The 115,343-nt window shown below is 63.0% G+C and carries 81 protein-coding genes (2 of these 81 only partly in view); 35 read left to right on the plus strand and 46 right to left on the minus strand.

Annotated features, from left to right (window positions below; all coding sequences use genetic code 11):
- The 9 genes in view from ilvD to leuB are tightly spaced (at most 14 nt apart) and all read left to right on the plus strand, a layout consistent with a single transcriptional unit that may run on beyond the window.
- Positions 1–789, plus strand: partial view of a dihydroxy-acid dehydratase gene (gene ilvD / locus FCS99_RS11420; protein WP_138512641.1) — the final stretch only. Its footprint begins 945 nt before the window's first position; only the last 789 of its 1,734 coding nucleotides appear in the window; its start codon lies off the left edge, out of view; it ends in the stop codon at positions 787–789.
- Positions 786–1,811 (plus strand): ketol-acid reductoisomerase, encoded by a 1,026-nt coding sequence (ilvC, locus tag FCS99_RS11425; RefSeq protein WP_138512643.1) that lies wholly within the window; start codon positions 786–788, stop codon positions 1,809–1,811. Before ilvD ends, ilvC begins: the two co-directional genes overlap by 4 nt.
- A gap of 13 nt (positions 1,812–1,824) precedes the next feature.
- Positions 1,825–3,537: an acetolactate synthase 2 catalytic subunit gene (gene ilvG / locus FCS99_RS11430; RefSeq protein WP_138512645.1), complete on the plus strand. Its 1,713-nt coding sequence runs from the start codon at positions 1,825–1,827 to the stop codon at positions 3,535–3,537.
- A gap of 3 nt (positions 3,538–3,540) precedes the next feature.
- Complete coding sequence (locus FCS99_RS11435; RefSeq protein ID WP_138512647.1) at positions 3,541–3,843, plus strand: ACT domain-containing protein; 303 nt, start codon at positions 3,541–3,543, stop codon at positions 3,841–3,843.
- On the plus strand, positions 3,825–5,414 hold the full coding sequence (locus tag FCS99_RS11440; RefSeq protein ID WP_138512649.1) for a 2-isopropylmalate synthase: 1,590 nt from the start codon (positions 3,825–3,827) through the stop codon (positions 5,412–5,414). The genes FCS99_RS11435 and FCS99_RS11440 overlap by 19 nt, the downstream gene beginning before the upstream one ends.
- A 14-nt stretch (positions 5,415–5,428) precedes the next feature.
- Positions 5,429–6,385 (plus strand): branched-chain amino acid transaminase, encoded by a 957-nt coding sequence (locus FCS99_RS11445; protein ID WP_138512651.1) that lies wholly within the window; start codon positions 5,429–5,431, stop codon positions 6,383–6,385.
- Positions 6,375–7,808, plus strand: coding sequence for a 3-isopropylmalate dehydratase large subunit (gene leuC, locus FCS99_RS11450; protein WP_138512653.1), 1,434 nt, complete (start codon positions 6,375–6,377; stop codon positions 7,806–7,808). The genes FCS99_RS11445 and leuC overlap by 11 nt, the downstream gene beginning before the upstream one ends.
- Positions 7,801–8,370: a 3-isopropylmalate dehydratase small subunit gene (leuD, locus tag FCS99_RS11455; protein WP_138512655.1), complete on the plus strand. Its 570-nt coding sequence runs from the start codon at positions 7,801–7,803 to the stop codon at positions 8,368–8,370. The genes leuC and leuD overlap by 8 nt, the downstream gene beginning before the upstream one ends.
- Positions 8,371–8,375: 5 nt before the next feature.
- Positions 8,376–9,434 (plus strand): 3-isopropylmalate dehydrogenase, encoded by a 1,059-nt coding sequence (gene leuB, locus FCS99_RS11460; RefSeq protein WP_138512657.1) that lies wholly within the window; start codon positions 8,376–8,378, stop codon positions 9,432–9,434.
- Here the strand turns inward: leuB and FCS99_RS11465 are convergent.
- The 3 genes from FCS99_RS11465 to FCS99_RS11475 all read right to left on the minus strand — a co-directional run bounded on the left by FCS99_RS11465 (position 9,431) and on the right by FCS99_RS11475 (position 14,893).
- Entirely contained in the window at positions 9,431–10,408 is a 978-nt protein-coding gene (locus FCS99_RS11465; protein WP_138512659.1) for an alpha/beta hydrolase, read from the minus strand. The genes leuB and FCS99_RS11465 overlap by 4 nt on opposite strands.
- Positions 10,408–12,045, minus strand: coding sequence for a family 43 glycosylhydrolase (locus tag FCS99_RS11470; protein ID WP_138512661.1), 1,638 nt, complete (start codon positions 12,043–12,045; stop codon positions 10,408–10,410). Before FCS99_RS11470 ends, FCS99_RS11465 begins: the two co-directional genes overlap by 1 nt.
- 91 nt (positions 12,046–12,136) lie before the next feature.
- The gene (locus FCS99_RS11475) at positions 12,137–14,893 is read right to left on the minus strand and encodes a TonB-dependent receptor (RefSeq protein WP_138512663.1); all 2,757 of its coding nucleotides are present in this window, start codon (positions 14,891–14,893) and stop codon (positions 12,137–12,139) included.
- A gap of 339 nt (positions 14,894–15,232) precedes the next feature.
- On the opposite strand from FCS99_RS11475, the gene FCS99_RS11480 reads away from it, so the two are divergent.
- Positions 15,233–18,307 carry a TAXI family TRAP transporter solute-binding subunit gene (locus FCS99_RS11480; protein ID WP_138512665.1) on the plus strand — a complete coding sequence of 1,025 codons (3,075 nt, stop codon included), beginning with the start codon at positions 15,233–15,235 and terminating at the stop codon, positions 18,305–18,307.
- On the opposite strand, the gene FCS99_RS11485 is transcribed toward FCS99_RS11480, so the two are convergent.
- On the minus strand, positions 18,286–19,404 hold the full coding sequence (locus FCS99_RS11485) for a THUMP domain-containing class I SAM-dependent RNA methyltransferase (protein ID WP_138512667.1): 1,119 nt from the start codon (positions 19,402–19,404) through the stop codon (positions 18,286–18,288). The genes FCS99_RS11480 and FCS99_RS11485 overlap by 22 nt on opposite strands.
- A gap of 166 nt (positions 19,405–19,570) precedes the next feature.
- On the opposite strand from FCS99_RS11485, the gene FCS99_RS11490 reads away from it, so the two are divergent.
- Together FCS99_RS11490 and FCS99_RS11495 are read left to right on the plus strand one after the other, a co-directional pair.
- Positions 19,571–22,516: a S8 family peptidase gene (locus FCS99_RS11490; RefSeq protein ID WP_171036351.1), complete on the plus strand. Its 2,946-nt coding sequence runs from the start codon at positions 19,571–19,573 to the stop codon at positions 22,514–22,516.
- 187 nt (positions 22,517–22,703) lie between these two features.
- Positions 22,704–25,304 (plus strand): EAL domain-containing protein, encoded by a 2,601-nt coding sequence (locus FCS99_RS11495; RefSeq protein WP_138512671.1) that lies wholly within the window; start codon positions 22,704–22,706, stop codon positions 25,302–25,304.
- Positions 25,305–25,323: 19 nt separating this feature from the next.
- Here the strand turns inward: FCS99_RS11495 and FCS99_RS11500 are convergent, their stop codons facing one another.
- Positions 25,324–25,551 carry a hypothetical protein gene (locus FCS99_RS11500; RefSeq protein ID WP_138512673.1) on the minus strand — a complete coding sequence of 76 codons (228 nt, stop codon included), beginning with the start codon at positions 25,549–25,551 and terminating at the stop codon, positions 25,324–25,326.
- Between the two features lie 215 nt (positions 25,552–25,766).
- Between FCS99_RS11500 and FCS99_RS11505 the strand changes: the two genes are divergently transcribed.
- From FCS99_RS11505 to FCS99_RS11520, 4 genes are all read left to right on the plus strand, one after another.
- On the plus strand, positions 25,767–27,257 hold the full coding sequence (locus tag FCS99_RS11505; RefSeq protein WP_138512675.1) for a S10 family peptidase: 1,491 nt from the start codon (positions 25,767–25,769) through the stop codon (positions 27,255–27,257).
- Positions 27,258–27,375: 118 nt separating this feature from the next.
- Complete coding sequence (locus FCS99_RS11510; RefSeq protein WP_138512677.1) at positions 27,376–27,855, plus strand: Lrp/AsnC family transcriptional regulator; 480 nt, start codon at positions 27,376–27,378, stop codon at positions 27,853–27,855.
- A gap of 159 nt (positions 27,856–28,014) precedes the next feature.
- Complete coding sequence (locus FCS99_RS11515; RefSeq protein ID WP_138512679.1) at positions 28,015–30,060, plus strand: amidohydrolase family protein; 2,046 nt, start codon at positions 28,015–28,017, stop codon at positions 30,058–30,060.
- Positions 30,060–31,031, plus strand: coding sequence for an ornithine cyclodeaminase family protein (locus FCS99_RS11520; RefSeq protein ID WP_138512681.1), 972 nt, complete (start codon positions 30,060–30,062; stop codon positions 31,029–31,031). Before FCS99_RS11515 ends, FCS99_RS11520 begins: the two co-directional genes overlap by 1 nt.
- Here FCS99_RS11520 and FCS99_RS11525 read toward each other — a convergent pair whose 3' ends face one another.
- The 4 genes from FCS99_RS11525 to FCS99_RS11540 are packed head-to-tail and all read right to left on the minus strand — an operon-like array spanning position 31,032 to position 36,056.
- The gene (locus FCS99_RS11525) at positions 31,032–32,525 is read right to left on the minus strand and encodes a S10 family peptidase (RefSeq protein WP_138512683.1); all 1,494 of its coding nucleotides are present in this window, start codon (positions 32,523–32,525) and stop codon (positions 31,032–31,034) included. It lies immediately after the preceding gene.
- The gene (locus FCS99_RS11530; RefSeq protein ID WP_138512685.1) at positions 32,522–33,844 is read right to left on the minus strand and encodes an APC family permease; all 1,323 of its coding nucleotides are present in this window, start codon (positions 33,842–33,844) and stop codon (positions 32,522–32,524) included. Before FCS99_RS11530 ends, FCS99_RS11525 begins: the two co-directional genes overlap by 4 nt.
- Positions 33,841–34,794: an ornithine cyclodeaminase family protein gene (locus FCS99_RS11535; protein ID WP_233352784.1), complete on the minus strand. Its 954-nt coding sequence runs from the start codon at positions 34,792–34,794 to the stop codon at positions 33,841–33,843. Before FCS99_RS11535 ends, FCS99_RS11530 begins: the two co-directional genes overlap by 4 nt.
- The gene (locus FCS99_RS11540; protein ID WP_138512687.1) at positions 34,791–36,056 is read right to left on the minus strand and encodes an aminotransferase class V-fold PLP-dependent enzyme; all 1,266 of its coding nucleotides are present in this window, start codon (positions 36,054–36,056) and stop codon (positions 34,791–34,793) included. Before FCS99_RS11540 ends, FCS99_RS11535 begins: the two co-directional genes overlap by 4 nt.
- A 319-nt stretch (positions 36,057–36,375) precedes the next feature.
- Here FCS99_RS11540 and FCS99_RS11545 point away from each other — a divergent pair, with 319 nt between their 5' ends.
- From FCS99_RS11545 to FCS99_RS11555, 3 genes are all read left to right on the plus strand, one after another.
- On the plus strand, positions 36,376–38,187 hold the full coding sequence (locus FCS99_RS11545; RefSeq protein WP_138512689.1) for a M61 metallopeptidase family protein: 1,812 nt from the start codon (positions 36,376–36,378) through the stop codon (positions 38,185–38,187).
- Positions 38,188–38,455: 268 nt separating this feature from the next.
- On the plus strand, positions 38,456–41,446 hold the full coding sequence (locus FCS99_RS11550) for a TonB-dependent receptor domain-containing protein (RefSeq protein WP_138512691.1): 2,991 nt from the start codon (positions 38,456–38,458) through the stop codon (positions 41,444–41,446).
- 141 nt (positions 41,447–41,587) lie between these two features.
- On the plus strand, positions 41,588–42,724 hold the full coding sequence (locus tag FCS99_RS11555; protein WP_138512693.1) for a pyridoxal phosphate-dependent aminotransferase: 1,137 nt from the start codon (positions 41,588–41,590) through the stop codon (positions 42,722–42,724).
- A gap of 58 nt (positions 42,725–42,782) precedes the next feature.
- Here FCS99_RS11555 and FCS99_RS11560 read toward each other — a convergent pair whose 3' ends face one another.
- Both FCS99_RS11560 and FCS99_RS11565 read right to left on the minus strand, forming a co-directional pair.
- The gene (locus FCS99_RS11560) at positions 42,783–44,555 is read right to left on the minus strand and encodes a M61 metallopeptidase family protein (protein WP_233352785.1); all 1,773 of its coding nucleotides are present in this window, start codon (positions 44,553–44,555) and stop codon (positions 42,783–42,785) included.
- A gap of 148 nt (positions 44,556–44,703) precedes the next feature.
- A complete protein-coding gene (locus FCS99_RS11565) occupies positions 44,704–45,288 on the minus strand; it encodes a thymidine kinase (protein ID WP_138512695.1) in 585 nt (194 codons plus the stop codon).
- Between the two features lie 214 nt (positions 45,289–45,502).
- On the opposite strand from FCS99_RS11565, the gene FCS99_RS11570 reads away from it, so the two are divergent.
- The gene (locus FCS99_RS11570) at positions 45,503–47,038 is read left to right on the plus strand and encodes a M61 family metallopeptidase (RefSeq protein ID WP_138512696.1); all 1,536 of its coding nucleotides are present in this window, start codon (positions 45,503–45,505) and stop codon (positions 47,036–47,038) included.
- Here the strand turns inward: FCS99_RS11570 and FCS99_RS11575 are convergent.
- Both FCS99_RS11575 and FCS99_RS11580 read right to left on the minus strand, forming a co-directional pair.
- A complete protein-coding gene (locus FCS99_RS11575; RefSeq protein WP_138512698.1) occupies positions 47,035–48,912 on the minus strand; it encodes a sodium:solute symporter family protein in 1,878 nt (625 codons plus the stop codon). The genes FCS99_RS11570 and FCS99_RS11575 overlap by 4 nt on opposite strands.
- A 12-nt stretch (positions 48,913–48,924) precedes the next feature.
- Positions 48,925–49,245: a DUF4212 domain-containing protein gene (locus tag FCS99_RS11580; RefSeq protein ID WP_138512700.1), complete on the minus strand. Its 321-nt coding sequence runs from the start codon at positions 49,243–49,245 to the stop codon at positions 48,925–48,927.
- Between the two features lie 713 nt (positions 49,246–49,958).
- On the opposite strand from FCS99_RS11580, the gene pepN reads away from it, so the two are divergent.
- On the plus strand, positions 49,959–52,553 hold the full coding sequence (pepN, locus tag FCS99_RS11585) for an aminopeptidase N (protein ID WP_138512702.1): 2,595 nt from the start codon (positions 49,959–49,961) through the stop codon (positions 52,551–52,553).
- Between the two features lie 96 nt (positions 52,554–52,649).
- Entirely contained in the window at positions 52,650–54,659 is a 2,010-nt protein-coding gene (locus FCS99_RS11590) for an alkyl/aryl-sulfatase (protein ID WP_138512704.1), read from the plus strand.
- 62 nt (positions 54,660–54,721) lie between these two features.
- Here FCS99_RS11590 and FCS99_RS11595 read toward each other — a convergent pair whose 3' ends face one another.
- The 3 genes from FCS99_RS11595 to FCS99_RS11605 all read right to left on the minus strand — a co-directional run bounded on the left by FCS99_RS11595 (position 54,722) and on the right by FCS99_RS11605 (position 61,450).
- Positions 54,722–56,962 (minus strand): PPC domain-containing protein, encoded by a 2,241-nt coding sequence (locus FCS99_RS11595; RefSeq protein WP_171036352.1) that lies wholly within the window; start codon positions 56,960–56,962, stop codon positions 54,722–54,724.
- Between the two features lie 150 nt (positions 56,963–57,112).
- Positions 57,113–58,090, minus strand: a complete 978-nt coding sequence (locus FCS99_RS11600) for an oxidoreductase (RefSeq protein ID WP_138512708.1) — start codon at positions 58,088–58,090, stop codon at positions 57,113–57,115.
- Positions 58,091–58,327: 237 nt separating this feature from the next.
- Positions 58,328–61,450, minus strand: a complete 3,123-nt coding sequence (locus FCS99_RS11605; protein ID WP_138512710.1) for a hypothetical protein — start codon at positions 61,448–61,450, stop codon at positions 58,328–58,330.
- A gap of 146 nt (positions 61,451–61,596) precedes the next feature.
- Between FCS99_RS11605 and FCS99_RS11610 the strand changes: the two genes are divergently transcribed.
- Entirely contained in the window at positions 61,597–62,157 is a 561-nt protein-coding gene (locus tag FCS99_RS11610; RefSeq protein WP_138512712.1) for a DcrB/PsbP domain-containing protein, read from the plus strand.
- A gap of 42 nt (positions 62,158–62,199) precedes the next feature.
- Here FCS99_RS11610 and FCS99_RS11615 read toward each other — a convergent pair whose 3' ends face one another.
- The 3 genes from FCS99_RS11615 to FCS99_RS11625 form a co-directional block, all read right to left on the minus strand.
- Positions 62,200–63,783, minus strand: coding sequence for a hypothetical protein (locus FCS99_RS11615; protein ID WP_138512714.1), 1,584 nt, complete (start codon positions 63,781–63,783; stop codon positions 62,200–62,202).
- Positions 63,784–63,861: 78 nt separating this feature from the next.
- A complete protein-coding gene (locus FCS99_RS11620; protein ID WP_138512716.1) occupies positions 63,862–66,228 on the minus strand; it encodes a serine/threonine-protein kinase in 2,367 nt (788 codons plus the stop codon).
- A 32-nt stretch (positions 66,229–66,260) separates the two neighbouring features.
- Positions 66,261–66,845 carry an ECF-type sigma factor gene (locus tag FCS99_RS11625; protein ID WP_138512718.1) on the minus strand — a complete coding sequence of 195 codons (585 nt, stop codon included), beginning with the start codon at positions 66,843–66,845 and terminating at the stop codon, positions 66,261–66,263.
- A 191-nt stretch (positions 66,846–67,036) separates the two neighbouring features.
- Between FCS99_RS11625 and FCS99_RS11630 the strand changes: the two genes are divergently transcribed.
- The 4 genes from FCS99_RS11630 (at position 67,037) to FCS99_RS11645 (ending at position 70,132) form a co-directional block, all read left to right on the plus strand.
- Positions 67,037–68,074: a hypothetical protein gene (locus FCS99_RS11630; protein ID WP_138512719.1), complete on the plus strand. Its 1,038-nt coding sequence runs from the start codon at positions 67,037–67,039 to the stop codon at positions 68,072–68,074.
- Positions 68,075–68,117: 43 nt separating this feature from the next.
- Complete coding sequence (locus FCS99_RS11635) at positions 68,118–68,786, plus strand: hypothetical protein (RefSeq protein ID WP_138512721.1); 669 nt, start codon at positions 68,118–68,120, stop codon at positions 68,784–68,786.
- 25 nt (positions 68,787–68,811) lie between these two features.
- Positions 68,812–69,540, plus strand: coding sequence for an RNA methyltransferase (locus FCS99_RS11640; protein ID WP_138512723.1), 729 nt, complete (start codon positions 68,812–68,814; stop codon positions 69,538–69,540).
- Positions 69,541–69,631: 91 nt separating this feature from the next.
- Positions 69,632–70,132 (plus strand): hypothetical protein, encoded by a 501-nt coding sequence (locus FCS99_RS11645; RefSeq protein WP_138512725.1) that lies wholly within the window; start codon positions 69,632–69,634, stop codon positions 70,130–70,132.
- 312 nt (positions 70,133–70,444) lie between these two features.
- On the opposite strand, the gene FCS99_RS11650 is transcribed toward FCS99_RS11645, so the two are convergent.
- Positions 70,445–79,528 (minus strand): Ig-like domain-containing protein, encoded by a 9,084-nt coding sequence (locus FCS99_RS11650; protein ID WP_171036353.1) that lies wholly within the window; start codon positions 79,526–79,528, stop codon positions 70,445–70,447.
- Positions 79,529–80,224: 696 nt separating this feature from the next.
- Positions 80,225–80,596: a DDE-type integrase/transposase/recombinase gene (locus tag FCS99_RS11655; protein WP_233352786.1), complete on the minus strand. Its 372-nt coding sequence runs from the start codon at positions 80,594–80,596 to the stop codon at positions 80,225–80,227.
- A 435-nt stretch (positions 80,597–81,031) separates the two neighbouring features.
- Here FCS99_RS11655 and FCS99_RS11660 point away from each other — a divergent pair, with 435 nt between their 5' ends.
- Positions 81,032–81,352: a copper-binding protein gene (locus FCS99_RS11660; protein WP_138512729.1), complete on the plus strand. Its 321-nt coding sequence runs from the start codon at positions 81,032–81,034 to the stop codon at positions 81,350–81,352.
- Positions 81,353–81,423: 71 nt separating this feature from the next.
- Here the strand turns inward: FCS99_RS11660 and FCS99_RS11665 are convergent, their stop codons facing one another.
- The 18 genes from FCS99_RS11665 to FCS99_RS11750 form a co-directional block, all read right to left on the minus strand.
- Positions 81,424–82,224, minus strand: a complete 801-nt coding sequence (locus FCS99_RS11665) for a DUF4198 domain-containing protein (protein WP_138512730.1) — start codon at positions 82,222–82,224, stop codon at positions 81,424–81,426.
- Between the two features lie 10 nt (positions 82,225–82,234).
- Positions 82,235–83,326, minus strand: coding sequence for an acyltransferase family protein (locus tag FCS99_RS11670; protein ID WP_171036354.1), 1,092 nt, complete (start codon positions 83,324–83,326; stop codon positions 82,235–82,237).
- A 74-nt stretch (positions 83,327–83,400) separates the two neighbouring features.
- On the minus strand, positions 83,401–84,126 hold the full coding sequence (locus FCS99_RS11675; protein WP_138512734.1) for a PepSY domain-containing protein: 726 nt from the start codon (positions 84,124–84,126) through the stop codon (positions 83,401–83,403).
- Between the two features lie 65 nt (positions 84,127–84,191).
- Positions 84,192–84,812 (minus strand): RNA polymerase sigma factor, encoded by a 621-nt coding sequence (locus FCS99_RS11680; protein WP_138512736.1) that lies wholly within the window; start codon positions 84,810–84,812, stop codon positions 84,192–84,194.
- Positions 84,754–85,188 (minus strand): periplasmic heavy metal sensor, encoded by a 435-nt coding sequence (locus FCS99_RS11685; RefSeq protein WP_138512738.1) that lies wholly within the window; start codon positions 85,186–85,188, stop codon positions 84,754–84,756. The genes FCS99_RS11680 and FCS99_RS11685 overlap by 59 nt, the downstream gene beginning before the upstream one ends.
- Entirely contained in the window at positions 85,185–85,490 is a 306-nt protein-coding gene (locus tag FCS99_RS11690; RefSeq protein WP_138512740.1) for a hypothetical protein, read from the minus strand. Before FCS99_RS11690 ends, FCS99_RS11685 begins: the two co-directional genes overlap by 4 nt.
- Positions 85,491–85,502: 12 nt before the next feature.
- A complete protein-coding gene (locus FCS99_RS11695) occupies positions 85,503–85,952 on the minus strand; it encodes a nuclear transport factor 2 family protein (protein WP_138512742.1) in 450 nt (149 codons plus the stop codon).
- 20 nt (positions 85,953–85,972) lie between these two features.
- Positions 85,973–87,061 (minus strand): acyltransferase family protein, encoded by a 1,089-nt coding sequence (locus FCS99_RS11700; protein ID WP_171036355.1) that lies wholly within the window; start codon positions 87,059–87,061, stop codon positions 85,973–85,975.
- Between the two features lies 1 nt (position 87,062).
- Positions 87,063–87,842: a hypothetical protein gene (locus tag FCS99_RS11705; protein ID WP_138512746.1), complete on the minus strand. Its 780-nt coding sequence runs from the start codon at positions 87,840–87,842 to the stop codon at positions 87,063–87,065.
- Positions 87,843–87,896: 54 nt separating this feature from the next.
- The gene (locus FCS99_RS11710) at positions 87,897–90,257 is read right to left on the minus strand and encodes a heavy metal translocating P-type ATPase (RefSeq protein WP_138512748.1); all 2,361 of its coding nucleotides are present in this window, start codon (positions 90,255–90,257) and stop codon (positions 87,897–87,899) included.
- Between the two features lie 53 nt (positions 90,258–90,310).
- Positions 90,311–90,718: a Cu(I)-responsive transcriptional regulator gene (gene cueR / locus FCS99_RS11715; protein ID WP_138512750.1), complete on the minus strand. Its 408-nt coding sequence runs from the start codon at positions 90,716–90,718 to the stop codon at positions 90,311–90,313.
- A complete protein-coding gene (locus tag FCS99_RS11720) occupies positions 90,715–93,873 on the minus strand; it encodes an efflux RND transporter permease subunit (protein WP_138512752.1) in 3,159 nt (1,052 codons plus the stop codon). The genes cueR and FCS99_RS11720 overlap by 4 nt, the downstream gene beginning before the upstream one ends.
- A complete protein-coding gene (locus FCS99_RS11725) occupies positions 93,870–95,594 on the minus strand; it encodes an efflux RND transporter periplasmic adaptor subunit (RefSeq protein ID WP_138512754.1) in 1,725 nt (574 codons plus the stop codon). The genes FCS99_RS11720 and FCS99_RS11725 overlap by 4 nt, the downstream gene beginning before the upstream one ends.
- Positions 95,591–96,841, minus strand: coding sequence for a TolC family protein (locus FCS99_RS11730; RefSeq protein ID WP_171036356.1), 1,251 nt, complete (start codon positions 96,839–96,841; stop codon positions 95,591–95,593). Before FCS99_RS11730 ends, FCS99_RS11725 begins: the two co-directional genes overlap by 4 nt.
- Positions 96,842–96,901: 60 nt before the next feature.
- On the minus strand, positions 96,902–97,273 hold the full coding sequence (locus FCS99_RS11735) for a hypothetical protein (protein ID WP_138512758.1): 372 nt from the start codon (positions 97,271–97,273) through the stop codon (positions 96,902–96,904).
- Positions 97,274–97,684: 411 nt separating this feature from the next.
- Positions 97,685–98,447, minus strand: a protein-coding gene (locus FCS99_RS11740) for an IS5 family transposase (RefSeq protein ID WP_138512761.1) whose coding sequence is annotated in 2 segments (ribosomal slippage) — positions 97,685–98,120 and positions 98,119–98,447 — 765 coding nt in all. Because the reading frame shifts where the segments join, the coding sequence is not laid out codon by codon here.
- A gap of 508 nt (positions 98,448–98,955) precedes the next feature.
- Positions 98,956–99,510 carry a PEMT/PEM2 family methyltransferase gene (locus tag FCS99_RS11745; RefSeq protein ID WP_138512763.1) on the minus strand — a complete coding sequence of 185 codons (555 nt, stop codon included), beginning with the start codon at positions 99,508–99,510 and terminating at the stop codon, positions 98,956–98,958.
- The gene (locus FCS99_RS11750) at positions 99,511–100,149 is read right to left on the minus strand and encodes a cation transporter (RefSeq protein WP_138512765.1); all 639 of its coding nucleotides are present in this window, start codon (positions 100,147–100,149) and stop codon (positions 99,511–99,513) included.
- Positions 100,150–100,213: 64 nt separating this feature from the next.
- On the opposite strand from FCS99_RS11750, the gene FCS99_RS11755 reads away from it, so the two are divergent.
- The gene (locus FCS99_RS11755; protein ID WP_233352788.1) at positions 100,214–100,660 is read left to right on the plus strand and encodes a MerR family transcriptional regulator; all 447 of its coding nucleotides are present in this window, start codon (positions 100,214–100,216) and stop codon (positions 100,658–100,660) included.
- A 19-nt stretch (positions 100,661–100,679) separates the two neighbouring features.
- On the opposite strand, the gene lspA is transcribed toward FCS99_RS11755, so the two are convergent.
- From lspA to FCS99_RS11785, 6 genes are all read right to left on the minus strand, one after another.
- Complete coding sequence (lspA, locus tag FCS99_RS11760) at positions 100,680–101,192, minus strand: signal peptidase II (RefSeq protein ID WP_138512767.1); 513 nt, start codon at positions 101,190–101,192, stop codon at positions 100,680–100,682.
- 155 nt (positions 101,193–101,347) lie between these two features.
- Positions 101,348–104,488, minus strand: a complete 3,141-nt coding sequence (locus tag FCS99_RS11765) for an efflux RND transporter permease subunit (RefSeq protein ID WP_171036357.1) — start codon at positions 104,486–104,488, stop codon at positions 101,348–101,350.
- Positions 104,472–105,800 carry an efflux RND transporter periplasmic adaptor subunit gene (locus FCS99_RS11770; protein WP_138512769.1) on the minus strand — a complete coding sequence of 443 codons (1,329 nt, stop codon included), beginning with the start codon at positions 105,798–105,800 and terminating at the stop codon, positions 104,472–104,474. Before FCS99_RS11770 ends, FCS99_RS11765 begins: the two co-directional genes overlap by 17 nt.
- The gene (locus tag FCS99_RS11775; RefSeq protein WP_171036358.1) at positions 105,797–107,062 is read right to left on the minus strand and encodes a TolC family protein; all 1,266 of its coding nucleotides are present in this window, start codon (positions 107,060–107,062) and stop codon (positions 105,797–105,799) included. Before FCS99_RS11775 ends, FCS99_RS11770 begins: the two co-directional genes overlap by 4 nt.
- A 90-nt stretch (positions 107,063–107,152) precedes the next feature.
- A complete protein-coding gene (locus FCS99_RS11780) occupies positions 107,153–107,473 on the minus strand; it encodes a hypothetical protein (RefSeq protein WP_138512773.1) in 321 nt (106 codons plus the stop codon).
- Between the two features lie 213 nt (positions 107,474–107,686).
- Positions 107,687–108,061 (minus strand): hypothetical protein, encoded by a 375-nt coding sequence (locus tag FCS99_RS11785; protein ID WP_233352789.1) that lies wholly within the window; start codon positions 108,059–108,061, stop codon positions 107,687–107,689.
- A 169-nt stretch (positions 108,062–108,230) separates the two neighbouring features.
- On the opposite strand from FCS99_RS11785, the gene FCS99_RS11790 reads away from it, so the two are divergent.
- The 6 genes from FCS99_RS11790 (at position 108,231) to FCS99_RS11815 (ending at position 114,031) form a co-directional block, all read left to right on the plus strand.
- The gene (locus tag FCS99_RS11790) at positions 108,231–109,760 is read left to right on the plus strand and encodes a recombinase family protein (protein WP_267899622.1); all 1,530 of its coding nucleotides are present in this window, start codon (positions 108,231–108,233) and stop codon (positions 109,758–109,760) included.
- Entirely contained in the window at positions 109,760–110,656 is an 897-nt protein-coding gene (locus tag FCS99_RS11795) for a plasmid partitioning protein RepB C-terminal domain-containing protein (protein WP_138512777.1), read from the plus strand. Before FCS99_RS11790 ends, FCS99_RS11795 begins: the two co-directional genes overlap by 1 nt.
- Positions 110,653–111,582 carry a plasmid partitioning protein RepB C-terminal domain-containing protein gene (locus FCS99_RS11800; RefSeq protein ID WP_138512779.1) on the plus strand — a complete coding sequence of 310 codons (930 nt, stop codon included), beginning with the start codon at positions 110,653–110,655 and terminating at the stop codon, positions 111,580–111,582. The genes FCS99_RS11795 and FCS99_RS11800 overlap by 4 nt, the downstream gene beginning before the upstream one ends.
- Positions 111,583–111,705: 123 nt before the next feature.
- Positions 111,706–112,620: a DNA/RNA non-specific endonuclease gene (locus FCS99_RS11805; RefSeq protein WP_138512781.1), complete on the plus strand. Its 915-nt coding sequence runs from the start codon at positions 111,706–111,708 to the stop codon at positions 112,618–112,620.
- Between the two features lie 374 nt (positions 112,621–112,994).
- Positions 112,995–113,459 (plus strand): helix-turn-helix domain-containing protein, encoded by a 465-nt coding sequence (locus FCS99_RS11810; RefSeq protein WP_138512783.1) that lies wholly within the window; start codon positions 112,995–112,997, stop codon positions 113,457–113,459.
- Complete coding sequence (locus tag FCS99_RS11815) at positions 113,456–114,031, plus strand: PIN domain-containing protein (protein ID WP_138512785.1); 576 nt, start codon at positions 113,456–113,458, stop codon at positions 114,029–114,031. Before FCS99_RS11810 ends, FCS99_RS11815 begins: the two co-directional genes overlap by 4 nt.
- Positions 114,032–114,160: 129 nt before the next feature.
- On the opposite strand, the gene FCS99_RS11820 is transcribed toward FCS99_RS11815, so the two are convergent.
- Positions 114,161–115,343: the 3' portion of an AAA family ATPase gene (locus FCS99_RS11820; RefSeq protein ID WP_138512787.1), read on the minus strand. It continues 1,106 nt past the right edge of the window; only the last 1,183 of its 2,289 coding nucleotides appear in the window; the start codon falls outside the window, past its right edge; it ends in the stop codon at positions 114,161–114,163.

A 115,343-nucleotide genomic window follows, 5' to 3' on the forward strand; every position in this document is an offset into this window, starting at 1 on the left:
CTGGCCCACCACATGTTCCTGGCTGGCGGCACCCGCCTGTTCACCCAGCGCCTGGTCGAGGCCGGCCTTCTGGCCGACACGCCGACCGTCACCGGCCGCTCCCTGCACGAGGAAGCCGCCGAGGCCGTCGAATCCAAGAACCAGCGCGTCATCTATTCCGTCGACAATCCGGTCAAGCCGGATGGCGGCTTCCGCATCCTCTACGGCGATCTGGCGACCGAGGGCGGTGTGCTGAAACTGTCCGGCCATTCGCGCACGGAGTTCACCGGTCCGGCCCGCGTCTTCGAAAGCGAAGAAGACGCTTTTGCCGAAATCGAGGCCAACAGGATCAAGGCCGGCGATGTCGTCATCATCCGCAATGAAGGGCCCAAGGGCGGTCCCGGCATGCGCGAAATGCTGGGCGTCACGGCTGCCCTGGTCGGTCAGGGCCTGTCCGAGGACGTCGCCCTGATCACCGATGGCCGCTTCTCCGGCGCCTCCAAGGGTTTCGTGATCGGCCATGTCAGCCCGGAAGCTGCCGCCGGCGGCGCGATCGGCCTGATCGAGGAAGGCGACATGATCAAGATCGATGTCGCCGCCCGCCGCATCGATGTCGAGGCCGACCTGTCCGCGCGCCGCGCCGGCTGGGTCCGCCCGGATCCGAAATCCGTCGGCGGCGTGTTCGCCAAATATGCCGCCCTGGTCTCTTCGGCCGCCCGCGGCGCCGTCACCATTCCCACCGAGGCTGCGGCCCCGGCGGCTCACTCTTCATCCGATACACAAGCATCCAAGCAGGAGATCAACGCATGACCGCGTCTGCATCCACCCCGGCCCCCAAGCGCGCTGCCTTTGAGGTCGACACCACCGCCTTCAAGTCGAAACCGATTGCGGTGATCGGCTATGGCAGCCAGGGCCGCGCCCACGCCATGAACATGAAGGACAGCGGCTGCGATGTGATCGTCGGCGTGCGTCCCGGCGGGGCCGGCGAAAAGAAGGCCCAGGCCGACGGCCTGAAGACGGCGACGCCGGAAGAGGCCACCAAGGCGGCCCATCTGATCGCCATCCTGACGCCGGACATGTCCCATGAGGAGGTCTATCGCGACATGGTCGCGCCGAACCTGGACGCCGGTGACACGGTCCTGTTCGCCCACGGCTTCTCCGTGCATTTCGGCCGCGTGAATCCGGCTGACAATATCAATGTGATCCTGGTCGCCCCGAAGGGTCCGGGTGATCTGGTCCGCCGCGAATACGAGATTGGCCGCGGCGTGCCCTGCCTGTTCGCCATCCACCAGGATGCCAGCGGCACCGCCCGCGAGATGGCGCTGAGCTATACCACCTGCATCGGCGGCGCCACGGCCGGCGTGATCGAGACGAATTTCGCCGAGGAAACCGAGACCGATCTGTTCGGCGAACAGGCCGTGCTGTGCGGCGGTGCCACCGAACTGGTCCAGGCCGGTTTCGAGACGCTGGTGGAAGCCGGTTACCAGCCGGAAGTCGCCTATTTCGAATGCCTGCACGAGCTCAAGCTGATCGTCGACCTCCTCTACGAAGGCGGCATGGCGAAGATGCATGAATTCATCTCCGAGACCGCCATCTACGGCGATCTGCGCTCCGGTCCGCGCGTCATCAATGAAGAGACGAAGGAACGCATGCGCGAGGTTCTGAAGGACATCCAGGACGGCACTTTTGCCCGCGACTGGATCACCGAGAACCAGGCCGGCAAGCCGCAATACCAGGCCCTGCTGCGCAAGGATCTGGAACATCCCATCGAAAAGACCGGTGCCGCCCTGCGCGCCGACATGCCGTGGCTGCAGCCCGGCGCCAACCAGTAGATCCGAGCGTATCATGACCGCCCTGCCCGTCACCGATCCCCATACCGACGCCCCGTCGGCCACCGCCCAGCCCAGACAGACCGGGGCGCATGCGGTTGTCCGCACCCTGGAAGCCCTGGGTGTGGAGCGGGTATTCGGCTATCCGGGCGGGGCGATCATGCCCGTCTATGATGCGCTGACCGGCTCGTCGCTGAAGCACATCCTGGTCCGCCATGAGCAGGCGGCGGCCTTTGCCGCCGATGCCCAGGCCCGCCTGACCGGCAAGGCCGGGGTCTGCATGGCCACGTCGGGTCCCGGCGCGACCAATCTGCTGACCGGCATCGCCAATGCCTACATGGACAGTGTCCCCATGGTGATCCTGACGGGCCAGGTCCCGTCGGGCCTGATGGGCACGGACGCCTTCCAGGAAGTCGACGTGTTCGGCATGTCCATGCCGGTCGTGAAACACTCGATCATCATCCGCGATGCCGAGCGCATCCCGGAGCTGATCGCCGAAGCCTTCGACATTGCCGAATCGGGCCGCCCCGGCCCGGTCCTGATCGACATGCCGAAGGATATCCTTCAAGCCGAGGTGTACCCCACCTTACCCCCAGTACCTCGGCCCACAGCAGGGCCGTCCCGGGTCGATCAATCTGAGATCGATGCGGCGGCGGCTCTGCTGTCCCAATCCAAACGCCCGGTCCTGTATATCGGCGGCGGCGTCGCCCTGGGCGGTGCGGTTGATTCCGTCCGCGCCTTCATGGAGCGCACCGGCATTCCCACCGTTGCCACGCTCAAGGGGCTGGGCTGTCCGCACCCGGACGCCCCGGACTATCTGGGCATGCTAGGCATGCATGGCGGCCGCGCCGCCAATGTCGCCGTGGACGAGAGCGATTTGCTGATCTGCTGCGGCGCTCGGTTTGACGACCGGGCCACCGGCCGGCTGGACAGTTTCGCCAAGGGTGCCCGCATCATCCACATGGACCTGGACAGCGCCGAGATCGGCAAGTTGCGCAATGCGGACGTCGCCATGGCCGGCGATATCGGCGAGGCGCTGGACCGCATGGATCCGGGCTATCTGGACATTGCCGACTGGCGCACCGAATGCCGCGACCGCAAGGCGCGCCATGAATTCCGCTATGACGCGCCGGGCAATGGCGTCTACGCGCCGGCCATGCTGAAGCAATTGTCCGAAGCGGCCGGTGATGACTTCATCGCCGCCTGCGATGTCGGCCAGCACCAGATGTGGGTGGCCCAGCATTGCCGCTTCGCCCGCCCGGAAGCGCATCTGACCTCTGCTGGTCTGGGCGCGATGGGCTACGGCCTGCCCGCCGGGATCGGCGCGGCCATGGAACGCCCCGACAGCAAGGTCGTCACCATCACCGGCGACGGCTCGATCATGATGAATATCCAGGAGCTGGCCACGGCCCGCCGCTATGGCGTGCCCATCCGCATCCTGCTGCTGGACAATGCCTCGCTGGGCCTGGTGCGCCAGTGGCAGGAATATTTCTTCGACCAGAATTTCTCGGAGATTGATCTGTACGACAATCCCGACTTCGCCGAGGTGGCGCACGCTTTCGGTATCGAGGCCTTCACGGTTCACAGCCGCGAAGAAGTCCCCGGTGCCATCGAGCGCCTGCTCAATTCGCGCGGCCCGATCCTGGCCCATGTGCTGATCGATCCGCGTGAGAACGTCTGGCCGCTGGTGCCGCCAGGCGCATCCAATGCCGACATGATGGAGGACTGAGACATGTTCGACACCCTTTGCGTTGAACTCGCCGAGACCGAAGGCGCCCTGATGCGGCTTATCGGCCTTGTCGAACGTCGCGGTTTCACCATCGCCACGTTCGAAAAAAGCGAAGCCCGGGACGGGTTCGCGACGATCTCCATGCGCCTGGGCGCACGGGATGGTGCGCGCAATCTGGATATTCTGTCCCGTCAGATCGGCCGGCTGATCGATGTCCGCGCCGTCTTTACCCCGGAAATTGCCGCGGCCGCCCAGGCCGCGCATGCCCCCCATCAATGGAGTCCGGCATGTCCGCCCCGAAACTGACCCCGATCACCAGCCCGCAACCGGACCGGCTGCGGATTTTCGACACCACGCTGCGCGATGGTGAACAGGCCCCGGGCTTCTCCATGTCGCCCGGCGAAAAGCTGGAAATGGCGCATCTGCTGGCTGCCATCCGCGTCGACACGATGGAAGCCGGCTTCGCCGCCGCCTCGCCGGGCGATGCCGAAGCCATCCGCCGGATTGCCGAGGAAGTGCGCGGTCCGACCATCTGCTCCCTGGCCCGCGCCAGTGAAAAGGATATCGACGCGGCGGCCTACGCCCTGGAACCGGCCCAGCGCAAACGCGCCCACATTTTCCTGGCCACCAGCCCGATCCACCGGGAGGCCAAGCTGAAAATGTCCCGCCACGAAGTCCTGATGACGATCGAGCGGACGCTGAAGCATGCCGCCGACCATTTCGACGAGATCGAATTCTCGGCCGAGGATGCGCTGCGCACCGAGCCGGAATTCCTGGTGGAAGCCCTGTCCTGCGCCGCCGCGCACGGCGCCGATGTGCTGAACGTGCCGGACACGGTCGGCTATTCGGAGCCGGACGAGATCTACAAGGTCTTCAAGATGCTGGTCGACGAGGTGGAACGCCCGGACCATGTGATCTTCTCGGCCCACTGCCATGACGATCTGGGCCTGGCCGTGGCCAATTCCCTGGCCGCTGTGAAAGCCGGCGCGCGCCAGGTGGAATGTGCCCTGAACGGGATCGGCGAACGGGCCGGCAATTGCTCGATGGAAGAAATCATCATGGCGCTGAATGTCCGCGCCGACATCTTCCCGGCCGTCAGCCATGCCCAGGCGAATGCGATCTGGCCGGCCAGCCAGCGTCTGTCCCGCATCACCGGCACGGCGATCGCGCCGAACAAGGCGATTGTCGGCCGCAATGCCTTCGCCCACGAGGCCGGCATCCACCAGCACGGCATGCTGGCCGACCGCCGCACCTATGAAATCATGACCCCGGAAAGCGTCGGCGCGCCCGGCTCCTCCCTGGTGCTGGGCAAGCACTCGGGCAAGCATGCGCTGAGCCAGCGCCTGGGCCAGCTGGGCTATCAGCCGGGACCGGACGAGCTGTCGCGGATCTTTGCCCAGTTCAAGGAGGCTGCCGACGAGCATGGCGAGATCAATGATGCCGATCTGATCGCGATGATGGAGGGGTATTCCGCCTCCGGATCGCAATGGACGGTGCTGCGCACGGAATTGCGCACCACGGCCGGCCGCAAGCCGAAACAGTTCGCCCGCGTGGAGCTGGAACACCCGACCCGGGGCCGCATCTCCGACATTGCCTCCGGCGATGGACCGGTCGCGGCGGCCTTTGCCGCGGTGGAACGGATCACCGGATACGAGACCGATGTGATCAGCCTGGAAACGCGCCTGCGCACCCATGAGGGCCAGCGCGAATTCGTGGCCGACATCGAAGTGGAAATCGACGGACGGCGCTTCACCGGCCGGGCCCGCGGTCCCGACATCGTCACGGCGGCAATCGACGCCCTTCTGTTCACTCTTGATCGTGGCGAGGCCAAGGCCAAAGCCGACTCCCAGAACACAAAAACGGCTCAGGCCGTCTGACCAGGACACCTATCATGGCTATTCAGGAAACCGACTTCATCTGGCGCAATGGCGAGCTGATCGACTGGCATGAGGCCCAAACCCATGTCTTGAGCCACGCGCTGCATTACGGAACCTCCGTCTTCGAGGGCATCCGCTGCTACAACACGCCCGACGGTCCGGCGATCTTCCGTCTGAGCGACCATATCCGGCGCCTGTTCGACAGCGCCCGCGTCTATCACATGCCCATCCCCTACACCCAGGAAGAGGTGGAGGCGGCCTGCCGCATGGTGATCCGCTCCAACCACCTCAAGGACGCCTATATCCGCCCGATCGCCTTCTTCGGCTATGGCGGGATCGGCGTGCTGCCGGGTAAGGATACGAGCATCGACGTCAATGTCGCGGCCTTCCCCTGGGGCGCCTATCTGGGCGAAGAGGCCCTGGCGAACGGCGTGAATTGCTGCATCTCCAGCTGGAACCGGGCCGCCCCGAACACGATCCCGACCGGCGCCAAGGCCGGCGGCAATTACCTGTCCTCCGTGCTGATCAGCCATGAAGCGCATTCGCGCGGCTTTGATGAAGGCATCGGACTGGATGTGAACGGGCTGGTCTCCGAGGGCGCCGGCGAGAATATTTTCGTCGTCTCCGACGGCGTCATCCGCACGCCCCCGACCTCGGCTTCCATCCTGTCCGGCCTGACCCGCGACTCGGTGATCAAGCTGGCCGAAGCGGAAGGCTATGATGTTCGTGAACAGACCCTGTCGCGCGAAAGCCTCTATGTCGCCGACGAGATCTTCTTCACCGGCACGGCCGCCGAGATCACCCCGGTCCGCTCGGTTGATGGCCATGTCGTGCGCTGCGGTGGCCGCGGCCCGATCGCGGAGAAGATGCAGGAACGCTTCTTCGGCCTGTTCACCGGCGAGACGCCGGACCGCTGGAACTGGCTGCAGCCGGTGACCGACAATGCGATGGAGGTCCAGCATGTCGCCTGAGGGCTCCCGTCCCGCACCGCGATCCCTGTTCGAGAAGCTGTGGGACCGGCATCTGGTGAAGGCCGAGACGCCGGAAACCCCGGCCATGCTCTATATCGACCTTCATCTCGTGCATGAGGTGACCTCACCGCAGGCCTTCTCCGTGCTGGCCGAACGCGGGCTGAAGGTCCGTCGGCCGGACCGGACGCTGGCGACGATCGACCATTCCACACCGACCCTGGATTTCGCGCCGGGCGAGACCCCGCCCTATGCGACCGAGGCGGCGCGCCACCAGGTGGAAACCCTGCAGGCCAATACCAAGGCCCAGGGCATCACCCTGCATGGCTGGGACAGCCCGCATCGCGGCGTGGTCCATGTCATCGGGCCGGAGCTGGGCGCGACCCAGCCGGGCATGACGATTGTCTGTGGTGACAGCCACACCGCCACGCATGGGGCCTTCGGCGCCCTGGCTTTCGGCATCGGCACCACCGAGGTCGGCCATGTCCTGGCGACGCAATGCCTGCTGCAGCGCAAGCCGAAATCCATGCGCATCAATGTCGAGGGCGAGACCGCGCCGGGCATCAGTGCCAAGGACATCATCCTGGCCATCATTGCCGAGATCGGCGTCGATGGCGGGACGGGCTGCGTGATCGAATATGCCGGTTCGGCGATCAAGGCACTGGACATGGATGGCCGGATGACGGTCTGCAACATGTCGATCGAGGCCGGGGCCCGCGCCGGCATGATTGCCGCCGACGAGACCACGTTCGCCTGGCTGAAAGGCCGCGAGCGCGTGCCGTCCGGCGCCGATTGGGACAAGGCCGTCGAAGCCTGGTCGAACTATCGCAGTGATCCGGGTGCGCATTTCGACAAGGAAGTGACGATCGACGCCAGCGCAATCCAGCCCATGGTGACCTGGGGCACGGCCCCGGATACCGGGATTGCCGTGGACGCGCCGGTCCCGGACGCTCGCTCCGCCTCCCACGCCAAGGCGCTCAATTACATGAAGTTCGAAGCCGGCATGCCGGTCTCGGGCCAAAAGGTGGACCAGGTCTTCATCGGCTCCTGCACCAATTCGCGGATCACCGATCTGCGGGCCGCCGCGGCGATCATGTCCGGCCGCCAGGTCGCACCGGGTGTGCGCGCCCTTGTCGTACCGGGCTCCGTCGCCGTGCGGGCCCAGGCGGAAGCGGAAGGCCTGGACCGGATCTTCATCGAGGCCGGGGCCGAATGGCGCCAGCCGGGCTGTTCCATGTGCATCGCCATGAATGGTGACAAGGGCGAGCCGGGCCAGCTGATCGTGTCGACCTCGAACCGCAATTTCGAAGGCCGCCAGGGTCCCGGGGCCCGCACCGTGCTGGCCTCACCGGCCACAGCCGCCGCGGCCGCGATTGCCGGCCATGTCATCAATCCGGCCACGCTGATGGAGCCGGCCCATGCCTGAGCAATTCAACACGCTGACCTCGCGCACTTTCGTGATCGACCAGGAAGACATTGATACCGACCAGATCATCCCGGCCCGCTTCCTGACCACCACGACGCGGGATGGTCTGGGCAAGCTGGCCTTCCATGACTGGCGCTATGACAGTAACGGCAAGCCGCTGGAAAATGTCTCGCTCAATTCGCTGGATACCGGCACGCATCAGGTCCTGGTCGCCGGCCGGAATTTCGGCTGCGGCTCCTCGCGCGAACATGCGCCCTGGGCGCTGTATGATTTCGGCTTCCGCGCCGTCATCGCCTCGGAGATTGCCGACATCTTCCGGTCCAATTCGGCCAAGAACGGGCTGGTCCCGATCGTCGCCCCGCCGGAAGCCCATGATTGGCTCATGGCGCATCCGGATGTGGAGATCGAGATCGACCTGGCCGATCAGAGGGTTGATCTGGGCAATGGTCCGAGTTTCCATTTCGAGATCGAACCCTTTGCCAAGCACTGCCTGATGGAGGGTACGGACCCGCTGGGCTATCTGACCGCCCAGTCCGACGCCATCACCGCCTACGAGACGTAAAACGCATGACCTATAAAATCACGCTCCTGCCCGGTGACGGGATCGGCCCGGAAATCACCCAGGTGGCGCGCGCCGTCCTGGAACACACGGCCTCCCTGTCCGGCTTCTCCGTCAAATTCACCGAATGCGCCTTCGGTGGCGCCTCGATCGACCAGTATGGCGAGCCGCTGACCGACAAGACGCTGAAAGCCTGCCAGTCCGCCGATGCCGTCTTCCTCGGTGCGGTGGGCGGTCCGAAATGGGATCATGCGCCGGAGCGTCCGGAAATGGGCTTGCTGGCCCTGCGCAAGGCGCTCGGCGTCTATGCCAATCTGCGCCCGGCTGCCGTCCACCCGGCCCTGGCCGACAAGTCGCCGCTGCGCCCGGACCTGGTCGCCGGCACGGATGTGTTGATCGTGCGGGAGCTGACCGGCGGCATCTATTTCGGTGAGCGGGAGCGCTCCGAGGACAAGGCGTCCGACAAATGCACCTACAGCCGCGCCGAGATCGAGCGTGTCGCCCGCGTCGCCTTCGAACAGGCCCGCCTGCGCCGCGGCAAGCTGACCTCGGTGGACAAGGCGAATGTGCTGGAAACCTCCAAGCTCTGGCGTGCCGTGGTGACCGAGATGGGCCAGCGCGACTTCCCGGATATCGAGCTGGACCACATGTATGTCGATGCCGCCGCCATGCACATGCTGCGGCATCCGGCGAGCTTTGACGTGCTGGTCACGGAGAACATGTTCGGCGACATCCTCTCCGACGAAGCCTCCATGCTGCCCGGCTCGATCGGCCTTCTGGGTTCCGCCTCGCTGGGCGACCAGCGCCCGGGCCTGTTCGAGCCGATCCACGGCTCCGCGCCGGACATTGCCGGTCAGGACAAGGCCAACCCGTTCGGCGCCATCGAGGCCGCCGCACAATTGCTGGAATCGCTCGACGAGATCGACGCCGCCAAGCGCGTCCGCGCCGCCGTCAATGCCATGCACGAAGCGGGTGAGTGGACCGGCGATCTGGGCGGCAGCCTGACCTGTTCGGAAGCCGGTGTGAAACTGGTCGAACGGCTGGAACGCCAGGCGGTGGCGGCCTAGTCGGCCGCCGCCTCCCCCATCAATCCATGCCGCGCCATCCAGGCGGAGACCATGTCCGGCCAGGCCGCGACCGGCAGACCGGTCGTGTGCCTTATGCCGAAGCCGTGCCCGCCCGTATCGAAGACATGGAGCTCCACCGGAGCGCCCAGATCCATGAAGGCGTTGAAGACATCCAGGCCATTGGGCAGCGGCACCGAAGTGTCGTTGATCGCGTGCAGGATGAAGAGCGGCGGCGCATCCGCGCGGGCCGCTTCGGCGATGTCATAGACCGCCAACGTCTCCTGTGACGGGTCCGGCCCGACCAGCCGGTCGCGCGAGCCTTCATGCACGGCGGGGCCTGACAGCCGCGTCACCGCATACATCAGCATGGACGCATCCGGCCTGGCAGACAGGGTGTCGGCGGAATCGCGCGGCGCATAGACATCGGCATCAAAACGCGTCGTCAGGGATCCGGCGACATGACCGCCCGCGGAGAAGCCGATCACACCAACCCGGTCCGGATCGACACTGTATTCATCAGCCTGTGAGCGGATCACGCGCATGGCGCGCTGGGCGTCCTGCAGGGGAACATCGCGGCTGTTCTCATGGCCTTCATGCGGCAGGCGATAAATCAGGACAAAGACGGTGACACCGTCCTCATTGAGCGCCTCGGCGCTCTCATAGCCTTCCTTGTCGAGCACGACGCGCTGATAGCCGCCGCCCGGGATCATCAACAGGGCAGACCCGTTGGGATTTTCCGGCCGGAAAACCTGCAGGCGCGGCTGGGTGATCTGCGCGACATAGCGGTCCCGGATCACATCGGGTTCCGGACTGCGCTCGACAATGATCTCCTCGAGCTCACCGATCAGGGCCTCGCTGCCCGGCGCCGGCGCGTTCGGCCAGAGCAGGATTTCGCCATCCGGCTCCCGGTGCTGGGCGAAAGCCTGGGCCGGCCAGGCAAGGACAAGAAGGGCCAGACAGAGCTGTTTCATCATCAAACGTCTCCCAAGTCGCATTGGCCGCGATAGACCAGATCGGAAAACCGCGCTTCGCCGGCCCCGGCGGCATAGATCGCCGGGCGCAGGCTGAGAAAATCATAGGCGGTATTGTGGTGATAGCCGGACACTTCCATCTGGACGTCGAACTTCGTCCAGCGCTGGCCGTCCAGGCTGAAATGAAGCGTCAGAAGGTGGCGGTTATTCTCCAGCCGCAGGCGCAGCCGGGTCGTCCCCGCCGGGATGTCCTGGCGCCGTCGGCGCTCCTCGCCATAGCGGTGCATGACCAGCCCGTCGGCATCAAAGCCGAGGCCGGCATAGAGACGGTCATTGTAGAAGAGCAGAAGTCCGGCCCGGCAGTCCTCATCCCGCTCGATCGTCACCTCGACCTGATAGCGCAGATCCCCTGTCACGAAGCAGAGCGGGCTGCTGTCGCGGGGCTGCTCGCCACGGGCCTGCAAATGCAGGACATTGTCGGACTGGCGCACCCGGTCATAGGCGTCAAGACCGGGCCGGAAAAAACCCCATTGCGGACCCAGCCGCTCGCCGGAGAAATCATCCGACAGGGCCAGCCCGTGCGGCAGGGCCTCGCCGCCGGCCGGGATCGGGAAGGCGTCTGACAGATCGCCGCCTGCGGCTTCGAACCATCCGTCCGCCCGCCAGCGGACCGGCTCCAGCAGGCATTGCCGGCCCAGCGTCCAGAAATCGCGCTCATAGCCGTGATAGATCAGATACCAGTCATCCGCGGTCGGCCCTTCAACGAGGGTCGCATGACCGCGCGACCACCAATCTTCCTCGCGGGACAGGGTGCGCACTTGCGGATTGTTGGGGGCGTGTTCCCACGGCCCGTGAATGGAGCGCGAGCGTGCGGCGATGACCATGTGCCCGGTCGGCGGTCCGGCCGTGCCGCCCACGGCAGTGAGCATGTAGAACCACTCGCCCCGGCGCAGCATTTTCGGGCCTTCCGGGCAGAAGCACTCCACATCCCAGTCTTCGGGATAGCGCCAGGGATCATAGACATGCTCCACCGGTCCCGCGACCGAGAGGCCGTCGGGCGTCAGGCGGACCCGGTCGCCATTGGACAGGAACAGATAGCGCTCGCCATCCTCGCCGACGATGTGGCCGGGATCGATATGATCGGGCAGGCCCAGATCGACCGGCTCGCTCCACGGCCCCTCGGGCCGGTCGGCATGGATGACATAGATGGATTTGTAGTCGTCCGTACGGGCGGGAATATAGATGTAGAACCGGCCGTCATGGGCGATCAGGTCGGGTGCCCAGACCGAGCCGATCGGGGTGGTCAGGGCGGGCCCCAGGGGCTGCCAGTTCACCAGGTCCTTGGACTGCCAGATCAGCAGGCCGGGATAGGCGTCAAAGGTGGAAAAGGTGAGATACCAGGTATCCCCGTCCTTGATGATGGACGGATCGGGGTGATCGCCGGCGAGGACAGGATTGAGGAAACTGCCGTCCCCGCGATCCGCGATGCGCTGGCCGTCGAGGCCCCGCCCCCAGCGGCCGCAGGCCCCGGCGGCCATGCCGGTTTCCGGGGCCGACCGGGAACAGCCTGGCAGGACCAGGCCGGAACTCGCCGCCAGGCCAAGACCCAGTCCCAGGGTTTGCCGCCGTGATACCGTCATCTGTCTCCCATCCCGTTCTGGCTGCCGGATAAAAAAGGGCCTGGCAGACCATGCCTGCCAGGCCCCATACGCTCGGAGGAAGGTCGTCCGATCAGAAGGAGGCGCGGATACCGAAGAGGTATTCCGTACCCGTGTGGTGATAGACGTTCGGCAGATTGCCGGCGTCATAGATCTGATGCTCGAACTCGTCGGTCAGATTGATCGCCTCGAAGGTGACGTCGATCATGTCATTGACCTGGTAGGACGAGGCAAAGTCGAGATTGAAGCTCGAGTCCACACCGCGCTCATTGCGGCCGTTGGAGCTGGCATTCCGCGTCACATAGGCATCGCGGTAAGCCGCCGAGATCCGGGCCGACAGGCGATCATCTTCATAATAGAGGGTCGCGTTGTAGGCGTTCGGCGAGAAGCCGATGATCTCGTCGCTGTCGACATAGGTGTAGTTGCCCTGGAAGCCGAAATTGTCGAACGGTCCCGGAAGGAAGGTGAAGGGCTGCTGGTAGGCCACTTCAAAGCCCTGAATGGAGGCGCTGCCACCATTCGACACCTGGCTGATCTCGACCAGCGGATCACCACCGGCATCGATCAGGTTGAACAGCGGGCTCGAGGCCGGCGGCAGGTTGGCCGGCAGACCGGAGGCGCTGTACGGCACTTCCACCGACTGCGAGCTGGTGAAGAAGCTGTCGACATCCTTGTAGAAGACGGAGATGGCGAACAGGGCTTCATCATCGAAATACCATTCGAACGACGCGTCATACGTGGTCGCACGATAGGGATCGAGGCCCGGGTTACCGGCATTGTAGCGGAAGGGCGGGCCATTGAAGCTGTCCAGCGAACCACCCGGCGTCAGATTGCCGAGGGACGGACGGGCCATCACCTTGGCGGCGCCGAAGCGGACCACAATCTCGTCGGTGAAATCGAAGGCCAGGTTCAGGGAGGGCAGCGTGTCTTCATAGCTGCGCTCGACGGTCACTTCGGTCCCGTCGACCAGACCGGTCGCCGTAGTCGTGGTTTCGACATAGCGGACACCGAGATCACCACGGACCGGGATATCACCCAGCATGGTCTCGAAATTGGCCTGGATGAAGCCACCCAGATCCTCTTCGCTCACGGCGCGCTGATTGCCGGCCCGGACCGTGCCCGGAATGTCATAGATGCCCACGGCCGCCGCTGCCGCCTGGATATCCGGAACCAGCCAGGCCGTGTCATTGCCGGACGGCATGCCGAGGCCGGAACCGAAGCCGGTCAGGACAGAATAGAGGCCGGACGTGATCGGCAGACCGCTGGCGCCGACCGGGCAGGAGACGCCCGGCAGGTTACAGACGATGGAGCCGTTCGTGCTCTCGCGACGGGCTTCCTGCGTTTCGAAGTCAAACTGCTTGAAGCTCAGACCGCCGGACAGGGTCCAGCTGTCATTGAGATCATATTCCAGGCTACCCGCGATGGTGTCGAAACCATTAGTCACCGACTGCGGACGATCCCGCACTTCGGTGAAGGCGAACTGGGACGGATCCGTGACATCCAGCGAGCCGAAGTCGATGGCCGGCGTCTGGAGATCATTGCGGAAGTCGTAGGAATAGCCGGTCACCACGCCGACAGCGTCGAACAGGATCGTGGTCTGGATCGGGTTGTCGAACTCGGACTCCACCGTACCGGCGAGGAAGTTACCGCGCAGGCGATCGGAGAAGTCATGATCGACGTTCAGCGTGAACTGGGTGAACTCGGTGGAGAGCTCATCATAACGGCCTTCCGAGCGGATCGGGTGGGTGCCGTTGGCGTTCGGGCTGACATCGAAATTACCGCTGTCGATGATGTTCAGACCGCTGTTCACGGTGAAGCTGTTCACATCAAAACGGCCCTGTTGCGAACGCATGAAGACTTCCAGGAAGTTTTCCGTGCGGGTCGCGTCGAAGCTGGAATACAGCGCATCCAGGGAGACCGTCGTGCTGCTGCTCGGGCGGAATTGCAGGCCACCCGTAATGCCCAGACGTTCCTGTTCATTGGTCAGACGGCCATAACGCGGGATCCGCGGATGGTAGACCAGGGAGCTGGAATTGATACCGGCACAGTCCGGACCAGCCGGGCAAGCCACACCGTTCACCGAGTTGAAGTTGCCATCATCCCAGCGCACGGTCGAGAAGCCTTCCTCGATGATCGTGCGGTCGGTGTAGGCCACGGAGAGATTGGCACCGAAGGTCTGGTCATCATTGGACCAGGAGACCAGGCCGGCGATCCGCGGGCTCGTTTCCTCGGACAGGCTGTTATAGCCCAGCTGCGCGGAGACGGCGGCGGTCAGACCCGGGTCATAGTCGAAGGCGCGGGCCGTGAAGAGATCCACCGTGGCCCCCAGCGAGCCTTCATCCATGGAAGCGGAGGTCGTCTTGGTGACGCGGATCTCGTTGAAGAGATCGGACGCGAAAGTGTTGAAGTCGAAACCCCGGCCGCGGTTGGAACCGCCGGACGCATCCGAACCACCCGTGGTGGAAAGGGCTTCCATGCCGTTGATGCGGACCCGGGTGAAGTCGGCGCCCAGACCACGGACCGTGATCTGGCGGCCTTCACCGGCCACGCGATTGATCGAGATGCCCGGAATGCGCTGGATCGATTCCGCCAGGTTCAGGTCCGGGAATGCGGCGATGTCTTCGGCGACAACCGCGTCAACCACACCATTGGAATCGCGCTTCACGTCCAGGGCTGCAGCCAGCGACTGGCGGTAGCCGGTCACGGTCACAACGTCTTCGGTTTCCTGGGCCTGGGCCGCGCTGCCCATGACCGTCCCCAGGGTCAGGCTCGCCATCGCGCAGCCCGCCAGAAGACGCATTTTGCCTGTCGGCGTCTTGAAGTAACTCATTATGTCCTCCCCGCATGCGGCCGGTTTCCGGTCCGCGTGTCTGTTCCGATCCCTGCTGACAGGTTCAGTGTCACTTATGACACCGGTAGCATTTTCGCCTCTGAACTTCCACTCCGTTTTGGAGTCACAACACACAAAGACGATGCCGGCAGCATGGATGCGGCGCACACTGCACAACAATGACACCGGTGGCAATTGCTTTTTCCATTTTTGCTTGCTGCACTGCAACAAGCACTCGTTTTTGCTGCCCTTGCGCGGCATCTGCCCGGCTCTTGTCTTGACCCGACCGCAGAACGAAGGACTACACTCATGACAAGCGCTTGAGGGGGAGGCGGAATTTTGGCCCGATACTGTCTGACAGGACTTCTGGTCCTTTTGCTGGGCTGCAGCCTGTCCCTGCCCGCAGCCCGGGCCCAATCGGACGCCCGCGCCTGCATGGGAACCGGAGAAGCCGGTGGCCGCTATCACGCCTTCGCCGAATCCCTGTCGGAGCTGTTGGGCGACGCCATGCCCTGTCTTGAACCGACGGCCGGCAGTACCGAAAATCTTGAAGGCCTGCGCACCGGGCAGTTCGACTTTGTCATCGCGCAGAATGATCTCGCCCACCATCTTTTCCATGGCGATAACGGCTATCAGCAATCCCGCGAATTCTCCGCTGTGGCCCCGCTTTTCCCGGAATATGTCCAGGTCTTCGTGCGCCGCGATCCGACGGCACCGATCCTGCTGGGCGATCTGCGCGGCGCAGCGGTGAATATCGGCACCCCCGGCTCCGGCAGCTATCGCAATGCCCGCGACGTGCTGGCTGCCGCCGGCCTGACCGAGGGCGTGGACTACCGGCCGACCGCCTTCTCCATGCAGACCGCGTTCGAGGCCCTGCGGGCCGAGACCATCGACGCCATGATTGTCACGGCTGCCAGCGACCTGGAATTCGACGAGCAGGCCTTCCAGCGCCTGGCCCTGCCCGCCTCGCTGATCGACACGCTGGTCACCGGCAATGCCTATTATGATGCCGGCACCCAGCAGATCGGGGACATGCCGACCGCGGCCTTGGAGGTCCGGGCCTTCCTGTTTGCCCGCAATGACGCGCCGTCACGCACGGTTTCCGAGCTGATGAACGGCCTGCTGGCGCATTGGGACGCCCTGTCCGAACGCACGCCCGGACTGGCCGATCCGGAGAGCTTCCTGCGCCGCTCCCCCCTGCCCTATCACCCGGAGGCGAGGCGGGCCCTGGTCGGTGCGGGTCATGCCAATCCGGAACCGGCCTATTGGATGTGGATCGTGATCTGGCTGGCCATCCTGTCCAGCAGCTTTGCCGCCGTGACCTTCCAGTCCTCCTATGACCGGACCGGTGTGAAGCGCGAGCGCCGGGGCCGGCTTGCCGGCCTGCAGACCGCGCTCGACCTGTGGGCCCGACCCAGCCCCTGGGTGATCGGCATCTCCCTGTTCGCCCTGACCCTCTTGCTGGCCCTTCTCGCCCTGCGCTCGGCCGAGGCGAGCTATGCGCGCGATCTCAATCTGGACAATCCCTTCGCCGACTTCACCCTGTCGGAAGGCTTCATCTGGATGCTGACCTTCGTGGCCAGCGGGTTCACCGAGAATGACGCCTATCCGCTGTCCGTTCTGGGGCGGCTCCTGGTCGCGGTCCTGGCCTTTGTCGGCGTGTCCGGTCCGATCGCCGCCATCATCATCGTGGTCAATCTTTGGGGCCGCAAGCGGGCCGAATCCCTGGCCGGCCTCTCCGACACGCGCTGGCATGACCATGTCCTGGTCTGCGGCTGGAATGAGAGCCTGGACGGGGTTGTGTTCGCCCTGACCGGCAATGATGCGGAGAAGCTGAAAAAGGTCTGTATCGTCGCCGAGGCCGGCGATGCCACGCCGCTGGCGGACCATCGTTTCGACCAGTCCCGCGTCAATTTCCGGCGCGGCGACAGTGCCGACCGCGAAACCCTGGAACGCGCCGGGGCGGAAAAGGCCAGCCACGCCATCATCCTGGCCGATTATGAGCGCCGCAAGACGCGCAATATCGGCGCCGTCCTGACGGCGATGAACCTGAAACGGCTCAATCCCGACATCCATATCTCCGCCGAGCTGGCCTTCTCCCAGAATGCCGACCATTTCGCCGCCTTCGGCTGTACCACGCTGATCACGCCGGACATTTTCGTTGCCAAGGCCGCCGCGCTCAGCACGATCCATCCCTTCATGATCGACTATCTGCTGGACGTGCTGACCTATGACGGGTTCGACGAGCTGTTCTCGATCGATTTCGAGGATCTCTGCCAGCTCAATCCGGATATCGAGCCGGGCATGGACAGCGGCGCGCTGGAACAGGTGCTCTGGCGCAGCGGTGCCAATCTGATCGGGCTGGTGCAGGGCGAGCTGCAGCGCAGCGCCGTGTTCGATGCCGAGGTGACCGATGGCGGGCCGATCATCTCCTACACGCGCAAGGCGGGCTATGGTCACAAACCGGCGCCCAATGACCGAATCATCTACAGCGCCCACAAGCGCAATTCGATCCGCAAGGATCGCGGTCACCATGATGTGGCGGATGCCGATCCGATCCCGCGCAGCAAATTCCGGCTGCAACGGCCCGAAGGCACGGCCATTCTTCTGTATGCCTCACGCGCCCATCTGGAACGGCTGAGTGATAATCTGAAGGCCTTCCACATCAATCCGGTGATCCATTCCATCGCCATCGAGGACGAGCCCTTCCTGACCGCGGAACGCCTGGCAGAGCGCTTGCCGGCGGAGCTGGAATTCCAGCATGTCATCATCCTCGCCGATGCAGCGGCCAAGCGGGATGCGGCCGATTCCGCCTCGGTCCGCGCCGTTGATGCCGGCACGCTTCTGGCCACCAAGCTGATCCGGGAATACGCCACGAAATGCGGCTGGGACTGCAGCATCATCTCCGAAGTCCTGGCCCGCGAGGACCGGGAAGCCTTCCTGGGTCCGCAGGCGGCGCGCCTGATCGGTCAGGACAATCCGGACGCCCATGACGGCGCCGGTGCGACAGTCGTCATCCCCAGCGCCACCCTGGTGGAACGCTTCCTGGTGAAGGATGTGTTCGACGGCAATTCCATGCTCGATTTCCTGATCGCCGTGATGAATATGCGTGACGGGACGCACCTCCACATCCACGAGGTCACGTCGGAGGACTATCTGCTGGGCGAAGCCTATGCGAGCCTGGTGAAGACCCGTCTGCCCGGCCTGCACTTGGTCGGCTGGCTACCGATTTCCAAGCGGGAAGAACTGCGCAACCGGGCAGGGGATTTCAACTTCCACTTCCGCACATCCTTCGACAGCCGGATCGAGCAGACGGAGATCCGCGAGGGCGATCTCCTCGTGTTCACCGCCTGCATGCGGATCTGGGAAGAGGGCGACCGGTCCGAGGGGGATCAGGGCAGCGACCCGGTCTGATAAAGGCGGATTTTCAACCCGCCATGATCGACCGGCCGTCCCGGTGCGCCGAAAGGCAGACGGGTGGCCCGGGCCAGGGCCGGATCGGAGGTGACCAGGCCGACCCGCCAGCCGGAGAACTGCTTCTTCAGCCCGAGACCAAGCGCATTATAAAGCCCCATCAGCGCCTTGCGATTGCCGATCCGGGCCCCATAGGGCGGATTGACGATCACCAGCCCGGGTTCGACCTCGGGGCGTTTCAAGGCGCGGGCATCCCCGGTTTCGAAACGGGTCCACTCATTGACCCCGGAGCGTTCGGCATTGGCCCGGCTCATCCGGATCGCACCCTCATCCCGGTCCTGCCCGATAAAAACCGTCTGGGGCGGGGGTGTCGGCTGGGCCGACTTCATCGCCGCCCAGGCGGTCTCATCGAAACCGTGCAAATGCTCGAAGGCAAAATTTCGGGACCGGCCGGGCAGAAGGCCGGCCGCCCTCTCCGCCGCCTCGATGACGAACGTGCCGGAGCCGCACATCGGATCGAACACGGCCTCCTGACCGTCAAAACCGCAGGCGCTCAGAAACAGCGCGGCCAGGGTCTCCCGCATCGGCGCCTTGTTGACCTCGGCCTTGAAGCCGCGGCGGTGCAGCAGCTCGCCGGACGTGTCGACACTGATCGTGCAGACATTCTTGTCGATGCGGACGCGGACCGTCAGCGCAGCATCCTCCCGGACCGGGGCACCCAGGGTTTCCGAAATCGCCCGCGCCACGCGCTCGCTGGCCGCGCCGGCATGGTAGATTTTCGAGCCCCGGCAGCTGGCCTCCACCTTCACCGCCACATCCGGACGCAGCACGCTGGCCCAGTCGACGCGACGCGCCCGCTTGTCGAGCTGGGACAGATGGACGACACGGAAACTGTCAATGCGCGCCAGGACACGGCTGGCCCCGCGCAGCGACAGGTTGGAGCGCCAGACGTCGGGCCAGCCGCCCGTAAAACGCACCCCGCCCGGCACGGCTTCCGGCGACGGAAAACCCAGCGCGCGCACCTCACCGGCCAGGACATCCTCCAGGCCCGGCGGTGCCACACAAAAAATCTCGAAACTCGCGTCCGGCGTCGTCAAATCATCATTTCCTTGTGACCGGCCGAACCGGGTCCGCGCGCTGCTGCGCCTTTAAGACCGATGAAACCATGGCTGCAATTAAGGCTTTGGAAACCATAAAAATTTGCAAGACCTTATCTTCGAGCCCCCAGATTGGCCTGCTATGCCCGAGCAGGGAGTTGGGGACATGATAACGAAGCAGGGACTTCGTCAAACGAGTGCCGCACTGGCGCTGACCGCTGCATTGATGCCTGTCATGGTGTCCGGAAGCGCATGGGCGCAGGAATCTGAAGACACGGAGTCGGGCTCCGGCGTGTTCATCCTACCCCATCATGGCGACATCAACCCCTTCCTCCATGGGGATATCGACCCGTTCCACGGCGACATCGATCCGTTCCATGGGGACATCAATCCCTTCCACGGTGACATCAACCCCTTCTACGGCGATATCAGCCCGTTCTGGGGCGACATCTCGCCCTTCTGGGGCGACATCAATCCCTTCCACGGAGATATCAGCCCCTTCCATGGCGACATCTCGCCCTTCTGGGGGGATATCGAGGCCTTCCACGGTGATATCGAAGCCTTCCATGGCGACATCAATCCCTTCTGGGGTGATATCGGCCCCTTCTGGGGAGATATCGGTCCTTTCTGGGGCGATATCAGTGCCTTCTGGGGCGATATCGACGCGTTCAGCGGGGAGACGGAGGGCGATTATCAAAGCCTGGCCGACCAGCTGGATGACATGTTCCGCCGCGCCGAGAGCGTGTTCGGTGCCGCTATTGAAACCCGCACCGGGTCGAGCTTTCAGGACGCCTTCCTGGCGGACCTGCTGGCGAAATACGGATTTGATCCGGCCGATCCGCGCAGCCTTGAAGGCCTGGACGCTGAACAGCGCGCGCGCTTCTTCCTGGATTTCTATGACGGGCTGATGAGCTATTCCGGTGTCGACCAGATCGACCACTGGATGCCCGCGATCAATTGGAGCCCGGCCCTGTCCCAGTCCGTGGGCAGCGGCGACGGCGCCATTGTCGGCCTGCTCGACTTCTCCTTCGACGCCTCGGAACTGCTGCGTGTGCGCACCCAGAGCGGTGAGCGCGGCTGGCTGGACTTCAACCATGGCGCCGCCGTGGCGAGCCTGATCGCCGCGCCGATGGACGGCGAAGGCGTGATGGGCCTGGCCCCGGACAGCACGCTGATCACCTACAACCCGTTCGACGAGACCCGGACCACGAACTGGACCGATGTCCGCGAGGGCGTGATCTCGCTGATCCACCAGAATGCCGAAATCATCAACATGTCGCTGGGCGTTCCGGGCTGGACCTTCCATCAGGATTGGGCCGAGGTCTTCTCCGACCGTCGCGTCCGCTGGGAAGGCATGGACACCCTGTTCGTCGTTGCCGCCGGCAATGACGGCGTCAGCCAGACCACCGACATCAACTGGTCGGGCGTCGGACGTGTTTCGAACCTCCTGATCGTCGGCTCGGTCGATCCGACCGGAGAGATTTCGCGCTTCTCCAATACGCCGGGCTCGGCCTGCCTAACCGTCTGGGGCTATTGCTGGCGCGGTCATCGCCTGCGGGACCGGTTCCTGGTCGCTCCGGGCGAGCTGATCCTGGCATCCGACGGCGAAGGCGGTGTGACCCGCGTCACCGGAACCTCCTTTGCCGCCCCGCTGGTGGCCGGCACGGCCGCCCTGGTCCAGGGGCGCTGGGAATGGCTGGGGCCGCATCATGTGGCCGATGTCATCCTGCAATCCGCTACCGATCTGGGCGAACCCGGCGTGGACGACGTCTATGGCTGGGGTCTGCTGAATGTCGAGGGGGCGCTGAGCCCGCTCGACGAGAGCAATCTCTACATCATCGATTCCCGGGGCCGGCCGCGCCAACTGGCCCGTCTCGGCATCGATCCGGGCCGGCTGCGCGTGCACACGCAGGATGATGCGACCATCACCCTGTTCGAGCCGATCGGCTGGACCTATCGCGATTTCGAGATCTCCTACTCCGAACTGATGGCCAGCTCCGAGCTGAGTGATCGGCAGAAGGCGGCGATCACCGAAGTCTACCTGGCCGAACGCGCCCGCAATGGCGAGTCTGCCGGCTTCTCCGACACCTATGAGACCGGACGCCTGGTCGACCGGTCCGGCAGCTACACCGTGACGGCCTTCGCGGCCTCCGCCGACCCGTATCAGCGCCTGTCCAACCGGGACCTGCCCTTCCAGGCCGGCCTGGAGATTGCCGACACCACGTCGGGCCGCAGCTTGCGTCTGGGCATGGGTGAAGGCGCCCTGGCCCTGAACCGCCAATCCGGTTTCCAGCTGTTCTCGGACCACCGTCCGGAAACGGGCGGCGTTAATCCGGTCCTCGGCTTTGCTTCTGGCGGCGCCTACATGTTGTCGAGCTGGCACGTCGCGCCGGATACGCAGATGACCGTGGGCCTCAGCACCACCGATGAAGCGCATGACTTCGTGAACCCGTTCACCGGCGAGGAACAGGCCGTGTCCGGTGGTCTGCCGGCCTATCAGGCCGCTGCCATGGTCGCGGACCTCCGCCACGCGGTGAGCGACTCACTGTCGCTGAACGTCACCTATACGCATCTGGAAGAAAGCACCGGCCTGCTCGGTGCCCAGGGGCCCGACGCCATCGGCTTTGAAGGTGGCGCCCGCACGGACTCGATCAGCCTGGGCGCGGAAGCCGCCCTGCCGGGTGATGTGCACCTGTCCGCGTCGGCGACCCTGGCCCGCACGGCCAGCACCGCGTTCGATGACAGCGTCCTGAGCCTGAGCGAGGACGCGCTGTCGACAGCCTTCCAGATCACCGCCCTGCACCAGGGCCTGTTCACCGAGGGAGACGCGGTCCGCCTGTCCCTGGTCCAGCCCCTGCACCTGGAAGACGGCACGTTGACCTTCGCCGCCGGCGAAATCAGCGACCGCAGTACCGGTACGATCGAAACGAGGGTCAATGACTGGGCCCTGGGTGGCGAGCGCGCGATCTACACCGAACTGCTCTATGCCCTGCCGGTCTTCGGCGACCGGGCCGACCTGTCCGTCTTCGGGCGCGCCAATCTCAATGGCGACACCCTGTCCGGCACGGACACGGCCCTGGCCAGCGGATTGCGGTTCGACCTGCGCTTCTAATCATCTTCATCCGAAGAGCGAGCGCCGTCCTGCCCCTCGGGGCGGGGCGGTTTCTCGTATCCGGCCCAGGACGCCAAGACCCTAATGAAACCTTGCTGAAACAGGGGGGATTTCGCCGGTTTATTGGGCTGACTTTAACGAAATTCCACTAGGGTCGACCCTGTTTGATCAATCTGTGGGTTTCAGTGTGTTCTGGCGTGTCCTCCTTTCCGGCGTAAGCCTGTTTGTGGCTTCCTTGGCCCTGCCTGCGGCGGGCAACGCCCAAGCGCCGTCTGAAGCGTCTTTCACGGAACCCGTCACCTATTCCGAACTTGTGGAAGCCTCTCGGGCCGCCATGATGCGCGCACCGCAGGACGCCCTCGACCTGGCCAATCAGGCCGGGGCCCGTGTCCGGACCGATGTCGCTGCCGGGGATCGCTCCGAAGCCAATGCCACGCTGAACTGGTTGCGGGCGGAGGCCCTGACCCGGCTCGGCCGCCCCCTGGAAGCCGAACCGGCCAGCCAGCAAGCGCTTGAGGACCTGGGCGAGAACCCCGCCCCCACGAAACTCTATGCCGACATCCTGGTCGCCATTGCCCGGGTAGAGCGGATCACCGGCCGCTATGGCCTGGCGCTGGAACACTTCCAGGCCGCCTATTCGGTCTACCGGGAAATCGATGCCCCGCGCAGCGAAGCCATCGTCCTGCTGTCGATCGCCTCGATCTATCGCGACGCGCACCAGTATGACCGGGCCGTGGACTATTTCCTCGACGCCTCGGAGCGCTATGACGGCGACCCGAACCTGGAGCTCGCGGCCCACAACAATCTGGGCAATGCCTATCGCGAAATGGCGGACTATCCGGCGGCCCTGAACCACTTCACCCGGGCACGCGATATCGCGGTCTCGCTGGAAAGCTCCATCCTGGAAGCCCGCATCCTGTCCAACCTGGCAGCCCTCCATGTCGATATGGGCGACTATGCCGCGGCCGACGAAGCGCTGGACATTTCCTTCAGCCAGATCGACCCGGACGGCACCGAATGGGCCCGTTTCCTGTGGGGTGTCCGGGCCCAGGCCGCATTCGGACGCGGTGAAACCGACACCGCCCTGGACGCCATCGCCCGGACCTTTGACGGGATGGGCCTGGACGAGACCACCCAATCCTTCCGCGAATTCCACGAAGCGGCGGCCAGCATCTATGAAGCGGCCGGCCAGTCCGAGCGCGCCCTGCCGCACCTGCGCGCCTTCAAGCGCCTGGATGACGAGGCGCGCGAAGTCGCGGCCTCGGCCAACAACGCCTTGCTGGGTGCCCAGTTCGATTTCGCCGAGCAGGAATTGCAGATCGAGCAATTGCGGACCGAAAGCCTGGAACAGGAACTGGTGCTGGCCGATACGCGGGCCCGGCAACAATTCTACATCGTGGTCGGCCTGCTGGGTCTGGCGGCCATCTGTCTGGTATCCGGCGCCCTCTACTACCGCATCCTGCGGCAGCGCAATGCCGTCCTGCGCGATGCCCTCTACCGGGACATGGAGACCGGACTTCCGACGCGTTTTGCCGCCGAAGCCCGCGTCGAGAGCATGGACATGACCGGTCTGGATCCGGTCGTCATGGCGATGGGCATCGACCGCTATCAGCATCTGGAAGGCGTGCTCGGCTTCGACCGCATGGCCGAACTGACCCGGGTCGTCGCCGACCGTCTGCACGGGGACGAGGATGTGGACATGGTCGTGGTCCTGTCCCGCGGCGCGCTGGGACTGGTCCTGACCCGACCGGCGACGCGGACCCTGTCCGAGACCGCCCAGGAATTGCAGTCCCTTCTGGCCGAACCGGTGGAAGTCGACGGCGTCACCCTGGACGTGGCGGTCACGCTCGGCGTGGCGAGCGATGAAAGCCGTAATGCCTGCACACGCGAAGCCCTGCTGGCCGTGGAACAGGCGCGCGAGGCACACCTGTCCTTCTGCGAGTTCGACGCGGGCAAGCAGCGTGACCAGAGCGACAATCTCACCCTGATGAGCCGCATGATGGCCGCCATCACGAGTGGACACATGCAGATGCATTATCAGCCCAAGCTGCATCTGAAGTCCGGCGAGTTCCGGGGCGCCGAAGCCCTGGTCCGCTGGAATGATCCGGAGCGCGGTTTCATTCCGCCGGACGCCTTCATCGGCCTGGCCGAGGAAACCGGACGGATCCGCGAGTTTACCGAATGGTCGCTGGACCGGGTGGTCACGGACCAGAAGAGCCTGATGGCCCGTGGCCAGGACGTCCAGATCTCGATCAATATCTCCGGCGCCCTGATTTCCGATCCCGACTTTGCCCGCATCGCCCTTGACCGGGTGGCGGCGGCGCGCGGCCGGATCGCGTTCGAGATCACAGAGACGGCGGCGATGGGCAATCCGGAACGCGCCCTGCAGACGCTGCGTCTGTGGCGCGATGCCGGGATCAAACTGTCGATCGATGATTACGGCACCGGCCTGTCATCCCTGGCCTATCTGCGCTCACTGCCGGCCGAGGAACTCAAGCTGGACCGGGCCTTTGTCAGCCAGATTGCCACCTCGCAGCGCGACCGCATGCTGGTGAAGTCCACCACGGATCTGGCCCACGCGCTGGGCCTGGAAATGACGGCAGAGGGTGTCGAGGACGAAGCCGGCCTCGCCTTCCTGAAAATGCTGGGCTGCGACTGGGCGCAGGGCTATCTGATGTCCCGGGCCCTGCCGCTGGATGCGCTGCGCCATTTCCTGAAAACCCATGCGGACGGCTGGGTTGTGAATACGGGCGATGTCCAGGCCGGCCGGATGAACTCGGTGATTTGATCCGCCTGAAGCGACGCCCCTAGTCGCGTCCCCAGAAATGCCACCAGGCCGGCTCGGTTTCCGGGCTCAGCCCCAGCCAGTCGCGCACCTGACGCTCGGCCGGTTCCAGCATTTCCCAGGCCGGAAGCCAGCCCTCGATCATCTCATCCGCTCTCGGCGACACGACCGATGCGATGAAGGCCAGACCGATCACGGTGATCAGGATCGTCAGAAGCGGCTTGAAGATATCCGACAGGAATTTGAACATGGCTGGCTCCCCCTAGCCCGGACAACCTAGCACACCCCCGCCGGGCAGCCAGCGGGAAACCGGCCTTGCCGGTTTTCGCGCATAAGCCATGCCGAACACGCCGCCTCCCTGCATGAAACCTCCGGGCCAACTCATGAAAACCCTCACAAAGGGGCAGGCAATGCAGGCCCGACAGCGCTAGTGTGGGCCCTATCATTCATCCGCCGGGACACGCCATGACCTCTGCCTTCCTGACCCGCTCCACCCGCCTCCTCGCACTCGCGGCCCTGGCCGGACTGACCGGCCTGCCGGCCGCTGCGGCCCTGGACCCGGACGTGCTGAACACGCACACGCAGCATGAAGGCGTGTTCGGCGGCGAAACCGTCTCCTATCAGGCTCTTGTGGAACGGACGGAATTGCCGGCCAGCGAACTGGCACCGGCCGTGGACATGATCAGCTTTGCCTATCTGCGCGACGACGCCCTGGAGGCGGACAACCGGCCGGTCATCTTCCTGTTCAATGGCGGACCGGGGGCCGCCTCGGCCTGGCTGCATATGGGCGCCATGGGGCCGGTGCGGATCAATGCGCCGCTCGACCCGGCCACGCCGGTTCCGGACGGGCAGGCGCCCGTCGCCAATCTCCACGCCCTGATCGATGTGGCCGACCTGGTCTTCCTGGATCCGCCGGAAACCGGCTTCAGCCGGGTTGCCGGCGATGCCGAACCGGGCGGGCTCTATTCGGTCAATGGGGATGCCGATGTCTTTGCCCGTTTCATCGAGACCTGGCTGGCCGACCATGACCGTACGGAGGCGCCGGTCTTCCTGCTGGGCGAGAGTTACGGGACGATGCGGGCCGCGGCGGTCGCCGGCCTGATGGCCGAGCGCGATCCGCTGGATGGCGTGATCCTGATGGGCCAGGCCATCAACATGATCGAGACCTCGCAGCGGCGCGGCAATATGCTGTCCTATGCCACCAATCTGTCTGCGCTGGCGGCCATTGCCGCCTATCATGGGCGCGTCGACACGCACGGCCAGTCCATTCCCGATTTCATCGACACGGTCCAGGGCTGGGCCATGGGCGAATATCTGACCGCCCTGCTGCGCCGGAACCGGCTGAGCGCGGCGGAGCGCCAGGCCATCGCCGATCAGCTGGCGGCCTATACCGGCCTGTCCGCCGAGACCTATCTGGCCAATGGGCTGATCTTCCCGAAAATGCGCTTCCTCGGCGCGCTGCTGGCGGATGAGGGTCGAAATCTGGCGATGTATGATGCCCGCTACACGGCGCCGGTCCCGGAGGACGGCGGTTATGTCGACCCCTATGGCGAAGTGTCCGCCCTGGTGCCCGCGGCCCTGTCGGCCCATTTCAGCGACACGCTCGGCCTGGACCTGCCCTTCGACACCTATGTCCGGCTCGACCGGAATGCCTCCGCGAACTGGGACTGGAACCCGACCGGCGGCATGGGCGGTCCGTTCGACGACTTCTATTATTCCGGCATGCTGGAAGCCGCTTTCGAGGCCAATCCGGAATTCCGCCTGATGATCGGGACGGGCCGCTATGACCTGACCACCACGATCGGTCCGGCGCGCTATCTGGCCGACCAGATCCAGGCGGGCGGCGGCCATGTGGAGACCCATGAGTATGAAGGCGGCCATATGTCCTACACCAATCCGGAGGCCCTGGAGGCCTTCGCCGGCGATCTGCGGGCCTTCATCGATGCAGCGGACTGAAATCGGTTCAGTTCGCGCATTGATTATCCATCGACAAGCTGTGATCCTGCCCTTCTGATGCACTCAGACGCGGGACCCGTAAATCCAATGCGTCACCTGTCGGCTTGAAGGTAAGACAATGCAACAACCCCTTGATGCGATCGATGTCCGCATTCTGGAGCATTTGCAGAAGGACTGCTCCATCTCCACGGCCGAGCTGGCGGAGAAGGTGGGCCTGTCGCAATCCCCCTGCTGGCGGCGCATCCAGCGACTGCGCGAGGAAGGCTATATCCGCGCCCAGGTCGCCCTGCTCGATGCGGAAAAACTGGGCGTGAAGCTGCACGTCTTCGCGCAGCTGAAAATCTCCTATCTGGACGATAGCGACCGGCAGAAATTCATGCGCGCCGTACTGGCGATCCCGGAAGTGGTGGAGTGCTATTCCATCCTTGGCGAACGCGATGCCCTGATCAAGGTCGTGGCGCCGGATATCAAATGGTATCAGGAGTTCATCTTCGACACGATCCTCAAGCTTCCCGGCGTCGAGGATGTCAGTTCCATCGTGGCCCTGTCGCAGATGAAGAACACGACCGCCCTGCCGGTGAAGATGCAATACACCTGAGCCCGCCCGGCATGCCGCATAATTTCCCCCGGCAGCCCTGTTCCGGCACATAGGTTTTGCGGGAAGCGGGCCGGGCCAGCCGTTTAAGGCATCACTCTGCGGCCCCGCTTGCCTAAGCTGCAGCCCTGTTATCCTGCGAGCCTAATTGCGGAGCCCGTCATGCGTTTTGCCCCCCTCTCCCTCACCCGCGCTGTCACGGCGCTGAGTCTGTGCCTCGGACTGGGCACCGCGGCGCTGGCCCAGACCGTCGATGAATACGTCGTCATCCAGGCCGGTGAGGAAGTCGGTTCGCTGACCGCCACCATCGATGGTCCGCATGTCAGCCTGGAATACGGTGTCCGGTCGAACGGACGCGGCGCACGCAACACGCAGGAGATCGAGCTCAATGAAGACGGTATCCCGGTCTCCTGGCATGTGACGGGGAATTCCCTGTTCGGCGATCCGGTCGAAGAGCGCATGACCCAGTCGGAGGGTGTTCTGACCTGGGAAAGCCAGTCGGAAAACGGCTCGATCGCGGTCGAGGAGCCGCAGCTCTATATCGTCAATGATGGCAGTCCGTGGAGTGACGGCCTCTATGTCCGCGCCGTGCTCGCCTCGGGCGGGACCAGTCTGCCGGTCGCACCCGCCGGAACGCTGACCGTCGAGGAAATCGACACCGATCTCACCTTTGAAGGCATTGACGGTGCCCGCATTTTCCGGCTGACCGGTCTGGGCCTGGGCTCGGGCTATGTCCTGCTGGACGGGGAGGATCGCCTGATCGCGAACTTCTCTGGCGGCATGACCATTCTGGACGGCCATCACGAGATTGCCGGCTCGCTCTCCGCCCTGCGCACCGAGATGGAGAATGCCCATCTGGAGGCCTTGCAGGATCAGCTGGCCCACACATTCGACCGACCGGTCGTGATCCGCAATGTGCGCATTTTCCAGCCCGATGAGCGCGTGCTGTCCGAACCCTCCGCCGTCACCGTCTTCGGCAATTCCATCACCGCCATCCAGCCGGACGAGACGGCCTGGATCGGCGAGGACCATCTGGTCATCGACGGTGAAGGCGGCACGCTGGTGCCCGGCCTGCACGACATGCACGCCCATCTCGGGGCCAGCAATGCCATCCGCTACATCTCTGCCGGCGTGACCAGTGTCCGCGACATGGGGAACAGCCCGGAGGGCGTGCTGCGCCTGACGGACCGGATCGAGAACGGTGAGATCGCCGGGCCGCGCGCCATGCTGTCCGGCATGATCGAGGGCCGCAGTGACTATTCCGTCCACACCGGGTGGATCGCCGCCTCGCTGGACGAGGCCCTGGAAGCGGTCCGCTGGTATGCCGCCCATGGCTATTGGCAGATCAAGATCTACAATTCCGTGCCGGGCGAGTGGATCGCCCCCATGGTCGAGGAGGCCCACAGCCGGGGCCTGTCGGTGACCGGCCACGTCCCGGCTTTCGTCTCGCCGGACTATGCCATCGAGACCGGCTATGCCGACATCGCCCATATCAACCAGCTCATGCTGGGCTGGATGCTGGAAGAGGGTGAGGACACCCGCACCCCGATCCGCCTGACCGGCATGCGCCGCGGCGGTGATCTGGATCTCAACTCCGAGCCGGTCCGGAACACGATCCGCCTGATGCAGGAGCATGGCACGGCCCTGGACACGACGGCGGTGACGCTGGAACTCCTGATGATGTCGCGTTCCGGCGAGTTCTCCTCTTCCTCGCGCGGCCATGTCGAACACATGCCGGTCGGTGTGCAGCGCAGCCGCCGCCGCGCCTTCGTGACGATCAATGACGAGCAGGACGACCGCGAATACACGGAAGGCTTCCAGGCCCTGCTGGACACGCTGGCCCTGCTGGACCAGTCCGGCATCCGCCTTCTGCCCGGCACGGATAATGGCTATGGCTTCACCGTTCACCGCGAGCTGGAACTCTATGTCCAGGCCGGCATTTCCCCGGCCCGCACCCTGGCCTATGCGACCCTGGAAGCAGAGCGCCATATGGGCCGCGATGCCTGGCTGGGCTCGATCGAGCTGGGCAAGCGCGCCGACTTCATCCTGGTGCCGGGCAATCCGCTGGAGGACATCTCCGAGATCCGCCGCATTCGCCTGGTGATGAAGGATGGCGTGGCCTATCTGCCCGCCGACATGCACCGCGCCATGGGGATCGAACCCTTTGTGGATCCGGTGGTCCTGCCGAGCCCGGAAAGCGAAGACTGATGCGCGTCATCGGCCGGGATTTCGTTCGCGAACACCTCACCTATCCGGACGCGATCCGCCTGGTACGGGCGGGCATGATGGCCCTGTCGAACGGACAGAGCATCCAGCCCCTTCGCTCCATCCTGCGCATGGCAGAGGGCCGCATGTTCGGCCTGATGCCGGGCGCGCTGGGCGAATGGCAGGAATTCGGCGCCAAACTGGTGAGCGTGTTTCCGAACAACAGCGCTGCCGGCCTGCAATCCCACCAGGGCGGCATCCTCATGTTCGAGCCGGAGACCGGAAAGCCGGTCGCCCTCGTCCATGCCGGCGAGGTCACCGGGATCCGCACGGGCGCGGCCAGCGCCGCCGCCACGGACGCCATGGCCCGGGCCGATGCCGAAGTCCTGACGCTCGTGGGCTATGGCGAACAGGCCGTGTCACACCTTCACGCCCTGGCCGAGGTCCGCCCGTTCCGGACGGTCTGGGTGACCGGGCGCTCACCGGAGAAAGCCGAAGCCTTTGCCGCGACCCAATCGCGGCTGACAGGGCTGGATGTCCGCGCCGAGCCGGACATCGACCGGGCCGTGGCGCAGGCCGACATCCTGTGCACGGTGACCGCCTCATCCGAACCCGTCGTCAAAAGCGAACACGTCAAACCGGGCACGCATGTCAATGTGGTCGGGTCCAGCTATGCCGGACCGGTCGAGATCGACAATGCGCTGGTGGCCCGGTCCCGTTTCATCGCCGACCATCGTGCCGGTGTCCTCGAACAGGGCGCAGAATTCCTGTCGGCCAAGGCGGGCGGCCTGGTCGATGACGACCATGTCGTCGGCGAGATCGGTCAGGTCTATATGGGCCAGCTGGCCGGCCGGATATCGGCTGACGAGATCACGGTCTACAAATCCCTCGGACATATCGTGCAGGATCTGGTCTGTGGCCAATTCCTGCACGACAAGGCGGAAGAGCTCGGCCTGCCCGAGCTGGATTTCTGATCAGTCTGCGTCCGGCAGGAGGAAGTCCCGCACAGCCGTGCCCAGCAGGGCCCGATTGGCTTCCCCGACAAAGACGGAATGCCCCGCCGGGAAATAGGCTGCGGTCAGGCGGTCCGCCGGAACCCCGGCCTGCTCCAGCCCGTAGCGCCCCGCATAGGCCGGCGTGGACAGGTCGTAATAACCGGCCGCCCAGAACAGGCGCAGATCCGGATCAGCCGCCATGGCTTCGGCATAATAGCTATTGGTACCGCCGAAACCGGTGAAGCCGTCCGGCCCCCAATCCCAGGCCCGGTTCACATCCAGATTGAGCGCGCGATAGGGCGTCTCCGGCTCGAAACCGAGCCAGTCCTGGAAATAGGCCTCCACAATGGAAGCGTGCTCGGCCGGATCAAAGCCCTGCGACGTTTCCAGCCCCGCCGTGTCGACACTGTCGGGATGATAGGACAGGCCCGGATCATCATAGGGCGGACGCTGGGCCGGCGCGTCGAGCGAGCGCGTGGCCCGCGTGTCCAGCTGACCGGTGCGCACGCCTTCATCTTCCAGCAAGTGGAGCATGAAGTCCCGATTGCTCAGGCGCAGGTCGAGCTCGGCGATATAGTCGGCGGGCAGCCCGATCCAGGCAGACATTTCTTCCGCCAGGGCCTGTTTGTCGGCCTCGGCAAGGGCCTCGCCTTCTTCCAGGGCCGGCCAGTAGCGCGTTTCCACGAATTCGACCGCCTGCTCGAACACGTCTTCGGCTGTCCGGCCTTCCTGCGGGATACGGCCATGATACCAGGCCGTCGCCGCCATGGTCGGGAAGCGCACGGCGTAAGAGACATCGCCCCCGCGCATGTCGGAGACCAGGGCGAAAAGGAGAATGCCGTCCAGGTCGAGATCCGGTGCAGCGCGGGTGATCGCACCCGCCCGGACCGTGCCATAGGACTGGCCGAGCACATAGCGCGGCGAAGCCTCGCGATCATGCCGTTTGAGCCAGGACTCGATCACACGCGCGACCGATGCCGCATCCCCGTCCGGGCTCCAGAATTGCGCGCCCTCCTCTTCCGTCACCGGCGTGGAGTAGCCGGTGCCGACCGGGTCGATGAAAACCAGGTCCGCGACATCCAGCAGGCTGTCCGGATTGGGGGCGAGCACGGCGGTTTCGCCCTCACCGAAGCGGCGTTGCGGACCGAAGGCCCCGAAGTGCAGCGGCGTCGTCGAGGCGCCGGGTCCGCCATTGAAGAGGAAGAGCACGGGCCGGTGTGCGGGATGCGCGCTCTCGGCCAGATAGGTCGTCGTCACCATGCGGCCGGCCGTTTCGCCATCTTCACCCGGCAGGAGGGTGGTTTCCACCAGCGCGGTGTAGGTCACGGGCACACCATTGAAGACACCGGCATGCTCGCTGACCGCGCTGGCCCCGGTCGGCAGACCGGTATCGCGCGGTTCGGCGGGCTGGGCACAAGCGGCCAGGGCGAGGCAGGCCGTCGCGGCGAGAAGACGGGTCGGGTTCGGTATCATGATGCGGGCTCCTGTCCGGCCGCCGGCTTGTTGCGGTGGCGGATGATGTAGACGATCGCGCCGACCAGGCCCCAGCCGGCGAGAATGAGGTAGGGCCGCCAATCCGTGGAGATGCCCAGCAGGGTCACGGTGATGGCCATGATGATGCCGAGCACGGCCCAGACCTGGACCGCTTTCGACGACAGCTTGAACCCGGCCTGTTCGTGCAGGTCCGGGCGCGTCCGCACGATGCGGATGGCGGACAGGCAGGTGGTGCAGAATTTCAGCAGGACCGGAATGTTCACCGCCAGGAAGAGCGCGGCCAGATTCACCGGGAAGAGCAGGCCGACCATGCAGGCCGTGAAGGCCGCGGCGAGTGCATAGTGCGGCGTGCCGAATTTGGAATGCACCCGACCGAAGACTTCCGGCAGGGCCCCGGCCCGGCCCATCGCGTAGAAAGAACGGCTGAAGGTCATGCACAGGGCGTTGAGCGAGGTTCCGATGGCGGCAATGGCGGCCAGGGCCACGACGGGGCGGGCACGCTCTTCGCCGATCAGCACGGCCACGGCATCGAGAACCGGCGTCTCGCTCGCCCCCAGGCCTTGCGGACCCAGCAGTCCCAGACAGACCCCGGCGACGAGCAGGTAGACCACCACGGAGGTCGTGATGGCGACCGCGATCCCCAGCGGGATATTGCGCCGGCTGTTCCGCACCTCGCCGCCCACTTCCGTCGCCGCCTCGATGCCGAAGAACAGCCCGACCAGAAGCGGAATGGTGGCCAGCACACCGCCCCAGCCCTGCGACAGGAAGGGGGTGAAAGCAGCCGGGTCGACCGCGGGCACGCCGGCAAAGGAAAAGATGCCGAAGAAGATCAGCAGGGCCACCATCAGCACGGTCTGGATGGAGGCCGCCAGCGCCACGCCGAAAAAGTTCAGACCGAAGACGATGACGAAGAGCCCCGCCATCGCCGCCTTGGTCGGCAGGGGTATGAGAAAGGAGAGATAGCGCACCAGCACCAGGGAGAGGATGAACATCGCGCCGACATTGCCGGCAATGCGCAGCCAGACGATCGCGAAAGCCAGTTTCTCCGACACGAAACGGCGCGGCCATTCATAGGAGGCCCCGGAGGTGGGCAGGGTGGAGCCCATGAAGGCATAGGTCACCGCGATCACGAACATCGGGATGGCCGCGAGCGGCACGGCGAGCAGCATGGCCGGGCCGGCCAGTTCGGTGGCCGGCGCGATCACGGAAAAGATCGACACGCCAATGGCCGTCCCCAGCCCCAGGGCCACGACCGGCAACAGGCCGACGCCCTGTTTCAACTCACGCAACTCACTCATTTCGGACTCCGGAGGGTCTGATGGAGCCAGGCCGCAGCAGCCAGATCCTGCACGGCGTGACCCAGGGATTTGTACACGGTGATCGCCGCCACGGAGGGTCGGCCCGGCGCGCGTCCGGCCATGACATCGCCGATTTCGGCTTCCAGGCGGGCGGGCAGGAAACGGCCGCTGTCGATGGCCTGGCGGACTTCGCCGCCATGGGCCAGCACATGCGGGCGGTGATCGGGGAAGACATGCGCCTTCAGCAAAAGCTCGGTATCGGTCTCCGCGGCCATCGGGCCGGAGGAGCCGACCAGATTGACATGCGTGCCGGGCCGGACGCACTTGCCCGGCAGAACCGGATCGCGCGACGCGGTCACCGTACAGATCATGTCCGCCTCGGCAGTCGCGGCTTCCACTCCGGAACAGGCCCGCGCGGCATAGCCGGCCTCGCGCAGCTCTTTGGCCAGGCCTTCGGCCTTGTCCGGATGGCGGCCCCAGACGGTGATATCCTCAAGCGTGCGGACCCGGGCCAGTGCGTCGACATGGGCGCGGGCCTGCTGGCCGGTCCCGATCATGGCCAGACGTTTGGCATCCGGGCGGGCCAGTACATCGGTCGCGGCCGCGCTCATGGCAGCGGTCCGGATGCGCGTGATTTCGGCCGCGTCGGCGACACAGACCGGCTTGCCGCTGACCCGGTCGAACAGGATGACCAGTCCCTCATGCGCCTTGTGATCGGCATGGGCATAGACACTGACCAGCTTGGCCCCGAACCCCTGGTCGCCGGTCAGGGCGCCGGGCATCAGGGCAAAGGTCTGCCCTTCGCCCAGTGCGATGAAGGAGCGCAGCAATTCCCCCTCCTCGCCGGATGAGAGGGCCGGCATGACCTCCCGCATCAGGCGGATACAGGTCTCCATGTCCAGCGTGCGCCGGACGGTGCCTGCATCGAGAAAGAGGGGGCTGTCCGTCAAGACAGCGCCTCGAGGACGCGATCGATATCCGCTTCGCTGTTGAAGACGGACGGGGAAATGCGCAGCCGGTGCCGGGACAGGGAGACCTGCACACCAGCGGCCTGCATCCGCTCATGGAGATCGGCGCGGGCATTCTCGCGCGCCCAGGCGATCAGCGGACCGGTACTGTCTTCCGGCGTCAGCGGTTCAAAGCCCAGGCGCGGCATTTCGCGGCGGGCTTTCTCGATCAGGGGCTGGCGCCAGGCCTGGATGTTCGCGACACCGCGCCGCGTCAGATAGTCCAGCGACCAGTCCAGATGGGCGACACCCGTATTGGAGTAGGTCCCCATGGCGAACAGGCCGGTGGCATCGTCACGGGCGCCGGTCTCGAAGAACGCGTCGCCCGGCGGATCATAGGGATAGGCATGGCTGGAGAAGCGCGCCAGCTGCTGATAGCCGGCCTGCGGACGCTCCAGCTGCGGGATGAGATCACCGCGGACATACATGAAGCCCAGCCCCATATCGCCCATCATCCATTTGAAGCTGGAATTGGCCATGAAATCGATGCCCGACGCCTTCACATCCACCGGCACGGACCCGACCGCGTGGACCGCATCGACATAGACATGGGCACCATGGGCATGCGCCATTTCCGTGACGGCAGCGAGATCATGCTGGAACCCGTTGATGGTGGAAATGGCGGAGACGGAGACCAGGCGCGTGTCCGGCGTCATCGCGGCAGCCATGTCCTCCAGATGGATCCGGTTGTCGCGCATCGGGATGATGACGACCTCCATGCCGGCGGCTTCCAGCTCGTTATAGAGGTGGAAGGAGCCGAAGAAGTGCAGCACATCGGTGACGATCCGGCCGCCACGGCGCGGCAGGCCCAGACAGCGCACGGCCATCTGCTCCCCGGCCGAGGTGGAGGTGATGTAGGCGACCTCGGAGACATCGGCATTCACGAAGGCGGCATAGCGTTCCAGCACGGAGCGGCGCAGACGGCCGACCGAATAATCACCGCCCTCCCCGTTCATGCTGCGCGAGGCGAGATAGGTCTCCACGGAGCGGCGCGCACCCTGGCTGACCGGGTGGACCGAGCCGGAATTGAGATAGGTGCCCTCAATGCCGGGAAATTCCGTGACATCCGGCAGGGCGGACAGGCCGGGCTCCGGCGCCGCCCCGGACTGGCCGGCCGCCTGCGCCGCGCCGCTGGCGAGCGGCAGAGCCGCCGCTCCGGCCAGATAGGCCCGGCGGGTCAGTCCCTGTTTCACGGTTTCGGTCATCGCGGCCTCCTCCAAACACCTGACAGCTGGCCTTGAGAATAGAAGCCTGGCCAGCCCGGTTTCATTCCTTATCACGCTCCCAGACCGGCCCCGGCGCATTCGTTATGCGTCAAGCAGCCCCGTAAAGAACTGTCTTGCCGGGAAACGGGTGTTGCGCGACCTTACATATCGGTAATGCCCATCCGGACAGCTAAGTGATGCGAAAAAAGCGGGCCTGACGCCCGTTCGCGAATAATCTTGCCTGTCGAAACCGGTGAAATGGCAAAACCTTTCCGCCCCCGCTTCGCTATCCTCCGGACCGGGTCAAGGGAGAGTGTCCATGCCGGCGAACGCCAACAAGTCGAGACATCATCACGGGCTGCGCCTGGCCGCCCTTGTGGCCAGCCTGACGCTGGCCGCCGCCTGCACACCGGCGGAAGAGACACGCGACGCCGCCACCCCCGCGCCGGCCGCCACCTCTCCGGCCCTGCCGCAATTGCATGTCACCCTGGCCCCTGGCGGGATCCAGACCGCCAGCGATAACCAGCCCGCCTATATCGATGTGACCCTTGAAATGGCCGGCCTGCCGGTCGAGGCGAACACGCCCTTCCTGACCTCGCCCGCAATCTTCGCCGGCGTCGAGGCGGTCGCCTATGGCGAGGACGGGATTGCCGACATTTCCGTGCAGGACGATGCCGGACCCGTGCCGCTCGTCCGCGCTGATGAGGACCCCGACCCGACGAATTTCCTCTACTGGCGCCACTGGCAGGCCGAGCGCGATCTGGAAGGGGTTGTGACCGTGACCTATCGCGCCCCGATCGATCTGGTGATCCCGCAACTGGGCGCCGGCCCACCCTTCGATCTGCGCCTCAATGACGAGATCGTCTCCGGCGCGGGCAATACCTTCCTCGTCGTGCCCGCCACGCCGCGCCCCTTCATGGTCAATCTGGACTGGGATTTGTCCGCCATGCCGGAGGGTTCGATCGGCGCCTCCAGCTTTGGCGAAGGATCCGTCATGACGCCGGGACCGGCCAGCCGCCTGGTCACCGCCTATTACATGGCCGGCCCCATGGGGCATTTCCCGGATGAGGCCGGCAACCATCCCTACCGGGCCTACTGGACGGACAATCCGCCCTTCGATCCGGACACGGTCATGCCCTGGGCCGAGCTGGTCTATGAAGCCCAACTGGACTTCTTCGGCACCGAGAACCCGGAGCCCTACACCTTCTTCGCCCGCGCCAATCCCTATCCGGGCGGCGGCGGGGCCGGGCTGATCAACTCCTTCATGCTCTCCTATGCCGAGGACACGGAAGAACTGGACGGGATCAACATCACCATCATCCACGAGATGAGCCATAAATGGGTGGGCGGCGTGTCCGGTCAGCCGGGGGCGACGTCCTGGTTCTCCGAGGGCGCCAATGTCTTTTTCACGCGCCGGGTTCCGCTGGCAGCCGGCCTGATGACGCCGGAGCAGTACATCGCCGATGTGAACAAGCACGCAGTGCGCTACTATACCAATGCGATCAACGACCTGCCGAATGACCAGATCCCCGGCCTGTTCTGGTCGGACACGCGGGTCCGCTCCCTGCCCTATGATCGAGGCTCGCTCTATTTCGCCACTGTCGACGCCGAGGTCCGCGCCGCCAGCGATGGTGCACGGAGCATGAATGACCTCTTCTTCGAGCTGGATGGGATGCGCAATGCCGGCACGCCAGTGACCGCGGAAACCTGGGCCGACATTGTTGCCGCCGAACTCGGCGAACCGGCCCGCGAAGACTTCTGGGCGATGATGGACGGGGCCCTGCAAGTCCCGCCGGCCGACGCTTATGGCCCCTGTTTCGACCGGGTGGAAACCCAAAGCCGCGTGTTCGAACTGGGCTTTGACCCCGCCTCGCTCGTGGCCCGGCCGCGTCTGGTCTCCGGCCTGGTGGCCGGGTCCAATGCCGAGGCCGCCGGCTTGCGCGAGGGCGATGAAATCCTGCAATCGGTCGCCCTGGAGGGCGTCCAGTCGGATGATACCAGCACGCTATCCCTCAGCGTGCGCCGGGACGGTCGCGACTTCACGCTGGACTATCTGCCGCGCGGGGAAGCCGTGACCGTCTACACCTGGGAGCGCATTCCCGGCGTCGAGGACGCCGCCTGCCCGCTCTAGCCAGCCGGCCGGACCGGAATGCCCCCTGAAAGCCCCGGGTTCATGGCCCGGGGCTTTTCTAATTCACGATCTGGCGGTTTGGCGGGAAAAATAATGCGAGCCCTTGTTGGTATTTCACACAAGCGAGGGCATGGCCTGCCCTCAACCCGCCTAAAAACGCCTAAATTATTCGCGCCATCTGCCTAAACTCTGACAAGCGGGCGGGACAGGCATACCCGACAGAGGACAACAGCCAGCGCGCCTCATTTGCTTGGAAGGGACCAGTAGTATGAAAACCTCGAATTTTAAGCGGCTGTACACGACCACGGCGATCGCCTCCGTTGTGCTGTTTGCCGCGCCGGCCGCCATGGCCCAAACCGACGACACCAGCGCCTCGGGCGGTGACGAAGAAATCATCGTGGTGACCGGATCGCGCATCCGCCGCACCGCCTCCTCCACGTCGGCGCCGGTCGCCTATGTGGGTGAAGAGGTCATCGAAGACCGCGGCTTCACCACCGCCGCCGACATCATCAACAACACGCCGTCCATGGCACCGCAGATCAACCAGGCGGATGGCAGCGGCAATTCCTCCGGCGACGGCCAGCAATACCCGGCCCTGTTCGGCCTCGGCGCCGGCCGCACGCTGACCCTGGTCAATGGCCGCCGTTTCGTGACGACCTCGTCCGGCATGGGCGAAGCGCGCGTCGACAGCAATATCATTCCGACCGGCCTGATCGAGCGGGTCGAAATCGTGCAGGGCGGCGGTGCCTCCGTGTACGGGTCCGACGCCATTGCCGGTGTCGTGAACTACATCCTCAAGGATGATTTCGAAGGCTTCGAAGTCGACGCCCAGTACGGCAATTCCTGGGAGTATGGCGATTACGAGCAGCCCTCCCTGCGCTTCACGGGCGGCCTGAACTTCGACGAAGGCCGCGGCAATATCGCCTTCAACGCCGAGTATTCCTCCTCGCCGATGCTGAGCTTCTCGGATCGTCCGCGGTCCAACCTCTCCCGCATCACCCAGGGCAATCCGCTGGATACCGGCCCGGATGACGGCATTCCGTCCGTGGCCGAAGTCATCCCGGCGCATTTCTGGAACTTCAACACGAACGGCATCGTCTTCTCGCTGCCGGCCCCGCCGCCGAACTTCCTGGTCCAGGTCAATGGTGCCCCGGCCCAGTTCGGTGAAGACGGCTCCATCATTCCCTACGATCCGGGCAATATCCTGGGCATTCCGTTTGCCCAAGGCGGTGACGGTTTCCGCTACAGCGAGCTGGCCGGCCTGCGCACGGGCGTGGAGCGCCAGTCCTTCAATGCCATCGGGCATTACGACCTGTCGCCGACCCTGCGCCTGAACGCCGAATTCCTCTACGCCAACACGGAAGCGGAAGAACGCGCCCAGGGTCATTCCCGCACGGTGCTGAACGGTAATGGGGCCCCCTATGGCGCCATCATGTTCAACTTCACCAACCCGTTCCTGACCAGCGATGCCATCGCGGCCCTGTCCTCGGCCAATCCGGGCTTCGGCTTCGGCGCACCGATGTGGCTGTCCAAGCATTTCGACGGCCAGCTGGCCCCGACGGACACGACCACGCACACAACGGACAGCTATCGCGCCATGCTCGGCCTGGAAGGCGAGTTCGCCGCCGGTGACCGGGACTTCTACTGGACGGTGTCCGGCAGTTTTGCCCGTGTGGAAGGCGAGAGCTTCTCCTGGGGTGTACTCCTGACTGAGTTCGAGAACGCCCTGGCCGCCGTCAGCGACGGTGCCGGCGGCGCCATCTGCGCCATCAATGCGGATGCGGACACCACCAATGACGATCCGAACTGCGCCGCCCTCAACCCGTTCGGCTACGGCAATATCTCCGACGCGGCGCGAGCCTATGTGACGACGCCGAGCGGCGAGACCTATGTCAATGAACAGGTCGACTTCCTGGCCACGCTGGGCAGCACGCTGTTCGATCTGCCGGCCGGTCCGATCGACTATGTCCTGGCCTATGAGCACCGCTCTGAAGAAGCCGAGTTCAACCCGTTCGAAGCCAACCAGCTCGGCCTGGTCGGCACGGGTGCGACGACACTCGCCACGTCCGGCGACTACAACACGCACGAACTCTCCGCCGAAGTCCTCATCCCGATCGTGGGCGGTGACTTCACCCTGCCGCTCGTCCAGGAACTGGAATTCTCCGGCTCCTACCGTTTCGTCGACAATTCCATCGCCGGCGAAGAGGGCGTGTGGGGTGCCGGTCTGCGCTGGCGTGTCACGGATGACCTGATGATCCGGGCCTCCCAGAGCCGGAACTTCCGCGCTCCGACCCTGACCCAGCTGTTCGCGCCGACCAATACGGTCGTTTCGAATGCCGGTGTCGACCCGTGTGATGCCGACCGCATCAATTCGGGCCCGAACCCGGCTGTGCGTCGGGCCAATTGTGAAGCGGAATGGGCGGCCAACCCGGCCTATGGCAATCTCGCCACCTTCCAGGACCCGGCCGAGAACTTCAGCGTCACGACCGTGACCACGGGCGGCAATGCGAATCTGGAGAACGAGATCTCGGACACGACGACCTTCGGTTTCGTCTACGAGCCGGGCTTCCTTCCGGGCCTGACACTCTCGGTCGACCGTCTGGAAATTGACCTGACCGATGGCCTGGTCGCCTTCACGACCGAAGACTTCATGGCCGCCTGCTATGACAATGTCGACCAGCCGGTCGAGATGTGTTCCGCCTTCACCCGCCTGGCCGCGCCGGATGGCACGAACCCGGCCGGGACGGTGGTCGAAGGCCGCACCACGACGGTCAATGCCGGTCGCATCACCTTTGAAGGTGAAGTGATCTCGGCCCAGTACCTGGTACCGCTGGAAGACGTGTTCACCAGCTTCGACCCGGGTCAGCTGACCCTCGGCCTCGAGGCCACCCATACCTCGTCGCTGACGACGTCAGTGGTGGGTGCCACGGAGGAGCGGACGGACAATACGGCTGACACGCCGGACTGGAGCGGCCGGTTCGACGCGATCTGGACCCGGGGTCCGGTTCGCCTGACCTACCAGCTGTCCTATCTGGATGATGTTGTCGCCGAGGCCAATGCCACGATCGAGAGCACGCCGAACCCGTATCTCGAAAGGAACATCACCCACTCGATCTCCGGCGCCTACGAGATCAATGCCGATCTCACCCTGCGTGCCGGTATCACCAATCTGACCGATGAAGAGCCGTCCTACCCGTCGCTGAGCTATGGCGACATCCTGGGCCGCCGCTACTTCGTTGGGGCCAACTTCAGGTTCTAGGGGACCTGTGCAGGGGTGGGCCGGTGACAGGCCCGATCCGGTCCACCCCTGTTTTTTCATGGCGCGCAGAAGCGCCTGCCGCCGGACGACCCAAACGCTTCCCGTCCTGACCGATCCTCCCCCGGAAAGATTGCCCGCCTCATGAGCTATGCGCACTGGATCCGCCAAATCATCGGCCGTCTTCGCAATGAACCCCGCGAAGCCTGGTCGCTGTTCGACAGCTCGGTTCCCGAACCGGAAACCCTGCTGCGCGAACTGATTGCCGATGCTTTCGCCGAACCCGTGACAAGCCGCTACACCAGCGCCTTCGTGAGCGGAAATCCCTATACGGTTGCCGCGCTGTCGCGCCGCTATGACATGCCGCGCGACGCCTTCATCTGCACCACAGGGGCCACGGAAGGCCTGCACACCATCTACCGCGCCCTGCTGCAGCCCGGCGATCACATCCTGATCGAGACGCCGAATTTCGAACTGTTCGACAGCCTGGCCCGCTCGCACCGTTGCGAGATCGGTCATGTCCCCCGGCCCGCCCCGGGTTTCGGGATCGACATGGACGCATTGCAGGCTGCGCTGCGCCCGACAACGCGCATGGTCGTGGTGTCCAATCTGCACAATCCGTCCAGCGCCCCCCTGCCGCGCGCCCAGCTGGACGCCTTGGTCGCCCTCGCGGAGGCCCATGATTTCTGGCTGGTCGTGGACGAGGTCTACAGCGACTACGTTCCCGAAGCGCAGCGCGCTCCGGTCGCGGCCAGCCTGTCGCCCAAGGCCATTACCGTCTCCAGCCTGACCAAGATCTACGGGCTGAGCACGGTGCGCTGCGGCTGGATCATCGCTTCCGGCGAGACCCTGGATACGCTGCGCGATTTTAATGATCGGCACGCGTTCGGCGTCTCCAAACTGGGGCACGCCATTGCCGCCCTGGTGCTGGAAGACCCGGCCCGCTTCGATGACTATGTCGCCGGTCTGCTGGACGCGGCGCGTCCCGTCTATGCCCGCTATCATCGCCTGTGGGAGCAGGAAAACCTGGTGGAAGGCCGGGTGCCGGATCATGGCTGCATCGCCTTCCCGCGCCTGCTCGGCATCACCGACACCCACGCCTTCTCAGAATGGCTGATTGCCCATTACGGGGTCATCGTTGCGCCGGGCGAGCTGTTCTCGCTGGCGGGTCATGTCCGGATCGGTTTTGCCCAGCCGGTGGACCGGCTGGAACAGGGCCTGTCCCTCTTCACCGAAGGCTTGCGGGCCTATCACGCCGAGAATGTCCGCAAGGCGATCTGAGACGATCACCGGACGGCACAGAAAAAAGGCCGGGCCCTGGCGGGTCCGGCTTTTTTCGTTACAGGGCGCAGGCGCTGTCGGGCACGCCCTCGACCCGCTCCCACTGCCAGGCCGGAACGGTCTCGCCACGCGGCAGATAGGTCACGTCGAAAACCGCGTCACCCCGCCGGATTTCCAGGGTGAGCGTCATGTCCTGACTGCCCTGGAGATGATCCTGCGGGACGGGCTGAAGGATTTCATCGCCATTTTGCAGTCCGGCTTCGGCGGCGGCCGATCCCGGCTCCAGACCGCGGATGATCCGTACCGGCTCGGCCAGCACCGCGGTGTCAAAGCCCAGCTCATAGCGGCGCAGCTCTGCCTGGGTCCGCGTGAAGCACGGCCCGAAAGCGTCCGGTTCCGGCAGCGGGATCTCGCCCGCCAGGAAGGCCCGGAAACCGGTCACGGCCTCCGCGCCCAGCTCCGCGTCCAGCACGGCTTCCCAGTCCGCGTTCGTGGCCCCGCCTTCGCGGCCGGAGCGCTCGAGCATGGCCAGCATGAGATCGTCCAGCGAACGCGCGCCTCCGGACCGGGTGCGCACGGCATGATCGATCGTCGCGAAATAGAGCATGCCGCGGTCATAGGGCAGGGTCCGGATCCGTGTGTCGGCCCAGAAGCGTTCGGGCACCAGACTGTTGGGCGCATCCGCCATGATGGAGGTGTAATAGCGCCCGGCGTGGAAATTGATGTCTTCCAGAACCCGCTCCGGCGAGGTCATGCCGTAGCGCAGCGGCAGGCGTGACTGGTAGAAGGTCGCCAATCCCTCGCTGAACCAGGAGGATTCCAGACCGCCCGGCTCTGAAATGAAGGGCTGGAACGTATGGAACATTTCGTGCGCCAGGGTCAGTTTGATCGCCTCGGGATCATTGCCGCGCTCCTGGCCGAAAGTGGTCACGAAGGACCGGTGCAGACCGACCCCACCACCGGCATTGACCGGATTCTCGCGCAGGAAGACCCCGTAGGGCGGGGCATCCGTCTGGCTGAAGAAATCCTCGTAATGACCGTAGAGCTCGCCGGTCCAGGCCAGCAGGGCCTCCCCGTCAAAGGGCGGATGCCCTTGCAGGGCGCCGAAGAAGCCGTCTTCCGGCAGGGGTTCCGGCCAGGTCTGGATGTCCCCGGCCATGAAGAAGCCCATGCGCAGCTCGCGCGCACTGACCGGTTCGCTGGCCCGCACATCACCGCCCCCCAGCGAGGTTACCCCGGACGTGCCCGCCGGTGCGGCGCTCATGTCCCAGCGGATTTGCGTGTCGAACGGCCCGGCGTCTGGCGGCAGGAGGAGGAAGATGTGCCCGGCCCCGGACACGCCCCCACCGTTATTGGAGAAAGAAAAGGGCGGTGCCGGGCCGCGCGGCGGCAAGGTTGCATGGGCCGGCACGGTATAGGTGACTGTCACCGGGCCCTGCACTGGCCGGTCGACGCGCCATTCCCGCGACGGCCCGCCGGACACGGCATCGCCGGCGGAGGTTTCCGGCTGGTCGACATCCGCGACGGTCAGCATGACGGCCCCGGCCGGGTCCCGCACGTCGAGATCGCCGAGGACCGTCGCCACGGTATCCACATTGCTGGTCACCAGCGGCAGGCGCAGCACCGGCTCCCCGGCGGCTATGGTGAGTGCATCGAATTGCAGGGTCACGTCGAGGGAGACAAATGCGCCTTCTTCGGTGTCATGGACCGGCCGCAGGGTCATCTGGAGGACCGTGACACCGTCCTCGACCGGGGCCGGAGCCTCCGGCTCGTCCGGCGTACACGCCACCAGCCCCAGTCCGAGAACGGCACTCCACACAACACGTTTCATACTGACACCTCTGCGGCCCCCAATGTCCGGACAGGGTGCGTCAAACGCCGGGCATAATCCTTGCCTTTGGCTTCGGAGTCATTTGCGGCCGCGCATAAACTCTCCTGCCGGCCCCGGCGGCTGGCCATTCGAGTATCCGAATTCCGCCCTAGCGTCCGGTCTGCTCGCGCCAGTGCTGGCGGCAGAGGGAAATATAATCGCCCTTTTCGACACCGACCTGGGCGCCTTCGGTGACCGGTTTGCCGTCGGCCGTGCGCCGCAGGACCATGGTGGCCTTGCGGCCGCAATGACAGATCGTGCGCGCCTCGCGCAGATCATCGGCGATGGCCATCAGCTCGGCCGCGCCCTCGAACAACACACCCTGGAAGTCCGTTCTCAGGCCGTAGCACAGGACGGGCAGTCCCAGCTCATCGCCCACTTTCGCCAATTGCCAGACCTGGTCGCGGGTCAGGAATTGCGCCTCGTCGACAAAGATCGCATCGACCCGGCCGGCCTGCTTCTTCGCGCGGACCGCCTCGAACAGATCGGTGCCTTCACGAAAGACATGGGCCGGTGCGCGCAGGCCGATCCGGGACTCGATCTCGGCCATCGCGTCATCCGGTCCGGCGGCGTGGTGGCCGGATGTCCACAGCATCACCTCCATGCCGCGCTCGCCGTAATTATAGGCCGCCTGCAGCAGGATGGCCGACTTGCCCGCATTCATTGCGGCATAGGTGAAGTAGAGTTTCGACATGAACTCTCGCTAGCGCGATTCCGCGGCGCGCCGAACGCAAAGCCCAGCCTGTTCACAGCCTGAAGCAGCCCGGATTGCGGCCAGGTTTGCAGCGGCAGATCGGGAAGAATTATGCAGGAAAAGCCGCAAGCGGGGCAGGAAGGGCATAACTTGCGTGCCGGTGCGGGTCTAGACTGTCGCCCGAACCCGGATTGCCCGCCCGCACGAGGACGCCATGACCCACGCCCTGAAACACTGGATCGCCGGATGCGCCGGCCTGCTTCTTCTCGCCGCCGGTCCGGTTTCGGCCCAGACAGCCGAACCACTCGAGGTCACCTTCCGCCCCGTTCGAGATGGCGGAAACGCGGTGACGGCGATCCGGGTCGAACTCGACATGCCAGACGCCAACCTGACGGAAGGTGACCGCCTGATCCTGTCCGCGCCGGTCGTCTATGCCGGCGTCGGCGGGATTGCCGACCGGATCGAGGATTTGCAGGTCCGCGATGCGCAGGGCGTCATCGGCCTGACCGTCAGCGAGGATGAGCCCGCGCCCGGCGGCTTCCCCTATTACCGCCATTGGACCGCCGACCGTGCCGTGAGCTTCCCGGTGGAGATTGCCTATCGGGCCCTTGTGGCTCCGGACGGGCATCGCGGGGGGCCGCCTTTCGACATGCGCGCCATTGCCGTCGGTGCCATCGGCGCCGGATCCGGCTTCCTGCTCCTGCCGGAGAATGTGGATACACCGCGCTCGGACGTGCACTGGGATTTGTCGGACGTGGCCGAGGGCTCGCTGGCCTCTTCCTCCTATGGCGATGGCGACTTCCAGCTGGAGGGCCCGCCCGCCCGGCTGCGCCAGAGCTGGTTCACCATGGGTCCGGCCGGCCGGTTCCCGGAGACCGGCGACATCAACGGTTTGAGCGGGACCTGGCTGGGCGACTTCCCCTGGGACCCGGAAGCCCTGATGGAGGAAAGCACGCGGGTCTATGGCTATCTGCACGAGCAGTTCGCCTATCTGGGCGAAGCGCCGCGCTTCCGCGTCTTCATGCGCGCGCCGGAAGCCCCGCCCCATGGCGGCGCCACGGCCCTGCCCAACAGTTTCATGCTGTCCACGGCCCCGGCGGGCGATGCCGGGCATGGCAGCGACATGCCCACGCGCATTCTCTTCCATGAAATGCTGCACAATTTCTCCGGCGCCATTGCCGGTTCCATGGCCGACACGAACTGGTTTTCCGAAGGCCTGACCTCCTATTACACGACGCAATTGCGCCTGCGCGGCGGCTTCATGTCGGTGGCGGAATACCAGGAGCGGATCAATGTCGTGGCCTGGGAATACTACACCAATCCGGCGCTGGACTGGTCTTCGGCCGAGATCATCCGGGTCGGTTTCGGCGATAATTTCATCCGCCACCTGCCCTATCGCCGCGGCGAGCTCCTGTTTGCCGAGCTCGACTCGCGTATCCGCGCGGCGTCGGACGGCAGGCGGACAGTGGATGATTTCGTCGAGGATGTGCTGACCTTCCGCGCCGAGGGCCAGACACTCGACCTCGATGCCTGGCGCACCCTGCTCCGGGCCGAGCTCGATCAGGCCAGTGTCGACCTGTTCGACGCGGTGGTGCTGGACGGGACCGGAATTCTGGTGCCCGCTGACGACGCTTTCGGCCCCTGTTTCACGCGAGAGGCCGCCACGCTGGAGCGTGAGGGCGAGACCTATCCCGGCTATCGCTGGGTGCGGCGCCCGGGCGTGCCGGACACGGCGTGCGCGACCCGCTAGCCGGTCCGCGCCGAGGGGATGCGGATCTCCTCGACCATGTCCTGCACATCCTGCGGCGGGGCTTTGGTGGCCAGCGAGACGCTGATGGAAACGGCAAAGGCGAGCAGCATGCCCACGGCACCGAAGCCTTCCGGCGAGATTCCCAGGAACCAGTCATCGGCCCTGCCCGGCGCAAGGCCGGGCAGGATGCCCGTCACGCCCAGCAGCCCGACCAGGCCCAACAGACCCGATCCCGCGAGCACCGGCATTGAGCCTCTCCCGCCCGTGCGCGTGCCGATGAACAGCACCAGCCCCGCCAGCGCCAGAACCAGCGCCACGACCCCGGTCACGATCGGGCTGAAACCGATTTTGAAATGGATGATGTAGGCGCCGGTGGTCAGCAGGCCGATACTCATCCCGGAAACTGCGCCTTCCTTGCTCATCCGCTTCCAGAAAATCCCCAGGAAAATGGCCGGGAAGAAGCTGGCCGCAGCGAGACCGAAGGCGAAGGCCACCACGGCCGCGACAAAGCCGGGCGGATAGATGCCGGCGATGATGGCGATCAGGACGGCGACCATGGCCGCCGTCCGCGCGACCAGCAATTCCTGGGTCTCCGACATGTCCGGCAGCAGGACTTTCTTGCACAGATCATGGGAGACCGCCGAGGAGATCACCATCAGCAGACCGGCCGCCGTCGACAGGGCGGCCGCCAGCCCGCCCGCCACAACGAGACCGATCACCCAGGCCGGCAGATTGCCGATCTCCGGATTGGCCAGGACAAAAATGTCCCGGTCCAGCGTGGTCACCTCATTCTCCGCCGGATCGGCGCGGTACTGGATGCGGCCATCCCCGTTGAGATCCGTAAAGCCCAGAAGGCCCGTCTCTTCCCAATTGTAGAACCAGTCCGGCGTCGCATCCGCTGGCCGCTCCTCGGGCGCCAGATCGGCGGCATAGGTCGACTCATTCACCGTCTCGATGAAGTTGGACCGGGCGAACACGGCCACGGCCGGGGCGGTCGTGTAGAGAATGGCGATGAAGATCAGCGCCCAGCCGGCCGAACGCCGGGCGTCGGACGCTTTGGGCACGGTGAAGAAGCGGATGATGACGTGCGGCAGACCCGCCGTGCCCACCATCAGGGCCAGCGTGATCGCAAAGACGTCGAGCGTGGATTTCGACCCGTCCGTATAGGGCTGGAAGCCCAGATCCACGAGCGTGGTGTCGAGCCCCTGCAGGAGGGGCGTGCCGTCCTGCGCATTGCCGATGAAGCCCAGTTGCGGGATCGGCGTGCCGGTGATCTGCAGCGACAGGAAGATCGCCGGCACCATGAAGGCGAAGATCAGCACGCAATACTGCGCCACCTGGGTATAGGTGATGCCGCGCATCCCGCCGAGCACGGCGTAGAAGAGCACAATGATCGCGCCGACGATGACACCCACTTCGATCGGCACATGCAGGAAGTTGGAGAAAGCAATGCCAACACCGCGCATCTGCCCGGCGATATAGGTGAAGGAGACAAAGAGCGCGCAGATCACCGCCACGATCCGGGCCGCCTGGCTGTAATACCGGTCGCCGACAAAGTCGGGCACGGTGAACTTGCCGAACTTGCGCAGATAGGGCGCCAGCAGCAGGGCGAGCAGGACATAACCGCCCGTCCAGCCCATCAGGAAGACCGATCCGTCATAGCCGGCAAAGGCGATCAGCCCCGCCATGGACAGGAAGGAGGCGGCACTCATCCAGTCGGCCGCGGTCGCCATGCCGTTGAAGACGGGATGGACGTCATGGCCGGCGACATAGAATTCATCGGTGGAGGCGGCCCGCGCCCAGATGGCGATGCCGATATACAGGCCGAAGGTCGAGATGACGAAAACGGCGGTCCAGATCAGGGTCGAATCCATGATGAGCCCGTCCTATGCCGCGTCATCGTCGGACATGTTGTACTTGCGCTCCAGTCGGCCCATCAGGGCCGAATAGACGAAGATCAACACGACGAAGACATAGATCGCGCCCTGCTGGGCAAACCAGAAACCCAGCGGCGCACCGCCAATCGAGAACTGGTCAAGCCAGTCCCGGAACAGGATGCCGGCGCCAAAGGACACGACAAACCAGATCGCCAGCAGAATCCCCATCAGGGTCAGGTTTTCACGCCAATAGGCCCGCGCCGCGGCACCCGCCCCAACCTCCGCCTCCGGCGGATAGATCTCCCCATCACCCGGTTTCAGCTCGCTCATACTGCCCTCCCCGTCCGGCCGTTTTCGGCTTCACCCGAAATCTGTCAGCAAGCGGCCCGTTTGGCGAGCCGGAGTTCGTCCTGGTCCGGAAAAAAGGGGCCGGCGAGAATGGAATCCGCAAGCCCATGAAACCCCTTCTCCCCGGGGAGAAGGAGTGTCTTTCTTCCCCATTTGATGGGGAAGTGGGCCGATGCGCAGCATCGGGTCGAAGGGGCGGCGCGTCAGCGCCGAATTCCGGCTTCGCCGGCCCCTCCGTCCGCTGCGCGGACACCTCCCCATGAAATGGGGAGGAAAACTTATCCCCTCCCCCGACATCCAACTCCATACTCCCTCTCGCCTCTTCACCACTCGAGGCCCGGCCCGGTCAGGTCGGGGGTGATGAGTTAGCGGAGCGTTTCGGACATCCGGGCTGACCACCGGAAGGAAGGAACGGCTATCGAGGGGGTCCGCTGGTGCCAAGGGTTCGGCACCTGTACCCACCCGGTCTTGAATACCCGTCGAGAGGCGGGAGGAAATCTCCGTGTGCGGGACGCCTTTCGGTGTCACTCACAAATTCATTAGCGACGATGCCGGATGGCGTCCCGCACTCCTCATATCGCCAGCGTGAAAGCGCGTGGCGCTGTTTGACCTGCCCCCCACTGACAGCGCAGTGGAGCGAAGGCCCGACTTCAGGTTAGCCTCGCCTGTCCAACCGTCACGCCGTCGAGGTTTCCATGACCGTTCACCTGAGAGACTACACCGCACCGGCCTATGAGATTCCGGAAACCCATCTGGATTTCAGCCTGTCGCCGGAGGCCACGCGGGTCATTTCGCGGCTGAAACTGGTGCGCCGTGACAAGGATGCCGACCGGATCACGCTGCAGGGTGAAAAACTGGTTCTGAACAGTGTGGCGATTGATGGCCAGACCGTCGGCACGGACCGGTATGAGCTGACCGACACATCGCTGACGCTGCTCGGCCTGGGCGAAACCGCCGAGGTGGAAATCAGCGTCACGATCGCGCCGAAGGACAATACCGCCCTGATGGGGCTCTACATGTCGGGCGGACGCTATTGCACCCAGTGCGAGGCGGAAGGCTTCCGGCGGATCACCTATTTCCTCGACCGGCCCGATTGCCTGAGCCGCTTCACGGTGCGGGTGGAAGCGGACAAGGACAATTTCCCCACCCTCCTCTCCAATGGCGACACGGTGGAAAACGGCGATGCCGGGAATGGCCGGCATTATGCGGTCTTCGTCGATCCGCACCCCAAGCCGACCTATCTCTTCGCCCTGGTTGCCGGCGCCTTCGACAGCATTTTCGACACTTTCACGACCCGCTCCGGCCAGGCCGTGAAACTGGGCGTGCATGTCGATCCGGGCCAGGCCGGCCGCGCCCATTTCGCCATGGATGCACTCAAGCGTTCGATGAAATGGGATGAGGACGTCTTCCAGCGCGAATACGATCTGGCGGAATTCCACATCGTGGCCGTACGTGATTTCAATTTCGGGGCGATGGAGAACAAGGGGCTGAACATCTTCAACTCCTCCCTCCTCCTCGCCGATGCGGACACCGCGACCGATGCCGACTTTCTCAATGTCGAGCGCGTCGTCGCCCACGAATACTTCCACAACTGGTCCGGCAACCGGATCACCCTGCGCGACTGGTTCCAGCTTTGCCTGAAAGAGGGCCTGACCGTGTATCGCGACCAGGAGTTTTCCTCGGACATGCGCTCGCGCCCGCTGCAGCGCATCCATGATGTCCAGGGTCTGCGCGCTATCCAGTTTCCCGAGGATGACGGCCCCCTCGCCCACCCGCCGCGGCCCAGCGAGTTCGAGACGATCGAGAACTTCTACACCTCGACCGTCTACAACAAGGGCGCCGAAGTGGTGCGGGTGCTGCGCGAATTGCTGGGTGCCGAAGGCTTTGCCGAGGGCATGCAGCGCTATTTCGACGACAATGACGGCACGGCGGCCACGCTGGAGGACTTCATGGCGGCCTTTGATTTCGGCAGCGTCGAAGCCCGCGAAGCCGCCTTCCGCTGGTATCAGCAGGCCGGCACACCGACCCTCACGATGAAGCGGGCGCATGATGCCGGCACCGGCGAGGTCACGCTGACCCTCACCCAGTCGCAAAAGCCGACCCCGGGCCAGACGGACAAGGCGCCCCTGCCCATTCCGCTTCGCATCGGTTTCCTGGACAGCGCCGGACAGGTCCTGCCCCTGTCCAATGACGGAACCGCCTCTGAGGAACACCACCTCACCTTCGACAGTGCCGAAACGCAGCTTCGCTTTGACGGGGCCGCCGAGATGCCGATCCCGGCCATTCTGCGCGGCTTCAATGCCCCGGTGAAGGTGGAGACCGACCTGACCCAGGACGAAAAACTCGTCCAGATGGCCCATGATCCCGACCCGTTCACGCGCTGGGATACCGGCCAGCTCATGATGGCCGAAGCCATGCTGGCGCGCGCTGACGGCAAGGCGCAGTCCGGCCCGCCGCTGGAGCGGATTGCCGAGGCTCTCGCCGGAGAATTCCAGCGGGCGGATTTCGAGCCGGGCTTTGTCGCCCGCGCCATCCGGCCGGCCTCCGTGTCCGAACTGATCATGCAGACGCACACGCCGGACCCGGCGGCCCTGTTTGCCGCCCAGCTGGACACAAGGCGCGCCCTGTCGGCGGCCCTGGCGGATCAGCGCGAGGCGGAATTCGCCCGCCCGGCCCCGGATCCCCAATCGCTGGACAATGACGCCATCGGCCGTCGCGCCCTGCGCTCGACCTTCCTGTTCCTGGCGGCCGCCGAAGGGGAAGCCTCGGCGGATCTCGCACTGAAGGCCTTCCGTGAAGCCGGCAACATGACTGACAGCATGGCCGCCCTGCGCGCGCTGGCGGAAATCGGCGGACCCGCCTTCGACCGCGCGCTTTCGACATTCGAGACGCGCTGGAAAAGCGACCCGCTGGTCATGGACAAATGGTTCTCCCTGCAGGCCATGGCGCCTCAGGACGGCACGGAACGCGTCCGCAAGCTGGCCAGTCACCCCCTGTTCTCGCTGAAAAACCCCAACCGGGCCCGGTCGGTCTATGGCGCCTTCGCCAATGCCAATCCGGTCTGTTTCCACGCCGAGGATGGCAGCGGGTATGACCTGGTGGCCGAGGCGCTGATCCAGCTGGACCCGATCAATCCGGGCACGGCGGCCCGGATCGTGCGCAGTTTCGAGACCTGGAAACGCTTCGACAACAACCGCCAGGCCCACGCCCGGGCCGCATTGGAGCGCGTGCTGGCCGCAGCCAAGAGCACCAATCTGAAAGAGGTCATCACCAAGACACTGCGTGGCTAGACAGGAAAATCCCGCACCGCCCCGGGCTGTGGCAAACTGGTCCTTCGAATCGTCGGCCATTCCAGGAGCCGGCATGCCATGGCCGGGGAGGGCCGCATGAGATTGATCCTGTCTGCCGGCGCCGTCGCGCTGGCCGTGAGCCTGTCCGCCTGTTCCGGTCCGCAGGCCGATCTTCCGGTGCAGCAGGCCGGCACGGATGAGCACAGCTTCAGCCCGGCCGACACCACCACGCTGGCCGCGCAGGCGAACGCCGCGCAGGAGGTTGATGCCGAGCGTCAGAGTCTCGATCTGGAATTGGCCGAGCGGGGTCTGCTGGCGCGCGAGCCGGATCTGGCCATCACTGGTCCGGACGGGGCGGTGATCTGGCAACCCGGCCGCTATGACTTCCTGGACGCCCCCGCCCCGGCAACGGCGCATCCCGATCTCTGGCACCAGGCCCGCCTGGCCAATCTGCACGGGCTCTACGAGGTCACCCCCGGCATCTACCAGGTGCGCGGCTATGACCTGTCCAACATGTCGATCATTGCCGGTGAGACCGGCTGGATCATCATCGACCCGCTGACCGCAGCGGAAACCGCTCGTGCGGCCATGCATCTGGTCAATCGCGAACTGGGCGAACGGCCGGTCGCGGCCATCATCTTCACCCATTCCCACATCGACCATTTCGGCGGTGTCGAAGGCGTCGCCTCGGCCGAAGACCTGGCCAGCGGGGATATCCGGATCATCGCGCCGGAGCATTTCACGATGGAGTCGATCAGCGAGAATGTGCTGGCCGGGGCCGTCATGTCGCGGCGGGCCGATTACATGTTCGGCCGCCCCCTGCCCGCCAGTCCGCGGGGGCATGTCTCCACCGGTTTGGGGCCGCAACCGGCCTATGGCTCCGTCTCCATCGCCCCGGTCACGGACACGATTTCCCGGACCGGGCAGACGCTGGTGATCGATGGCGTCGAGATGGAGTTCCAGCATGCCCCGGACAGCGAGGCCAAGGCGGAACTGACCGTCTATTTTCCGCAATTTCGGGCCTGGTGTGGCGCCGAGATCGTCTCGCGGACCCTGCACAATCTCTACACGCTGCGCGGTGCCCAGGTCCGCGATGCCCTGGCCTGGTCCGCCGCCATCGAAGAGGCCCGGCAGCGCTTCGGTCCGCGCACGGATGTGATCTTCAATTCCCACCACTGGCCGGTCTGGGGACAGGCCGAGAGCCAGCGCTATCTCGCCGCCCAGCGTGACATCTACAAATACATCCATGACCAGACCCTGCGCCTGGCCTCCCAGGGGCTGACGCCGGACGAGATTGCCCAGACCATCACCCTGCCCGAAAGCCTCGCCGCGGAAGCCTCGGTCCACGGCTATTACGGCACGCTGCGGCACAATTCGCGGGCGGTCTATCAGCGCTATTTCGGCTGGTATGATGCCGTGCCGGCCCATCTCGATCCGATCCCGCGCGCCCAGGCGGCGGAACGCTATGTCAGCGCCATGGGCGGACTGGACAGTGTACTGGACGCGGTCGAGACCGCGCTGGACACGGGGGAGACACGCTGGGCCGCCGAGCTCGCCCAGCATGCCGTGTTTGCCTCACCCGACTCGGCCACGGCGCGCGAAGCCCTCGCCCGCGCCTATGAGCAATTGGGCTATCGTGCCCGCAGCGGGCCCTGGCGGGATGTCTATCTGACCGGCGCCTTCGAACTGCGCAACGGGGTCGAGATCTTCAATGCGGAAGCCAGCGCGGGCGGCCTGGTGCGGGCGATCCCGCTGGATCTCTATTTCCAGGCGATGTCGGTCCGGCTGGACGGGCCGCGTGCGGCAGAGCGGGACCTGCAATTCGTGTTCGACTTCACCGATACCGGCGAGACCTTCCAGGTCATGATCGAGAATGGTGTCATGCGGCATGTCCAACTGGAGAATGCCGGGGCCGCAACCGGCGAGTCTGATGCCGTCATCACGCTGACCCGCACCTTCTGGCTGCGTCTGCTCGCCCGGGATGCCGGGCTGGCCGACATGCTGGCAAGCGAGGACTTCTCCGTCCGCGGCGACCGGCTGGCGCTGATGCGCTTCTTCAGCCTCCTGGAAACCCCGGAAGCAGGCTTCCCGATCGTGACGCCATAGAAAAAAGGCCCGGGCTTTTCTGTGAAAGCCCGGGCCTCTTTAAAGTCATGAATTCAGGCGTGTTACTGGCCCGGCACCTCGAAATGGGCGGCGGAGAAGCTGTAAGCGGGGGCCGGCATGCGGCCGGAGCCTTCGCTGACATCCAGCGCATAGCCCGTGCTGGAGCACTGCCCCGGCCGGGCCGGCAGGGTGCGGTTGAAGACCATGAGGGCGGCCTGCTCGAACCCGGTCGTGTCGATCGCACCGGACGTGCCCAGCGGGATCACCTGCACGGCGTCACCGGCCTGGCCCAGCAGGACCACTTCCAATCCCTCAGCCCCGTCCAGCGAGACCTGGTACTGACCGGACATGCCATCGAGCAGGATGTAATTCGCACCGGTCTCTTCCAGCCCACCCTTGGCACTGTAGCGGCCCGGCGCATCCATGGTGTGGGCCACGGCGACGGTCGCGTCGAACAGCGGCGCGAGCTGGTAGTCACGGGCGAAGTTCTGGGCCCGCCAGCGACGGATCGTGTCCGGCAGGGTCGTGCCCGCCCGTTCCAGCGACACGGCCATGGTCTCGAACCCGTCCATGTCGACCGTGTTTTCCCAGAATTCAACGACAATCCCCTCGCCGAACTGGTCAGCGATGGATTGCAGCAGCGTCCACTGGGCGTAATCGAACCCGCTCTCCGCCGTGGTCCAGCAAATCTGCGGCATCTCGTAATCGGTGGAAACGTAGTCGGTGGCGTCCTGGTCAGCCCCGACCGTGGTGGTCTCGGTCCAGGAGGCGGTCGCTTCGTAGAGCCAGTCCAGCGCTTCCTCGGCGTCATAGCCGAACTGGACGACATGGTTGAACTCATGCGTCGCCGTCGCGCGCATCAGGGCATGGACCGGCGCTTCCTTGCCCAGACCGCGGAAATCATTCTCCACCAGGAAGACCGTCCGGGCCGCCATGTTCTCGCGCTTGTCCAGCGTGTTGGGATTGTCGAACACGATCTGGACCGGATAGGTCACGCCCATCGAACCGCCCGCATCGGAAATGTAGGCGCGGAACAGGCCCTCATCATCACGGATGGGTTCAGCCCAACCGATCCGGTTGATCTGGGCGTCATAGACTTCCTGCAGGGTCACGCCGACGGACAGGGCATATTCCTCGGTGGAGGCATCGCGGCCCTCCAGCGTGTAGAAGACCCGGAAATCCTCGGTGTCATAGGACAGGACCTCGCCGGAAAGACGAATGATATTGTCGCGCAAAGCCTGCAGGACGGAGACCGTCTCGGCATCCACCAGGCGCAGGATCAGGCTGTATCCGCCCGAGCTGGTCGCGGCGCGATAGCGTTCCACATTGACCGTATAGGTGCCGGCCTGCGTCGCCGTATGGGCCAGAGCCGAGTTCAGCGAGCCATCACCCCGGTCATCATTGACCGCCACGGCGTGCCCGTCCGGATCGAGCAGGCGCACGACCGGATCGAGATCGCCGTCCACCGTGTCCAGCACGGCATAGATCGTCTGCCCGGCCTCAAGCTCCACGGGGTAGGCCTGTTCCGGGTTGGCATCATTGATGTTGCCGGAAAACTCGCCCAGATCCTCACCCTCGACACCGGCAAAATCGAACGGCACTTCGGCATTGGGGTCGATGGCCAGGGACAGGACCAGATCGCCGGCATCACTACCGCTGTAGGAGCCCACCTCCACCGTGTACCGGCCGGCGGCTTCGGCCTGGAAGACGAGCTGGGAATTCAGGCTGCCATCGCCGCGATCATCATTCTGCAACAGGATTTCACCGGACGGCCCGGTCAGGGTCAGGGTCGTGTCCAGCGTGTCGGTCAGCGCGAACGTGGTGGCGACGAAAATGTCCTCGGCCGCAAGATCAACGGTTCGCGTGAGCGAGGTATTGCCGGCATCCAGGGTCACGATATCGCTCGCCAGAACCTGCGCCTCGTCGGACAGGCCGGTCTCGATCCCGTCCTGCACGGTCAGTTCAAACACGCCGGTACCACCGCCATAGCCGGTCACGGCCACTGTGTAGGTCCCGGACATCTCGACCCGGTGCACGATCAGCGACTGGAGATTGCCCGGCTCCCGGTCGTCATTCTCCGCCAGCGGTTTCCCGTCCGGGCCGATCAGGGTGAGGATGGTGTCGAAATTCTCGATCGAGTCCGTCGACAGCGTCACGATGGAGCCGGCCTCCAGCGTGAGCGGGTATTCAGCGCTCGGCGCGGCTTCGGTCACTTCGCCTTCAAAAACGCCAAAGCCCTGGTCCTGCGCAAAAGCGCTCCCTGCCAGGCAAAGCCCGGCCACAACCGAAATCCCGAAACGCATCCAACTTCCCCTAAAATCCAAACGGCCGGACATCCGGCCTGTATCCGCCACCGGATGTACCCGCTTCGCCGCGCCATAGCCAGTCCCTGCCCGTGTCAGGCGAGACCCGTCTGGCAACCGCGCTGGAACGGCATCCGGACATCGAAGCTCTCAGGCGTCAGCCAGAAGCGCTTCGCTGATCGTCCAGAGGCGTTCAGCCGCCGCATCATCGCAGGCGTGGGCATCGACACCGGCATAGCGCGCCATCGGCCCGTCCGGGTCCGTCGGCACTGCAATGTCGCAATTCTCGCAATAAACGCCGGGCCGGCCGACCAGACGGGCCGACGTGGCCGCCCACAGCGTGGTGGCACAGCCCTGCTCGGGCGTCTTGAACCCCTTGCGGGCCAGTTCGGAGGGCTCGCCATCCTCGCCCAGCCAGCCCAGGGCCACCATTTCCTCTTTCGGCAAGTGTCGCTGCAGGGGCGTGAAAATCCCGCCTGGATGGACGGAAAAGGCGAGACCGCCCGAGGCTGTCAGCCGCCGCGACAAGGCATTGGCGAACAGCGCATTCGCCGTCTTGGCCTGACCATAGGCCTGCCATTTGTCATAGGCACCGGAGCGGAAGTGCAAATCCTCCCAGCGGATGCCGGCAATCTTGTGCCCGGTCGAAGACAGGGACACGACCCGCGCTCCCTCCGTCGCCTGCAGCAAGGGCATCAAGGCGGCGGTCAGGGCGAAATGCCCCATGTGATTGACGCCGAACTGGCTTTCCCAGCCCGGCCCGACCCGCGCCTCCGGGCAGGCCATAATCCCGGCATTGTTGATCAGCCAATCCAGACGCGTAAGGCTGTCCCGCATTTCATCGGCAAAACCGGCAATCGATGACAGGTCCGCCAGGTCCATCGGAGCCGTCCGGATATCCCCCTCCAGCCCGGCCAGCGCACCGGCCGCCTTGTCCGGCGACCGGACGGGAATGATGACCCGCGCCCCGGCTTCAGCCAGGGCCCGCACCGTTTCCAGACCCAGACCGCTATAGCCACCCGTGACAAGGGCGGTCTTCCCTGACAGGTCGAGACCGGCCAGGACCTCACGCCCGGTCGACTTCGCCCCGAAACCGGATTGCACCGGCACCTGATCCGCTACAGACATCTCTTCCCCTGTCACGCTGCTTGGCAGTCTGCCTGCAGGGTAAGCCCGCACGGGCATCACCGTACAGCCCTATCCGTCCCAGCAAGCCTTGATCAGGGGCTCCCGTCTGCGGATCAGGCATTGTGTTTGATGTCAGGGCAAGACTGGCGGGGCCGCCCGACAAACGGACCGCGGTCCCGCAAACGCAGCCGGATATTGATCATGCACGCCCTTTCGGTTCGTCGGGGTCGCCAAAATCTAGAGCGGGCAGGCTGTCGGTGACTTGCCGCCGGACAAGCCCACAATTCCGTCGACATTCTCAAGCGTGGAGAAAGTCGTCACCGCCAGACCCGCTATCCGGCCGGCATCGGCGAATACGCCCAGTGTGATATTCTTGACCACTTCGCAGGCCATGCCGGCCAGGGCGAGGCGCAGTGCGGGGGCGATGCCGCCCGCATCCATCAGGATCACGCTCATCGCGACGGCTCCATAAAGCCGGGCCAATCTCTGCCCATAGGCCGCCGCAATTCCCAGGGAGACACCGCCCACACCGCTCAGCGCGCCGGCGGCACCGGCTGCGGTGGCCAGAAGATTGATCGCCGAAATCGCGCGGTCCAGTTCCGAAAGCTCACGCGCAATGCGCTCGGCCTGGCTTCCGCCACCACTGGCATCTTCCAGCACACCGACAATATTGGCGCTCTCCACATCGACCAGCCACATCGCAGGCACCTCACCGGATGACGGTGCCAGATAATAGGTTTTTGAGAAGGGGAAGGACGGCCTCAATTGCGCCATCAGGTGTTCCCAGGCCTGTTCCTCATCGCTGGACAAGTTCGTTTCATGATAGCGGAAGCCCCAGCGCCCCAGTGAGGTCAGGCTGTGCCCGTTCAGCAGATCCGCCGTGCTGCGGTCGAACAGGGCGGCTTCGGCCAGGTTCAGGTCCAGACTCAGCTCGAAGGCCCGCTGGCGCCGGAAATCCGCATCCGGCGAGAGCACGCTGATCCGGCTGGTCGGGAGCATGTCGACACGCTTGATGAAGCGGTCGGATCCCATCACGGGATGCGCGGAATAAAGCACGGCCCGCAGCCCCTGCTCACTGACAGAATGGGTTTCGTCCGAGAGGACGCCCGAGCGGGACATCAGTGTGACAAGTTCACCCGGCAGGACCGGGACCCCGGCTTCGATGGCCTCAATCATCTGCTCCAGGGAGGCCGCCGGATCTCCCAGCGTCTGGTCCAGGTTTTCCAGGGCCAATTTGGAGGTCAGGACATCACCCAGCAGCACGGACAAGGCGGGCGGCGCCCCCTCAAAACCGATCAGATGCAGTCCCAGAAAGGCCCCGTGGACTGTCTTGATCTGGTCGTCCGTGACCTCACCGAGTCCGGAATGCCCGGCAAGAACCCGGTGAGCAACAAAACCGCCTACATCCAGCTCCAGTCGCAGGGACGCGATCTTGCGGGCGCGCCGCCGCGGTGCGCCATCAATCGTGTAGGATGCCGCCTGCTGCACGGTTCCGGCCGTCACGCTGACCTGACGGTCTCCCGTCGAATGATCCAGGGCCCGATAGGCCAGGGTGTAGAGCGGGCGGTCCTGGCTCAGCAGCATGCGCTCGATGGCCGCCGCAATCGGTGTCATGTCATCGCCGTCTGGCGCGTCCATGGCTTCGCCGCCCGTGGCCTGGGCCATGGCATCGAACACATTATCAGGCCGACGGCGTTCCGCCGCCATGTCACGGTCGACATTGACCACAAGCGCGGGCGGGCCAGCCTCCAGAAAGCGCAAATCTGCCGGGTCGGGCGTTCCGCCCAGCAGATCGCCATCCGTGGCATAGACAATCAGATCGACCTGCCGCTCGGCCGCGTCGATCAAATGTCCCCAAAGCCGGGAACTGGTGCCCTGGACCGTCACCTCGGCCCCGGGATGGATCCGGCGTGCCATCACTTCCACCTGGTCCGCCAGCGCCTGCATCTCCGGGGCCGCACCGCGGAAGGCCGGCGGCATGGAGAGGGATTCATCCGCCAGGAAGAGAATGCGCGGCGCATTGTCGGACCGGCGCAAGCTGGGCATGACGGCTTCGCCCTCATCTTCCAGTCTGAAATCCGTCACCGACAGGCCCTCGACCGGCGTCCCGCTGGCGTCGCGGGGCGTCAGCCCCAACCGCATGTCGGGAAAGCACGAGGCGTCCACGTCAATATCGACCAATGCGACCTGCGGTGCCAGGCCGGACGGTCCCGGCATGGCCGCGACCGGTTCCCCGTTCACGAGAACCGCACCATCGTCGTCCAGGCCGATTTGGTCCCCGTCCAGCGTGATGACATCGCCCAGCACGGCGGCGTCATCCGCCAGCGGCTCACCATCCAGCGCCTGGATCGACAGAACCGGCGAAAAGGCGCGCAGATTGCCCAGTTTCGCCGACAGGGCCTGTGCAGTATCGGCCGCCGGCTTGAAGCCGATCCGGACCTGACGGCCTGCCACCTGCTCTGCCGTCCACTGGGCCTGCACCAGTTCAAACGGGGTTTCGGGCGCGTCCGTCGTGGTCGCCAGAAGCCTGATATTGACCGGAAGCGCCGGCTCCGGATCGCGCGCCGTGTATTCCGTCAGCCCCGATGGCCAGGGGCCGAGCTCTGCCTCCGGCCGGACCGGATCGGCATAAAGGGTCTGCCCGTCCGGCTGGGTGATCCGGACCACGGGTGTGCGGCCGATCTGGCGCCTGTAGAAACGGTCCGTATGGCCCAGACCGGCAAACCCGTCCTCGCCCATCGCCGCCCGGATGGTCCGTCCGATCGCCGACGCGTCTGGAGATCGGGACCGGATGTCGACCATGCCTGAACCGGTCGTGTCGCCTCCGAGCCGGGCCTGCCAGCGTTCAATGTCGCGATCATCCATGGCCGGTTCGAACACCGGTTCAAACGTTCGATAGAAAACCTGTCCGGTTTGATCTCCCGACCCGGTCGCCGGCGTTTCGACCACATCCGCCGTGACACCGGCCTGGCGAAGCAAATGGGTCAACAAATCGGCCTTTTCCCGGGCCGTCCCTGCGGCGGAACGCAAGGTGGCGCGATGTCCCCATTGCCGGCCGCCGCCCATGGCGAAACGGTCCGGCTGGCGCGAGATCAGGCGGATCTCATCCCGGACGAAGCGGTGCAGGGCCGACACATCGCCGTCGGCGACCAGGGCGGCCGCGCGGCCGACACTGTGATCCGGACTGGCCCGCAAGGCCGCCCGGACCTCACGCCAGACGGAATAGGGACCGGGCTCAGCCGGCGCTTCACGGGAACACCCCGCCAGCAAGGGGCCTGCACCCGACAGGACCAGGCCACTCACTCCCAGTTTGAGTGCCCCCGTCATCACTTCGCGCCGCGTCCGTCCCTGTCGTGACATGCCTCTCCCCTTCGTTTCAGGCCTCCGGTTCTGAGAACGAGAAAGCGGCGGAAACCCGGACATGTCCGTTCATGCAGCTGGAACTCGTTTTTCTGTCTGTCCGGACCTGCCGGACCCGTGTTTGACACTTGCCCTTGGAGATCCACATGCCTCACACCGTCAGCCGCGCCGCCGTCAGCCTTCTTGCGCTGGGGCTTGTTGCCTGCGGCAATGAAGACGAATCGAACCCTTCCGCCAATCGGGACGCCGGCGTATCCGCGAGCGCCCGGCCGAGTGCCCAGTACGGATCGGTCGACTGGACCCTGGATGGCGAGTCCATTGTCATGGGCGTGGACACGGCGCTCGCAAACAGTTCGACACCCGGCCTCTACGCCGTCCGCATTGACGCCAATCCGCCCGAAGGTGCTCCGACGCGGCACGGCCCTGTCCTGTCACTGTCTTTCCAGCTGATCCACACCGGCTCATCCTCAACCACCCGGACCGCAGTCCTGTCCTTTGACCCCCGCGGTCCCGGAACGGGGTGGTGGAGCGGCCGGGCCGGATCCGAGAGCCAGATCCGTCTGAACATCGAGAACGCCGACGTGACCAATGGGCGCCTGACCCTGAGTGGCCGGATCACCGGTCAGTTGATTTCACGGGCGGACAATGGCGCGACCACAGCTCCTGTCGACGCCCGTTTTTCGATCGAAACCGAAGTCAACGGTTGAGGCGCCGAAAGGGGGCGCTCATGGCGCCCCCTCCCTCGCCCTTTACCGAAGCGCGTGGCAAACGAGATCCGCTTCAAACTGGATCCGCTCACTCGACATAACGTCATTGACGCGGCGTTGCATGGCCCGCAATTCAGCCTCGCTCATTCCCGCAAACTGCGGACTTTCGGCAAGGTTCACGTCCTGGCCAGCCGTCCGATAATTCATGCCCATGAGCTCGCGCTCGGAACCGGACAAATGCTGCCCCATGACTTCGGCCTGACAGGCGCACAGTCCCGGTGAATTGCCGAAGCTCTCGCAGTCCGCCCGCACAGCCTCTCTCCAGCCATTTCCTCCGGGAGACGACACCCCGGACGCGGCCACGCGCTCGCCGGCGCGCCGCGCAGCGACCAGGTTCGGTGCAGACGTATCCGTACAGGACCGGGCCAGGCCGGCATCACCGTCCGTCAACCGGTCCACCAGATCCATGTTCGCCAGAGCCCGATTGGGCGGATAGTCCGAGACGGGACGCTGTGGCGTCTCGTACAGGCTCGTCACCAGAGCATCCGCCACAAAGGCCCGGTCGATATCGGACAAGGCTCCACTGGCGTTCCGGAACCCGTCTGCCACGCATTGGCATGCGAGGGGCAATCCGCTGTTCTGGCACGCAGACAGGACGAAGGCAGTCTGTCCACCCGGCGGTGTGGTCGAAGTTTCAGCCGGTGCCGGACATGCATCCAGCAAGGCGTCCGTCATCAAGCCCCCCATCCGGTCCGCGATCCGTTCCAGAACCGGTGTCGGGGTCTCTGCGATCCGGTTCTCGCCCCCCACAGCCGCGATGGCGACACGCGCCAGACCGGCCTGCTCCTCGGCATCGCTGCCAGCCGATATCCGGCTGTACCTGCGACCGACACAACCACAGTCCAGCCCCATGTCGGAGTCCCTGCAGGCCTGAAGGATATCGCCGCGTGACGCCGCGGTCAGATCAAGGTCTGCGGACGCCGGCGCAGGCGTCGGCGGCGTGGCGGCTGCGGCGCAATTCCGGGCCACATCGTTCAAGGGTTCGATCTGCGCGTCATGCCCGCGCAGCAACCGGTTGATCTCGGCAACACGGCTCATATCCGCTGGCGGGGCCCCGTTCAGATTATGGATCGTGAGGTCGGCGACAGCCTGGCGCTGCTCGAGGTCCGTCCCCATCGCCGCGACCTGATAGGTCGTTTCCACACATCCGCAATCGATCTGCCCCGGATAGCGCGAACACGCCGCACGGACCTGGTCATCGATCATGCCCTCTGTCATCTGACTGGCGGGAACCGCTTGGGCCGCGCATGTGTCGGTCAGGTCTTCCAGCGCATTCACCCGGTCCATCACCGTCATGAGCGCGGACATGTCCATAAGGGCGGGATCCGGTTCGATGCCCAGCATGGTTCCGGTGATGCTGGCCAGCGTGCCACGCTCGGGACCGGTCGCGCCCTGGGCGGCTGATTCAAACTCCGCCACCACACAGCTGCAATCCAGATCGAACATGCCGCGATCACAGGCCGAGGCGACATGCTGGGCCGGTGGATCTGCAAAGGCGGGCGCAGGCATCAGGCTCAGGGCCAGGACGACGAGCCCGTGCAACAGGCGTTTCGGAAAGTGGGCCATCAAAATCTCCGCAGCTTGGCAACACACTGCAGAACGAAATCCGCGGGCGTCACCGGACATGCGGAATGTTGAAGCGTATCAGTCCTGCGTGAGCGTGAGGTCCATCTGGGCCAGACGATAGCGGCCGAGATAATCGCCAACCCGCAACTGCGCGACCTCGTCGGCATAAGAATCCCGCAGCGAAGCGGCCGCTTCGGCATCCCCCTCGCCGACAGCGATATAGAAGGCACCCCGCAGGCGTTGGCGGCGCACGGCGTCGCTGTCATCCAGGGTTTCGAGACGGGCCAGTTCCCGCCGGGCCGCGTCGAGACGGCCCGTTTGGGTCAGACTGCGGATCCGCAAAGGACCAAAAGCGTGCTTGTGGCTATCCGGCGCCCCCCCGAATTCGGCAAAAAGGGCCTCGGCCGCTTCCAGTTGCGCCAGGGCCGCGCCCGGATTCCCTGCAGCCAGCGACATCGCGCCCTGCAGGGCCCGGGCCTCGGCCAACACGGCGCTGGGCCCCTTGGTGTCGTCCGCGATGGCTTCCACCGCGTCGAGCGCCTCCTGCGCCCCTTCAACTTCGTCCAGAGCGAAGAAGCGCAGATGAGCCACATTCATCAGCGCACGGTCCGTGGAAGAGCGACGCGTCGGGTCCACCTCCATCTGCACGGACACGCTTTGCTCCAGCGCCGCTTCCGCGGCAGCAAACTCTCCCAACGCGCTGTGGTGCACGCCCTTCTCATTGTAGAGGAAGGGGCACCAGAAACAGCCTGTCACTTCCTGGTCGCGGACAATCGCATCCTCCAGCACATTAATGGCTGTGCGCCGGTCCTCAGTATTGCCGCTGGCCACGGCGAGGCTGGAAACCGACGAGGCATGCGAGGCCGAGGCGTAATAGTCCGGGTCCCGCGCCAGCTCCGCTTCCAGGGATGACCGCAGGAGCGGAACCGCTTCCTCATTGCGGTCGACCCCCATATAGGCTCGCGCCAAAAGCGCATCCCGTTCCGCATTCAACTGCTCGATCGACAGGGTGATGTCACGGACCGGCTCCAGGATTTCGAGCATCGCCGTGTAGTCATTGCGGCGCAGGAAGATCGAACCGATCGCCACCAGGCTGTAGGCCACATCGTCCGGATACTCTTCCAAATAGGCGAGATTGGCCTGGGAATATTCGACCAGCTGGTTGCGTACGAAGTCCGGGTCGAGATCATCGGAATCCGCCGAATTGAACACGCTCAGCAGGGCCTGCGCCTGAGCCGCGCCCAGCCGCCCGGAATACTCAGAGGCCTCGAACAGCACTTCCGTCTCCCCAAGCAGCGTATTCGCCCGCTCCGCTTCGGCATTGGCGCGCAGCGCAAACCCTGTGCTCGCCGTGATACCGGCCACCAGGCTGATCAGAAACGCCGCTGCCAGCCCGGCCCCCAGCCGGTGCCGGTCCACCCACCGTGTGAGCCGGTAGCCGGCGCCGCCGCCGCGCGCCTCGACCGGTGCCCGATTGAGAAAATTCCGCAGGTCCGACGCCAACGCTTCTGCGCTGGCATAGCGGTCGGCCGGATCGCTCGCCAGGCTCCGTTCGAGAATGGCCCTGAGGTCTCTTGGCAAATCCGCATCGTCCGGCAGGCTGGCCGAACCATCCTCTGCGCGCTGCGGCGATGAGCCTGTCGCCAACTGCGTCAGCGTGGCGCCCAGGGCAAAGACATCGGCCGCGACCGTGACACCCCGGTCATGCCATTGTTCGGGCGATGCAAAGGCGCGGGTCAGGGGCAGCCGGATCATGGCATCCCCGTCCGCCGCCTCAAGGCTGGTGGCAACACCGAAATCGATCAGTTTCAGCTCGCCATTCGGCGTGACGAGGAGATTGGCCGGTTTGAGGTCACGATGCAGGACCAGTCGGCCATGGGCGTGCGCCACGCCGTCACACGCGGCCAGCATCAGCCTGATGCGACCCTCCAGGCCGAGGCCCTGCTGGTCGGCATGCTCATCGATCGGGACGCCGTCAATGAGTTCCACAACCAGGAACTGGCGCCCATCAGGGGCGCGTCCGCCATCAATGAGCCGGGCAATATTGGGGTGTTCTAGACGGGCCAGGGTTTGCCGTTCGGCCTCGAACTGGCGATGCTCATCATCTGCCTCGACCCGGGTCAGCTTGATCGCTGCCGTCTGGTCGTAATGGCCGTCAGCCCGCCGGGCCCGATAGACTTCGCCCATGCCGCCACTGCCCAGAAACTGCTCGACCGCCCAGGCGCCCAGCCGGTCGCCGTCCTGAAGCGTGCCGGCATCCTCCGCCGCCCACCCGGCGGTGACCAGAAAACTCATGGCACCTTCCATCAGCGCCAGACGGTTTTCGGCGGTCCGCCGATCCTCTTCGCTGTCGAGGCGTTCGGTCAGATGGGCCTTGCGCCGTTGCGGCGGCAGTTTCAGGGCTTCATCAACCACAGTCTCGATGAGTGCGAGCGCAACCGGCATACGGCCCTCCCCCTTGGCAGAAATCGCGTGTTTCAGGCCGTCACGGCAGTCGACAGGCGCGGCTCGATCCAGGCCCGTGCGCGATGCCAGTCACGGCGCACCGTCCGGTCCGTCACGCCCAGCAATTGCGCCGTTTCAGGCTCTGTCAGCCCGGCGAAGAAGCGACAATCTATGACCCGGACGAGGCGCGGGTCCTCTTGCAGCAATTCCTGCAGCAGCCTGGACAGGTCCACGACAACATCCAGCCGGTCCACGGTGTCGGGACCGGCCACATCATCATCGAGCTCGACACGAATGGCGTCGCCGCCGCGCTTCTGGGCCAGGCGGGCCTTGGCATGATCCGTCACGACATGCCGCATCGCCAGCACCGCAGCCCGCCGGAAATGGTCCTCCGACTGCCAGGGGCCGCCCGTGCGCAGTTTCAGATAGGTGGAGTGCAAGAGGTCGCCCGTCAGGAATGTATCGCGACCAGGACGGCGGCGGCGGACTTTCCGCGCCATCGCAACCAGCTCGTCATAATGGCACTGGAACAGGTGGTTGGCGTCGCTGACCGTGGTGGCGCTCCAGCCGCAATCCTGCCCCCCCGGTCCGGCATGTCCGGTTTTCTCACTCGTCATCGTTAGACCCGTTGAACCCAATCACGTTCGACCGCCCCTCGCTCAGTAGCGGTTGAATACTGGTGCAACCTCCGGCGCAGAGCAAGACAGGCCGGAAAGACAGGAGGGGGCGACGGAGCGATCCGTCCTTCATCCCGCAAGGACCGGGCGCACACCCATCCATGCAGGACGTCCAAACAAAGGGGACAATGATGAAAGCGATACTGCACTCAATCCTCGCTGCCGGTGCCTTGTTCGGCGCGGCAGCCCAGGCTGACGATTTCGACGGTGTCTGGGACACATCCTTCGGCGAAGTTCGCATCCAGGAACGCGCCGGAGCCTTTTGCGGCGAGTACGGAACCGTCGGCTTTGTGGCCGGATATACCAATGGGGTTTTCGCCCGCGGTGTGTTCGTCCATGCCGATCAGGACACGGGAACGCTCGACAACAAGCGGAATAATCGCGGCATCTTCCAGTGGGTTCAGTCCACGGATGGCGCCTTCAACGGTCAATGGCTGTGGGGGACGCAGGTCCGGATGTCGCAGGCCCAGCCGTGGAATGGGCAGCGCAGCAGCGAAACACGTCCGTCCGGATCACAATGGCGGCGCAATGCGGGCCACTGCCTGGGCTATTTGTCCAACCTTCCCGATGCGGCGCACGACTGGATGCGCGTCGCTCGCGACATGGAGCGCCCGTCTTCGCCGGCCCCGGCTCCCACCCCTCAGCCGCCAACCCCCGAACCGCAACCGGAACCCCAACCGTCCGGACCGCCCATCCCCAGCCATGTCGACACGAGCAACTTCTCGGACTGCGAGATGAGTGCGGCCAATGAAAACATTCTGATCTGCACCATGCCGACAGGCCGGCGCGAGCGCCGCGCGCTCGACTTGAGTCTCTGCCAGGACGGTTCTGTTGAGCCGGCACCTTGGTCCAATGCCATCATCTGTGCAGCCCGGGATGTCGCCGGTTCCTATTCGCGTTCCTGCGACCGGATGAGCGTGAGCGGAAGCCCTGTGGGCGATGCCGCCCCCAGGACGACCCGCAACTCTTACGTCACCGAATGCGCGGGCCCGACCATGCGCATGTTGGGGGAAGGCCCTTCACGCACGCTGGTCAATACCGAAAATCGTGTCGTGTTCTTCATGCGGCAGCGCGACGACCGGCGTTACCGCAATTTCTATCGCGCCAGTGCGTGCGCGTCCCGCCAGTTCTGGAACGAGAACGGCTATCTGCGTTGCAGCGGCAATTGATCCGGCTTGCGCCAACCCTTCCGAACTCACTTTGGAGGACATGATGTCCATTCACTTTTCCAAACCGGCCAGCTGGCTCATGGCGGCCTTCGCGGCCATGGGTCTGTCAGCCACGGCGCTCGCCGATTGCCGCGACACGATCGAGCTCTCGGCCGAACCGGCAGACCGGGAAATCACACACCGGGACGCCGAAGCCGGGCTCTATCGATACCTGTCTGAGTCGCTTGTCCTGTGTGCCGGTTACGGCCTCGAACACGGGCAAGTCCTGCTGATCCGCGTCGAGGACCGGCGCCTTGCCGATGTCCACCTGTCCGCGGGCTTCCGGCTGCCATCCCGCTCACGCGACACCCTGGCCGGACTGCTCGGCCAGGCGAGTGACGATGAGGGGCGCGCCTTTCCGGGCGACAACTTCTTTCCGGGGGACAATTTCTTCCCCGGAGACAACTTCTTCCCGGGTGACAATTTCTTCCCCGGAGACAATTTCTTCCCCGGCGACAATTTCTTTCCGGGCGACAATTTTGAGCCCGGAACGCCTCTCACGGCGGACATGCGGGACGCCATTCTGGGCGACGCGCCCAGCGACCTCGCCGCCCTCACCGAGCGCAGCATCCGCCAGGCCCGTCTCAATGACGGCCTGATCATCGCGGTGATCGACGCCAGCGGGGACCTGCCCTCCCGCGCGGTCATCCTGCCGCTGCGGTCCCGGCGCTGAACCCACCCCGAAAGGAGACACAACCATGTTGCTGACAACCCTGACCCTGTCGCTTCTCATCCAGACGACACCCGACCTCACCGCCATCCCGGACCACCGCGCCACGGCCCAGGTCTCGATGCAGGATGCCACGCACGAGATCGAGGTGCGCGCCTCGGGATCCTGGACCCGGATGACCCTTCCGGCAGGCCTGTCCGGCGCGCCCTACGCGCATGTCATGCTGCTGGACTATGATACGGGCGACGCCGCGATTTTCCCGGTCGGGCGTGATGTGCCCGACAGCTCGCGCACCATTCTGCGCCTGTCACCGGACCGCACGCCCATGGCCGATATCGGCTTTCGGGCTCCGGACATGCCGGCCCGGGGCCAGACCCTGAGCATTGCGGGGGAGACCTGCACCGACCACGTCCAGGACACCCAGAATGCCTACGGCGAAATCGTCCGCGCGGCGGCCTGCTTCACGCCGGACGGCATCCTTCTGCGGCAGGCCGTGGATGGCGAGGTCCTCTACCAGGTGACCGCGATCGAACGCGCGCCGCAATCACCGGCCCTGTTCGAGACGCCCCAGGGCTATCTGGACCTCGACATGGGCGGGATGGCCGCCGTGCCGGCCGGCGAGGATGAGGAGGCCGGCGTCCTGAACGGTGTGCTCGGTCGCTATGGCGACCAGGTGCGTGACCAGGCCGACCGCCGAACCGGTGAAGAGGTCGAGGAACGAACCCGGAATGCCCTGAACCGCCTGTTCGGAAACTAGTCCGGCCATCCGGCCCCTCGACGGCCTCCGGCTTGCCCGGACGGACGCTCGCGGGGCCGCCCCACTCATTCATCCACAACGAGACGCTTCCATGAACCACGTTTATCCGAAAGGGATTCAGATCCTGCTGGCCGGCAGCGCGGCCCTCGCCCTCACCGCCTGCCAGTCGGACACGGCGCCCGCTCCGGGAACCGTCCAGATCACCTTCTACGCCCACGAGACCGAAGACGGAGTCTGCGAACCCCGGCGCGTTGCCCGCGTCAATGTGCCGGAGACCGACCTGTATGCGGTGTACGGGGATGTCCGATTCGTCGACACGCGCGGACAGGGCATGACGCGCCTGCCCCTGCAGTATGTCTTCAACGGCTATGATGACAGCGGGATTGCCGTGTCAGAGGCCCGAACCGGCCTCAACACCGACACGGCCTGTGCCGATCTGCGCATCGACAACATGATTGATCATTGCCTGCTGAATGCCGATCGCCACGCGGAAGCGCCCTGTCCAACGCTGGAATATTCCGGCGAAGGCTTCCACAGCATCAACCTGACACAGGACCGCTCCCAGCTAGGCACCCCACCCGGGGACGGCTGACGCCCCTCAACTCACGCAAACCCCGCAAGCCCCGGCGCGACCAGCGCCGGGGCTGAATTTTTTGGACTGGGGGAATAATGGCGGGGCTGTCAGACAAATGCGCTGCGGTCTCGAAACACCGGATTTGAACCTGCATCAGGACGGAATTGACGCCATTCGCGCAAGGCGCTTGAACGGCCGTCCTCGACGTCGGTGCGTGTTCATGAATGGCGCCGACCTGTTACCGGCGCCAGGACCCTGTTTGGTCAGTCGAAACCAATCCGCATTTGTCGACAGCCGCCGCTGCCTCGCACCCTTGCGAGTCTATCGTCTCTAAAAGGGAAGGCTAACTTGCAGACGCCCGCTGCGGGCCGAGAAGTCACCCTCGCCGAGACCGTTGAAACTGGCTTCGCCGGACAGGAACACGCCGCCGGGCAAGCGCCCGCGCAGGGTGATTCCGGCATCGGCCCGCAAGGCGCCCGTCGAGACCGAATTGCCCTGCTCATCCATCAGGTCGGCCGGATCATAGTCCCAGACACCGCTCAGACTGACACCCGGTTCCCACCAAGTGCCGTCTTGCCGCTCGAACCGGTAGACGAATTCCGGTCCGGCCTCAAAGCGACCGACCGAAACAGTCTGCTCGGGGATATCGATACCCAGGCTGTCGACATAGGCATGCTGGGTCTCCTCGAAATGCGCCAGAGACGCTGAAGGCCGGATCCGCCAGTTATCCGAGCGCCACTCGCCCGTGATGTTGGCGCGCAACATCATCCGCGTCGTCTCGAATTCGTCTTCGTACAGACCCAGCGGATCAACCGTGTTGTCGGACTGCCCCCAAAGAGCCATCACGTCGACAAAGGTTCCATCGGCCACTTCCCAGACAGCGTAAGGACCTGCCATCCAGCCCGCGCCGTCAACACGTGCGCCCCGGATCGCTCCGGCCTCTTCGGCAATGTCGGCTGTCACTTCATCCATCCAGTCGCGCTGGAAGATGAGACCGACCAGGGATGCCTCATTCAGCTGCCAGTCGACGCCAAACTGCAACAGACCGAAATCGCTCGACACGTCCGCACCGTCACGCGTGTCCGACAGCGCGCTGAAGTCCGCACGCATCCAGACATCAAACGACGTGCCCGCAGCGTCGGGGTCCAGCGTCACGCCCGGCATTTGCGGACGGCTTTGCTTCACGTGATTGCGAATGCCGGCCAGATTGGTCTGCATGGACATGACACTGCGCCCGCCCTGGATGTCCGCGCTGAAGCTGCCCGGCGACGAGGCCGTCCGGTCGCGCAAGCGCTGGGTCAGGTCCGGCGCGCCAGACAGGATGCGATCGGCGCGACGAACCATGAAGTTGTTGATGGTCCGCATGGTCGCCAGCCGGACCGCTTCCTCGTCACGCGTGTTATTGAAGGTACACACGATGGACTCGTTCGGATCGAGATCGATGTCCACACGCCCCGTACCCAGATCGATATTCGATCCGCCATCCAGGTCGCCGGAGCAGGAAATGTCGTCCAAGCGCCAGCCGGCCGGCAGGGCCTGCGTGACGTCATAGGCGCCGAACCGGGTCTCGACGATGGCCGAAGCCGCATAGCCTTGGCTGGTCGTCAGTTCGAGCCCGTCAAGCGCCGCCAGGGAAGAGGCGAAGACAAAGGTCTCGTCGCGCTGGACCCCACCGGGCGTTGTCGACACCAGCTGGATCGTGCCGAAACGCTCCTCGATCGTGACTGTCAGCGGAATCTCCACGACAATACTGTCGCCCTCGGCCCGCGCACGGGTGTTCGGTCCTTTCGCCGCAGCGGCGCCTGAGGTCTCGTTGATGATCGAGATAATGCCTGTGTACTCACCCGGTTCCAGATCATTCGCGGCCTCCAGAATCGCGATGTTCAGCTCGATCGCGCCCAGCGACGGGATGGTGCCGGACGCAGGATCAACCGCGATCCAGGGCACATCCACCTCGACCCGGAACTGGATCTCCTGACTGCCCGGATTTGTGATCGTCGCCTGCGCCGAGATGTCCGTGACATTCTCCACATCATCGTCGATGACGACTGACACCTCTATGGGACGCGATATCGCCTCGATAGCGGCGTCCACGGCCGCGCTCTCATTGCCGGCGGCATCCTGTGCGGCGGCATCGGCAACGCTGACGACGATGTCACCCAGCGTTGCCGGCGTGATCGTCGCGGCGAAGACCTGATTGCTCTCGCTGGCAAAATCGGACACGGCACCATTCGACACGCTGATGTCCGACGCCTCAAAACCCGTCACATCTTCAGAGAATTCGAAGCGTGCCGTGAACGCGCCCTCTGTCTCCTCGCCCGGCAGGACGATCGACAGGACCGGCGCAGTCGAGTCGCTGCTAACAACCAGGGTGCCGGCCGCAGTGCTGTCATTGCCGGCACTGTCCTGTGCCGCGCCAGCCGCGATATCAATCGTCACATCGCCGTCATCGTCCGGCGTGATCAGCACGGTGAACACCTCGCCATCACCGTCCAGGCCCGAGGCCGTACCATTGCTGATGACCAGATCGTCCAGGGCAAAGCCGGTAACCGTCTCGGCAAAGCTCACCGTCAGCGTGAACGGGCCGGACAGAACTCCATCCTCAGCCACAGACAGGGTGACCGCCGGCGGCGTCGCGTCGGTCTCGATTGAGAACGGCTCCGAAGCCGTATTGCCATTGCCCGCACTGTCCTGCGCGCTGTCAGCCGCGAGTTCGATGGTGACCGTGCCATCGCTCTCCGGCGTGATCTCGGCGGTATAGGTGTCACCGGAACCGGTCAGCTCTGCGGCCGTTCCGTTGGTCACGAGAAGTTCGGTCAGTTCGAGCCCGGTCACATCCTCCGAGAAGATCAGGGTCACCAGGAAGGAACCCGACACCGGAGCGTCGACGCCGGACGTGATCACCACACTTGGCGCGGTGCCGTCACTTTCGATGGACAATTGCGTTGCCGCACTATTGCCATTGCCGGCCGCATCCTTCGCCGCATCGGCGCCGACCTCGATCGTCACAGCACCGTCAGCCGCCGGCGTGATGTCGGCTGTGTAGATGTTGCCGGATCCCGCCAAATTCGCAGCAGAGCCATTGCCGACACGGATGTCCGACGCGGCAAAGCCGGAAACGGACTCAGAGAAGGTGAAGGTCGCCGTGAAAGCGCCCGAGACCGGGTCGCTGGACGCTGTGGAAATCGTCACGGTCGGCGCTGTCTGGTCATTCTCGATCGAGAACTGATCGGCGGCCGTATTGCCGTTTCCGGCATCATCCGCAGCCGCATCCGCCGCAACGTCCACCGTCACCGTGCCGTCCGCAGACGGCGTGACCGTCATTTCAAAGTCTGTGGAGCTGGACCCGACGAAATCCGAGATGACGCCATTGCCCACCGAGACGTCATCCACGGTAAAGCCCGAAACGCTTTCGGAGAACTGGATCAACACGTCGAAAGCGCCAGACACCGGTCCGGTCGAGGTCGAGCTGATCGACACCGACGGCGTCGTGCCGTCATAGGTCACCTCCAGGTCGTTGGAGGTTACATTGCCATTGCCAGCCGCATCGTTGGCGAGACCGCTTCCCAGGCCGACGATCACAGTACCATTGGTCACCGGATTGATCGTCATCGTGTAGACCGAGCCGCTCGAGGCGGTGAAGTCGGTCACGGTGGCATTGGTCAGGCTGAGATCACCTGCATCAAAGCCGGTGACATCCTCCGAGAAGGTTGCCGTCGCGGTGAAGGCTTCCGACACCAGGGCGGCGGCGTCCGTCGAGAACACGATGGTCGGTGCGGTTTCATCATTCTCGATGGAGAATTGCGTCGCCGCACTATTGCCATTGCCGGCCGCATCCTCGGCCGCATCGGCGCCGACATCGATCGTCACAGCACCGTCAGCCGCCGGCGTGATGTCGGCTGTGTAGAGGTCGCCAGACCCCGCAAAATTGGAGGCAGAGCCATTGCCGACACTGATGTCCGACGCGGCAAAGCCGGAAACGGACTCAGAGAAAGTGAACGTCGCCGTGAATATGCCCGAGACCGGGTCGCCCGCAGACGTCGAAATCACAACGGAGGGCAGGCTGACATCGCTCTCGATCGAGAACTGCGTGGCCGCGGAATTGCCATTGCCGGCGGCGTCCTCGACGGCATTGAAGTCCAGATCCACGGTCACCGCACCGTCTGCAGACGGCGTGATGTCGGCCGTATAGGTATCGCCGGACCCCTGGAGATTGGAGGCGGTGCCATTGCCGACCGCAATCTCATCCACGGCAAAACCGGTCACATCTTCGGTGAAGGTGAAGGTGACGGAAAAAGCACCGGTCACCGGTTCCACGGCCGAGCTGGTGATCGTGACCTCCGGCGCGGCTGTGTCGACCTCGACCGAGTACACATCCATGGCCGTGTTGGCGTTGCCCAGCTGGTCGGTGAAAACGCCGGCAGGCAGGGTCAGCGTCAGCGTGCCCGGGCCGTCGGGCATGAGCGTGACCAGAGCGCCGACAACCGAACCATTGTCTTCGATCATTTGCAGATCGGTCAGCGTGGCATTGCTCAAGACCAGGTCGCTGAATTCGAATCCGAGGGGGGCTTCCCCCCACAAGATTTGGAGTTCGAGACTGTCTCCCGTCACCGACCCGCTGGGCGGATAGCTCAGCGCCGGTGCCGGCCCGGTTTCATCATTGATGACATGGAGGGAATTGCTGTCCTCAGAGCCGTTACCGGCGGCATCCTCGGCCGCATCATTGCCCAGATAGACATAGACGTCGCCATCGGCGTCAGGCGTGATCGTGACGGAATATGTCGTCCCCGACCCGCTGAGATTGCTGGCGGTCGCATTGAGAAGATCGAAGTCCGACAGTTCGAGTCCGGTCACGGCCTCGCTGAACTCCACATCCACCGTGAAACTGCCGCTGACATAGTCATTGGTCACAAAATTGACGGTCTGCGAAGTGCCATCACTCGTGCTCAGACTGACCGTCGGTGCCTCATAATCGGTCTCAACGGAGAATTGCGACGCCGCCAGGCTGGCATTGCCCGCCGCGTCCTGTGCGGCTGCAGCCGGCACATCGATCGTCAACGTACCGTCCGTGGAGGGCACGATCAGTGCCGTGTAGACCGACGCGCTCACCGTGGAGAACGTGGACACACCGCCGCCGCTGACACTGATGTCCAACTGGTCGAAATCCGTCACATCCTCGGAGAAGGTGAAGGTCGCGGTGAAATTGCCGGAGATGGCCGGCATGCCACCGTTCGAGATCGTCAATGTCGGACCGGCGGAATCACTTTCATAACTGACTTGCGGCGCCGCCGTATTGCCGTTCCCGGCCACATCCTGAACGCCATCGGCCGGGAAAATCACGGTCACCGTGCCGTCTGCATCGGGTGTGATCTGGAAGGTGTAGAAAGTGCTCGTGACCGGGGTCAGATTGCTGGCCGTGCCGTTGGTGACGGAAATATCGTCCACGGTCAGATCGACAACGGATTCGGAGAAGACCAGCGAGACACTGGCGACGCCACTCGTCGCCGTGTCCGGCGCGTCCAGGCTCACCGTCGGCACGGTTCCGTCAAACGTCACGGACAGGGTGTTGCTGTCCAGGCTGTCAAAGCCGGCCGCATCCTGGGCCGCGCCCGAGCCGAGTGAAATATCGATTTCACCATCGGCAGCCGGTGTGATGCTGACCGTATAGGTCGTACCGGAACCGGTCAGATTGCCGGCCGTGCCGTTGGAGACCACGAAATTCCCGGCCGTCAGCCCCGTGACTGCCTCGGTGAACTCGACATCGACCGTGAAGGGTGCCGTGACATAATCCGGCGAAGACGGATTGCCCGGTGTCTTCGCGCTGTCCGACGTACTCAGCGTGACGCCGGGCGCATAGAAATCCGCCTCGATCGTGAACTGGGTCGCAGCGGTATTGCCATTCCCGGACCCGTCTTCCGCAACATCAGCCGCCACATCGACGGTGACCGTGCCTTCGTCATCCGGTGATATGTCAGCCGTGTAAGTGTCTCCCGAACCGGCGAAATTGGACGCAGAACCATTGCCCACCACTATATCGCCGAGCACGAAGCCCGTGACATCCTCGGTGAAGGTGAAGGTGACAGAGAAAGCGCCCGTCACCGGGTCCGACGCCCCGCTGGAAATCGTGACATCCGGGCTTGTTACGTCGTTCTGCACGACGATGGCGTTGTTGTTCGTGCCGGTCGGCGTGGTGTTGACCAAAGCATTACCGGCCTTGTCGGTGATGGTGACACCACTGGCGAGGGACAGTTCCACCGTTGCATTCAGATTGGCCATGTCCCCACCGGCCAGAGAGATCTCGTAACTATCGTCTGAGACATGGCTGGCGGTCGGTGTCGCCGTGGTGCCGGTCACCGAAAAGTCCGCGCCGGAGATGCTCGTCGTGTCGAGATTTTCGCTGAATGTCACAGCCCAGGACACCGCATCGGCACTTGTCGGCGTGGACGTTCCCGGAAACAGGGCGATGCTCGAGACGGTCGGCGCCGTATTGTCCACCGTATAGCTGCGTTCATTCGCGCCGGTCGGCGTGCCGGTGGAAAGCACATTGCCGTACTCGTCCGCGACACCGCCGACCAGATTGATCAAGACCTCGCCGTCCAGACCGGCCAGGTCACCGCCACTGGCCGTCACAGTGAAGCCCGTGGAGTAGCGGGACACTGAAAGCGTCGCCGTCGTCCCGGTCAGCACGAAATTGGAAGCATCCAGATCGAAGCCTCCGGAAATCGAGCTGAACGCAAAGTCCCAGGTCAGCGTATCGGCATTGGTGAATTCATCGGTCGGGGATTGGCGCGTCAATGAGGCCAGAACCGGTGCCTGACTGGAGAGCGTATAGGTCTCATCCGTCGCCGGCTCGCCGGCCCCCAGCGCATTGCCCGTAGTGTCCGTGATGTTCTGCCCCGATGCCAGATTGAGGCCCACAGTTCCCGTCAGGGCGGCCAGGTCTCCACCGGACACGGTCAGCGTATAGCTGTCACCCGACCCGGCGATCACGCCGGTCGCGGTGGTGCCGGTGATCTCGAAATCATCGGCCGAGACATTGCTGACGCTTTCATCAAAGGTGATGTCGAAAACCAGCGTGTCGGCATTGGTATTTTCGCTCGAAGGCGTGTTGCGGGCAAAGGCCGTCAGCGTCGGGGCTGTCGCATCCGTCGCCGTCAGCGTGTCAGAGGCCGAGCCACTATTGCCGAGCGACGAGGTGAGATCGCCACTCGTATTGGCATAACTGCCGCTGGCGCTGGCTGTGACGTCCGCACCGACCGTACAGCTGGAATCAGCCGTAACAGCGCCTCCGGTATAGCTGATCGTGCCGCTACCAGCCGTCGCTGTCAGCGTGCCCCCCGTACAGGTCGTCGACGCGTTCGGCGGGGTTGCGATGACGACACCGGACGGCAGGTTGTTGGTGAAATCGAGCGCTGTGGCATCGAAGCTGTTGCCCACATTGTCGATGGTGAAAGTCAGTGTCGACGTGCCGCCCTCGGCGATGGAGTCCGGCGAGAAGGCGGCCGAGAAGCCCGGAGCTTCGGTCGCGGAACCACTGACCCGGATGTCGTAATTGGCCTCATCTGCATCATCGCTGACAATGTCGAGGTCGAAGGAGAACCCGCCGGCACTGGCCGGCGTGTAAGTGACCGTAAAGGTTGCCGTGCCGCCCCCGGACGCGACCGTAGACGCGCTGAAAGAACCGACCGTCACGGAGCCGCTGATATTGGACGTGTTTGACGCCGACGCGCTGGTCAGGTTCAGCGTGTCCGATCCCGAATTGGTAATGGTGTAGGTGACCGTTTTCGCTGTTCCGGCCGGCTCAGCACCATGCAGGTCAATATTGTCATCGGCCACCGCGCCGCCTTCCGAAGACGAGATGGCGATTTCGGGCCGCTGAGCGTCGACCGTGAAGCTCGTTATCGCGATGGCGGAAGCCGCATTGCCGGCAGTATCCGTGACCGTCACGGTACAATTGGCGTAAGTGCCGTCAGCGAGGGCTGAGCTGTTGTCCGTATCGGTCAGCGTGATGGTCTGATTGCCGGTCGACGAGATGGTGGTCGACGAGCTGGTGCCACAACTCCCGCCCATCGCGAAGACGCCAGTCTCGTTCGTCGTGAAGGTATAGTTCGGCGTGCTGTCGCTCGTCGGCGAGGAGACCGCAGACACCTCCGACGTGGTCGGCTGGGTCGTGTCCAGGGTCAGTGCCAGCCCGCTCGAGGCCGAAGAGGTGTTGCCCGCAGCGTCGGTCGCTGTTGCTGTCAGCGTGTTGGATCCCGAGGTCAGCGTGCTGGCCGTGATGGACCAATTGCCGGATCCGTCCGCAGTCGTCGATCCCACGACGCCATCCACATTGGAACTCAGGATGACGGTGCTGGAGGCTTCGGACGTACCGGTCAGGGTCGGGGTCGTGTCATTGGTGATATTGTCGGTGCTGCTGCTGCCGCTGTCCGACGCGGCCGACAGATCAGGCGCCGACGGTGCGCTCGGGACTGTCGTATCGATCACAATGGCCAGGCCGCTCGAGGCCGCCGAGGTGTTGTTGGCACCATCCGTCGATGTCGCGGTCAGCGTGTGGCTGGTCGCTGTAAGCGTGCTGGCCGTGATCGACCAATTGCCTGATCCGTCCGAAGTCACAGACCCGATGGCCCCATCGACGTTGGAGAGCAGCGAGACCGTGACATTGGCGTCCGCGGTCCCGGTAATCGTCGGTGTCGTGTCGTTCGTGATGTTGTCCGTGCTGCTGGAGCCGGTGTCCGAGGCGCTCTCCAGATCCAGATTTGCCGGAACGCTGGGTGCATCCCGATCCACCGTATGGGTCGAACCGGATGTGTATGCCGCGACATAGCCGTTCGTGCCGTTTCCGTTCCCGGTGTCGTCGGTGATGTTGGTTGAGCCGTCCAGATCGAGCCGGATCGTCCCGGTCCCGGTGATCGAACCGACCGTGACGGTAATCGGGTCGCCACTGGACGCCGACACTGAGGACACGGAGCCTGTCGCCGTTCCCGACGCGGTCGTGACCGTGAAGTCGTCCGTCGACACATTGTTGGCGGTCTCATCGAAATCGACGACGAAGGACATGCTGGTGGCGTTTGCCGCCGGTGAGCCGGAGACGGTGATGGAAGAGACGGCGGGCGGGTCTGTATCGCCGGCCGCACCGATATCCGAGATGATGATTTCACCGATCGGCGCTGCACTACCCCGGCTGGCCTGAGTGAAGCGCAAGCCGTACGCACCATCAAAATCGGTATTGCTGCTGAGCGTGTTCAATCCATCGCTCAACGCAACAGGGGAGCCTACAGGCGTGTTGGTGGCATCCAGAGCCTGCACCGACGTGCCCGTTGCCGCCGACACCCAGATGGAGGTCAGGTTGAAGCTCGTGCCCGCGCGAAGATCGCCATAGTCGAAATCGCCTGTGCCGGAGTTGAAACGCAACCACCCCCCTGAAGGGGCACCGGACAGCGTGGACGTTCCCAAGCGGACGCGATTCGTACATCCCGTGGCGTCGCTGGTGACCGAGACAATAGTCCAGCCTTGCGCACTGGCCGTTTCGGTGCCGCAGATTGAGGAATCAATGACAAAGCCGTTGGTGCCGGTTGCAAACGTAGAAGTCGTGCTCGGCTGCGCATGGGCAGCGGTCGACAACATTGCCGCCGACATGACCGCCATGATTGTCGCAGCGGCAGGCCGCCGGACCGACCGGACTCCTTGCGCCAGCCAGGACTGCATGCCCTGCCAGAATTGAGTCGGTTCAGTTGAGTGTTGGCAGCGCATTGGGGTCCCCGGACATGACTTGGCGGCGTTTTGCGGCACGCACGGAAAACACCTTGAATATGTTTCTGTTTTTCGGCGACCGGAATGCAACGAGCGCCCATCACGACCGACGAACAACACATGCGGGGAGCCGCCGGTACGGCCCGACTGCAAAAGTGCTGGAGCTGAACAGGACCAAAACGCAAACGGTCGGCGCGCGTCAGTGCAGCATGGATTGGACGAACTTGAAGGAAGCCGGTCTCGGGCTGGCCTCGCTTGCGCCAGCCGTCCTGAGCGTTCGCTCCAGTCTCCCTGGTAGGGATGACGGTGCTGTCAGACAAAAAAGGAGCGGGCCCTAAAGTCTGAGTTGAAGCCAAGTCAGGCGGCAAGTCGACGCCGTACGGCCAAGGCTTGGGTGCCGTTTTCCTTGAAATCTTCGCGGCGATAAACGTGGCGTTCAAGTTTGAATTGGTTGTGAACTGGGGATTGGACCGCGGCGAACTTGTGAAGATTTCGCATCGACCTGGACCGGTTCATGACTTTCTCTCGCCGCCGCAATGGCTGATAAGAGTTTTCGGCGCGATTGCAGAGCCACCTCCCGATCGCTTGGAGCCCAGGGCTTCCAAGATTGCGCAACGCTGCCTTGCAGGACGGCAGCTCATCGGTGACGTCCTGATCCGGCGCTCCATATCGCTTCATCGCTTTGCGCAGAAACTTCAGCGCTGCCGCGTTCGTGGAGAAGGTCTTCAAAGCTCCGAAACGACTAAACCGCCATCCCGATCACATGGCGAAGCGCCTCTGACAGAGCCCTCCACGACGCACAGGCGCGCTAACCCGCGGACTATCGGGGGTTTCCGGCGGGCGCCGGTGCCATATCCAGATTTGGAGGGAATAATGGCGGTGGAGGCAGACGGGAGCGAAGTGGTCTCTACCGGTGGGCGTTTCGAAATTAGCTGTCCCGTTCGGCGTCCGACGCGCGACACCGAATCTCGGCAGGTCTCAGGACGATGCCTCCTGGGGCGACTTGATTGCGCAATCTGTCGGTTGGTTTGAGCAGATGCCCACGCTGCAACCGGTTGTGCCCACACTCCCACCGCCTGATAGTCTTGTCGGCATATTCGGTTTATCGATGAGGGGGCTGCGCGCGTGCTGCGTATCGGGTCTGTGTCGATCTGGAGTTTCGAAATGATCAGTGTTCTTGCATCTGCCCTTCTGGCCCTGACTGCCGCAGACCATCACGGCCACCACGGCAACCATCACCAGGCCGAAGAACAGGCCAGCTCTACCGTCGCTGCGGATGTGCGGGCGGCGGACGCCGAAGACCGCACTGCGCTCGTTCGGCATGATGCGCTGACCGAGCTCGGCATGGGCGCGATGATGATGCGCTTCTCAGTGGCCGAAGACGTGGATTTCGATCTGTTTCAGCCTGACGCGGCGCTGACCATCACCGTCATCGGCGGCGAAAATGGCTTCGAGATCATCGCCGCCGAAGCGCGTTCGGAGTAACCTTCCGCGAAATTACGCCCCGCATGGACATAGCCGGGCGAGCCTTCGGCTCGCCCGTTTATGTGCGGTCATCAATCCAGGCGCACCGTCATCGTGGCCTGATCGCTGTGATAATTGCCGTCCGGTGTTTCCGGCAGATCAATCGAAATCGCAGACAGCAGGACCTCGCCGTCCAGCTCAGCTGAAACGGTGAACCTGCCGATCTCGTCTGTCAGCGCGTCGAAATGCCGTCCGTCAGGCGTGTGGATCGTGACCCGATGGCCGGCCAGGGTCTCGCTGTCCTGGTAGAGCGCGAACCGTCGCGCCTCATTCTGCACCGGCACAAATTCAAGCGCCTGGCCCATCGGTGTGAACACGGCCTCTTCGCCGCCTTCACACGTCGCAACGCAGAAGATCGTCTTGGTGAGCTTGGAGTAGCTGCGCATCAGGGCGGGTGAGCCGGGCAGCGCATGAAAGGCCGCCTGCACGTCGGCGTCCGCATCGATCTCCTCGAAGTATACGTCGATGCTTTCCCGAGGAATTTCACCGGATCTTGGATGGGTCGAGACCGCCAATACACCAAGCCCGACGGAAGTGGGTGTGAACCGAATGCCCAACGCAGTCTCGGATTCGGCATAGGAAAGGCCGTCCACGGCAACGCCGCCGACTGTCGCTGATATAAATGCCACCCGGTCCTGGCCCAGACCAAACTGGATGTCCGGATATTCCAGCGCACTGGTCATCGCGATCTCGACAGTCTCTCCGGACGGCCAGATGGCTTCGCGTGAAGCCAGGAAAGTCTTGTGACCGAAGGCAGCAGAACTGGCGAGGAGCGCCGCGAGGCCACCCGCGAATACCGCCTTCATGCGCGGCGAGCGATTGTCAGTTTTCATCGTATTCCCCTCAGTTCTCCGGGCCCGCAGGCCCTTTTCTGTTGGCACTCCAAATTCGCCGAAGCCGGTCTCCGACCGCAGTCTTGAACGCAAGACTTGGTTTTTCCACGAGGCTCCAGGACATGGCGGAGACCAGACACGTGACCGGGACCGCAATGATACCGATCTTCAACGGGTCGGCGTTCGGGTCGAAGAACAGCACCATCTGCATGATCGGATAGTGCCAGATATAGATTCCGTAGGACCAGTCCGGCAGATCCGCGCCGGTCGGCCAGCGATCGAGCGCCGCAAAGGCAACCGCAAACATCGCGGCGGCTATGGCGAGATTCATGAACAGCTCGGCACCAGGATGCTCGCCAAGGGCCAGCCAGAGCGGGACGACCAACAGCAGAGGCCAGGGCAGAATGGGGATGCGATGCCGCCAGGCATGAATGACCATCCCGATCGTGAAGGCCGAGGACAGGCGTGCGGCGCTGGCAATCAGGGCCGGCGCGTCATCCCAGAACAGGCTGATGAGAATATGGGCAGCGGTCGTGACAGCAAACAGGACGAAATGCGCGTGTCGGCCCCATGGCAGGGGCGAGAAGAAGATCAGGGCCGCCGCCACGTAGGCAATGACCTCGTACCGCAGCGTCCAGAGCGTGGCCGAAAATTCACCGCTCCAGGGATGACCTGAAAAGATACCGGCTGGCCCCTGGCTCGTATCAAGGAAGGCAAGAACATTGACCGGAAAGAACCAGGTTTGCGTAGACCCGAAATACTCGGGGACACTCAGTATCGTCACGGCGGGCCCGATAACGAAGACGGCCACGAGGGACAGAACAAGCAGCGCTGGCCACAGACGGAGAGCGCGGGCGGCGACGAACTGGTAGGGGTCCGCGCGGCGCTCAAGACTGTCGGCAATCAGGAAGCCGCTGAGAATGAAAAAGGCGTTCACGGCCGCATAACTGAGCGACCAGCCGTTTATCGCCAGCGGCGGAGGCGGTTCGGGGCCTTGCGTGACGATAATCGCGTGTTCGACTAGCACGGCCGAGGCCAGGACGAGGCGAATCGGGGTCAGGCGATTATGCCGGCTCGTGAAAGCCGAACCGATGGTCTTCAAGCCGAAAATGGGCGCCCTCCCGATGCGATCCTTCACCGGATACGCGGCGGGTCGAGCCTCCCCTCACCTTCGGGTCATTGCCGGCGCTTCGCGATTTCCATCCTCACCAGGCGCTGCATGCGCAGGACCAGCAGGAGAAGTCCGGCCAGTACCGTCACCAGAGCGAAAATCGATGCCGTAATCAGGAGCGGATTATTGAAATTCTCCCGCTCCTCATAGTCCATGATGTGGAGCATCCAGAAGAAGTCGAAGAAGCGCCAGTCATCATTGCGGCGCGCCATCACCAGGCCGGTATCCGGTGAGACATAGATCCGCGTTCCCTCGCCATCAGCAAAGCTGATCCGCCAGGCAGCGCCCGGCCGCCTATACTCCCAGGTCGGGTCCTCGAAATACTCAACCGCAGCGATTTCCGGATCCCCGGCGTAATCGGCACGGGCCAGCTCGATCGCGGTTTCGCGGGAGACCGGCGTGATACGCTCGCCGGTCATGGCATCGACCAACGCGGACGCGCCGTTGTGGGCAATCGCGTTATAGACCGGGCGTCCCTGCCAGGCCTGCAATCTGACTTCCTCGAAGGGCGCGCCGAGATCCAGGTCCGACAATGCCTGGTCAGCGGGTAGCACCGTATTCACATCGATCATCAGCGGCGCTGGCTCGGCCATATTGTGCTCACCGCGGACACGTTCGAGCGGCAAAACGCTCATGACGACACCGCCGGTAATCCAGAGCACGATCTGGATGCCAACGATCAGGGCCAGCCATTTGTGAGCGCGAATTGTCCAGCGAAGCAGCGCTGTCATGAATATCCCCTGCCTGTCACGGCGCTGCCGGCTTGTCCCGATCAGAAAACACGTGAGCAAGACGGCTATCCCTCACAGTAGAAGTCGTCCTTCAGCTTTTTTCTGGCCCGATAAACTCTCACTTCCGCGGCTTTTTCGGAAATTCCCATCGCAGCGCCGATTTCGGCCAGCGACAACCCCTCCAGGACGGATAGCAGAAGCGGTGTCCGCAAACCCTCGGGCAAAGCACGGATCAGGGCGTCTGCCCGGGCGAGGTCCGCCTTGTCTCCGACGGCCGTCTCAGGGTCTGGGTCCTCCGAGGGCATGATTTCGGTTCGATCTTCGAATCCGACCCAATTGAGAACCGCGCGGCGTCGATGATGATCCTTCGCCTTGTTCCGGGCGATGAAAAACATCCAGGTCACGAAGGATTTGTCAGCGTCGAACCGCGCCAGATTGCGATGGATCGCGATGAATGTGTTCTGGGCGACATCTTCGGCATCCGCCCTGCCGCCCACCTGGCGCTCAAGGAACTGGACCAGCCTGGGCGCATGACGCTGCATGAGCTGGTTGAACGCCAGCTTTTCACCATCCCGGGCGCGGATTGCGAGTTGTTCGTCGGTCGGATCGAGGGCAGATCCGTCAGCCCTATCCCTCGACATCAAAGGCGTTGGCCAGACGGTCATCAAACTCGGCGCGCTGGTCATCGGTCATGACCTCGCGCATCGCCAAAATGTGATTGAGCGTGGCCAATTGCAGCTCACCCATCACATCGTGAAATGCCTCGGCCGCTTCGGCCACGTCGGCTGACATTTCGCGGTCTGCGAGGAGAGCCCGGCCAATTGCGCGCCGCGCCTCCGTGACCCGGTTTTCATACCCGGCCTTCTGCATCGCGAAACTTGCCTCGAGCGCTTCGATGACCGCTTCCTGCTCGTGATCAAGCGCTAGCTCGTCATGGATGATGGCGTGCAGGCTGGACGAGGCTCCATCGTGATGGCCAAGCACATTTACGCCCAACCAAACACCGGCAAATCCGCTGGTCAGCCCGAGGGCGGTTGCGACAACTCCAGCTCTCCAGATCATCCGTCCGCCCCCTCATCCACGAGCGCGGTAAACGACCAGCCGGCATCGGCGTCGAATACCGCCAGGAGGTCCGGCTCGGCATGACCGATCGCACCGGCGCCGACGACCCCACCGATCAGCAACGCCACCGCAGCGGGGGCCGCACGCATGGCGAGAGCACGGCCAAGCGCTTCGCGGCCTGGATGGCCGTGCGCCGCGCCGTCGAGGCGTGCCCAGACTCGCGGCTGGAAATCGGCCATGTCGACCGGGGACGGCGCGCCGCCCATATTTTCGAGGATTTCGTCCAGCTTATCGTCGGACATGTCAGTTCTCCGTCAGGACGTGTGAAGGTGCTTGATGCGCCAACCGGTATCAGTGCGAACAAGTATAGCGGTTCCATGCGCGTCACGCTCCCGCGCCTCTCCACGCACCTCGTACTCCATCCGGATATCGAAGGTCGCGAACGCCACGTTCCGATCCGCATTCACCGAGTAGCCGGACCAGTCATAGACATGGAAGGTCACATGCTCCGCCGCGAATTCAGGGGCCAGGTGATGATCACGATACTCCGCCCAACCGATATCGCTGCCACTACCTTCGAAGATTGTGAAATCGGTTCCGTCGGGAAGAACCCAGCGCTCGGCCTCTTGAACATTTTCCTCGGCAAGCGCGCCCGAATAGCTCTCTAGAACAGCGGTTATGTCTGCAGCATCATCCGCAAGAACGGGCGACGACATCGCGATCGCGGCCGCGGCTCCGATACTTCCGTGTCTGATCCAGTCCATTTTACCCTCTCATATCGTTTTCAGGTCCCGCGCCACCGGCTGATCCAGGCCTCACCCCATACGCGCAAACGAGTACGCGCCGGACGCTCTACCCACTCATATGTGCCCGCTGAAACACCGATCATCACGACCATCATCGCCAGCAGTATCGGCCAGGATATCGTCTGATCGACCACGCCCAGGACGTCCTGCAAGAGATTGAAGCTGACCATGAAAAACGGCACGTGGATCATGTAGACGCTGTAGGAAATGTCGCCGAGATAACTCATGGCCCCGGCTCTCGTTTTACCTGCATGCCGGTCCAGCTCTGCGAGGAGGAATATGAGCGGCGCTCCGAGCAGCGCGATCGCTCGATCATCCCAGGCGGTGTGGGCGGCCCAGAGGTAGCAAACGAGTACTGCGATGAATGCATATCGGGCGGTTACACGGGGCAAGGCATACGCCTGGCCGAGCCTGTATAGGCCGACCCCGATGAGAAATTCGGGAATGATCCGGATGACGCCATAGCGCTCTGTCGCCATCGGCAGGGTCTCGGCAAAAAGGCGCAAATGGACTTGATCCAGTGCAAAAAAGAGAACGACGGCTATTCCCAGCAGCAGGCAGGGGCGATGCTTCAGGGCCCGCGCCGCCATCAGATAGGCAGGAAAGGCCAGATAGGCGAACCATTCCGCGCTGATCGACCAGGACGGTCCATTCCAGCTCAGATCTGGCGCGAAACCCCACGCATGGATCATCAGGATATTGGCGGGCAGGTCAGCCAGGGCGAACCGCTCAATGTCGAAGGGCACACCAAGCGTGGCCGCCGTGACCCAGACGAGAATGAGAAACAGGATGACGGCGATGTGCAGCGGCCAGATCCTGGCGAATCGCGCAACCAGGAAGCGGGCGAAATCGAACCGGCCTTCTTCGCGCGCCACAAGGTAGACATGGGCGAGCACAAATCCGGAGAGGATGAAGAACAGATCAACCCCGAACCGGCCCATTGCCAGCAATTGCGTGACCGCGTCGACGTCGAAGTCCCACGGTGCTCGCCAGTGATAGAATACGACCCACAGGGCGGCGAAGAACCGCAATCTCGTGAGAGACGCCAGATGGGCAGGATAGCTCACCCTAGCCGCCGCCAATCAGATGCCGCAGCCCGCCATGGGCCAGGGCGCCTCCGAGGAAGCCGTTGAGCATAAGCGCCAACGCAGATCCGAACAGCGCGATATTGAATAGAAGCGCGCCCAGCTGATTGCCCGGACGGCGTGACCACTCACCAAGCACTGCCAGGCCGACCAGCCCAAACAAAAGCGCTGTGCCCAGATAGCGGTGAGCCAGCATGACGCCGGCCTCATTGGCGGCCATCGGACCGGAATGGGCCCAGCCGAGTAACCCGGCGACGACGCCGCCTGCGGCTCCGGTCCACACCAGGAAACGAACCGTATCGCCACCGCTGCCAAAGCGGCCGGCAAGCACGAATACCTGCGCGAGAGCGCCCGCGAGGATCAATGCAATCGGGAAATGCACCGCAATGGAGTGGAACACGCCGATGCGTGACATGACCCGCTCAAACGGGGTCGAGGCACCGCCTTCGCCCCAGTGCGAATGGCCGCCTGCCGGGCCGGCTTCAGCATCATGATGGCTATCATCAACACACGGGTCGGGCTCGTCTCCATGATCATGCTCGAACGCATCTGCCAGCGTGTCGCTGGATGCCGGGGCTGCCTCGCTTTCGGCGCCGACTTCCCCGACGGTCTCGGCAACCGGTTCGGCGCTCGTGGATTGCTCCTGAGCCCCGGTCTCTTCAGCGGGCTCATGCTGGGCCGGCGGATGCGCCCAGCCCGGCGCCGATGCGAATAAGATAACCCCTGCGCCTGCAAGCGCGGCCAAAGCGATGCGAAGCCCCACGGCATCGTCCTCCTGATCGTTCAGTCCGGACTACGCACCTCGTAGCGCTTTCCCTCAGCCGAGCTGAACCGATCTCAGGCGCAGGGAGTTGGTGATGACCGAGACCGAGGACAGGCTCATGGCCGCCGCAGCAATCATCGGTGACAGCATGGTTCCGAAAACCGGGTAGAGGATGCCGGCGGCTACAGGCACACCCGCCGCATTGTAGATAAGAGCAAAGAACAGGTTCTCACGGATATTGCGCATGGTCGCGAGGGCCAGCTTGCGGGCGCGAACAATGCCGGTCAGATCGCCCTTTACCAGCGTCAGGCCTGCACTTTCGATGGCGACATCGGCGCCTGTGCCCATGGCAATGCCCACATCGGCCTGCGCCAGAGCGGGGGCATCATTGACACCATCACCGGCCATGGCAACGCCGTGCCCGTCGGCTTGCAGCTCTTCCACGATCCGCGCCTTGTCACGCGGCAGGACGTCGGCTCGCACCTCGTCCAGCCCGAGCCGGGCCGCCACCGACTTCGCGGTGCGCTCATTGTCGCCGGTCGCCATCACGATGCGGAATCCCAGTTTGTGCAGGTCTTCCAGCGCCTGGGCTGTCGTCGGCTTGATCGGGTCCACAACGCAGACCATGCCCGCCAGCTGGCCATCAACCGCCACAAACATGACGGTCTCTCCGTCATCTCTTCGCACATTGGCTTCGCCCGTCGCTGCCTCGCTGACCGCTATGCCTTGGGCATCCATGAGTGCAGCATTGCCCAGAGCAACAGCCCGACCGCGAACCCGACCCGTCACGCCCTTGCCGGTGACGGCTTCGAACTCATCAGCGGTATCCATCGTCACGCCACGGCTCTTGGCGCCCTGGACAATGGCTTCAGCGAGCGGATGTTCGGACCCGCGCTCAAGGCTGGCGGCCGCGGTCAGGACGTCATCCTCATTGTTGTTGGAAAACGCGATCACGGCAGCCAGCTCGGGCTTTCCCATCGTCAGCGTTCCGGTCTTGTCGACGACCAGCGTATCCACCTTGGCGAAGCGCTCGAGCGCCTCGGCATTCTTGATCAGGACGCCGGCCTGGGCGCCGCGACCGGTAGCGGTCATGACGGACATGGGCGTCGCCAGACCCAGCGCGCAGGGACAGGCAATGATCAGGACGGACACGGCTGCAATCAGCCCATAGGCCGAGGCCGGTTCCGGACCCCAGATCGACCAAGCGATGAAGGCGATGGCGGCGACCGCGATCACCGCGGGCACAAACCGGCCCGACGCCATATCGGCAAACTTCTGGATCGGAGCACGGCTGCGTTGGGCATTGGCCACCATCTCCACGATCTGGCTGAGCACCGTGTCCTTGCCGACCCGTCGGGCTTCGATGACCAGGCTACCATTGCCGTTGACCGTGGCCCCTGTCACGGGTTCGCCTTCGACCTTCTCCACCGGCACAGGTTCACCCGAGATCATTGACTCATCCACCGATGAGCGGCCTTCGACGACGACGCCATCGACCGGGACTTTCTCGCCGGGCCGGACCCGCAATCGATCTCCTGTCCGGATCATGTCCAGTGCGACTTCCCGGTCCTCGCCGTCAGACTCCACGCGCCGCGCCGTCTTTGGGGCCAGGTCAAGCAGTGCACGGATCGCGGACCCGGTCTGCTCCCGCGCCCGCAACTCCATGATCTGGCCCAGCAGGACCAAAACGATGATGACGGCTGCGGCTTCGAAATAAACACCCACATGGCCACTGCCGTGCCGAAAGGCTTCCGGGAAGACATCCGGTGCCAACACGGCCACCACGCTGAAAATGTAGGCCGCACCGGTTCCCATCGCGATCAGGGTGAACATGTTGAGGTGGCGGTTGATCACCGACTTCACGCCGCGCTCGAAGAAGGGCCAGCCCGACCAAAGGACCACCGGGGTGGCCAGCACCAGCTCCGCCCAGACGGCACGCGTTTCACCGAGAGCGTCACGCAGGAAGTCCAGGCCGATCATGGGACCCATAGCGAGCAGCAGGACCGGCACGGTCAAGACGGCGCCGACCCAGAACCGGCGGGCAAAATCGACCAGTTCAGGATTGGGGCCCTCTTCACCGGTCGGCACACCCATCGGCTCAAGCGCCATGCCGCAAATGGGGCAATCGCCCGGCTCGTCACGGATGATCTCGGGGTCCATCGGGCAGGTGTATTTCGTCCCTTCCGGCATGTCCTCATAGGACTGCAAATGGGCCCCGGTCAGGAAGTGATCAGGATCGTCGACGAACCGGTCGTGACAGCGCTGGGAACAGAAATGGTAGGTTTCCCCGTCATGCGCATGACTGGGCTTTCCGGCTCCGATGCGCACCTCCATCCCGCAGACCGGGTCGGTCGCAACAGGCTGATGATGCAGGTCTTCTTGTGTCTCTTCGGGCGAGCAATGCTGACAACTCATCGGGCAGTCCTCCTTTGGATGTCCCGGTTGTGAGGCTTCCAGTCACTGGAAGGTCAAGCGGCCGGTTTCATTTTTTTCTCGCCGGCGAGCCCTTCAACGATGGGACAGTCCGGCCGATCATCGCCATGGCAGGCCGAAACGAGGCGTTGCAGCTCTGACTTGATGGCCGTCATTTCGGCCAGTTTCCGATCAATCTGGGCAACATGGTCCTGCGCCAGGGCTTTCACGTCGGCACTCGCCCTGGACCGGTCTTCGTACAAGGACAGCAGCGCCCGGCAATCGTCGAGCGAAAAGCCGAGGCTTCGCGCTCGACCGACAAAGGCGAGCTTGTGGAGATCGCTGTCTTGATAGACACGGTATCCATTGGCCGCCCGGGCCGGGGCGACCAGCCCCACATCCTCGTAGTATCGCAAGGTTTTCGAGGGCAAACCGGTCGCCCAGGCAGCGTCCTTCACATTCATGACGCGGCTCCTTCCTCCGGCAGGGCCTGACGGATCCGGCCAAGTCCCGTCCGTTTCCAGATCAGGAAGGCCGCAGGGATCACCAGAAGTGTGAGGATGGTCGCACTGGTCATGCCTCCCACCATCGGCGCCGCGATCCGCCGCATCACTTCCGAACCGGTCCCGTCGCCAAACATGATCGGCAGCAGGCCGGCGATGGTCGCGATCACGGTCATCATGATGGGACGCACGCGCAACAGGGCTCCTTCGATCACCGCTTCGTCCAGATCGGACCGGTTCAGCGGCCGGCCGGCCTCATCGGCCAGCGCCTGATGCCGGGTGAGCGCCTGTTCCAGATAGACGATCATCAAGACCCCGATCTCCACGGCCACGCCGGCCAGGGCGATGAAGCCCACACCGACGGCGACCGAAAGATTATACCCGAGCAGGTCGAGCAGCCAGACGCCGCCCACGAGCGCCAGAGGCAGGGTGCCCATGATCATCAGAACCGGGGTCAGCCTGCGGAAGTTCAAGAACAGCAACAGCAGGATGATCACCAGGGTGACCGGAACGACCACAGCCAGCTTGGCCTTGGCCCGCTCCATGTATTCGAACTGGCCGGACCAGCTGATCGAATAGCCTGGCGGCAGGTCCACATACTCCGCCAGCGCCTGTTGAGCTTCCTCGACATAGCTGCCGATGTCGACACCGTTGATATCGACATAGACCCAGCCATTGGTGCGGGCATTCTCGCTGCGGATCACACCGGGACCATCGGCGATGGAGATATCGGCGACCCGGCCCAGCGGAATCTCCGCCCCGGTCGGCGTGATCACCGGCAGGTCCCGGAGCGAGTCCACCGAATTGCGGTAGTCGCGCGGGTAGCGAAGATTGATGGGATAGCGTTCGCGGCCTTCGACGCTTTCGCTGACCGACATGCCGCCGATGGCTGTGCGGACCACATCATGCACGTCAGCCACATTGAGACCGAAGCGGGCCGCTTCCAGCCGGTTCACATCGATATCGACGAATCGCCCGCCGGTCACACGTTCGGCATAGACCGAGGCTGTACCTTCGAGGGTTTCGATGATGGCTTCGACCTCCTCCCCGATTTCCGCAATCACATCCAGATCCGGACCGGCGATCTTGATCCCGACCGGGGTCTTGATCCCGGTGGCCAGCATGTCGATCCGACCCCGGATCGGCATGATCCAGGCATTGGTGAGGCTGGGCACATCCACGACCGCGTCCAGTTCAGCCCGGATATCGTCGATCGTGACGCCCGGCCGCCACTCCTCCCGCGGACGCAACTGGATCGTCGTCTCGATCATGGTCAGGGGCGCGGGGTCGGTCGCGGTTTCGGCTCTTCCAGCCTTGCCGTGAACCGTGAGGACTTCCGGGACCGTCATGATCAGCCGGTTGGTTTGCTGCAACAGCTCGGTGACCTTGCCCGCCGACACGCCGGGAAAGGCGCTCGGCATGTAGAGAATATCGCCCTCATCCAGGTCCGGCATGAATTCGCTGCCCATGCGCGAGAGCGGTATCGCCGCGCTCGCCAGCACCAGACCGGCTGTCAGGAGAACCGTGACCGGACGGCGGATCGCCAGACCGATGAAAGGCCGGTAGCCGGCAATCAGCAGGCGGTTGACCGGATTCTTGTGCTCCGGCGTGATGCGGCCGCGCACCAGATAGCCCATCAGAACGGGAACCAGTGTGATCGCCAGACCGGCCGCCGCGGCCATCGCATAGGTCTTGGTGAAGGCCAGCGGATGGAACAGGCGGCCTTCCTGCGCCTCCAGGGCAAAGATCGGCACAAAGCTGAATGTGACGATCAGGAGTGAAAAGAAGAGCGCCGGCCCGACTTCGACCGAAGCCTTGGAGACAATCTCCCAGCGGTTTTCCCGCGTGATCGGCTCGCGTTCGGCATGCTTGTGCATGTTCTCGATCATGACGATCGCGGCATCCACCATGGCACCAATGGCAATGGCGATCCCGCCCAGCGACATGATGTTGGCGTTGATGCCCTGCGCGTTCATCACGATGATCGCGGTGAGAATGCCAAGCGGCAGGCTGAGCACGATCACCAGGGAAGAGCGGAAGTGGAAGAGGAAGAGCGCGCAGATCAGCGCGACCACCAGGAACTCCTCCACCAGTTTTTCCTGCAGCGAGGACACCGCTCGTTCAATCAGGCTGGCACGGTTATAGGTCGTCACGATCTCCACGCCGTCTGGCAGTGACGCACTGAGTTCTTCCAGCCGGTCCTCGACGCGCTGGATGGTCGCCCGGGCATTCTCGCCATAGCGCATGACAACCACGCCGCCGACGGCCTCGCCCTCGCCATTGAGCTCGCCAATGCCGCGACGCAATTCCGGCCCGATCGTGATGTCGGCGACATCGGACAACAGGATGGGCGTGCCGGTTTCCGTGACAGAGACCGGGATCGCCTCAAGATCCTCGACGCCCTCGATATAGCCCGAGGCCCGGACCATGTATTCGGCCTCCGCCATCTCGATGACCCGGCCGCCGCTCTCCTGATTGCCGCGTTCGATCGCGGTTCGAACCGCAGAGAGAGGGATGCCCTGGGCCCGCAACCGGTCCGGATCGGCGATCACCTGATACTGGCGCACCATGCCGCCGATCGTGGCAACCTCGGACACACCCTCAATGGTCTGGAGCTCGTATTTGAGGAACCAGTCCTGGATGGAGCGCAATTCGGCGAGGTCATGTTGCCCGGTCCGGTCGACGAGGGCGTATTGGTAGATCCAGCCCACACCGGTCGCGTCAGGCCCCAAGGCGGGGCGGGCGGCGTCCGGCAAGGTCGGGGCGACCTGAGACAGGTATTCCAGCACCCGGGAGCGGGCCCAGTAGAGGTCCGTCCCGTCTTCGAAAATCACATAGACATAGCTGTCATTGAAGAAGGAATAGCCTCGGACGGTAACGGCGCCCGGCACGGCCAGCATGGCCGTGGTCAACGGATAGGTGACCTGGTCCTCAACGACCTGCGGGGCCTGGCCGGGATAGGTCGTCTTGATGATGACCTGCACATCGGACAGATCGGGAATGGCGTCCATCGGCGTGCGGACGAGCGAGTACAACCCGCTCCCGGCCAGCAGGGTCGCCAGAATCAGGACGATCAGACGATTGCCGATCGACCAGCGTATGATCGCGCTGATCATTCCTCGCCTCCCGCATCACCCATGGACATCACAGAAATGCCGGTGAGCTGCCATTGACCGGGTCCGGCCTCATCAATCGTGAAGCGGACATGGTCGCCTTCGGCGAGCCCGTCGAGCGTGACGCCCTCGGTCAGCTCGTAGACCATGCTCATGGCGGGCATATCGATCGCTTCGATCCGCTCATGGTCGATCTCGACCATGCCGATATCGCCCATCAGCGTGACCACACGGCCATGCCCCTCGACCTCAGCCTCGGCGGATCCGTCTTGAGACGCGTCCGGTCCTGAGATCGAGGCAATGCGCCATTGGCCGTCATCGTTCTGCCGCAAGGTGAAGTTCACGGCATCCCCTTCCGACAGACCCTCCAGTGAAACACCCTCCAGCGTGAAGAAGGACATGCTCATCACCGGCCAATCGAGCGCGGGGATGGGATCATGGGTGAGATCGATCATCCCGTGGGACGCCATGACACCGTCGACTGTGCCGGTCCCTTGGACCGTCTCCGGCGGCGCAGCGGGCTCCTCGGCACCGGCCATGCGCAGGGCTACGCCCTGAAGACTCGCTTCGGAGTCGATCAGGAACTGGCTGGACACGACCACGCGTTCGCCATCTGAAAGACCGGACAGGATTTCGGACCGCCCCCCCGCTTCGGCTCCGCTTCTCACCTGGGCCAAGCGGTACCGACCGTCACCCAGAGCCAGAACCACCCGCTCCGATCGACCGGTGCGGATCACGGCTTCGGCTGGAACCGAAAGGACATTCTCCCGCGGCGACACCTCGATCCGCACATTCACATAAGCTTCCGGGCGCAAGGCCCCGTCGCCATTGCTGAAGCGCATGCGCACAGGGATCGAGCGGCTGCGCGGGTCCACTGTGGGATAGAGGTACTCCACACGCCCATGCCACATCCGGCCCGGCTGGGCACGGGTCTGCATGTGGACGCTTTGCCCGAGCTCGATGGTTGCAGCCTCGTCTTCAAACAGGTCCGCGATAACCCAGACCTCGCGCAGATCGGCGATCGTCATCACCACCATGCTCGGATGGGCATGGGCGCCCTCGCGGACATTCATTTCCAGGACGACACCGGTTCGTGGTGCATAGACGTCGACCAGTCTCTGCGGGGTGCCACGGCGCGCGATTGCATCGATCTGGGCCTCGTTTACCCCCAGCGCCTGCAAGCGTGAACGGGCAGCCGAGATCAGGCCAGGCCGGGCGACATTGAGCGCCTGCAGGAACTCGCTTTGCGCTGTCACGATCTCCGGTGAGTACATGCGGAAGAGCAAATCTCCGGCCTCCACGACATCGCCAACAGCGGCGACCCGCAGATCCTCGATCCAGCCCTGCGCCCGGACATCCACAACGGAGGTCAGGTCATCGACCGGACGGACATAGCCAACCGTGTCGAGATCCTCGGCAAACCGGTCCCGTGTCACCAGGGCGGTGCGCACGCCGATATTGTTCTCCACGGCGGAAGAAATGGTGATGGTGGAATTGTCCGCAGGTTCATCGCCGGCATAGACGGGGATCAAATCCATCCCCATGGGCGACTTGCCCGGTTCATCGCGCCGGAAATTCGGGTCCATCGGCGCCACCCAGTAGAGGATTTCGGGCTCATTCGAGGCGGGCGCCGAGCCGCCATCCATCAGGCGCATGCCAAGGGATCCGATGATAATACCGGCGATCAGCGCGACGGCTCCGAGAATGAGAGTGCGCGGGGTCATTGGACATCTCCGGTCAGGAACAAGATCCGGCTGTGCGCCTGCAAGGCATCAACGCGTGTCCGGATCAGGGTCAGTTCGATATCAAGCAGGGCCAGTTCCGAGCGGACCAGTTCGGCGAAATCCGCTTGCTCATTCTCATAGGCCGCGAGGACGGCGGCCGCCGTTTCGCGTGCGCGTTCCAGCACGCCAGTTTCGTAAGCCGAGGCAGTCTGGTTCAGGCGCTCAAACCGCACCCAGTCCTCATCGAGCTGTCGGCGCAAATCGAGCAGGAGTGCCTGGCGATCCAGCTCCTCCGCCGAGCGCATTTGCCGGGCACCGGCAACGCTTTCATCCTGTCGGCGCTGGCTGAAGATCGGCATCTGCACGCTTACACCAATACTGGCGACGTCAGACCGGCTACCTCGCACACCATAGCCCGCATCGACGCTCCAGGTCGGATTATAGGCGTCCAGCGCCAGGTCAATCTCGCGCTCGCTGGCCTCGATCCGGGCATTTCGGGAGATGATGGACGGGTGCCTGGCAAGCGCATTCACCGCCTCATCGGCATCTGGCAACGCGGGCAGAACCGGCAAGCGCGGCAGCATGTCCCGCCCTGCCGCATCTGATCCGACATGGCGCGCCAATTGAGCCCGGGCGGTCCCGATCTGCCGCTCGATTTCGATCAGACGCGCATCCAGCAAGGCGGTCTCCAGATCCACCCGGATCACGTCATGGGAATTGACGCGCCCGCTGGCGAACAGGGCTGTCGCCACTTCGCTGAGCTGCCGGATCTCCTCGCGCCGCGCCCGCGTCAGCTCACTGGCCCGCTCCCAGTAGTAAGCCTCCAGCCATGCCAGTCGTACCGACCGCGTGATCATGCGTTCTTCCAGCCCGCCCAGGGCGCGGAGGCCTTCGGCCTGAGCCCTTTGACGCTCACGCTGGAGATGACGGCTCGCCCCGCTGGGAATGACCTGTCGCACGCCGACCTGCCACTGCGTCATGGCTTCACGATTGGGATCAAGATCGCTCAAGGGAAGATTGGCGAGACCGACCCGCATCATCGGATCCGGCAGGGCCAACGCCGCTTCGCCGGCATGCTCGAGCGCGCCCGCACGAGACTGCAAGCTGGCAATCGCCGGGTCTTCGGCTTGTCCGGCGATCAGGACAGCCTCCGGCAGGCTGAGCGGGGGCAGTTCAGAAACAGGTTGCGCGGTTGCAGCCGAAAGCTGGAGCGCGGCCGCAAGTACGGCATGGGCAGGCAGGGACATGGAGGTCTCCGATGCGGGCAGAACGAAGTGAAAAGAGCCCATCAACAAGGCTCGGCTTCGTCAAGCGCGTGGAGGACGGTCCAGATTGTCAGGCGTGTTGGAAACCGGTCTCAGCATGACCTGGCGAGCGGTGCGTTCGACGAGGCCCGATGCCAGACGAGAGGCCGGGCCACTCGGGATCAGGGTCGAAAAGGAGGAGGCCAGACTGCACTTATTTGCGGAACATCCATCCATGTCGTCACAGGGTTGAGCATGGTGCGCCCCGTCAGACTCCACCATGTCCGTGCCGTCGGGGCAGCAATCATGATCCGCCATCGCGGTCATGTCGGCCGTCTGCATGACATCGGCATGCGCATCAGGCGCATAGCCCGTCCCGCCCAGCGCAAGCGCACCGAGCAAAAACAGGATCAGGCTGACATGCCGCCAAGTCAAAATCGGGAGCGTCCTTATGGTTCCAATCATGACACCCTATACGATCCGGATGAGGATTTCCCTCACGCAAAGTGTCACAGGGTCGTGCCTTAACACGATGCTGAACGACAAAAACGGGCTGACCTCGAATTCCATAACTTGGGCCTAGTGCGGGCCGCGATTTGACGCTTGTCGTCCAGCGCGGTGGCGCGGGAATTCTCAAAGTCAGGCCGTGAATAGAGGTGGCGCTCGAGATTGAAGTGGTTGCGAACTGAGGCTTGGACCGCGGCAAATTTCTAAAGGCTTTGCATTGACCGTAAGCGAGGCATGCATTCCCTGCCCAACCGGAGCGGCTGATATGAATTTTCGGTCGATTGTTGATCAACCTCCTCGTTTCCGGGCGGCGAGAGCTTTCTGGATCACCCACAGCGGCTAGGTTCTGGACTCAATAGCTCGCATCCAGATTCTCGCTGAGGCGAGTGCTATTGCGGCGAGGAAGTTTGCAGCGTGTTTTTCGAAGCGCGTTGCGATGCGGCGGAAGTGTTTGAGTTTGCAGAAGAAGCGCTCGACCAGATTGCGCTTGCGGTAGAGGTCTCGCGGCACGCTGCGCTGGATACGGACGCGGCTCTGCGTGGGGAAGTGAGCAACGCCTCCGCGCGCTGCGACCCGGTTGACCAAGGCCAGGCTGTCATAGCCACGATCTGCAATGACGCAGCCCGGCGGCAAGGCGTCGAGCAGAAGGGGGGCGATCGTCTTGTCGGCCGCTTGGCCGGGCGAGATCGCCAGCCTCACCGGTAGGCCATCCTGATCGACGACGGCGTGGATCTTGGTGCTCAGTCCGCCACGAGAACGGCCAATGGCGTGATCCGGACCCCTTTTTTCCACCGGCGGCGTGTTGGTGGGCGCGGACGATGGAACTATCGATCAGCTGCAGCGACTGGGGCGAAAGACGCGCCAATTCTTCGAAAACTTTCAGCCATATACCGCGCTTGGCCCAGCGGTTGAACCGGTTATAGGCCGTCGTGTAAGGCCCATACCGACCCGGCAGATCGCGCCAGGGCGCGCCGGTGCGAAGCACGTAGAAGATCGCATTCACGATCCGCCGATCATCAACCCGATGTTTGCCCCGCCCCGGCTTGGGAAGAAGTGGTGCGACAATCGCCCACTCCTCATCACTCAAATCATACCGAGCCATGATCCGCTCCAAACCAAAGCCCAGAGTGAATCATGCGTCGCGCCTCGGGTGAATCCCGAAATTGAGTACAGAACCTAGGCGGTTAAGCTAAGGCGAAACGCTCAAAGACCGGAACGGATTACGCTCTGGCAAAGACGACGTATTCAGACGTGCCGACTCAAACCCATCGTCATCTGATGGGGCCTCACGCTGCGCACACGCAGAAGCATGAGAGCTTCTCGAACTACCAGATTGCCAGCCATACTCGTTCCAGCGAATCGCAAAGGCTACATAAAGCTACCAATCGCACATCCATCAATAGTTTGAGGCCCTGAAACAGCTCGCTGCACTTCTGAGAAAAATCACGGGCCAGTGCGAGCGAACGGACGAACCCGATTGCGCTTTGGTCCTGTCGCTGAAGTCGTCAAAGACAGCGCTGAACTAACTCGCCTGAAAACGCCCTACCCCGTCGACAAACCTATCTGGGTTAATCTGCATCCAGCGGCACGAACCAGTGGTTCGCGTTGGACTACCAATATCTCCGCACAGTTCCAGCATATCGCTCAAACGCCTCCCCAAAGGTCCGTTTCATGTGCGGCTCTTCGACCCAGGTGATAAACACATGGATGATCACCAAGAACGAGATTGCCGACAGAAGCGCGAATGTTGATCCGGCGGCCACCGCACTGCCGACGAACATGGCTCCATAACCCACATACTGAGGATTGCGGGTACGTTGATAGATCCCGTGTTGGATCAGCTCATCTTCGAGGAGACCATAAACGCGCTCCTGCGAACCATAGGCGTAGCGTCCGAGAAAGATGACAAACGCGCCGCCAAGAAAGAGTGCGCCACCCAATGCAAGCGAGATCAGGTTCGGTGCGAACAAGCTACCACGGTCTAGCCACGCGAGCCCGAGCGTTGCGAGGAAATGCCCATGCATGATGACCCCCGAGAAGACCGCCGTTGGTCGAGACCATTTCCCTTGGCGCTGGAAATCTGCGCGGGCTTGCAGCGTGAACGGGACGGCGAGCACGGCGTTGATGAGGACATACCCCACGACGATCGTAAGTAAGGGCGACATTTAGGCGTCTCCGGCTTCAGCGATGGGGTGGTTGTGGCTACGCAGCTCGGCAAGCGCCTGACTGCAGATCAACCATGCAGAGCGTGTGAAGAGCGCGGCCAATGCGAAGGCCAGAACAAGATCGGGCCAAGCCGATCCGGTTAGGGCTACAAGCCCACCGGCGATCATCACGCCGACATTGCCGATGGCGTCATTGCGGGAGCACAGCCAAACCGAGCGCACATTTGCATCACCGTCTCTCCATTTGAGGAGGATGAGGACGCTGGCCGCGTTAGCAAGGAGTGCTGCGAAGCCAACGATGCCCATGGTTTCCGCGACGGGCGGTTCGCCGGACAGGGCGCGCATCAGCGTCATACCGAGCACCGAGACCGCGATCACGATTAGCAGGCCGCCTTTAAAGAGCGCGGCCCGAGCACGTAACGCCAGGCTCGAACCGATCACCAGCAGGCTGATGGTGTAGGTCATGGTGTCACCGGCGAAGTCGAGGGCGTCGGCTTTAAGGGCTTGAGAGCCGGAGGCGAACCCGGCTGTGATCTCGACGGCGAACATCACCAGATTGATGAGAATGACGGCCCATAGGGCGCGACGATACGCAACTGATGTACCGTCGAATTTTTGGTCGTTTGAGCAACAACTCATTTTCTTGACTCCTACCTTTGACATGGAGTCTAGTTTCTACAGCGACTATAGAAGCAAGAAGAAAATGACAAAAGAATTCAGTATCGGCAAAGCGGCAAAAACCTCCGGCGTCAAAGTGACGACGATCCGCTACTACGAGAGCGTTGGTTTGATGCCGGAACCAAGGCGGGTAGAAAGCGGCCGCCGGGTCTACGATCAAGCGTCAGTGGATCTGCTTGGATTTATCCGGCATGCGCGCGACCTTGGTTTTACCGTCGAGGCGATACGTGACTTGATCGACCTGCAGGAGAACCCTGGTACAGATTGCACAAGGGCTGACGAGTTGGCTCGTCATCATCTTGTCGAGACGCAAAAACGCATCGAGCAGCTACGCGTTCTTGAGCATGAGCTCAAACGTATGATCGAGGGATGTGCAGGCGGAAAAGTTGGCAGTTGCGAGATCGTCACCAGCCTGTTCGATCATTCGAAATGCTTGTCAGATCACAGCCCGGCACGGATAGGAAAAAAGTGATCAACGTATCCCCGGCACCTTAAACTTTGAGCCGCTTCCATCCGAGAATTAACAATGCCGCCCCTATGAAAATGAAGACATCGGCCAGATTGAAGGTGGGCCAGCGCAGCGCTTGCCATCCAAAATCAAGGTAGTCTGTAACAACTCCGTCGCCGAGCCGATCGATAGCATTGGCCAACCCACCTGACGCAAACAAAATACCGGCGGCATTAACAAGTTTCGACTTTTGCTCCGCGGTCCAAATCAAAACTGCTACGACAAGAACGACTGCCACACTCGAAAGAATATAGGGCGCAATCCAATGATCGCTATCCAATACCCCAAAACTAACGCCCCTGTTGTGGCCGAGCGTTAGGTTAAACCCGGGCACCAGCGGCACCGACGTGCCAACATCAACAAGCAGGCGTTCGATTTGGGATTTCACGATCAAATCGAACGCGACTAAGAACACCCAAAAAATTAAGTACACTGAGCGTATCCGGCGAAGGCCAAACATCTTGCTCTGAATGTAGGCGGGTCGAATAATTGGCATCTTCAGTTTGTCCCTCTAGTCGAGTGAAACTCAATCAAGTGAACCAAGCAGCCCCGAGCGACTGTGCAGGGGGGGACAGGACGCCCGGGGCAGCCGGCGGATCTGGTGGGTGCGAGAACAAAGGGTTGCCCCACCAGATCCTCACCTGTCTTCGGTTAGGTAGACAGGCGTTCTTGAGCGCGCTTTTGTGGATGTGGCGCGAACCACTTGTAGACAGCTGGCAGTACCAACAACGTCAGTACGGTCGAGGTGACCAGGCCGCCGATAACAACGGCGGCGAGCGGTCGCTGAACCTCCGAGCCAATCCCCGATGCAAACAACAACGGCATCAGACCAAGTCCGGTGGTTGTCGCCGTCATCAAGACAGGTTGAGCTCGGCGTACCGCAGCCTCGACGCTGAAAGCATCAACATCCAGACGTTCTTTGGCAAAACGGTCTAGGAAAGACACCAGGACCATGCCGTTACCCAGGGCGATACCAAACAGAGCGATGAAGCCAACCGATGCCGGGACCGATAGATTTTGCCCCGTCAGCCAGAGCGCCGCTATTCCTCCGACGAGGGCCAGCGGGATGTTGGCGATGATGAGCAGAGCGCTCTTTAAGCGACCAAAGCTGAACAGCAAAAGCAAAAACACGACACCGAGCGTGACTGGAATCACGATCGCGAAACGCGCATTTGCTTGTTGCTGAAGCTCGAACTGGCCACCCCATTCAACAAAATACCCTGGAGGCAATTCAATGTTTCCAGCAACGGCATTTTGGCCTTCCGCTACAAACGATCCGATATCGCGTTCACGAACATTGGTTTGGATCGTGATGTACCGTTGACCATTTTCACGCGTGACCTGGCGAGGCCCTTCAATCCGTTCAACGGAGGCAACTTGGCTCAGTGGGATAATCTCATCCCCTGGGCCGTTCAGAACAATCCGGCTGATACGTTCGGCATTCAGTCGGTCTTGCTCGCGATATCGAACGATGATGTCGAACCGTCGAACCCCTTCGAAAACCTGGCCAGCCTGCGAACCGCCGATCGCGGTGCGAACAACAGACAAAACATCTTCTACGTTCAAGCCATATCGACTTATTGCTTCTCGGTTCACCGTTATCCGGAGTTGCGGCGCCCCTGTTACTTGGTCGGTTTGAACATCGGCTGATCCCGAAATGTCACGAATGACGCCTGCAATTTGCGCTGCGTAGTCCTCGAGGACAGCCATGTCCTCTCCGAACAGCTTAATCGCCAAATCAGCTTTCGTTCCGGTCAGCAACTCGTCGGTTGCAGCAGCAATGGGCTGCGTGAAGTTAAACCGGGCCCCTGGGAACGCTTCGAAGCTCTCACTCATCATCGCGAGAAGCGCTTCTTGCGTGCTTGCGGTTTGCCACTCATCTCGCGGTGCGAGAGCGACGAAAGCCTCCGCACTGTTGACAGGATCAGCGTGCGCACCCACTTCCCCGCGGCCGATACGCGTCACGATGCGCTCGACCTCAGGAAAGTTAGAGAGCAGTTGTTGTTCAAAGCGCGTTACCGTCTCCCGAGCTTCCGGCAATGAAATCGACGGAGCCATTGTCAATCGAACGAGCAAATCGCCTTCATTCATTCGTGGCGTAAACTCAGAACCCAAACGTGGGAAAATCGCACCGCCAACCATGAGCATTGCGGCCGCCAGTACGAGCGCCGCCCACCGTTTATGAACGAAAAAACGCACAAGTGGAGCAAATCGCCGTTCGTAGAAATCGGGCTCATCAGAACCCAACGAATTGTTGCCGATCTTCAAGCCGAGCATCGACGCCGCAGGCGCCAGCAGCACAGCGAAAACCAACGACCCTGCCATAGCGAAGACGACCGAAAACGCCAGTGGTCGGAACATTTTTCCTTCGACGCCCTCAAGCGTCAGGATCGGCACAAACACAACGACCACAATCAAGATTGCGAAAACGAGCGGTTGCAGCACTTCCGCACACGCGTTCGCGATAAGCGCACGCTTGTCCTCGCCCTCGGTTGACGCGTTTAATATGCGGTTCGCGTTTTCTACAATGACGACCGCGCCATCCACCATCATCCCAATGGCGATGGCGATACCGCCTAGGGACATGAGGTTTGCAGAAACGCCGAAAAACTGCATCGAGAGCAATGCGAAACCCACCGAAAATGGGATCGAAGCCACAACGATCAAGCTTGGGCGCCAGCCTCGAAGGAAGAGGAATAGGATCACAGCTACGAGTAGCGCACCCTGCCACAAAGCTGTGGTCATCGTGCGAACCGCAGCGCCAACCAACTCGGACTGATCATAATAGGGAACAGCCGTCACGCCGGGCGGGAGAGACGCATTGATCCGTTCCATCCGATCGTGAACGCGCGCGATCACTTCATTCGTGTTTGCGCCGAGCAGTTTCAGCACGAGGCCGGCAACGACTTCGCCTTCCCCGTCCATGGTGGCCATGCCTTGCCGCGGGGCGCCCCCAATCTCGATGTTCGCGATATCGCGAACACGAACTGGCACGCCGTCCTCGACCTTCACGATAATGTCGGAGAGGTCGTGAATTCCTTGGGCCAACCCAACTGCACGCACGGTGTATTGCTCGCTGTTCTCGATGAGAAACTGAGCGCCCGCATTTGCGTTATTGGCCTCAACAGCCGCGACAATGTCTTCGATCGCTAATTGGTATCGAAGCAAAGCGTCCGGGCGAACGTTGATTTGATACTGCTGCTCAAATCCACCGAGTGACAAAACTTCCGTCACACCGCGTACCGTTTGAAGGTCGAATTTGACCTGCCAATCTTGCAATGTCCGCAGCTGAACACCGTCGAGATTTTCATCTGTAGTCTGCAAGAAATAGAATAGAATTTGCCCGAGCCCAGTGGTGATGGGCCCCATTCCGGGATCACCAAATCCTTCGGGAATTTCTTCTCTGGCTTGTTGTAGCCGTTCACCAACGAGTTGCCTCGCCCAATAGATATCAACGCCATCTTCGAAGTAGATGTTGACGACAGACAAACCAAAGTTTGACGTCGACCGCACCTCGCGAAGCCGGGGCAGCCCGTTCATGGACGTTTCTACGGGAAACGTGACATATCGCTCGACTTCTTCCGGAGCGAGACCTTCAGTTTCTGTGAACACCTGCACGAGCGTGGGTGTTACATCCGGAAACGCGTCTACTGGCATTGTCCGAAATGTGACGATTCCGCCGATGAGGACGAATGCAAATGCAAGAGCCGCAAGAAGGCGCCCTCCAGCAATGCGATGTAGCAAGCCCGCCAAACCGGCGGCTTGTTGTGAGGAGTTAGTGCGCGTGTCCATCGTCGAACTCCCCTTTTTGTAATTCTGCTTTCAACGAGAACGTCTCGGTAGTAGCGATCATCTCGCCCAGACTGACGCCTGACAGGATCTCTGCGAAGCGATCCGACCTCCGCCCTAAGCGCACTTCACGGACCTCAAAACCATCCGCGCTACGAACGAAAACAACCGTTTCGCCATCCACTGTCTGGAGCGCGGTAACTGGCACGCGTACTGTTGGTTGGGCATCAGAAGCCGCCGCAAACACCGTCACAAACATCCCGGGCCGCAACCGATCTCCTGGATTTTCAATGACAATTCGAGCACGACCAGTTCGCGTCCTCTCACCGATTTGAGGGCTCACGAAGTCGATGGTTGACTCTATTGGTGGACCACCGTCACCAGGGTCAATTGAAACCGGTGCACCTGAGCGAATCCGCCCAAGATCAGCGCCGTAGATTGCCGCATCGACCCACACTGAATCAGTATCCGCCACAATGAACGCAGGTGGCTGAGCACCTTCTTCCAACACCTCTCCAAGCACGGCGTGGCGCTCGATAATCGTGCCGGAAATCGGGGCTGCCAGCTCGTATCGGGTAAGCGATACATCTGACGATGCCACCATTCGAGGCAGAGACGACACATCAACGCCCAATGCATCGAGTTGTTGGCCGGCACTGCGAACCTCAATTCGAGCCTCCTCAAGCGCCCGTCGGGCATCCAGGAAGTCCTGTTCCGCAGAGATCTGGCGTTCCCATAAACGCTCTTCACGTTCGAAAGAACTTTCAGCCAGGTCCAATCTGGCGCGCGCTGAAAGGTAGGACGCCTTGGCGTCAGCGAGCGGGCGGCTGTTTAGAACGGCCAACACGTCGCCTGCCTCAACACGATCCCCCTCAGCCACCGCGACGCTTCGCACAATGCCAGATACCCGAGGCGATACGTGAGCGAGATGATTCAGGTCAAAACCAACTTCAGCGGGCAGCTCAAGAATGCCGTCAACCGCACCGCTGGAGACAGGAGATACGATAATACCAAGATCAGATATTTGGCTGGCATCGAGATGAACTTCAGCACTTTCACTGTGCTCGTTGTCTTCACCATGACCATCGTCATCTTCGTGGCCTTCGTCTCCATCGTCATCCTCGGCATGGCCCTCCGCTTCGGCGTGGTTCTCATCCTCGCCATGATCGTCGTGTCGAGTTTCGGATGTCACGTTGTCTGCGACGCTAGAGCGATCGCCGTTTCCAGATTGTTCGCTCTGACTTTCAGGAGAACATGCCGCTAGAGCCAGAACGCTGGCCGTAATCAGCAGGAGATTGATTTTGTTTTTGGTCATTGTACTGCCTCCTCTGAGTTGGTTTCGACCAGTCGATTGAGTTGCGGTGCGCCTGCCAGAACATCAAGCTCGATCGCGGCACGCGCCAGCTCGGCGCGAGCAGTAATCAGATCCACTCGCACATCGAAGTACGACCGCTGGATATCCAGGAAATTGAGGATATCTAGAGCCCCTTCACGATACGCCCCTTGCGCGGCCCCAAGCGCATTTTCAGACGCCGGGAGGATGTTCTCGTTGAGTTGCGTATAGGTCGATTGCGCTCGTGCGAAACGACCAGCCGATGAGGCATATTGAGCGATCAAAGATCGTCTCATTACCTCTTCGTTGAGCCGCGCTGCATTTTCGCGCGACGCCGCAGCAGCGACACCGCCCTGATTACGATTCAGAACCGGAATAGGGACCTCAAGGGTTGCGACAAACGCTGTTTCATCGGTGCCTCCGAAGCGCCGAACGCCGGCTCCGACGGTAAGATCCGGAATCGCAGCGGCACGCTCTCGACGAATTTCTTGGCTGCGTGCGCGGGTAATGGCCCTGAGTTGGAGAAGCTCAGGATTGTCGGATATCCAATTTACCGGTTGAGCGTCAGAGTAGGCGGTCAGATCGAACGCCTGAAGTGGCGGCGCCAACTCGCCGTTGACCGGTCCTCCAGACCAGATCGCAACGAGTTGATTATTAGCTGCCGATTGTGCGCTAGCGGCATCGTTGGCGGCAATTGTGGCCAGCCCAACGAGCATATCCGCTCGGTTTCGTTCGATCGGAGAAGCCCGACCGGCCTCGACGCGGGAACGGATCGCGTCAGCGGAATTATTGGCAATTTCCAACAACTCCATTCGCAATGACAATGTTTCTGACGCCGCTTGTGCGGCAACGTATGCCTGCGCGGTGCTGGCCAAGAGACGGTTTCGTTGAAGTGCGAGTTCCGCGCTTGCGGCACTAGCCCAAGCGTTTGCAGCCTCGCGAGCTCGCCCTCGATCACCACCTAGGGGGATCGTTTGATTGATCGACAAGGTGGTATCCGCATCGCCGAGACCTCCGCGATCAGATCCGAATTCCTCTATTTCTGCTCCAAGAGTGGGGTTATCCCACAGCCCGGCCTGCAGCGCGTCGGCTTCGGCGGCGCGTATTTCTGCACGCGCCGCTCCAGTTATTGGGTTATTCTCCAGCGCGAGACTTAGCGCACCAGAAAGGTTCAACGGGTCAGCAGAGGTCGTTTGAGCCTCAGCTGCGCCGATGGAGACTCCGGCAAGCACGATTGCTGCCACAGCTCTCCGCCCTAGCCAGTTTGGCCAGGCGACAAATTTTGATTTCATCTAGAATAATTTCCGATTGTTAGTTTCAGTTGGACGAATAGGTCAGACTGAAACTTCAATCGGGGGCTGGAATGGTGGTTCTAGTGCGCGTGAAGAAACGCGTTCACTGGAGAGATCAAAATGGTGCTCTGTAGCGGTCATGTCGACAACCAGGAGCAGCGATCGACTACCAACGACATGATGGCAGACGCCACATCCATGCAGAGCGTGCGAACCATGGTCCGTGTCAGCCGGCCCGTGGCTTTCGATATCTAACACGCTATCGACATGATGGTCATGATCAGCCGAGGCTGCCAGCATGGCTTCGCCGCCCATTGAAATTGTCACGGCAATCAAAATTATGAACTGCAAGCTGATCCGCATGCCCAATTCTTAGTTCAAACTCTTCTCGATTGAAAGCCTCCGAATCTCCCGGTCACGCTGGCGGAGCTGCCAAATGGCATCTCACAAAGGGCAGCGGAACCTATTCTCGTACTGCCTATTATGCGCAGATGCTAAAGAGCTTATTCAATCTCCCCGGCGCGTCGTCCATCCCGGTACTATGTGAGCTGCACTCACCAGCATGCTCAGACGCGATCAGCCAGAATCGCTGTTCGAATTGGTCGACGAAGCTATTGCCTCATCCAGTTGCTGTACCAACGACAATAGCTGCTGCCTCAACCCAGCCCAACGCACGCTAACTGCAGCAGCGGGGCGATCTGCAGCCACAAGGATATAGATGAGAATCGCATCGCTATGTTTGGCCAGCGCAATCAAGTGACGGCCGCTCGGCCCATGCGTGCCTGACAACCAGTGCTTGGCTGAGCGCTCGCTCGCCCCAGTCCAGCTCATCAATGTTTTGATCGCCTGATGCGACGTCCCAAGTTCGCTTCGCAGCGCCATGGCTATGGTTTGCTCGTATCCACCGGGCCCGCCGCGACCAGGCAATTCATTGCCCATTTTTGGAAACATGTTGCCCGCCCTTTGCGTCTAACGTGGTGGCGCCTGTCAGATTTCACCGCCCGACAGGTCGAGCGGGCATTGCTCCGTTGTTCAACATCGTGATTGGCGACTGCGTGACAGGCAGCCTCGCTGAGGATCGTGACATCCATCATCGCAACAGACAAAAGGTCGCAAATCTATGGTGAAGGGACTTAAGGCAGCGGAATACGTCCGCATGTCGACCGACCACCAAAGATACTCTACCCAGAACCAGTCTGACGCCATCAGACAGTATGCTCACGCACGCTCAATCGAGATCGTGCGAACCTACGCTGACCAAGGCAAAAGCGGACTTAGCCTGGACGGGCGAGACGCATTGAAACAATTGATTGATGACGTTGAAAACGGTCGCGCAGACTTTGAGACTGTGCTCGTCTATGACGTCAGCCGTTGGGGCCGGTTCCAGGATGCCGATGAGAGCGCCTACTACGAATACATCTGCAAACGAGCGGGCATCAGCGTGCAGTATTGCGCTGAGCAGTTCGAAAATGACGGAAGCCCGGTCTCTACGATCGTAAAGGGCGTCAAACGCGCTATGGCAGGAGAGTATAGCCGCGAGCTGTCCTCCAAAGTGTTTGCGGGTCAATGCCGGCTGATTGAGCTGGGGTATCGCCAAGGCGGCGTAGCTGGGTTTGGCTTTCGAAGAACGCTGGTGGACCAATCGGGCGCGGTGAAAGGGCAACTTCGCACCGGTGAACACAAGAGCATCCAAACAGACCGCGTCGTACTCACTCCCGGGCCAAGCGACGAACTTGAAATCGTCCGAAATATATATCGGCGCTTTGTGCAGGATCAAAAAAGCGAGCGAGAGATATCTGACGAGCTCAATGAAGCGGGACGATTTCGCGAGAACCAGCAAGCCTGGACACGCGGCACCGTTCACCAAATTCTGATCAACGAGAAGTACGCTGGTCACAATGTCTGGAACCGCGTCTCCTTCAAACTCAAGAAGAAACGCGTGCGAAACGATCCCCAAATGTGGGTCCGCGCCGATAGCGTCTTTCCCGCCATCATTGATCAGGCCACGTACGACGCGGCTCAAACCATCATCCAAGCGCGCAGCTTTCGCATGTCCAACGAAGATATGCTGGACGCGCTTCGCTCGCTCCGCTTAAGAGAAGGACTGCTTTCAGGTCTGATCATAGACGAAGAAGACGGCATCCCGTCCAGCAGTGCCTACCGATCTCGTTTCGGCAGCTTGTTGCAAGTCTATCGATTGGTCGGATTCACGCCGCGGCGCGACTATCGATATATCGAGATCAATCGACATCTTCGCACGCTTCATCCGGGCTTGCTCGACGAGCTAAAGAGCGGCTTGAAGGCCACTGGAAGCCGCCTTCAAACTGACCCGGATACCCAGCTCATCCATATAAATTCCGAGTTGAGCATATCCGTTGTGATCGTGCGTTGTCGGCGCACGCAAGGTGGCGCCATGCGCTGGCAACTTCGCTTGGACACCGGTCTACGGCCCGACATCACAGTCGCCATTCGCATGAACGCGACCAATCAAGCGCCTCTCGATTTCTACATACTGCCGCGCATCGACATTGCCTCTGCCAGGTTGAGACTAGCAGAGGCCAATGGCTTGGCGCTTGATGCCTATCGGTTTGACGATTTTGAGGAATTTTTTGAGCTTTTCAGACCGGTCCCAATCTTGGAGGCAGCGTGATGACTGAACCGTCCGAACGTCAAATCGAGCTAATTCCGATCAACAGCATTCACGTACTAAACCCTCGGACGCGCAACAAGCGGCTCCACCGGGAAATCGTCGACAACATTGCCGTGGTCGGCCTCAAACGCCCCATCACTGTAAGCCGCCGCGTTGGAAGTAGCCCACAAAGTTTCGATTTGGTGTGTGGTGAAGGGCGCTTGGAAGCCTTTCGAATGCTAGGAGAAACTGAAATCCCAGCGATGATAATCGACGCGTCGGAAGCCGACTGCTTTGTCATGAGTTTGGTTGAAAACATCGCTCGCCGGCAACACAGACCGATCGACCTGATGCACGAGATCGGCAGCCTCAATAAGCGAGGATATTCAGACACCCAGATCGCGCAGAAGATCGGCGTTACGGCTAGCTGGGTCAGCATGATTGTCAGCCTCCTCGACAAAGGAGAGGAACGGCTAGTGGCCGCTGTTGAATCGGGACTCATGCCAATCAGTTTGGCGGTGGACATTGCACGCGCCGATCACAGCGAAGTGCAAAATGTGCTGATGGATGCGTACGATGCTGGAAAAATCAAAGGCAAAAAGCTCGCCACTGTTCGGCGCATGCTCGACCAAAGAATGCGCCGCAGCAAGGTTTTTCGGGAAGGAAAGATGGGGCTGAAAAACTCGTCCCGTCGCCCGACTGCGGCAGATCTGATGCGTCTTTATGAACGGGAAGCGGAAAAGCAGCGGCTCCTGGTCAAGAAGTCCGACTACACCCAGGCGAAACTACTATTTTTGGTCGAAGCTCTCAAAGAACTCTTTTCCGACGAGGCATTCGCAACCCTTCTTCGGGCAGAAAGACTTGAGACGATGCCCCGCGCGCTTGCCTCACGGGTTATTGGGGAGATGGTATCATGATCCAACATCCTACCGCGCCGCCGAGCCCCGTAAAGCTGGCGTTTGAGCGTGAGATGGTTCTCGTCGACTTGGCTGCGGTCATTCCGCTCAAATCACTAAAGCCCGGCGTCAAAGACAGCAAAAAATACGCTCAAATTCTGTCTTCAGTGCGGACCATCGGCATTGTTGAACCCCCTGTGGTCGTGCCGGAGCCAGGTCGATCTCAACGATATTTCTTGCTTGATGGATTAATGCGTCTAGAGGCTTTGAAAGATCTGGGCATCACGCGAGTTGAGTGCCTCGTCGCCACAGATGATGAGGCCTACACCTACAACAAACGGGTCAATCGGCTTGCGGCGGTGCAAGAGCATAAAATGATTGTTCGCGCCGTGGATCGCGGAGTTCCTCCCGAGCGAATTGCCGAAGCGCTTGGATTGGATGTCGTCACAATCCGCCGCCGCTTTAAGATGCTTGATGGGATTTGCCCCGAGGCCGTAGAGTTACTGAAGGACACGACTTGTCCCCTCGCTGTCTTTGAGATCTTGAGGCACATGGCACCTATTCGCCAAGTGGAAGCGGCGGATCTGATGATCGGTCAGAACAATTTTTCAACAATGTTTGCCCGGGCTTTGCATGCAGCAACGCCTCCTACACAGCTGGTGGATGCCCGGAAACGAAAACCCAAAGGCACTACCGCCGTAACAGCCGAGCAAATTGCCCGCATGGAGCGTGAACTCGCGAGCTTGCAAAGCCGAGTGAAGCTAGTTGAAGAAAACTACGGGTTGGACAACCTGCATTTGACCGTCGCCAAAGGCTACATATCCAAGCTGCTGAGCAATCCGCGGATTGTCCGATGGCTAAGCCAAAACCGCCAAGAGTATGTCGCCGAATTTCAGGGTGTCGCAGAAATTGAAAATCTTGCCCATGACCATGTTGGGGCCGAGTAGCTCCTTCGTGCAATCAACGATGCCCAAGCTGCCGGCAAATGACCGTTGTTCGATGACCGTGTCCTAGGTCACAGATCCACGCGTATTGTGCTTCTATGATGTTCGGACGATCGGGAGACGAGCATGCGATTGATATTTGGATCTTTGTGTTTGCTTTGGACACTAACCAACACCGCATTCGCACAATCTTGCCCAGCGTTGTCTCCCGCCCAGGCCGCCCATGCGGCCGCGCTGCACTCATTTGCCGGTTTACCGAGCGAGGATTCTATCTTGGTTCGAAGGGGCTATGTGCTCTCGTACGACCATACCCATCGCGTTCCGCGTTGGGCCTCATGGCATGCATCCCCTGCCTACCGAGCAGTTCCTGATCGTGACGTATCGCGTTGGGGGCGCTTTCACACAGATCCGGACATCACCAATCCGGTTGAGGACGATGACTTTGATGGTCTCTTTCGCACCGCAGACAATTTCGCCAGAGGCCACATCGTTCCTTACTACATCTCTGGAGGAGACAGAGACGGTGATAGCCTGGGGGCGGCTGACGCTGAGGGTGATGAGCTAGTCGACCTGGACGATGCCTGTACAGTCTTTGAGATCATGTACATGTCCAACATCGCCCCACAATACCACTATCGCTTCAATGGCTCCGGTGGGCTTTGGTATGAACTCGAAACAGCGTTGCGCGATCTGATCGATAGCCAAGACGCAGAGTTCCATGTGATCGCCGGCACGGTATTTGGTGCCCAGGACGTCCAGTTCGTTGGTCCTGCCAACGATCAAACCATTGGCGTGCCTGACATGTTCTTTAAGATCGTCGTGACCGACGCGGGCCCCATCGGCTTCCTGTTCACGCACCGGCGTCAGCTCATCCCCGAGGCCTGCCCGCTGGAAGCAGAACTCGTAGACTGCATCGTTCCTATTTCCGTAATCGAGAACGTGAGCGGGCTGGATTTCTTTTCTAGCCTGGGCCCGACTGAAAGCGGCTTTGAGACGATTGATGGTTTAGCTGCGTGGCAAACGGTCACAGGAACGCCATGAACGGGTACGAGAAATACTCGCGCGACTATGGGGGCCCGCCTCCGGGGTGGGGCGACCGTGTTTTGACAGTCATTCTGTTACTTCTAGCCATCGCAATTGTTGGATACGCTGTTTGGCGCTCATTTGGCGCCTAGGTGGTTTGCCGGTGGTTGAGGGCCGTAGTTCGCCTGCAGCGCCCATTCGTTTCAAATGCATGCTTTGGCTCGATCTAAATCGTTCCGAAATTTCGTTCCAGTTTTCGGCACTACGAAAAACTCTCGCGAATTTGGAGCGCTCCGCGCATTGCGGATTTGTGAGTTGAATTAATCCCCATTTCGCTTATTTCGTTTATTGCGTTAAATTCGTTTAGACGCATTCCAAGGATGGGTGAGATTATGAGTGCTGCACACCAACTCGATTTTTCAGACCGCATGCCGGATGAAATCGATAGTCGCGCTGCCAACGACCTTCGCACGATCATCGCCAGCCTGACTAAAGACGATCAACCGACCGAGCTCAAACTAGCCCTTGGTAAAGGCAAGATCGCCGATGTCATTCTAACGCCGGCGCTAACCCAAACACTTCTCGACGTATTGCGTCTTGTCGGGGCCGGTCGGGGCTTCCAGGTCATTCCAGTGGAAGCTTCACTAACGACCCAACAGGCCGCAGATCTCCTCAATGTCTCGCGCCCGTATCTCGTAGGATTGCTCGATAAAGCGGAAATCCCCTTCCACAAAGTAGGGCGCCACCGCCGCATCCGCGCTGAGGATCTATTTGCTTATCGGCACAAGCGCGATGAAAAGCGCGCATCTGCGCTTTCCGCTCTGGCCGAAGACGACGCGAAGCTCGACCTTATATGAGTGAACGCGCCGATCGATTTACGGTCGTCCTCGACGCAAATGTTCTCGCAACCGGATTGGGGCGGAACATGCTTCTCTCGCTCGCAGAAGCCGGCTTGTTCCGCCCGCGTTGGACGGCCGACATTCTGGATGAGACCGAGGGCGCGATCCGCAAAATCATCAAAGATCCGGAGAAAGCGAAAACACAGCGCCAACGCATTGACGAGGCCTTCCCGGAAGCCTGCATCAATGGGCATGAGATATTTGTGGATGGCCTTAAGCTCAAAGACCCGGATGATCGACATGTCGTAGCTGCCGCGATCCGAACGCGTGCCGCCATCATCGTGACCGAAAACCTCAAGGACTTTGACCCGGAGGTCCTTGAAGCGTTGGATATTCAGTGCCTGAGCTTGGACGATTTTGTCGCTGACTTAATAGACTTGGCCGGCCCGGAAGCCATCGAAGCCCTTAGAGTAATGCGCAAGCGCTTCAAGAATCCCGAAACCACGGCCGAAGCCTTAATTCGTCGCATAGAAGCCAAAGGGTACGTTCAAACGGCAAGCTTGTTGGAACGCTTCGCGAGTCTACTCTGAGAGCCAGGATCCAAGTTCCGAATAGCGCGTACTGCCAATTATGCGCAAAGTGTCGGGTAATCATGACATCGAAGGATGTCTGCTTCATCCCGGGAACGGACATTGCGCAGTCAACGGGACTTTCCATTCTCAAGCTTGGAGCGCGTTGACGATCTTCAGCGTTCGGCGCACATAGCCGGTTAGTTCCGTAGTATCGATCTCATCCGGCGAGCCATCGGCCACATCTTCGCCGTGGTAATACCGGCTGGTATAGTCGTTGATCTGGTCGATTTCGTCATAAAGCGCGCTGGCCGGATGTTCTTCCCCGCCTTCCCTGATCTTCCGCGCGATTTCGCCCAGCCAATCCTGGCCCGCAGAAAATGATGCGGGATAAGTGGTCCAACAGTGCGTTTCCAGCACGCCCCGCATCTTGCGGATCAGATCGATGCGATTTCCCGCGCCAGTCGACATGAAGTCCTGCAGGTCATCGATATCCGTGGCCGTCCGGCCTTGGCACGCCCGCTCAAGATCAATGGCCGTTATCTTCGAACCCTGCGCGCGATGATCGGCCAGCGTAAGCGCGATGCGCTCGGCCGCAGGCGCCTTGTCCCATACTTGCTTCAAGAACGTCGCGTCGTGGGAAAGCACGATGACTTGCGCGCAGCGCCTGGCGACCTTGACGATTTCATAAACCGTCTGGCGCCGCCGGAAGGCGTCTTGGCTGCTGAACGGGTCATCGAAGACGACGATCTTGTTCGCGATATCCGGGTCCTGTTCCAGATGGGCTAGGAAGAAGGCCAGCGCCAACGTCGTCCGATCGCCGGCGCTGAGCGTATTCTTGAAGCTGGGGCGATCAGCCGGCGTCCGGCCGTCGCCCAGATCGATGGGGGTATTGTTGATGACTAGCTGGTAGCTTGAGGCCGCTGTACCGCCCGGGTATGCATGCTTCGTTTCCGCAATCGAAAAGCCGGCGTTGAAGGCCGCCAGGTAATGGTTGATGCGGTTTTGATACGGTCGCAAGACGGCCGCCGTATGCCGATCCAATTCGGCGCGCGCGGCTTCCTTCCGCTGATCGATATCATCCTTTTCCCCCTTCAGCCGAACATGATCCGCGCACAGGCCGGCAACCGGTTCCGAATGGCGAGTTCGGATCGCCCGCCGCAATTCCAGTTCCGCTTCGGCGGCATTTACATCAGCGGCGCCGGTCTCATGTTTCTTCGCCGCGATCAGGGCGTTCGCTTCGCGTACCGCCAAGGCGATGATTTCGGCCGTCTCCCGCGCGGCCTCCCACGCCGCCTGCGCGGCCCGGAATGCTTCATCGGGCTCGATCCTA

Source organism: Maricaulis alexandrii, assembly GCF_005871165.1.
GTDB classification, from domain to species: domain Bacteria; phylum Pseudomonadota; class Alphaproteobacteria; order Caulobacterales; family Maricaulaceae; genus Maricaulis; species Maricaulis alexandrii.

Excerpts from the sequence above, each read along its gene's own strand:
- FCS99_RS11770 (WP_138512769.1), bottom strand. The coding sequence starts at position 105,800 with ATGACCAAAAACAAAATCAATCTCCTGCTGATTACGGCCAGCGTTCTG.
- FCS99_RS11625 (WP_138512718.1), bottom strand. The coding sequence starts at position 66,845 with ATGACGAGTGAGAAAACCGGACATGCCGGACCGGGGGGGCAGGATTGC.
- lspA (WP_138512767.1), bottom strand. The coding sequence starts at position 101,192 with ATGCCAATTATTCGACCCGCCTACATTCAGAGCAAGATGTTTGGCCTT.
- FCS99_RS11475 (WP_138512663.1), bottom strand. The coding sequence starts at position 14,893 with ATGAGTTACTTCAAGACGCCGACAGGCAAAATGCGTCTTCTGGCGGGC.
- FCS99_RS11570 (WP_138512696.1), top strand. The coding sequence starts at position 45,503 with ATGACCCACGCCCTGAAACACTGGATCGCCGGATGCGCCGGCCTGCTT.
- FCS99_RS11490 (WP_171036351.1), top strand. The coding sequence starts at position 19,571 with ATGATAACGAAGCAGGGACTTCGTCAAACGAGTGCCGCACTGGCGCTG.
- FCS99_RS11675 (WP_138512734.1), bottom strand. The coding sequence starts at position 84,126 with ATGACAGCGCTGCTTCGCTGGACAATTCGCGCTCACAAATGGCTGGCC.
- leuB (WP_138512657.1), top strand. The coding sequence starts at position 8,376 with ATGACCTATAAAATCACGCTCCTGCCCGGTGACGGGATCGGCCCGGAA.
- FCS99_RS11520 (WP_138512681.1), top strand. The coding sequence starts at position 30,060 with ATGCGCGTCATCGGCCGGGATTTCGTTCGCGAACACCTCACCTATCCG.
- leuC (WP_138512653.1), top strand. The coding sequence starts at position 6,375 with ATGTCGCCTGAGGGCTCCCGTCCCGCACCGCGATCCCTGTTCGAGAAG.
- FCS99_RS11645 (WP_138512725.1), top strand. The coding sequence starts at position 69,632 with ATGAACCACGTTTATCCGAAAGGGATTCAGATCCTGCTGGCCGGCAGC.
- FCS99_RS11610 (WP_138512712.1), top strand. The coding sequence starts at position 61,597 with ATGCCTCACACCGTCAGCCGCGCCGCCGTCAGCCTTCTTGCGCTGGGG.
- FCS99_RS11435 (WP_138512647.1), top strand. The coding sequence starts at position 3,541 with ATGTTCGACACCCTTTGCGTTGAACTCGCCGAGACCGAAGGCGCCCTG.
- ilvC (WP_138512643.1), top strand. The coding sequence starts at position 786 with ATGACCGCGTCTGCATCCACCCCGGCCCCCAAGCGCGCTGCCTTTGAG.
- FCS99_RS11745 (WP_138512763.1), bottom strand. The coding sequence starts at position 99,510 with ATGTCGCCCTTACTTACGATCGTCGTGGGGTATGTCCTCATCAACGCC.
- FCS99_RS11720 (WP_138512752.1), bottom strand. The coding sequence starts at position 93,873 with ATGATCAGCGCGATCATACGCTGGTCGATCGGCAATCGTCTGATCGTC.
- FCS99_RS11780 (WP_138512773.1), bottom strand. The coding sequence starts at position 107,473 with ATGCGGATCAGCTTGCAGTTCATAATTTTGATTGCCGTGACAATTTCA.
- FCS99_RS11465 (WP_138512659.1), bottom strand. The coding sequence starts at position 10,408 with ATGATGAAACAGCTCTGTCTGGCCCTTCTTGTCCTTGCCTGGCCGGCC.
- FCS99_RS11580 (WP_138512700.1), bottom strand. The coding sequence starts at position 49,245 with ATGAGCGAGCTGAAACCGGGTGATGGGGAGATCTATCCGCCGGAGGCG.
- cueR (WP_138512750.1), bottom strand. The coding sequence starts at position 90,718 with ATGAATGTGAAGGACGCTGCCTGGGCGACCGGTTTGCCCTCGAAAACC.
- FCS99_RS11695 (WP_138512742.1), bottom strand. The coding sequence starts at position 85,952 with ATGGACTGGATCAGACACGGAAGTATCGGAGCCGCGGCCGCGATCGCG.
- FCS99_RS11640 (WP_138512723.1), top strand. The coding sequence starts at position 68,812 with ATGTTGCTGACAACCCTGACCCTGTCGCTTCTCATCCAGACGACACCC.
- leuD (WP_138512655.1), top strand. The coding sequence starts at position 7,801 with ATGCCTGAGCAATTCAACACGCTGACCTCGCGCACTTTCGTGATCGAC.
- FCS99_RS11665 (WP_138512730.1), bottom strand. The coding sequence starts at position 82,224 with ATGAAAACTGACAATCGCTCGCCGCGCATGAAGGCGGTATTCGCGGGT.
- FCS99_RS11785 (WP_233352789.1), bottom strand. The coding sequence starts at position 108,061 with ATGTTTCCAAAAATGGGCAATGAATTGCCTGGTCGCGGCGGGCCCGGT.
- FCS99_RS11810 (WP_138512783.1), top strand. The coding sequence starts at position 112,995 with ATGAGTGCTGCACACCAACTCGATTTTTCAGACCGCATGCCGGATGAA.
- FCS99_RS11565 (WP_138512695.1), bottom strand. The coding sequence starts at position 45,288 with ATGTCGAAACTCTACTTCACCTATGCCGCAATGAATGCGGGCAAGTCG.
- FCS99_RS11575 (WP_138512698.1), bottom strand. The coding sequence starts at position 48,912 with ATGGATTCGACCCTGATCTGGACCGCCGTTTTCGTCATCTCGACCTTC.
- FCS99_RS11725 (WP_138512754.1), bottom strand. The coding sequence starts at position 95,594 with ATGACCCCGCGCACTCTCATTCTCGGAGCCGTCGCGCTGATCGCCGGT.
- FCS99_RS11515 (WP_138512679.1), top strand. The coding sequence starts at position 28,015 with ATGCGTTTTGCCCCCCTCTCCCTCACCCGCGCTGTCACGGCGCTGAGT.
- FCS99_RS11690 (WP_138512740.1), bottom strand. The coding sequence starts at position 85,490 with ATGTCCGACGATAAGCTGGACGAAATCCTCGAAAATATGGGCGGCGCG.
- FCS99_RS11730 (WP_171036356.1), bottom strand. The coding sequence starts at position 96,841 with ATGTCCCTGCCTGCCCATGCCGTACTTGCGGCCGCGCTCCAGCTTTCG.
- ilvG (WP_138512645.1), top strand. The coding sequence starts at position 1,825 with ATGACCGCCCTGCCCGTCACCGATCCCCATACCGACGCCCCGTCGGCC.
- FCS99_RS11440 (WP_138512649.1), top strand. The coding sequence starts at position 3,825 with ATGTCCGCCCCGAAACTGACCCCGATCACCAGCCCGCAACCGGACCGG.
- FCS99_RS11600 (WP_138512708.1), bottom strand. The coding sequence starts at position 58,090 with ATGTCTGTAGCGGATCAGGTGCCGGTGCAATCCGGTTTCGGGGCGAAG.
- FCS99_RS11805 (WP_138512781.1), top strand. The coding sequence starts at position 111,706 with ATGCGATTGATATTTGGATCTTTGTGTTTGCTTTGGACACTAACCAAC.
- FCS99_RS11685 (WP_138512738.1), bottom strand. The coding sequence starts at position 85,188 with ATGATCTGGAGAGCTGGAGTTGTCGCAACCGCCCTCGGGCTGACCAGC.
- FCS99_RS11510 (WP_138512677.1), top strand. The coding sequence starts at position 27,376 with ATGCAACAACCCCTTGATGCGATCGATGTCCGCATTCTGGAGCATTTG.
- FCS99_RS11545 (WP_138512689.1), top strand. The coding sequence starts at position 36,376 with ATGCCGGCGAACGCCAACAAGTCGAGACATCATCACGGGCTGCGCCTG.
- FCS99_RS11445 (WP_138512651.1), top strand. The coding sequence starts at position 5,429 with ATGGCTATTCAGGAAACCGACTTCATCTGGCGCAATGGCGAGCTGATC.
- FCS99_RS11550 (WP_138512691.1), top strand. The coding sequence starts at position 38,456 with ATGAAAACCTCGAATTTTAAGCGGCTGTACACGACCACGGCGATCGCC.
- FCS99_RS11800 (WP_138512779.1), top strand. The coding sequence starts at position 110,653 with ATGATCCAACATCCTACCGCGCCGCCGAGCCCCGTAAAGCTGGCGTTT.
- FCS99_RS11790 (WP_267899622.1), top strand. The coding sequence starts at position 108,231 with ATGGTGAAGGGACTTAAGGCAGCGGAATACGTCCGCATGTCGACCGAC.
- FCS99_RS11750 (WP_138512765.1), bottom strand. The coding sequence starts at position 100,149 with ATGAGTTGTTGCTCAAACGACCAAAAATTCGACGGTACATCAGTTGCG.
- FCS99_RS11540 (WP_138512687.1), bottom strand. The coding sequence starts at position 36,056 with ATGACCGAAACCGTGAAACAGGGACTGACCCGCCGGGCCTATCTGGCC.
- FCS99_RS11755 (WP_233352788.1), top strand. The coding sequence starts at position 100,214 with ATGACAAAAGAATTCAGTATCGGCAAAGCGGCAAAAACCTCCGGCGTC.
- FCS99_RS11555 (WP_138512693.1), top strand. The coding sequence starts at position 41,588 with ATGAGCTATGCGCACTGGATCCGCCAAATCATCGGCCGTCTTCGCAAT.
- FCS99_RS11505 (WP_138512675.1), top strand. The coding sequence starts at position 25,767 with ATGACCTCTGCCTTCCTGACCCGCTCCACCCGCCTCCTCGCACTCGCG.
- FCS99_RS11560 (WP_233352785.1), bottom strand. The coding sequence starts at position 44,555 with ATGAAACGTGTTGTGTGGAGTGCCGTTCTCGGACTGGGGCTGGTGGCG.
- FCS99_RS11615 (WP_138512714.1), bottom strand. The coding sequence starts at position 63,783 with ATGGCCCACTTTCCGAAACGCCTGTTGCACGGGCTCGTCGTCCTGGCC.
- FCS99_RS11630 (WP_138512719.1), top strand. The coding sequence starts at position 67,037 with ATGAAAGCGATACTGCACTCAATCCTCGCTGCCGGTGCCTTGTTCGGC.
- FCS99_RS11530 (WP_138512685.1), bottom strand. The coding sequence starts at position 33,844 with ATGAGTGAGTTGCGTGAGTTGAAACAGGGCGTCGGCCTGTTGCCGGTC.
- FCS99_RS11710 (WP_138512748.1), bottom strand. The coding sequence starts at position 90,257 with ATGAGTTGTCAGCATTGCTCGCCCGAAGAGACACAAGAAGACCTGCAT.
- FCS99_RS11525 (WP_138512683.1), bottom strand. The coding sequence starts at position 32,525 with ATGATACCGAACCCGACCCGTCTTCTCGCCGCGACGGCCTGCCTCGCC.
- pepN (WP_138512702.1), top strand. The coding sequence starts at position 49,959 with ATGACCGTTCACCTGAGAGACTACACCGCACCGGCCTATGAGATTCCG.
- FCS99_RS11590 (WP_138512704.1), top strand. The coding sequence starts at position 52,650 with ATGAGATTGATCCTGTCTGCCGGCGCCGTCGCGCTGGCCGTGAGCCTG.
- FCS99_RS11815 (WP_138512785.1), top strand. The coding sequence starts at position 113,456 with ATGAGTGAACGCGCCGATCGATTTACGGTCGTCCTCGACGCAAATGTT.
- FCS99_RS11660 (WP_138512729.1), top strand. The coding sequence starts at position 81,032 with ATGATCAGTGTTCTTGCATCTGCCCTTCTGGCCCTGACTGCCGCAGAC.
- FCS99_RS11680 (WP_138512736.1), bottom strand. The coding sequence starts at position 84,812 with ATGACCAGCGCGCCGAGTTTGATGACCGTCTGGCCAACGCCTTTGATG.
- FCS99_RS11595 (WP_171036352.1), bottom strand. The coding sequence starts at position 56,962 with ATGCGTTTCGGGATTTCGGTTGTGGCCGGGCTTTGCCTGGCAGGGAGC.
- FCS99_RS11795 (WP_138512777.1), top strand. The coding sequence starts at position 109,760 with ATGACTGAACCGTCCGAACGTCAAATCGAGCTAATTCCGATCAACAGC.
- FCS99_RS11620 (WP_138512716.1), bottom strand. The coding sequence starts at position 66,228 with ATGCCGGTTGCGCTCGCACTCATCGAGACTGTGGTTGATGAAGCCCTG.
- FCS99_RS11765 (WP_171036357.1), bottom strand. The coding sequence starts at position 104,488 with ATGGACACGCGCACTAACTCCTCACAACAAGCCGCCGGTTTGGCGGGC.
- FCS99_RS11635 (WP_138512721.1), top strand. The coding sequence starts at position 68,118 with ATGTCCATTCACTTTTCCAAACCGGCCAGCTGGCTCATGGCGGCCTTC.
- FCS99_RS11470 (WP_138512661.1), bottom strand. The coding sequence starts at position 12,045 with ATGACGGTATCACGGCGGCAAACCCTGGGACTGGGTCTTGGCCTGGCG.
- FCS99_RS11500 (WP_138512673.1), bottom strand. The coding sequence starts at position 25,551 with ATGTTCAAATTCCTGTCGGATATCTTCAAGCCGCTTCTGACGATCCTG.
- FCS99_RS11605 (WP_138512710.1), bottom strand. The coding sequence starts at position 61,450 with ATGTCACGACAGGGACGGACGCGGCGCGAAGTGATGACGGGGGCACTC.